This window comes from Magnetospira thiophila (genome assembly GCF_054657015.1).
Window position 1 is genome coordinate 1,134,916 of the sequence record NZ_BAAHXF010000001.1, and the last position, 112,511, is coordinate 1,247,426.

General features: G+C 61.8%; 112 protein-coding genes and 2 pseudogenes (2 of these 114 only partly in view). 62 read left to right on the forward strand and 52 right to left on the reverse strand.

Annotation, left to right across the window (positions count from 1 at the left end):
• The 3 genes from acs to modA all read left to right on the forward strand — a co-directional run.
• On the forward strand, nt 1–263 hold the 3' end of the coding sequence (acs, locus tag ACYQ1P_RS05495) for an acetate--CoA ligase (RefSeq protein WP_460019340.1). The gene continues 1,684 nt to the left of window position 1, outside the view; only the last 263 of its 1,947 coding nucleotides appear in the window; its start codon lies beyond the left edge, outside the window; its stop codon occupies nt 261–263.
• Between the two features lie 168 nt (nt 264–431).
• On the forward strand, nt 432–2,648 hold the full coding sequence (locus ACYQ1P_RS05500) for a putative bifunctional diguanylate cyclase/phosphodiesterase (protein WP_460019341.1): 2,217 nt from the start codon (nt 432–434) through the stop codon (nt 2,646–2,648).
• Nucleotides 2,649–2,659: 11 nt separating this feature from the next.
• Nucleotides 2,660–3,379 (forward strand): molybdate ABC transporter substrate-binding protein, encoded by a 720-nt coding sequence (modA, locus tag ACYQ1P_RS05505; protein ID WP_460019342.1) that lies wholly within the window; start codon nt 2,660–2,662, stop codon nt 3,377–3,379.
• 231 nt (nt 3,380–3,610) lie between these two features.
• Here modA and ACYQ1P_RS05510 read toward each other — a convergent pair whose 3' ends face one another.
• From ACYQ1P_RS05510 to ACYQ1P_RS05530, 5 genes are all read right to left on the reverse strand, one after another.
• On the reverse strand, nt 3,611–3,880 hold the full coding sequence (locus tag ACYQ1P_RS05510) for a DUF7660 family protein (protein WP_460019343.1): 270 nt from the start codon (nt 3,878–3,880) through the stop codon (nt 3,611–3,613).
• 1 nt (nt 3,881) lies between these two features.
• Nucleotides 3,882–4,097 (reverse strand): hypothetical protein, encoded by a 216-nt coding sequence (locus tag ACYQ1P_RS05515; RefSeq protein WP_460019344.1) that lies wholly within the window; start codon nt 4,095–4,097, stop codon nt 3,882–3,884.
• Between the two features lie 249 nt (nt 4,098–4,346).
• On the reverse strand, nt 4,347–4,616 hold the full coding sequence (locus ACYQ1P_RS05520) for a DUF7660 family protein (protein ID WP_460019345.1): 270 nt from the start codon (nt 4,614–4,616) through the stop codon (nt 4,347–4,349).
• Nucleotide 4,617: 1 nt separating this feature from the next.
• On the reverse strand, nt 4,618–5,718 hold the full coding sequence (locus ACYQ1P_RS05525) for a hypothetical protein (RefSeq protein ID WP_460019346.1): 1,101 nt from the start codon (nt 5,716–5,718) through the stop codon (nt 4,618–4,620).
• 203 nt (nt 5,719–5,921) lie between these two features.
• Nucleotides 5,922–7,856 carry a hypothetical protein gene (locus ACYQ1P_RS05530; RefSeq protein WP_460019347.1) on the reverse strand — a complete coding sequence of 645 codons (1,935 nt, stop codon included), beginning with the start codon at nt 7,854–7,856 and terminating at the stop codon, nt 5,922–5,924.
• 86 nt (nt 7,857–7,942) lie between these two features.
• Here ACYQ1P_RS05530 and ACYQ1P_RS05535 point away from each other — a divergent pair, with 86 nt between their 5' ends.
• Nucleotides 7,943–8,506: a hypothetical protein gene (locus tag ACYQ1P_RS05535; protein WP_460019348.1), complete on the forward strand. Its 564-nt coding sequence runs from the start codon at nt 7,943–7,945 to the stop codon at nt 8,504–8,506.
• On the opposite strand, the gene carA is transcribed toward ACYQ1P_RS05535, so the two are convergent.
• Nucleotides 8,478–9,677, reverse strand: a complete 1,200-nt coding sequence (gene carA / locus ACYQ1P_RS05540) for a glutamine-hydrolyzing carbamoyl-phosphate synthase small subunit (protein ID WP_460019349.1) — start codon at nt 9,675–9,677, stop codon at nt 8,478–8,480. The two genes, ACYQ1P_RS05535 and carA, sit on opposite strands and share 29 nt — an antisense overlap.
• Nucleotides 9,678–9,865: 188 nt before the next feature.
• On the opposite strand from carA, the gene ACYQ1P_RS05545 reads away from it, so the two are divergent.
• The 3 genes from ACYQ1P_RS05545 to rpoD all read left to right on the forward strand — a co-directional run bounded on the left by ACYQ1P_RS05545 (nt 9,866) and on the right by rpoD (nt 14,459).
• Entirely contained in the window at nt 9,866–10,321 is a 456-nt protein-coding gene (locus ACYQ1P_RS05545) for a GatB/YqeY domain-containing protein (protein ID WP_460019350.1), read from the forward strand.
• 32 nt (nt 10,322–10,353) lie between these two features.
• A complete protein-coding gene (gene dnaG, locus ACYQ1P_RS05550; protein WP_460019351.1) occupies nt 10,354–12,147 on the forward strand; it encodes a DNA primase in 1,794 nt (597 codons plus the stop codon).
• Nucleotides 12,148–12,416: 269 nt separating this feature from the next.
• Nucleotides 12,417–14,459, forward strand: a complete 2,043-nt coding sequence (gene rpoD / locus ACYQ1P_RS05555; RefSeq protein WP_460019352.1) for an RNA polymerase sigma factor RpoD — start codon at nt 12,417–12,419, stop codon at nt 14,457–14,459.
• Here rpoD and asnB read toward each other — a convergent pair.
• Nucleotides 14,456–16,219 carry an asparagine synthase (glutamine-hydrolyzing) gene (gene asnB, locus ACYQ1P_RS05560; protein ID WP_460019353.1) on the reverse strand — a complete coding sequence of 588 codons (1,764 nt, stop codon included), beginning with the start codon at nt 16,217–16,219 and terminating at the stop codon, nt 14,456–14,458. The genes rpoD and asnB overlap by 4 nt on opposite strands.
• Before the next feature lie 45 nt (nt 16,220–16,264).
• On the opposite strand from asnB, the gene ACYQ1P_RS05565 reads away from it, so the two are divergent.
• From ACYQ1P_RS05565 to ACYQ1P_RS05580, 4 genes are read left to right on the forward strand one after another with little or no spacing between them, the layout of a single operon-like run.
• The gene (locus ACYQ1P_RS05565; RefSeq protein ID WP_460019354.1) at nt 16,265–18,415 is read left to right on the forward strand and encodes a bi-domain-containing oxidoreductase; all 2,151 of its coding nucleotides are present in this window, start codon (nt 16,265–16,267) and stop codon (nt 18,413–18,415) included.
• A gap of 12 nt (nt 18,416–18,427) precedes the next feature.
• A complete protein-coding gene (gene rfaE1 / locus ACYQ1P_RS05570; protein ID WP_460019355.1) occupies nt 18,428–19,891 on the forward strand; it encodes a D-glycero-beta-D-manno-heptose-7-phosphate kinase in 1,464 nt (487 codons plus the stop codon).
• Between the two features lie 3 nt (nt 19,892–19,894).
• Nucleotides 19,895–20,506, forward strand: a complete 612-nt coding sequence (locus tag ACYQ1P_RS05575) for a methyltransferase family protein (protein WP_460019356.1) — start codon at nt 19,895–19,897, stop codon at nt 20,504–20,506.
• On the forward strand, nt 20,506–21,696 hold the full coding sequence (locus tag ACYQ1P_RS05580; protein WP_460019357.1) for a multidrug effflux MFS transporter: 1,191 nt from the start codon (nt 20,506–20,508) through the stop codon (nt 21,694–21,696). The genes ACYQ1P_RS05575 and ACYQ1P_RS05580 overlap by 1 nt, the downstream gene beginning before the upstream one ends.
• Here the strand turns inward: ACYQ1P_RS05580 and ACYQ1P_RS05585 are convergent.
• From ACYQ1P_RS05585 to ACYQ1P_RS05595, 3 genes are all read right to left on the reverse strand, one after another.
• Nucleotides 21,674–23,551, reverse strand: a complete 1,878-nt coding sequence (locus tag ACYQ1P_RS05585) for a transglycosylase domain-containing protein (protein ID WP_460019358.1) — start codon at nt 23,549–23,551, stop codon at nt 21,674–21,676. The two genes, ACYQ1P_RS05580 and ACYQ1P_RS05585, sit on opposite strands and share 23 nt — an antisense overlap.
• Before the next feature lie 208 nt (nt 23,552–23,759).
• On the reverse strand, nt 23,760–24,404 hold the full coding sequence (locus ACYQ1P_RS05590; RefSeq protein WP_460019359.1) for a hypothetical protein: 645 nt from the start codon (nt 24,402–24,404) through the stop codon (nt 23,760–23,762).
• An 87-nt stretch (nt 24,405–24,491) separates the two neighbouring features.
• Nucleotides 24,492–24,788: a hypothetical protein gene (locus ACYQ1P_RS05595; RefSeq protein ID WP_460019360.1), complete on the reverse strand. Its 297-nt coding sequence runs from the start codon at nt 24,786–24,788 to the stop codon at nt 24,492–24,494.
• 56 nt (nt 24,789–24,844) lie between these two features.
• Here ACYQ1P_RS05595 and ACYQ1P_RS05600 point away from each other — a divergent pair, with 56 nt between their 5' ends.
• Complete coding sequence (locus ACYQ1P_RS05600; RefSeq protein ID WP_460019361.1) at nt 24,845–25,315, forward strand: hypothetical protein; 471 nt, start codon at nt 24,845–24,847, stop codon at nt 25,313–25,315.
• A 1-nt stretch (nt 25,316) separates the two neighbouring features.
• Here the strand turns inward: ACYQ1P_RS05600 and ACYQ1P_RS05605 are convergent, their stop codons facing one another.
• Nucleotides 25,317–25,805, reverse strand: coding sequence for a glycosyl hydrolase 108 family protein (locus ACYQ1P_RS05605; protein WP_460020135.1), 489 nt, complete (start codon nt 25,803–25,805; stop codon nt 25,317–25,319).
• Complete coding sequence (locus tag ACYQ1P_RS05610) at nt 25,730–26,911, reverse strand: hypothetical protein (RefSeq protein WP_460019362.1); 1,182 nt, start codon at nt 26,909–26,911, stop codon at nt 25,730–25,732. Before ACYQ1P_RS05610 ends, ACYQ1P_RS05605 begins: the two co-directional genes overlap by 76 nt.
• Before the next feature lie 344 nt (nt 26,912–27,255).
• Between ACYQ1P_RS05610 and rimP the strand changes: the two genes are divergently transcribed.
• The 11 genes from rimP to irrA all read left to right on the forward strand — a co-directional run bounded on the left by rimP (nt 27,256) and on the right by irrA (nt 39,367).
• The gene (gene rimP, locus ACYQ1P_RS05615) at nt 27,256–27,765 is read left to right on the forward strand and encodes a ribosome maturation factor RimP (RefSeq protein ID WP_460019363.1); all 510 of its coding nucleotides are present in this window, start codon (nt 27,256–27,258) and stop codon (nt 27,763–27,765) included.
• 11 nt (nt 27,766–27,776) lie between these two features.
• Nucleotides 27,777–29,387: a transcription termination factor NusA gene (nusA, locus tag ACYQ1P_RS05620; protein WP_460020136.1), complete on the forward strand. Its 1,611-nt coding sequence runs from the start codon at nt 27,777–27,779 to the stop codon at nt 29,385–29,387.
• Entirely contained in the window at nt 29,365–30,027 is a 663-nt protein-coding gene (locus ACYQ1P_RS05625) for an RNA-binding protein (RefSeq protein ID WP_460019364.1), read from the forward strand. Before nusA ends, ACYQ1P_RS05625 begins: the two co-directional genes overlap by 23 nt.
• A 19-nt stretch (nt 30,028–30,046) precedes the next feature.
• Nucleotides 30,047–32,629, forward strand: coding sequence for a translation initiation factor IF-2 (infB, locus tag ACYQ1P_RS05630; RefSeq protein ID WP_460019365.1), 2,583 nt, complete (start codon nt 30,047–30,049; stop codon nt 32,627–32,629).
• A gap of 36 nt (nt 32,630–32,665) precedes the next feature.
• Nucleotides 32,666–33,091, forward strand: a complete 426-nt coding sequence (gene rbfA / locus ACYQ1P_RS05635) for a 30S ribosome-binding factor RbfA (RefSeq protein ID WP_460019366.1) — start codon at nt 32,666–32,668, stop codon at nt 33,089–33,091.
• Nucleotides 33,081–34,007 (forward strand): tRNA pseudouridine(55) synthase TruB, encoded by a 927-nt coding sequence (gene truB, locus ACYQ1P_RS05640; protein WP_460019367.1) that lies wholly within the window; start codon nt 33,081–33,083, stop codon nt 34,005–34,007. Before rbfA ends, truB begins: the two co-directional genes overlap by 11 nt.
• 19 nt (nt 34,008–34,026) lie before the next feature.
• Nucleotides 34,027–34,296: a 30S ribosomal protein S15 gene (gene rpsO, locus ACYQ1P_RS05645; protein ID WP_460019368.1), complete on the forward strand. Its 270-nt coding sequence runs from the start codon at nt 34,027–34,029 to the stop codon at nt 34,294–34,296.
• Between the two features lie 118 nt (nt 34,297–34,414).
• Nucleotides 34,415–36,553 (forward strand): polyribonucleotide nucleotidyltransferase, encoded by a 2,139-nt coding sequence (gene pnp / locus ACYQ1P_RS05650; protein WP_460019369.1) that lies wholly within the window; start codon nt 34,415–34,417, stop codon nt 36,551–36,553.
• Between the two features lie 80 nt (nt 36,554–36,633).
• Nucleotides 36,634–37,359, forward strand: a complete 726-nt coding sequence (locus ACYQ1P_RS05655) for a glycerophosphodiester phosphodiesterase family protein (protein ID WP_460019370.1) — start codon at nt 36,634–36,636, stop codon at nt 37,357–37,359.
• A 70-nt stretch (nt 37,360–37,429) separates the two neighbouring features.
• On the forward strand, nt 37,430–38,827 hold the full coding sequence (locus tag ACYQ1P_RS05660) for an NAD(P)H-dependent flavin oxidoreductase (protein WP_460019371.1): 1,398 nt from the start codon (nt 37,430–37,432) through the stop codon (nt 38,825–38,827).
• A gap of 129 nt (nt 38,828–38,956) precedes the next feature.
• Nucleotides 38,957–39,367 carry an iron response transcriptional regulator IrrA gene (gene irrA, locus ACYQ1P_RS05665; RefSeq protein ID WP_460019372.1) on the forward strand — a complete coding sequence of 137 codons (411 nt, stop codon included), beginning with the start codon at nt 38,957–38,959 and terminating at the stop codon, nt 39,365–39,367.
• A gap of 98 nt (nt 39,368–39,465) precedes the next feature.
• Here irrA and ACYQ1P_RS05670 read toward each other — a convergent pair whose 3' ends face one another.
• Nucleotides 39,466–40,014: an SH3 domain-containing protein gene (locus ACYQ1P_RS05670; protein ID WP_460019373.1), complete on the reverse strand. Its 549-nt coding sequence runs from the start codon at nt 40,012–40,014 to the stop codon at nt 39,466–39,468.
• Between the two features lie 109 nt (nt 40,015–40,123).
• Between ACYQ1P_RS05670 and ACYQ1P_RS05675 the strand changes: the two genes are divergently transcribed.
• Together ACYQ1P_RS05675 and ACYQ1P_RS05680 are read left to right on the forward strand one after the other, a co-directional pair.
• On the forward strand, nt 40,124–41,110 hold the full coding sequence (locus tag ACYQ1P_RS05675; protein ID WP_460019374.1) for a 2-hydroxyacid dehydrogenase: 987 nt from the start codon (nt 40,124–40,126) through the stop codon (nt 41,108–41,110).
• Between the two features lie 14 nt (nt 41,111–41,124).
• Complete coding sequence (locus ACYQ1P_RS05680; protein ID WP_460019375.1) at nt 41,125–41,532, forward strand: carboxymuconolactone decarboxylase family protein; 408 nt, start codon at nt 41,125–41,127, stop codon at nt 41,530–41,532.
• On the opposite strand, the gene ACYQ1P_RS05685 is transcribed toward ACYQ1P_RS05680, so the two are convergent.
• The 8 genes from ACYQ1P_RS05685 to ubiE all read right to left on the reverse strand — a co-directional run bounded on the left by ACYQ1P_RS05685 (nt 41,529) and on the right by ubiE (nt 49,488).
• The gene (locus tag ACYQ1P_RS05685; RefSeq protein ID WP_460019376.1) at nt 41,529–42,305 is read right to left on the reverse strand and encodes a HesA/MoeB/ThiF family protein; all 777 of its coding nucleotides are present in this window, start codon (nt 42,303–42,305) and stop codon (nt 41,529–41,531) included. The two genes, ACYQ1P_RS05680 and ACYQ1P_RS05685, sit on opposite strands and share 4 nt — an antisense overlap.
• A gap of 11 nt (nt 42,306–42,316) precedes the next feature.
• A complete protein-coding gene (gene cysK, locus ACYQ1P_RS05690; RefSeq protein ID WP_460019377.1) occupies nt 42,317–43,300 on the reverse strand; it encodes a cysteine synthase A in 984 nt (327 codons plus the stop codon).
• 33 nt (nt 43,301–43,333) lie between these two features.
• Nucleotides 43,334–43,789, reverse strand: coding sequence for an RrF2 family transcriptional regulator (locus tag ACYQ1P_RS05695; protein ID WP_460019378.1), 456 nt, complete (start codon nt 43,787–43,789; stop codon nt 43,334–43,336).
• A 6-nt stretch (nt 43,790–43,795) separates the two neighbouring features.
• The gene (gene dut, locus ACYQ1P_RS05700) at nt 43,796–44,257 is read right to left on the reverse strand and encodes a dUTP diphosphatase (RefSeq protein ID WP_460019379.1); all 462 of its coding nucleotides are present in this window, start codon (nt 44,255–44,257) and stop codon (nt 43,796–43,798) included.
• Nucleotides 44,254–45,462, reverse strand: coding sequence for a bifunctional phosphopantothenoylcysteine decarboxylase/phosphopantothenate--cysteine ligase CoaBC (gene coaBC, locus ACYQ1P_RS05705; RefSeq protein ID WP_460019380.1), 1,209 nt, complete (start codon nt 45,460–45,462; stop codon nt 44,254–44,256). Before coaBC ends, dut begins: the two co-directional genes overlap by 4 nt.
• Nucleotides 45,463–45,592: 130 nt before the next feature.
• On the reverse strand, nt 45,593–47,083 hold the full coding sequence (locus tag ACYQ1P_RS05710; protein ID WP_460019381.1) for a hypothetical protein: 1,491 nt from the start codon (nt 47,081–47,083) through the stop codon (nt 45,593–45,595).
• 87 nt (nt 47,084–47,170) lie between these two features.
• Nucleotides 47,171–48,706, reverse strand: a complete 1,536-nt coding sequence (gene ubiB, locus ACYQ1P_RS05715; RefSeq protein ID WP_460019382.1) for a 2-polyprenylphenol 6-hydroxylase — start codon at nt 48,704–48,706, stop codon at nt 47,171–47,173.
• Nucleotides 48,707–48,708: 2 nt separating this feature from the next.
• Nucleotides 48,709–49,488: a bifunctional demethylmenaquinone methyltransferase/2-methoxy-6-polyprenyl-1,4-benzoquinol methylase UbiE gene (ubiE, locus tag ACYQ1P_RS05720; protein WP_460019383.1), complete on the reverse strand. Its 780-nt coding sequence runs from the start codon at nt 49,486–49,488 to the stop codon at nt 48,709–48,711.
• Between the two features lie 46 nt (nt 49,489–49,534).
• On the opposite strand from ubiE, the gene mutM reads away from it, so the two are divergent.
• From mutM to ACYQ1P_RS05755, 7 genes are all read left to right on the forward strand, one after another.
• Nucleotides 49,535–50,377, forward strand: coding sequence for a bifunctional DNA-formamidopyrimidine glycosylase/DNA-(apurinic or apyrimidinic site) lyase (gene mutM, locus ACYQ1P_RS05725; protein ID WP_460020137.1), 843 nt, complete (start codon nt 49,535–49,537; stop codon nt 50,375–50,377).
• A gap of 33 nt (nt 50,378–50,410) precedes the next feature.
• A complete protein-coding gene (locus ACYQ1P_RS05730) occupies nt 50,411–50,773 on the forward strand; it encodes a hypothetical protein (protein WP_460019384.1) in 363 nt (120 codons plus the stop codon).
• A gap of 29 nt (nt 50,774–50,802) precedes the next feature.
• Nucleotides 50,803–51,579, forward strand: a complete 777-nt coding sequence (locus ACYQ1P_RS05735; protein ID WP_460019385.1) for an enoyl-CoA hydratase — start codon at nt 50,803–50,805, stop codon at nt 51,577–51,579.
• 50 nt (nt 51,580–51,629) lie between these two features.
• Complete coding sequence (locus ACYQ1P_RS05740) at nt 51,630–52,025, forward strand: DUF2946 family protein (protein WP_460019386.1); 396 nt, start codon at nt 51,630–51,632, stop codon at nt 52,023–52,025.
• 114 nt (nt 52,026–52,139) lie between these two features.
• Nucleotides 52,140–52,658, forward strand: coding sequence for a copper chaperone PCu(A)C (locus ACYQ1P_RS05745; protein ID WP_460019387.1), 519 nt, complete (start codon nt 52,140–52,142; stop codon nt 52,656–52,658).
• Between the two features lie 620 nt (nt 52,659–53,278).
• Nucleotides 53,279–53,761 (forward strand): hypothetical protein, encoded by a 483-nt coding sequence (locus tag ACYQ1P_RS05750; RefSeq protein WP_460019388.1) that lies wholly within the window; start codon nt 53,279–53,281, stop codon nt 53,759–53,761.
• Between the two features lie 26 nt (nt 53,762–53,787).
• Nucleotides 53,788–54,630 (forward strand): SGNH/GDSL hydrolase family protein, encoded by an 843-nt coding sequence (locus ACYQ1P_RS05755; RefSeq protein ID WP_460019389.1) that lies wholly within the window; start codon nt 53,788–53,790, stop codon nt 54,628–54,630.
• A gap of 1 nt (nt 54,631) precedes the next feature.
• Here the strand turns inward: ACYQ1P_RS05755 and ACYQ1P_RS05760 are convergent, their stop codons facing one another.
• Nucleotides 54,632–55,924, reverse strand: a complete 1,293-nt coding sequence (locus ACYQ1P_RS05760) for an RsmB/NOP family class I SAM-dependent RNA methyltransferase (protein ID WP_460019390.1) — start codon at nt 55,922–55,924, stop codon at nt 54,632–54,634.
• Between the two features lie 44 nt (nt 55,925–55,968).
• Nucleotides 55,969–56,844, reverse strand: a complete 876-nt coding sequence (gene htpX, locus ACYQ1P_RS05765) for a zinc metalloprotease HtpX (protein WP_460019391.1) — start codon at nt 56,842–56,844, stop codon at nt 55,969–55,971.
• Between the two features lie 95 nt (nt 56,845–56,939).
• On the opposite strand from htpX, the gene ACYQ1P_RS05770 reads away from it, so the two are divergent.
• From ACYQ1P_RS05770 to ACYQ1P_RS05800, 7 genes are all read left to right on the forward strand, one after another.
• Nucleotides 56,940–57,167 carry a DUF1674 domain-containing protein gene (locus ACYQ1P_RS05770; protein WP_460019392.1) on the forward strand — a complete coding sequence of 76 codons (228 nt, stop codon included), beginning with the start codon at nt 56,940–56,942 and terminating at the stop codon, nt 57,165–57,167.
• A 76-nt stretch (nt 57,168–57,243) separates the two neighbouring features.
• Complete coding sequence (locus ACYQ1P_RS05775) at nt 57,244–58,182, forward strand: SDR family oxidoreductase (protein WP_460019393.1); 939 nt, start codon at nt 57,244–57,246, stop codon at nt 58,180–58,182.
• Nucleotides 58,179–59,213: an oxidoreductase gene (locus ACYQ1P_RS05780; protein ID WP_460019394.1), complete on the forward strand. Its 1,035-nt coding sequence runs from the start codon at nt 58,179–58,181 to the stop codon at nt 59,211–59,213. The genes ACYQ1P_RS05775 and ACYQ1P_RS05780 overlap by 4 nt, the downstream gene beginning before the upstream one ends.
• Nucleotides 59,210–60,283: a CDP-glucose 4,6-dehydratase gene (gene rfbG / locus ACYQ1P_RS05785; protein WP_460019395.1), complete on the forward strand. Its 1,074-nt coding sequence runs from the start codon at nt 59,210–59,212 to the stop codon at nt 60,281–60,283. Before ACYQ1P_RS05780 ends, rfbG begins: the two co-directional genes overlap by 4 nt.
• The gene (gene rfbH / locus ACYQ1P_RS05790) at nt 60,280–61,593 is read left to right on the forward strand and encodes a lipopolysaccharide biosynthesis protein RfbH (protein ID WP_460019396.1); all 1,314 of its coding nucleotides are present in this window, start codon (nt 60,280–60,282) and stop codon (nt 61,591–61,593) included. The genes rfbG and rfbH overlap by 4 nt, the downstream gene beginning before the upstream one ends.
• A complete protein-coding gene (locus ACYQ1P_RS05795) occupies nt 61,574–62,530 on the forward strand; it encodes an NAD-dependent epimerase/dehydratase family protein (protein ID WP_460019397.1) in 957 nt (318 codons plus the stop codon). The genes rfbH and ACYQ1P_RS05795 overlap by 20 nt, the downstream gene beginning before the upstream one ends.
• Before the next feature lie 76 nt (nt 62,531–62,606).
• Nucleotides 62,607–64,400: a thiamine pyrophosphate-binding protein gene (locus tag ACYQ1P_RS05800; protein ID WP_460019398.1), complete on the forward strand. Its 1,794-nt coding sequence runs from the start codon at nt 62,607–62,609 to the stop codon at nt 64,398–64,400.
• Here ACYQ1P_RS05800 and ACYQ1P_RS05805 read toward each other — a convergent pair.
• Nucleotides 64,397–65,356 carry a glycosyltransferase gene (locus ACYQ1P_RS05805; protein WP_460019399.1) on the reverse strand — a complete coding sequence of 320 codons (960 nt, stop codon included), beginning with the start codon at nt 65,354–65,356 and terminating at the stop codon, nt 64,397–64,399. The two genes, ACYQ1P_RS05800 and ACYQ1P_RS05805, sit on opposite strands and share 4 nt — an antisense overlap.
• Complete coding sequence (rfbF, locus tag ACYQ1P_RS05810) at nt 65,353–66,132, reverse strand: glucose-1-phosphate cytidylyltransferase (RefSeq protein WP_460019400.1); 780 nt, start codon at nt 66,130–66,132, stop codon at nt 65,353–65,355. The genes ACYQ1P_RS05805 and rfbF overlap by 4 nt, the downstream gene beginning before the upstream one ends.
• 148 nt (nt 66,133–66,280) lie before the next feature.
• Here rfbF and ACYQ1P_RS05815 point away from each other — a divergent pair, with 148 nt between their 5' ends.
• Together ACYQ1P_RS05815 and ACYQ1P_RS05820 are read left to right on the forward strand one after the other, a co-directional pair.
• Nucleotides 66,281–67,780 (forward strand): hypothetical protein, encoded by a 1,500-nt coding sequence (locus ACYQ1P_RS05815; RefSeq protein ID WP_460019401.1) that lies wholly within the window; start codon nt 66,281–66,283, stop codon nt 67,778–67,780.
• Nucleotides 67,781–67,862: 82 nt separating this feature from the next.
• Nucleotides 67,863–68,102 carry a CDGSH iron-sulfur domain-containing protein gene (locus ACYQ1P_RS05820; RefSeq protein ID WP_460019402.1) on the forward strand — a complete coding sequence of 80 codons (240 nt, stop codon included), beginning with the start codon at nt 67,863–67,865 and terminating at the stop codon, nt 68,100–68,102.
• Between the two features lie 8 nt (nt 68,103–68,110).
• On the opposite strand, the gene ACYQ1P_RS05825 is transcribed toward ACYQ1P_RS05820, so the two are convergent.
• The 3 genes and pseudogenes from ACYQ1P_RS05825 to ppa form a co-directional block, all read right to left on the reverse strand.
• Complete coding sequence (locus tag ACYQ1P_RS05825; protein ID WP_460019403.1) at nt 68,111–69,019, reverse strand: hypothetical protein; 909 nt, start codon at nt 69,017–69,019, stop codon at nt 68,111–68,113.
• Nucleotides 69,020–69,043: 24 nt separating this feature from the next.
• Nucleotides 69,044–69,562 carry an O-acetyl-ADP-ribose deacetylase gene (locus ACYQ1P_RS05830; protein WP_460020138.1) on the reverse strand — a complete coding sequence of 173 codons (519 nt, stop codon included), beginning with the start codon at nt 69,560–69,562 and terminating at the stop codon, nt 69,044–69,046.
• Between the two features lie 138 nt (nt 69,563–69,700).
• Nucleotides 69,701–70,237, reverse strand: a pseudogene (gene ppa, locus ACYQ1P_RS05835) (inorganic diphosphatase); the annotation flags it as partial.
• A gap of 188 nt (nt 70,238–70,425) precedes the next feature.
• Between ppa and ACYQ1P_RS05840 the strand changes: the two are divergent.
• Nucleotides 70,426–71,448 carry a GGDEF domain-containing protein gene (locus tag ACYQ1P_RS05840; protein WP_460019404.1) on the forward strand — a complete coding sequence of 341 codons (1,023 nt, stop codon included), beginning with the start codon at nt 70,426–70,428 and terminating at the stop codon, nt 71,446–71,448.
• A gap of 78 nt (nt 71,449–71,526) precedes the next feature.
• Here ACYQ1P_RS05840 and ACYQ1P_RS05845 read toward each other — a convergent pair.
• A pseudogene (locus tag ACYQ1P_RS05845) lies at nt 71,527–71,766 on the reverse strand (diguanylate cyclase domain-containing protein); the annotation flags it as partial.
• 243 nt (nt 71,767–72,009) lie between these two features.
• On the opposite strand from ACYQ1P_RS05845, the gene ACYQ1P_RS05850 reads away from it, so the two are divergent.
• Both ACYQ1P_RS05850 and ACYQ1P_RS05855 read left to right on the forward strand, forming a co-directional pair.
• Nucleotides 72,010–72,432: a hypothetical protein gene (locus tag ACYQ1P_RS05850; protein ID WP_460019405.1), complete on the forward strand. Its 423-nt coding sequence runs from the start codon at nt 72,010–72,012 to the stop codon at nt 72,430–72,432.
• A 3-nt stretch (nt 72,433–72,435) separates the two neighbouring features.
• Nucleotides 72,436–72,969 (forward strand): hypothetical protein, encoded by a 534-nt coding sequence (locus tag ACYQ1P_RS05855; RefSeq protein WP_460019406.1) that lies wholly within the window; start codon nt 72,436–72,438, stop codon nt 72,967–72,969.
• A 582-nt stretch (nt 72,970–73,551) separates the two neighbouring features.
• Here the strand turns inward: ACYQ1P_RS05855 and ACYQ1P_RS05860 are convergent.
• From ACYQ1P_RS05860 to ACYQ1P_RS05870, 3 genes are all read right to left on the reverse strand, one after another.
• Nucleotides 73,552–74,442: a LysR family transcriptional regulator gene (locus ACYQ1P_RS05860; protein ID WP_460019407.1), complete on the reverse strand. Its 891-nt coding sequence runs from the start codon at nt 74,440–74,442 to the stop codon at nt 73,552–73,554.
• A 51-nt stretch (nt 74,443–74,493) separates the two neighbouring features.
• The gene (gene trxB, locus ACYQ1P_RS05865) at nt 74,494–75,438 is read right to left on the reverse strand and encodes a thioredoxin-disulfide reductase (protein ID WP_460019408.1); all 945 of its coding nucleotides are present in this window, start codon (nt 75,436–75,438) and stop codon (nt 74,494–74,496) included.
• Between the two features lie 141 nt (nt 75,439–75,579).
• Nucleotides 75,580–76,188, reverse strand: a complete 609-nt coding sequence (locus ACYQ1P_RS05870; protein ID WP_460019409.1) for a peroxiredoxin — start codon at nt 76,186–76,188, stop codon at nt 75,580–75,582.
• A gap of 267 nt (nt 76,189–76,455) precedes the next feature.
• On the opposite strand from ACYQ1P_RS05870, the gene ACYQ1P_RS05875 reads away from it, so the two are divergent.
• On the forward strand, nt 76,456–76,932 hold the full coding sequence (locus ACYQ1P_RS05875) for an Lrp/AsnC family transcriptional regulator (RefSeq protein ID WP_460019410.1): 477 nt from the start codon (nt 76,456–76,458) through the stop codon (nt 76,930–76,932).
• On the opposite strand, the gene dmeF is transcribed toward ACYQ1P_RS05875, so the two are convergent.
• The gene (dmeF, locus tag ACYQ1P_RS05880; protein WP_460019411.1) at nt 76,929–77,966 is read right to left on the reverse strand and encodes a CDF family Co(II)/Ni(II) efflux transporter DmeF; all 1,038 of its coding nucleotides are present in this window, start codon (nt 77,964–77,966) and stop codon (nt 76,929–76,931) included. The genes ACYQ1P_RS05875 and dmeF overlap by 4 nt on opposite strands.
• Before the next feature lie 182 nt (nt 77,967–78,148).
• Between dmeF and phoU the strand changes: the two genes are divergently transcribed.
• Complete coding sequence (gene phoU, locus ACYQ1P_RS05885) at nt 78,149–78,853, forward strand: phosphate signaling complex protein PhoU (protein ID WP_460019412.1); 705 nt, start codon at nt 78,149–78,151, stop codon at nt 78,851–78,853.
• On the opposite strand, the gene ACYQ1P_RS05890 is transcribed toward phoU, so the two are convergent.
• Complete coding sequence (locus tag ACYQ1P_RS05890) at nt 78,835–79,743, reverse strand: hydrogen peroxide-inducible genes activator (protein WP_460019413.1); 909 nt, start codon at nt 79,741–79,743, stop codon at nt 78,835–78,837. The two genes, phoU and ACYQ1P_RS05890, sit on opposite strands and share 19 nt — an antisense overlap.
• Nucleotides 79,744–79,867: 124 nt before the next feature.
• On the opposite strand from ACYQ1P_RS05890, the gene ACYQ1P_RS05895 reads away from it, so the two are divergent.
• The 6 genes from ACYQ1P_RS05895 (at nt 79,868) to ACYQ1P_RS05920 (ending at nt 83,331) form a co-directional block, all read left to right on the forward strand.
• A complete protein-coding gene (locus tag ACYQ1P_RS05895; RefSeq protein WP_460019414.1) occupies nt 79,868–80,344 on the forward strand; it encodes a rubrerythrin family protein in 477 nt (158 codons plus the stop codon).
• A 60-nt stretch (nt 80,345–80,404) separates the two neighbouring features.
• Nucleotides 80,405–80,572 (forward strand): rubredoxin, encoded by a 168-nt coding sequence (gene rd, locus ACYQ1P_RS05900; RefSeq protein WP_460019415.1) that lies wholly within the window; start codon nt 80,405–80,407, stop codon nt 80,570–80,572.
• A gap of 34 nt (nt 80,573–80,606) precedes the next feature.
• Nucleotides 80,607–81,761, forward strand: coding sequence for an NAD(P)/FAD-dependent oxidoreductase (locus ACYQ1P_RS05905; RefSeq protein ID WP_460019416.1), 1,155 nt, complete (start codon nt 80,607–80,609; stop codon nt 81,759–81,761).
• Nucleotides 81,762–81,769: 8 nt separating this feature from the next.
• Nucleotides 81,770–81,958: a hypothetical protein gene (locus tag ACYQ1P_RS05910; protein WP_460019417.1), complete on the forward strand. Its 189-nt coding sequence runs from the start codon at nt 81,770–81,772 to the stop codon at nt 81,956–81,958.
• A 99-nt stretch (nt 81,959–82,057) separates the two neighbouring features.
• Nucleotides 82,058–82,516, forward strand: coding sequence for a hypothetical protein (locus tag ACYQ1P_RS05915; RefSeq protein ID WP_460019418.1), 459 nt, complete (start codon nt 82,058–82,060; stop codon nt 82,514–82,516).
• A 116-nt stretch (nt 82,517–82,632) separates the two neighbouring features.
• On the forward strand, nt 82,633–83,331 hold the full coding sequence (locus ACYQ1P_RS05920; protein WP_460019419.1) for an outer membrane protein: 699 nt from the start codon (nt 82,633–82,635) through the stop codon (nt 83,329–83,331).
• 98 nt (nt 83,332–83,429) lie between these two features.
• Here the strand turns inward: ACYQ1P_RS05920 and ACYQ1P_RS05925 are convergent, their stop codons facing one another.
• From ACYQ1P_RS05925 to ACYQ1P_RS05940, 4 genes are all read right to left on the reverse strand, one after another.
• Complete coding sequence (locus ACYQ1P_RS05925; protein WP_460019420.1) at nt 83,430–83,966, reverse strand: ferritin-like domain-containing protein; 537 nt, start codon at nt 83,964–83,966, stop codon at nt 83,430–83,432.
• A gap of 60 nt (nt 83,967–84,026) precedes the next feature.
• Complete coding sequence (locus ACYQ1P_RS05930) at nt 84,027–84,764, reverse strand: DsbA family protein (protein ID WP_460019421.1); 738 nt, start codon at nt 84,762–84,764, stop codon at nt 84,027–84,029.
• Between the two features lie 86 nt (nt 84,765–84,850).
• Nucleotides 84,851–85,432 carry a hypothetical protein gene (locus ACYQ1P_RS05935; protein ID WP_460019422.1) on the reverse strand — a complete coding sequence of 194 codons (582 nt, stop codon included), beginning with the start codon at nt 85,430–85,432 and terminating at the stop codon, nt 84,851–84,853.
• Between the two features lie 49 nt (nt 85,433–85,481).
• A complete protein-coding gene (locus ACYQ1P_RS05940) occupies nt 85,482–86,852 on the reverse strand; it encodes a M48 family metalloprotease (protein ID WP_460019423.1) in 1,371 nt (456 codons plus the stop codon).
• An 82-nt stretch (nt 86,853–86,934) separates the two neighbouring features.
• On the opposite strand from ACYQ1P_RS05940, the gene ACYQ1P_RS05945 reads away from it, so the two are divergent.
• Nucleotides 86,935–88,491 carry a gamma-glutamyltransferase gene (locus tag ACYQ1P_RS05945; protein ID WP_460019424.1) on the forward strand — a complete coding sequence of 519 codons (1,557 nt, stop codon included), beginning with the start codon at nt 86,935–86,937 and terminating at the stop codon, nt 88,489–88,491.
• A gap of 12 nt (nt 88,492–88,503) precedes the next feature.
• A complete protein-coding gene (locus tag ACYQ1P_RS05950) occupies nt 88,504–89,649 on the forward strand; it encodes a pyridoxal phosphate-dependent aminotransferase (protein WP_460019425.1) in 1,146 nt (381 codons plus the stop codon).
• Nucleotides 89,650–89,664: 15 nt separating this feature from the next.
• Here the strand turns inward: ACYQ1P_RS05950 and atpC are convergent, their stop codons facing one another.
• The 6 genes from atpC to ACYQ1P_RS05980 all read right to left on the reverse strand — a co-directional run bounded on the left by atpC (nt 89,665) and on the right by ACYQ1P_RS05980 (nt 97,029).
• Nucleotides 89,665–90,099 carry an ATP synthase F1 subunit epsilon gene (gene atpC, locus ACYQ1P_RS05955; protein WP_460019426.1) on the reverse strand — a complete coding sequence of 145 codons (435 nt, stop codon included), beginning with the start codon at nt 90,097–90,099 and terminating at the stop codon, nt 89,665–89,667.
• A 24-nt stretch (nt 90,100–90,123) separates the two neighbouring features.
• Complete coding sequence (gene atpD / locus ACYQ1P_RS05960) at nt 90,124–91,548, reverse strand: F0F1 ATP synthase subunit beta (RefSeq protein ID WP_460019427.1); 1,425 nt, start codon at nt 91,546–91,548, stop codon at nt 90,124–90,126.
• 44 nt (nt 91,549–91,592) lie between these two features.
• Nucleotides 91,593–92,483, reverse strand: coding sequence for a F0F1 ATP synthase subunit gamma (locus tag ACYQ1P_RS05965; protein WP_460019428.1), 891 nt, complete (start codon nt 92,481–92,483; stop codon nt 91,593–91,595).
• A 56-nt stretch (nt 92,484–92,539) separates the two neighbouring features.
• Nucleotides 92,540–94,072 (reverse strand): F0F1 ATP synthase subunit alpha, encoded by a 1,533-nt coding sequence (gene atpA / locus ACYQ1P_RS05970; protein ID WP_460019429.1) that lies wholly within the window; start codon nt 94,070–94,072, stop codon nt 92,540–92,542.
• Nucleotides 94,072–94,632 (reverse strand): F0F1 ATP synthase subunit delta, encoded by a 561-nt coding sequence (locus tag ACYQ1P_RS05975; RefSeq protein WP_460019430.1) that lies wholly within the window; start codon nt 94,630–94,632, stop codon nt 94,072–94,074. The genes atpA and ACYQ1P_RS05975 overlap by 1 nt, the downstream gene beginning before the upstream one ends.
• A 204-nt stretch (nt 94,633–94,836) precedes the next feature.
• Complete coding sequence (locus tag ACYQ1P_RS05980; protein ID WP_460019431.1) at nt 94,837–97,029, reverse strand: primosomal protein N'; 2,193 nt, start codon at nt 97,027–97,029, stop codon at nt 94,837–94,839.
• A 56-nt stretch (nt 97,030–97,085) separates the two neighbouring features.
• Between ACYQ1P_RS05980 and ACYQ1P_RS05985 the strand changes: the two genes are divergently transcribed.
• Entirely contained in the window at nt 97,086–98,012 is a 927-nt protein-coding gene (locus ACYQ1P_RS05985; RefSeq protein ID WP_460019432.1) for a tyrosine recombinase XerC, read from the forward strand.
• A 78-nt stretch (nt 98,013–98,090) separates the two neighbouring features.
• On the forward strand, nt 98,091–98,579 hold the full coding sequence (locus ACYQ1P_RS05990) for a DUF2937 family protein (RefSeq protein WP_460019433.1): 489 nt from the start codon (nt 98,091–98,093) through the stop codon (nt 98,577–98,579).
• On the opposite strand, the gene ACYQ1P_RS05995 is transcribed toward ACYQ1P_RS05990, so the two are convergent.
• On the reverse strand, nt 98,524–99,279 hold the full coding sequence (locus tag ACYQ1P_RS05995; RefSeq protein ID WP_460019434.1) for a PIG-L family deacetylase: 756 nt from the start codon (nt 99,277–99,279) through the stop codon (nt 98,524–98,526). The two genes, ACYQ1P_RS05990 and ACYQ1P_RS05995, sit on opposite strands and share 56 nt — an antisense overlap.
• Before the next feature lie 75 nt (nt 99,280–99,354).
• Here ACYQ1P_RS05995 and ACYQ1P_RS06000 point away from each other — a divergent pair, with 75 nt between their 5' ends.
• Nucleotides 99,355–100,557, forward strand: a complete 1,203-nt coding sequence (locus tag ACYQ1P_RS06000; protein WP_460019435.1) for a hypothetical protein — start codon at nt 99,355–99,357, stop codon at nt 100,555–100,557.
• Here the strand turns inward: ACYQ1P_RS06000 and ACYQ1P_RS06005 are convergent.
• On the reverse strand, nt 100,554–101,261 hold the full coding sequence (locus ACYQ1P_RS06005) for a class I SAM-dependent methyltransferase (protein WP_460019436.1): 708 nt from the start codon (nt 101,259–101,261) through the stop codon (nt 100,554–100,556). The two genes, ACYQ1P_RS06000 and ACYQ1P_RS06005, sit on opposite strands and share 4 nt — an antisense overlap.
• 81 nt (nt 101,262–101,342) lie before the next feature.
• Between ACYQ1P_RS06005 and ACYQ1P_RS06010 the strand changes: the two genes are divergently transcribed.
• A complete protein-coding gene (locus ACYQ1P_RS06010) occupies nt 101,343–103,280 on the forward strand; it encodes a cobalamin-dependent protein (RefSeq protein ID WP_460019437.1) in 1,938 nt (645 codons plus the stop codon).
• Here ACYQ1P_RS06010 and ACYQ1P_RS06015 read toward each other — a convergent pair.
• Both ACYQ1P_RS06015 and ACYQ1P_RS06020 read right to left on the reverse strand, forming a co-directional pair.
• Nucleotides 103,277–104,080 (reverse strand): ABC transporter permease, encoded by an 804-nt coding sequence (locus ACYQ1P_RS06015; protein ID WP_460019438.1) that lies wholly within the window; start codon nt 104,078–104,080, stop codon nt 103,277–103,279. The genes ACYQ1P_RS06010 and ACYQ1P_RS06015 overlap by 4 nt on opposite strands.
• Before the next feature lie 59 nt (nt 104,081–104,139).
• Nucleotides 104,140–104,754 carry a LysE family translocator gene (locus ACYQ1P_RS06020; protein WP_460019439.1) on the reverse strand — a complete coding sequence of 205 codons (615 nt, stop codon included), beginning with the start codon at nt 104,752–104,754 and terminating at the stop codon, nt 104,140–104,142.
• Nucleotides 104,755–104,820: 66 nt separating this feature from the next.
• On the opposite strand from ACYQ1P_RS06020, the gene ACYQ1P_RS06025 reads away from it, so the two are divergent.
• A complete protein-coding gene (locus ACYQ1P_RS06025; protein WP_460019440.1) occupies nt 104,821–105,384 on the forward strand; it encodes a regulatory protein RecX in 564 nt (187 codons plus the stop codon).
• Here ACYQ1P_RS06025 and ACYQ1P_RS06030 read toward each other — a convergent pair.
• Both ACYQ1P_RS06030 and ACYQ1P_RS06035 read right to left on the reverse strand, forming a co-directional pair.
• On the reverse strand, nt 105,381–105,626 hold the full coding sequence (locus tag ACYQ1P_RS06030; RefSeq protein WP_460019441.1) for a hypothetical protein: 246 nt from the start codon (nt 105,624–105,626) through the stop codon (nt 105,381–105,383). The genes ACYQ1P_RS06025 and ACYQ1P_RS06030 overlap by 4 nt on opposite strands.
• 26 nt (nt 105,627–105,652) lie before the next feature.
• Entirely contained in the window at nt 105,653–106,912 is a 1,260-nt protein-coding gene (locus tag ACYQ1P_RS06035; protein WP_460019442.1) for a Na/Pi cotransporter family protein, read from the reverse strand.
• A gap of 107 nt (nt 106,913–107,019) precedes the next feature.
• Here ACYQ1P_RS06035 and ACYQ1P_RS06040 point away from each other — a divergent pair, with 107 nt between their 5' ends.
• A complete protein-coding gene (locus tag ACYQ1P_RS06040) occupies nt 107,020–108,120 on the forward strand; it encodes an IS5 family transposase (RefSeq protein ID WP_460018622.1) in 1,101 nt (366 codons plus the stop codon).
• 18 nt (nt 108,121–108,138) lie between these two features.
• Here the strand turns inward: ACYQ1P_RS06040 and ACYQ1P_RS06045 are convergent, their stop codons facing one another.
• On the reverse strand, nt 108,139–108,795 hold the full coding sequence (locus ACYQ1P_RS06045; RefSeq protein ID WP_460019443.1) for a Na/Pi symporter: 657 nt from the start codon (nt 108,793–108,795) through the stop codon (nt 108,139–108,141).
• A gap of 124 nt (nt 108,796–108,919) precedes the next feature.
• Here ACYQ1P_RS06045 and ACYQ1P_RS06050 point away from each other — a divergent pair, with 124 nt between their 5' ends.
• Together ACYQ1P_RS06050 and ACYQ1P_RS06055 are read left to right on the forward strand one after the other, a co-directional pair.
• Nucleotides 108,920–111,673: a helicase-related protein gene (locus tag ACYQ1P_RS06050; protein WP_460019444.1), complete on the forward strand. Its 2,754-nt coding sequence runs from the start codon at nt 108,920–108,922 to the stop codon at nt 111,671–111,673.
• Nucleotides 111,670–112,062, forward strand: a complete 393-nt coding sequence (locus tag ACYQ1P_RS06055) for an RNA-binding S4 domain-containing protein (RefSeq protein ID WP_460019445.1) — start codon at nt 111,670–111,672, stop codon at nt 112,060–112,062. The genes ACYQ1P_RS06050 and ACYQ1P_RS06055 overlap by 4 nt, the downstream gene beginning before the upstream one ends.
• Here ACYQ1P_RS06055 and ACYQ1P_RS06060 read toward each other — a convergent pair whose 3' ends face one another.
• Nucleotides 112,063–112,511, reverse strand: the 3' portion of a protein-coding gene (locus tag ACYQ1P_RS06060; RefSeq protein ID WP_460019446.1) for an acylneuraminate cytidylyltransferase family protein. It continues 235 nt past the right edge of the window; only the last 449 of its 684 coding nucleotides appear in the window; its start codon lies off the right edge, out of view — the gene reads right to left on this strand; its stop codon occupies nt 112,063–112,065.

Below are 112,511 nucleotides of genomic sequence, written 5' to 3' on the forward strand. Positions count from 1 at the left end.
CCCTGAACGCCGGCGAAGAATCTTCCGACGAGTTGAAAAAGGAACTGGTCAAGTGGGTGCGCAACGAGATCGGCCCCATTGCCAGCCCCGACTGGATTCAATGGTCACCGGGCCTGCCCAAGACCCGCTCGGGCAAGATCATGCGCCGCATTCTGCGCAAGATCGCCGAAGACAGCTTTGAAAATCTGGGCGACACCTCGACCCTCGCCGACCCGGCCGTGGTCGAAGACCTGATCGAGAACCGGCAGAACCGCAAGTCCTGACAATCGGCCCTTTGACTTCAATGCAACGGCGGGATTCTCGAATCCCGCCGTTTTATTGTGCGGTCAAGCCGTTCAATTTCGCGTTAGCCGGGGAATTGGGCTTGGCATTTCCACCCGTTCCACCCACTTTATGGGGGTTGGCAACGTAAGCACGAAATCGGCGGGTCCATGTCTCAGGTGTCTCAAAAACCGTCTCTAGGCCCCCTGTGGCTGCGCTGCAAGGTCTGTTGGTACATCACGACGCGGGTGTTCCTGGCCATTGTGGCGGTGGAACTGCTGATCCTCATTCCGTCCTACCTGAAATACGAGACCGACTGGCTGGGGACCCTGGCCGAGAAGGGGCAGAGCGTTTGCAGTGCCCTGCTCGCCGCCCGCCGGGACCCCACCCCCGAAGCGATTTTGCGGGATTTGGATATCGCCCGCCCGGGGACGGTGATTTTGGGGGCCGAGTTGTTCGACCGCGAGCTGCGCAGTCTGGGCACCATTGGCACCCCCCCGACCACGCTCGAACGGCTGGGAGAGGACCGGCAGGCCCTGGATGAAAGCCGAAAGTTCTTCGATGTGTGGGTCGGCGACTCCGATGACGGCTCTCCCTGGACCGTTGTTCTGCGCCTCGATGCGGCCGACCTGGATACGGCCCTGAGCCACTATGTCATTCGCGTGGCCGGGCTGGTGCTGATCATCGCCCTGTTCGTCACCGTCGTCACCATGCTGGTGCTCACCCGCGCCGTTCTGCAACCCCTGCTGTGGCTGCGACAACGGCTGCAGGCGGTGGGGGACAATCCGGAGCAGGCCGACCGGCTGGCGGACCTGAAAATCCGGGGCGACGAGATCGGGGATTTGCAGCGCGCCTTCAACAACATGATCGGCCGCATCGCCGCCGATATCGGCATCATCCGCAGCACTGAAATCCAGTTGCGCCAGGCCCGCGACCATCTGGAGGAAAAGGTCGTCGAGCGGACCCGCGAGCTGTCCCACGAAATATCACAGCGCCGTCACGCCATGGAACTTCTGGAAAGCAGCGAAAAGCAGTTGATCCAGAAAGCCAACTTTGACGATCTCACCGGCCTGCCCAACCGCGTCTTGGCCATGGACCGGCTCAATCAGGCGCTGTCTCTAGGCCGCCGCCATGGGCAGAAGGTGGCCTTGTTGATGATGGACATGGACAACTTCAAGACCATCAACGACACCCTGGGCCATGAGTTCGGCGACCGGCTGCTGATCGAGATTTCACAGCGCATCGGCCACTGCCTGCGCGACAGCGACACAGTGGCCCGGTTCATCGAAGATATTCATTCCGAGCGGGATGCCCCCGACACGGTGGCGCGCATTGGCGGCGATGAATTCATGGTCATCCTGCCGCGCATTGAGGACTCTTTAGACGCCGATACGGTGGCGCGCAAGATTCTCAATGCCTGCACCACGCCCTTTGATATCGACGCGCACGAAATCTTTATCAGCACCAGCATCGGCATTACCTTGTTCCCCCAGGACGGCGACAGCGCCGTGGCCTTGATGGCCAATGCCGACAATGCCCTGTACGAGGCCAAGCGTATCGGGCGCAACGGGCTATGTTTTTTCCGCGCCGAGATGAACCAGCGGGTCCAGGCGCGTCACGAGATCGAATCGCGGCTGCGCTATGCCCTCGACCGGCAGGAACTGAGTCTGCACTTTCAGCCGTTGATCCATATCGCCAGCGGCGAGATCACCGCCTTCGAGGTATTGCTGCGATGGACCAACCCGGATCTGGGTGCGGTCGGCCCGGATGTGTTTATTCCGGTCGCCGAGGGCACCGGCCTGATCCTCCCCATTGGCGACTGGGTGCTGCACGAAGCCTGCATGGCGTCGGCACGCATCGGAGCGGCCTTGGGGCGGCCCCTGCGGGCGGCGATCAACGTCTCGGTGCGACAGTTCCGGGGCGGGGCCATCGTCCCCTCGGTGGAACGGGCCTTGGCTGATTCAGGGCTGTCGCCCCACCAGTTGGATCTGGAAATCACCGAAAGCCTGCTCATCGAGGACAGCGACGAGACATCGCGCCTGTTGCGTCATTTCCGGCAGCAGGGAATTCGCATATCCATCGACGACTTCGGCACCGGCTATTCCTCCCTCAGCTACCTCAAGAGTTTTCCGGTGGACAGCTTGAAAATGGACAAATCCTTCGTCAACGGCCTCACCCGCGACGAAGAGGACAGGGCCCTCGCCCGGGCGGTGCTCGCCATGGCCCACAGCCTCGGCCTGGAGGTGATCGCGGAAGGCATCGAAGATTCCGCCCAATTGGCTTTTTTGCGGGACCACGCCTGTGATATGGGTCAGGGATATCTGTACAGCCGTCCGGTTCCCGAGGCGGAGTTCATTCGTTTTGCCAGCAGGAGGGTTGCGTCCTGAGAGCCCTTATTTTGATCGCACTGCTCGTGTCCTGGCCCTCCCTGGGGCGGGCCGAACAGGTTCTGATCGCCGTGGCGGCCAATTTCACCGCCGTCGCCCAACAGTTGGAAAGCGACTTCGAGGCCCGCAGCGGCCATGACGCAGTGCTGGCTTTCGGCTCCACCGGCAAACTTTATGTGCAGATCACCCACGGCGCACCCTTCGAGGTCTTTCTGGCCGCCGATCAGCTCCGTCCGGAACGCCTGGAAAAGGAGGCCGATGCGGTCCCCGGCAGCCGGTTCACCTACGCCATCGGCAAGCTGGCGCTGTGGAGCCGCAACCCGTCTCTGGAGGTCGGCCCCGATTTGTTGCGGCAGCTCCGGTTCGAGCGTCTGGCCTTGGCCAATCCGAAGACCGCCCCCTATGGCCGCGCCGCTCATCAGGTGCTGGAGAAACTGGGAGTCATCGACCTGCCGCGCGGCAAAATCGTGACCGGCGAGAACATCTCCCAGACCCTGCAATTTGTCTCCAGCGGGGCCGCCGACGTGGGGTTTGTCGCCTTGTCGCAAATTTTCGATCACACCGACGGCGCGCGCTGGATCGTGCCTGACGACCTGCACGACCCCATCGTCCAACAGGCAATCCTGCTGAATCCCGGACGGACCAACCCTGCCGCCCAGGCCTTTATGACCTACCTGCAAAGCCCCGACGCCCGCGCCCTCATCACCCGCTTCGGCTACGGGGTGGAATAGGCTGTTATTAATTTCGGCTTTTCAGTTATTCCCCTTTTCACAAGGTGGCCGTCAAACTGCCCGTTATATTATATATGATGTCCCTTTATATGGATGGCGGCCGCCGCCACCGGGCATGCAGTATTCGGGCACTCAAGGGACTTCGGGCCGACGATGTTGCCGTAAGAGGGAAACGATGTAACCGGCCCGCCCCGGGCGGATCAAACGACCCGCCCGCGCATGGGGCCGAGGTTAACTATGGGCGAAGGCGATGCGCAGGATGCGCCCCATCCAGGCCCAGGTCGGCTGCTCGGGATATTCATAGCCGTAGTTCTTGCACAGGCCGTCGAGGCCCTCAAGGACCCCTTCGATACCTCCCACGTAGTCCATGACGGTTTGAGTCTCCCAGGCTCCAGCCCGGTAGCCCTCCTCCAGGAGAGCCACATATTCGCTGAGTTCCTCGGGAGTGGTGATCTTTTTTTCAAGTTCTTTTATCGTATCGAAAAAGTCTGGTTCTTCCATTTTACTTTACTCCTCTGATTCGGATTTCCATGCCTTCGTTGCGGGTTGTCATTTTGTCCTGCTTACCGAGAGCTTCTCGAACTTCTTCCGCTGTCGCCTTCCGATAGGGAATCGGCTTACCCGCTTCACGATAGGCGACCACCCGCCGATGATCCAAGGTATAAACTTGGCCGTCGATTTCAGCAATGCGCACCGGTGGGATGGATTTGCCGTCCATGCCGCAGGATAGATCCTTCCTTCCTCATCCTGAGGAGGCCCGAAGGGCCGTCTCGAAGGAGAGGGGCCGTCAAACTGCCCATTTTATTATGTAAGGTGTCCCTTTATATGGACAAAGGCCGCCGCCTCGGGGCATGCAGTGTTCGGGCAATCAAGGGACTTCGGGCCGACGGTGTCGCCGTGAGGAGGAAACGATGTAACCGGCCCGCCCCGGGCGGATCAAATGACCCGCCCGCGCATGGGGCCGAGGTTAACTATGGGCAAAGGCGATGCGCAGGATGCGCCCCATCCAGGCCCAGGTCGGCTGCTCGGGATATTCATAACCGTAGTTCTTGCACAGGCCGTCGAGGCCATTAAGAACGCCCTGGATACCACCGATATATTCATCGGCATCTTGTTGCTCCCAGGCCCCGGCAAGATAGCCCTCCTCCAGGAGGGCCACATATTCGCTGAGTTCCTCGCGGGTGGTGATCTTTTTTTCAAGTTCGTCGAGTAGGTCGAAATAGTCTGGTTCTTCCATTTTACTTTACTCCTCTGATTCGGATTTCCATGCCTTCGTTGCGGGTTGTCATTTTTTTCTGCTTACCGAGAGCTTCTTGAACTTCTTCCGCTGTCGCCTTCCGATAGGGAATCGGTTTACCCGCTTCCCGATAGGCGACCACCCGCCGATGATCCAAGGTATAAACTTGGCCGTCGATTTCAGCAATGCGCACCGGTGGGATGGATTTGCCATTGCGAATGTCTTCAATGGTGTTTTCCAGTGGAATTTTATCACGTGTATTGAAGTTGCGTCGGATATCACTCTGCATGGTCCGCAACCGATTGGGATCAATCTCGCCCTGCTCGGGAAGCTTGGAAAATTCATCGCCGGTGAACGGGTCGGTGGTTCTGGAGACCTTCGGCAGCTTGACGGAGTTGCGAATGGCCTGGTCGGCGTCTCTGGCCAACTTGCCGAGACGACCGGGGAGGAGGGTCCCAATCATGCCGCCGAGCATGGCGGTCGTCCCGTCCAAGAACTTGTAGAAATCGCCCTCCCGAATGCTTTGGGCGACTTCCGTGGACCCTTCCGTCATGTCGATGATATCCCCGGCCGGGGAGAGCCATTCACCAACCTGATTGATGTTTTCGGGCGTCAGGAGTTCGACCGTTTCCGCCAGGGGTTTGTAGGCCGGACCAAGAACGCCCTGGGCCACCTCTTTGGCCTTGTTCAGAACCCGTTCGGTTGTCCAGGGTTTCTCCTGGGCCGGGGTATGGGGTGGCGGTTGCCAGCCGGGCGGCATGTCGGCGATGGGTGCAACGGGAATCGCCGGGGGTGGCTTGGGAGTCTTCTGTTCGACCGGCGGCGCCTTCTGCGCCCGCTGTTCGGCCAATCGCTGGTCCTCGGCGCGACGGCTTTCGGGGAAATGGAACGATGTGCCGCTGGCTGACTGGCCGCCCGACAGATCCACCTTGCCCTTGTAGTTGTACTTGAACCAGTCGCCCACATGGCTCTGGATCTCCGGGTGCAGCGGATGGCTGGAATTCCAATAGCCGTCATGGGCGAGCCCCTTCAGCGCATCGGTGCTGGACCGCTGCTCCAGGGGGCGACTCAGGGTCTCACGCCACGCCTCATCGGTAGACAACCCTTCGACACGCAGCCTTCTGCTGCTGCTCAGGGTGAGGACTGTGTTGATAGCAAGAGATATCCTTATCCTGAGCAGCGATCAGAGATCGCGTGTCGAAGGATCTGCCATCAGGTAACCCTATCGCAGATTGGCCCGAGCCCCTCTCGGGGTCAGGATGCATCTGAAATACCATGAGTTATGGGATCAGGGGCCACGCCCCGCTATCCCCGGAACACCCCGGCCAGCAGGGCATCCAGGCGGCGGATCAGTTCTTCGGACATTTCCCGCTCGAAGTCGTCCAGGTTGGTGGCCTGGGCCCAGGCGAAACGCACTTGTGGTTCCTGGGCGCGGATCATGTTGTCGCGCAGGGCCTGGCGCATGACTTCCTGGCTCTGTTCCCGCGAGACACCCTTGCGCTTGGTGTGCCAGACCAGACGTTCGTCGATGTTCTCGGTGGCGAAATGCCAGATCTTGATGTCCGAAAACAGTTCGGCGAAGTCCTCCGACGACAGGATTTCCAGCGCCTCCAGGAACCCGGCGCGCAGCACGTAGACTCCCTCGTGGCCGCTCAGGTCCGCCTCCAGAACCCCGTTCAAGGTGCCGGTGCGTCCCTCCAGGTCGCCAATTCCCGGGCAAAACAGGCCACTTTCGATACGCTGCTGCATATCCTCTGGCTCCAGGGCAACCATACCGGCGCGGCCCCGGGCGCGGGGATGGGCGATCACGCGCGGCACCACCCGGACCAACGGCCCCAACGCATACGCGTTCCTGTCAATGGATTGGGCGAGATTCTCCACCGCCGCCCCGGCCCCGGTGACGGCGGGCTGATCCGGGTCCGCCGGATTGCCGCCGAGGACCAGCACCAGCACATTATTGCGCGGCCCGCGCGGAATGATGATCGCCGGGCGGATCTGACAGACATTGCGCTTGAAGGTCTCATGCTTGCCGACGAAGGCTCCCGAGGCGCGGGCCTTAGTCAAGGCGTATTCGACGAAGCCGCTGTCCTTGTCGGTCAGATGCGGTCGCGCCCGCTGATAGATGATCCCGGCGATGTAATGGGCGAAATTGGCCGCCTCGTTGAGCTTGAAGATCGGCCCGCCGGTGAGGAAATAGGCCCCGATGGAGGCGGCGAAACTGTCACCGCAGCCGGTGTCTTCGCGCACGTTCGCATCGACCTCGATGGAATTTTCCTGGATCAGCGGCGAATAGACGAATTCCACCTGCCCGCCGCGCGCCTTGCGGGCCAGGCTGGCCCCCTTGGCCCCGTCGGTGATGACCACGTAATTGGCCCCGTAGTCGAGAATGCGACGGCTGATTTCCTTGGCATACATGATGCGCAATTCGGTGGCGTCCTTGTGCCGTCGCCCCAGCGGCTCAAAGGCGAAAAACTGTGCCGCCTCGCCCAAATTGAGGCTGACCACGTCAACGATGGACAGAAAACTGCGATACTCGGTATAGAGTTGCTTCAGCTGATTGCCGCCGACCAGCCAGAATACCCGCAACCCCTTGTCCTTGAGCTTGCGCTGCATGATGGCTTCGAACTTCCGCGAATCCATGGGCTCCTGGCCGACGAACAGCACGTCGTTGCCGCGTCCGTAGAAATCCAGTTCCTGTTGCCACAGGTCGATGGCCTCGGCGTCGTAGGTCGGTCCGCGTTCGGTGATGATCAGCTTTTCAAAGCCCGTGTCCTGAAAGATCAACGAGGTGCGCGACCGTCCGGGCACGGCGGTGCCGGGAAAGGTGTCCCCCGCGTCGGCCCAGGTCAGGTAATCGGCGCGCGGGCGGGTCTCCTGACCCTCGCAAAGTACATCCAGGATGACTTCCAGATCTTTGCTCAGATTGCACAGCCCGCCGCCCAGGGTGCGGCTATACAAACCGGCGGCGGTGTCCTCAATGCGCAACGTCTGCCCGGCGGCGGCATCGACGGTCACCACATAGGCCGTGCCGTCATGCTCGATGCGATCCACCGCCACCTTCACCCCATCGGGGGAGCGCTGGCGCAGGGCTTCCAACTCCGGGCGCAGGGCCAGGTCCAGCTTGCCGGCGAACAGATCGACGGTTTGAGAGCGGACCAGGGAAATCAACACCCTCCCGGATCGGCTATTCAACTGACGGACGGCTTCCGCGCGGGCTTCCGGGCTGGTGTCTTTTGGCATCTTGGACTCTCCCCTTGGAACTTTTGCCCGGAGTGTAGCAGCCCATTTCGGCAATGGGTAGGTGGCTGGAACATCCGGGAGACAACATGTTACTCAGGACCATGCGCCGCTTGATGTGCCTTTTGTGGATGTTTGCGATCCTGGGATTTTCCCCGGCCCTGGCCCTGCCGCCCGGCTTCGACCTGGACGCCCAATGCGCCTTGCTGCAACAGGAACGGCAACGCGGCATCGAATATCCGGAAGATAACGCACCCACCGAGCGTTTTTGCATCCTGCGCGCCAACGGGGCCGAGGGGGTGGTCAGCTCCAGCCAGTATTATTTCGGCCTGCGCCGGGCGTTGCGCTTCATCTGCAAGGGCAAGCGGGAGATTCTCACCGATCTGCTTTGGCCGTTGCGCGATTGCGCGGGCCAAACGCGCAGCCTGTCCGCCTATCCGGCCCCCGGAGGTGCCTGCCGCCTGCGCCTCGCCGAGACCGGCACCGAGGTCCTGGCCTCGGCGTCCAGCGTCGAGGATGTGCGGATCTATCTGGAGGAACGTCCCTGGTGGGAGCGGCTGGCCAGCCGTCTGGCCGCCCCGGCGCTCTATGACCTATTGGAAGAGACGCGGAACTGCTTTGCGGTCAGCGATGCGCCGCAATCAGCTCAATGAACTGCTGGAACAGATAGTGGCTGTCCTGCGGTCCGGGGCTGGCTTCCGGGTGATATTGCACCGAGAACACCGGTTTGCCCTCGACCCGGATGCCTTCCAATGAGCCGTCGAACAACGACTTGTGAGTCTCCACCACGCCCTCGGGCAGGCTTTCCCGATCGACCACGAAGCCGTGATTCTGCGAGGTGATTTCCACTCGACCGGAGGCCAGATCCTGCACCGGCTGATTGGCCCCGCGATGCCCCAGATGCATCTTGGAGGTGGTCGCGCCGAGCGCCAGCGCCAGCATCTGATGGCCCAGGCAGATGCCGAACATCGGCTTGCCGGTATCCAGCAATTGCCGAATCACCGGCACCGCATAGTCGCCGGTGGCCGCCGGGTCGCCGGGGCCGTTGGACAGGAAAATGCCGTCCGGCTTGTGGGCCAGAATTTCCTCGGCGCTGGTCGAAGCCGGGACCACTGTGACCCGGCAACCCGCAGCGGCCAGACAACGCAGGATGTTGCGTTTGGCCCCGAAATCCATCGCCACCACGTGATACTTCGGGTCCTGTTGCAGGCCGTAGCCCTCACCCAGAACCCAGGTGGTCTCGTCCCAGGAATAGGTCTGACCACAGGTGACCTCGCGGGCCAGATCCATGCCTTCCAGACCGGGCCAGGCGCGGGCCATTTCCAACAAGGCGCGGGTGTCGATGGACTGCGACGGATCATGGATCAAGGCCCCGATGGGGGCACCGCCATCGCGGATGCGGCGGGTCAGCTTTCGCGTATCGACTCCGGTGATGGTGACCAGATTGTTGCCTTCCAGCCAGTCGTTCAGGTGCCGGGAGGCGCGCCAGTTGGCCGGTTCGGTGATCTCGGCCTGGAGCACGCAGCCGCGTACTGCGGGCGTGATGGTCTCCACGTCTTCCGGATTGGTGCCCACGTTGCCGATATGGGGGAAGGTGAAGGTGATGATCTGTCCGGCGTAGGACGGGTCGGTGAGAATTTCCTGATAGCCGGTGATCGAGGTGTTGAAACAGACCTCGCCGATAGCCACCCCTTGGGCCCCCGCGCCACGGCCCCAGAATATGGTCCCGTCGGCCAGCACCAAAGCGGCGGTGGCGCCGGGGGGACGGCTGTCCTCGGGCAGAGGAGCCACGGGACGGGCAGCGGTGGCGTGCGGGTCGGCCATGGGGGGAAACGCTCCGATAGGGTTAAACCCGCGTCCATGTAAGGCAAGCGGAAGAGCCCGTCAACCCCTCGGATCGAATTTGAATAATTTATATTTTTCAAATACTTGCTTTACCCCTTAAGTTCTTTGCCTTTTTTCCGGGGATCGGCTAGGGTTTGCCCTTTCTCGCTCCATACGGAGGCTTGCCCATGCTGCGCGAGCGTTTGAAAGTCGAACTGACCACGGCGATGAAGGCCAAGGAAGCCTTCAAGGTGGCGACCTTGCGGCTGATTCTGGCGGCGCTCAAGGATCGCGACATCGCGGCCCGCACCCGCGGGGCCGACGACACGGTCAATGACGACGAAATTCTGATGATGCTTCAGTCGATGGTCAAACAGCGGCGGGAAAGCATCGCCATGTATGAAAAAGGCGGTCGTTTGGAACTGGCCCGCCAGGAGGCCGACGAAATCGCCGTCATCGAAACCTTCATGCCCAAGCAATTGGAGGGGGCCGACCTGGAGGCCGCCGTGGCCGAGACCCTGGCCCGGCTCGAAGCCACCAGCCTGAAGGATATGGGCCGTGTCATGGGGGCGCTGAAGGAAACCTATGCCGGTCAGATGGATTTTGCCAAGGCCAGTGCCCTGGTCAAGCAGCGACTGGCCTAAACGGTCGTCCGGGGGAGGGTGGAGTCGCGGCCATGTCCTTCACGCCGCAATTTCTTGACGAGCTGCGCGCCCGGATGCGCCCGGTGGACGTCATCGGACAGCGCACCAAACTGACCCGAAAGGGTCACGAGCACCAGGGTCTGTGCCCCTTTCACAAGGAAAAGACCCCTTCCTTTTATGTCTATGACGACCATTACCACTGCTTCGGCTGCGGGGCGCACGGCAGTGTCATTGATTTCGTCATGAACACCGAAAACCTGTCTTTCCCCGAGGCGGTGGAGAAACTGGCCGAAGCGGCGGGGCTGGAGGTGCCGGTGGATTCGCCGGAAGAACGCCAGCGGGCCGAACGCCGCACCGGCCTGCTCGACGTGCTGGAACTGGCCTGCGCCCATTACGAACAACAATTGCGCATGCCCGAGGGGGCGGCGGGACTGGCCTATTTTCGGCAGCGCGGTCTGGACGACGGGACCATCGCCCGCTTTCGTCTCGGCTATGCCCCCAACCGGCGCGGCGGTCTGAAAACCGCCCTGGCGCGGGCCGGAATCAGCGAAGACATGATGGTCGAGGCGGGTCTGTCCAAGCGTCCCGACGACGGCCGCGCGCCCTATGATTATTTCCGCGACCGGGTGCTGTTCCCGATCACCGACCGGCGTGGCAAGGTTATCGCCTTCGGGGGGCGTACCCTGGGCGATGGCGAACCGAAATATCTCAACAGCCCGGAAACCCCGCTGTTTCACAAGAGCCGCACCCTGTACGGTTTGGCCCAGGCCCAGGCGGCGGCGCGGCAGAGCCGTCAGGTGACGGTCACCGAAGGATACATGGACGTCATCGCCCTGCATCAGGCCGGATTCGCCACCGCCGTGGCCCCCCTGGGCACCGCCCTGACCGAGGAACAGATTCAGGAACTGTGGCGGCTGGCTCCGGAGCCGGTGCTGTGCTTCGATGGCGATGCGCCAGGACAGAAGGCCGCCGCCCGCGCCGCCGAGCGCTGTTTGCCCCTATTGACGCCGGGCAAATCCCTGCGCTTCGCCCTTCTCCCGGCCAGCGAGGACCCGGACAGCCTGATTCGCCGCGAGGGTCCGGGGGCCATGCGCGAGGTCCTGGAAACCGCCAGGCCCCTGTCCGAGGCGCTGTGGCACTGGGTGGTCGAAGGGGCGCGGGCCGATACCCCGGAACGTCGGGCCGCCCTATGGCAGGAACTCAAGGACCGGGTGATGCGCATTCAGGACCCCACGGTGCGCAAGACTTTTTTGCAATCCTACGAGGACCGCTTCTGGGCCAAGCCGACGCCCAAGCGCTCCGTTTCCGGCGGTCGTGGCCTCGAAACCCTGCATCGCCCGGAGGGTGCCGCCGAGGCGCGCATGGACCGCATGCAACGGGAAAATCAATTGCTGCTGGCGCTGTTTCTGTGCCGCCCCGAGCAGTTCGATTCCCATGACGAGGATCTCGGCCGACTGGCCTTTCGCGATGCCGCCGACGAGAAACTGCGTCGGGCGCTGGTCGATCTGCTCAGCGACCATCAGCCCCGCGAATCGGCCCAGGTGATCGCCGCCCTGACCCAGGCCGGACAGGGTCCGGCCATCGACCGTATTCTGGCCACCGACGAGGTGCGCATGATGCGCCGTCCCGGTCGGCCGCTGCATCCCGAAACATCAAGCGCGGAGCTGTCAGCCATTTTTGCCCGATTCCGTTCGCGAACCCACAAGGACGACCTGCGGCGGGAGCTGCCGTCGGCCGATGATGACACCTCCGACGACGATTTGATTCGCCGCATGGAAATGATTCGGGCCGGGTTGCAGGAGGACGACGAACCGGAAGAATTTTAGATTCTGATATCAAGCACATAACCCCTTGAGCCGGAGGGGTTTACGTGCTTGACAGACGGTCAGGACTCGCCTAAGTACGCAGGCTCCGGGTTTTTGGGCCTTGATGGGTCGGTGGGTGCACACCATTTCAGCATAACGATCTTCGACATGGCGCGGACGGGCTTCGCAACGGCGCTTCGGAGGTCCTTTTGCCGCTCAGTCCCTTTTCCGGTCGGGTTACAAAGTCGCCAGAACAGGCAATATCGGCACAAATCGAAGACGGGGTAGGGATGACCACCACGAAGAACACGGCGGAAAACAGGTCCGGCAGTGAAGAGGGTACCGATAGCCCGCTGATCGATGCCCTGGGTGCCAATCTCAAAAAATTGATCGTCCGCGCCAAGGAGCGCGGCTATGTGACCTATGACGAACTGAATCAGGCAATGCCGCCGGAACAGGTCTCGTCCGAACAAATCGAGGATACCATGGCGTCGCTGTCCGAAATGGGCATCAACGTGGTCGATAACGAGGAAGCTGAGGACAATCCCGAAGCCGCCAGTGACGAAATCGAAAAACCCGAGGCCGCTACCCCCGGCGGCAACGTGGATGAAGACGAAATGGGCCGCACCGACGATCCGGTGCGTATGTACCTGCGCGAAATGGGCTCGGTGGAGCTGTTGTCGCGCGAGGGCGAAATCGCTATTGCCAAGCGCATCGAGGCCGGTCGCGAAATGATGATCGGCGGCCTGTTGGAAAGCCCGCTGACCATCCGCGCCATCTGCTACTGGCATGACCAGCTGCTCGAAGAGAGCATTTTGCTGCGCGATATCATTGACCTGGAAGCCACCTACGGCGGCAATGGCGAACCGACGGAAGACGACGGAGAAGCCAAACCGGCGTCTGAGGACGAGCTCCCCGCGGAGACCGCCAAGGCCGCGCCGGCGGATAGCCCGGCGCCGGAAAAGAGCGCCGACTCTCCCGAATCCGACGACGACAGCGACGACGCGGAGGACGACGACGAGTCCCAACCCGAAGATTCCGACGAGGACGACGAGATCGAGGAAGCCAGTCTCTCCCTGTCGGCCATGGAAGCCAAGCTGAAGCCGGAGGTCATCGAGACCTTCGAGAAAATCACCAAGACTTACGAGAAGCTGCACAAGGTCCAACTGCAACGGCTCGACGCGCTGCAAAAGGGCGAAGACGTCAAACCGGCCGCCGAAAAGCGCTACAGCAAGTTGCGCAAGGAACTGATCGAGCTGATGGAGACGGTGCACCTCAACAACACCCGCATCGAACAGTTGGTGGAGCAGCTTTATGCCCTCAACAAAATGCTCATGGGCATGGAAGGCCGGTTGCTACGCTGGGCCACCTCATCGAAGGTCAAGCGCGACGAATTTTTGAGCAACTATTTCGGTGACGAACTGGACCCCACCTGGCTCGAACGGATGGCCGAAAAGGGTAAGGCCTGGGCCCGTTTTGCCGAGCGCTATGCGGACGAGATCGAAAATACCCGCTCGGAAATCGCCGTCATTTCCCAGGAAGCCGGGCTGCCGATCAAGGAACTGCGCCGGGTTGTCGGCACGGTGCAAAAGGGCGAGCGCGAGGCCAACAAGGCCAAGAAGGAAATGATCGAGGCCAACCTGCGGCTGGTGATTTCCATCGCCAAGAAATACACCAATCGCGGCCTGCAATTCCTGGATCTGATTCAGGAAGGCAACATCGGCCTGATGAAGGCGGTGGACAAATTTGAATACCGGCGCGGCTACAAGTTCTCCACCTATGCCACCTGGTGGATTCGTCAGGCCATCACCCGCTCCATCGCCGATCAGGCGCGCACCATCCGCATTCCGGTGCATATGATCGAGACCATCAACAAGCTGGTCCGCACTTCACGCCAGATGCTGCATGAAATCGGTCGCGAGCCGACGCCCGAGGAACTGGCTGAAAAACTCTCCATGCCGCTGGAAAAAGTGCGCAAGGTGTTGAAAATCGCCAAGGAACCGATCTCCCTCGAAACCCCCATCGGCGACGAGGAAGACAGCCATCTGGGCGATTTCATCGAGGACAAGAACGCCGTTCTGCCACTCGACGCGGCGATCCATTCCAATCTGCGCGAAACCACCACCCGGGTGCTGTCCAGCCTCACGGCGCGTGAGGAACGGGTGCTGCGGATGCGCTTCGGCATTGGCATGAACACCGACCATACCCTGGAAGAGGTCGGGCAGCAGTTCAGCGTCACCCGCGAACGCATCCGCCAGATCGAGGCCAAGGCCCTGCGCAAGCTCAAACATCCGAGCCGGTCGCGCAAGCTGCGCAGCTTCCTCGATACCTAAAAGTGGGATTCGGTGAAGGCGGCATAGACCTCGCGTGCCCAGCCGCGCAGGCCGCGTTCGGGCGATCCATTTCCTGAATCACCGCTCAACCATTGCCGGACCGGCACCTGGAATCCGGTCTTGGGCCGCTCCAGCACGGCGCGCGGCAGTCCCGGTTGCGGGGTTGCCGCCATGTCCTGTTTGCCGAACCCATGGCGCGCCACCGACTGCAACAGTGGCCCATCGACAAACGGCACCCGGATTTCCAAAGAATGGGCCATGCCCGCCCAGTCGGCATCGCGCAGCAACTGGTTGCGCATGTACCAGGTCATTTCCAGCGCCGTCACCCGCCCGGGCCAATCGGTCATGTTCGATTGGGTATTATGCAGCCGAACCAGCGGTGCCAGCTCTTGCCAGCCCGCCCGCACGAAATCACTGTCCAAATTTTGCGTCAGTTCCCAGGGCATGAACAAACCCCGTCGCAACAGGTAGGCATCCCCGGGCCGGGTCCCCAATTCGAGAATTCCAGCCGCTTTCGGAGAGGCAAAACGCCCGATCCAGGGGGCTGTGAGTATACGACCAATCGTTCCAATTTGCTGGCCGAACGGAATTTTGCTCAAGGGGCCGACTAATTTTGGCAATTGCTGGAACGTATTGTAACCACAGAATAATTCGTCACCACCAAGACCGGATATGGCCACTTTCAGGCCCTTTTCAGCCGCTGCTTTGGCCACGAAATAAACATTGACACCATCAATGGACGGCTGATCCATGGCCGAAAAGAGCTTTTCGCGCTCATCGGCAAAGGCCGCCCCGGACAGACGCACCGTATCGTGGGTCGTGCCATAAAATTGAGCGATGCTTTCGGCCAATGGGGCCTCATCGTCCGCCGTTTGAGCATATTCTTCGAAGGCCAGAGTGATGGTCCGCAGATCCGTCGTCTGTTCGGCGGCCAGACCGCACAGGGTCGCCGAATCCAATCCAGCCGAGAGGAACAATCCCACCGGCACGTCGGCCACCAAATGATGGGCCACCGAATCGAGCAGCGCGTCACGTAGATTGCGGCGCACCGGCGGGCGGCTCTGATAGGCCGCCTGAATGCCGAAAAAGCGTTTTTCCCAGCGGTTGCCCCGGCGGTCGATCCACAACAGGGTCCCCGCCCCCAGGGCGCGAATGCCCTGATACAGAGTATGCGGCTCGGGGACGTAGCCGAACAGAAAGAATCCCACATGGCCCGCCGCATGGGGCGATTTGTCGATGCCGCCCCCGGCCAGCAGCGCCTTGACCTGCGAGGCGAGGCGCAGGGTGCGGCCATTGTCCGACAGGTACAACGGTTTGATGCCGAATCCGTCGCGGGCCACGAACAGGCCCTGCTTGTCCGCGTCCCAGATGGCGAAGGTAAACATGCCGCGCAGGTGGTGCACCATGTCCTGACCGTAGCGGTCATAGAGATGCAGCAGGACTTCCGTATCGGACTCGCTGCGGAACAGCCGCCCCTCCGCCTCCAAACGCTCTTTCAAGGCCCGGAAATTGTAGATTTCGCCATTGAAAACAATCTGATACTTGCCACCATACAGGGCCATGGGTTGATCACCGCCGGGCGTCGGATCGATGATCGACAGTCTGCGGTGCCCCAGGCCGATGCATTTGTCAGGGGAGACCCAATCCCCCGCCCCGTCCGGTCCGCGCGCCGCCATCTGGTCGCGCACGGCCAGCAGCTCCCGTCGGTTGACAGGGGGCGCTTCTTGCCGATAGGCGAATATGGCGTTGATTCCGCACATGATCGGTGCATTAGTAGCGCGTCCTGCGACTTGGCGGAACATGAAATGAAACAGGTTATTCAATCTGCCCGCTCGGGCAAGCTGGCCTTGAAAGACGTCCCGGAGCCCCGAGCCGCTGCCGGCCATTTGCTGGTGCGCACCGGAGCCTCGCTGATCTCCGCCGGAACCGAGCGCTTAATCATTGATTTTGCAAAAAAAAGCATTGCCGCCAAGGCCAAGGCGCGGCCCGATTTGGTGCGCAAGGTGGTCGACAAGGCCAAGCGCGACGGCATCGGTGCCACCTTCAAGGCGGTGATGGCCCGTCTCGATGCGCCGCTTCCCTTGGGATATTCCGCTGCGGGAACGATCGTCGAAGTCGGTCTCGGGCTGGAGGGGCGCTTCCGGGTCGGTCAACGGGTGGCGGTGGCCGGGGCCGGACTGGCCAACCATGCGGAGCTGAATCTGGTGCCGGAAAATCTGGCCGCGCCGATTCCCGACGACGTACCCGACGTGGAAGCCGCTTATGGTACCCTGGGGGCCATTGCCCTGCATGGGGTGCGCAATTTGGACGTTCGCCTGGGCGAATGGGTGGCGGTGGTCGGCACCGGCTTGTTGGGGCAGATTGCCGTGCAATTGCTTACCCTGTCGGGGGTGCGCGTTTTGGCGTTGGATTACAATCCGCAACGGCTGGAATTGGCTCGCCGCATGGGGGCCGAACTGGCTCTGAGCCTGGACCAGGACAATCTGGAGGCTTCGGTCCGCGCCGTTACCCATGGCATTGGCTGCGATGGCATCCTGATCGCCGCCGCCACCGAGTCCAGCGAACCCTTTGCCACCGCCGCCACGGTGGCTCGGGACCGGGCCAAGGTGGTGCTGCTCGGCATGACCGGCACCGAATTTCCCTATCGGGACTATATGCAAAAAGAACTGAACGTCACCGTGTCGCGCTCCTACGGTCCGGGGCGTTACGATGAGGACTACGAAGGCCGGGGGATGAAATATCCGGTCGGCTTCGTACGCTGGACCGAGACCGAGAATCTGCGCGAGGTGCTGCGGCTGATGTCGCCGGGGCGCGGGCCGCGTCTCGATGTGGCCGCCCTGACCACCCACAGCTTCGATTTCGCGCAAGCCGAATCCGCTTACGATCTGGTGACCTCGGGGAGCGAGCCGTTCCTGGGGGTGGTGCTGCGCTATCCGGAAACGACGCAAACTCAAGCCCCCGTACACTTTCCGAGCGCCAAAAGTGGCCCCCAGGAGCGCTGTGTGCTGGGGGTGATCGGGGCGGGTAACTTTGCGCGCACTGTCTTGCTGCCGGACCTCAAGGGCATGGTGCAGGTCGATCTGCGCAGCATCGTCACCACCCGCGGGGCGACCGCCGAACATGCCCAGGCCACTTTCGGCTTCGACCATGCGGGCACCGATCCCGCTCTGGTGCTTGACGATCCGCAGATCAATGCGGTTTTGGTTGCCACCCGTCATGGCTCGCACGCCGATTACACGGCCCGGGCCCTGGCCGCCGGAAAGTCGGTGCTGGTGGAAAAACCGCTGGCCCTCGACCGGGATCAGCTCAATCGGGTGATCGAAGCGCGCAACGGCTCGTCCGGTTTTTTCCAGGTCGGCTTCAACCGTCGATTCGCCCCCCTGGCGCTGCGTATGCGTCACAGCCTTGAAGCCTCTCCCGGCCCCAAGGTCCTGGTGATGCGGATCAATGCCGGGGCGCTGCCCGCCGACAGTTGGATCAATGCCCCGGATGAAGGGGGCGGCCGCATTCTGGGTGAGGTCTGCCATTTCATTGATCTGGCACGCTTTTTTACCGGCTCTCCCATCCGCTCCGTGCAGGCCGACGCGGCGGTGGTCACCGAGGGGGTCTGTGACGATCTGGCCGTATCCCTGCGTTTCGCCGATGGGTCTTTGGCTTCTCTGGCCTATACCGCCCAGGGCGACACCGCCTTCAGCAAGGAGCTTTACGAAGGCTATGCGGGCGGGCGTGTGGTGGTGCTGGATAATTTCCGCAAGCTGACCATAGTTCAGGACGGCAAGTTCACCAACCTGGGCGGCAGTCAGGACAAGGGCTTTCACCCGGCCCTGCAAGCTTTCGTTCAGACGGTGGTCAATGGCGGCCCGGCCCCGATCGACGAGGAACACCTCATCGAGTCCAGTCTGGCGACCATTGCGGTAACGGAATCACTTCGTTCCGGTCTCAGAATAGAACTGTAAGGTTTTGATTTTATGCATGATCCCCTTCAACTGGTGGCCCTGACCGAGGCCCTCACCGAGGCCAGGGTGTTGGTGGTCGGCGATGTGATGCTGGATCGCTATGTGCATGGCGGCGTGGCCCGCATTTCCCCCGAAGCCCCCATTCCGGTGCTCAACATCACGCGCCAGGAAGCCATGCTCGGCGGGGCCGGAAATGTGGCGCGCAATCTGTGCGCCCTGGGAGCCAGTTGCCGCTTCGTGACGGCCCTCGGCGATGATTCGGCGGCGGCGGAAATCCGGGACCTGCTCACCGCCCTGGACGGCCTCGAAAGCGATCTGGTGAACGCCCCGCAACGCCTCAGCGGCGTCAAGACCCGTTTCATGGCCCAGGGTCAGCAGATGCTGCGCACCGACCATGAAACCACCGCCCCCCTGACCGCCCCCGTGCGTCAGGCGCTGATCGAGCGGGTTCGGGTTGGCCTGGAGAGCTGCGGCGTGTTGGTGCTGTCCGATTACGGCAAGGGGGTCCTGGCCGAGGGGCTGGCGGCTGAATTGATTGCCATTGCCAAGGCGGCGGGCCGTTTGGTGCTGGTCGATCCCAAGGGCCACGATTACAGCCTGTATCGGGGGGCCGATTTGCTCACCCCCAACCGCAAGGAATTGGCCGAGGCCAGTCGCTTGCCGGTGGACAATGATGCCGACATCCTCCGCGCCGCCCGTCATCTGATTGAGGACTGTGACCTGGGCGGCATCCTGGCCACCCGCAGCCAGGACGGCATGAGCCTGGTTCCGGCCCACGGCGATGTGGTCCACCTGCCCGCCGAAGCGCGTGAGGTGTTCGACGTGTCCGGGGCCGGAGACACGGTGATCGCCACCATTGCCGCCGGATTGGCCGCCGGGGCCTCCCTGGAACGGGCCGCCGCCCTGGCCAATGCCGCCGCCGGAATCGTGGTTGGCAAGGTCGGTACGGCAGTGACCTATGCCTCGGAATTGTCTGCCGTGCTGCATCATCAGGACCTGATGGACGCTGAAGCCAAAGTGTTGCCCCGCGACCCGGCCCGCGACCGGGTCGAGCGTTGGCGGCGCGCCGGGCTCAAGGTGGGCTTCACCAACGGCTGTTTCGATCTTTTGCATCCGGGCCATGTATCCTTGCTCCAACAGGCCCGCGCCGCCTGTGACCGTCTGGTGGTCGGGCTCAATTCCGATTCTTCCGTACAGCGGCTCAAAGGCCCGACCCGCCCGGTGCAGAGTGAGATGGCCCGGGCCACCGTGCTTGCCTCGCTGGCCCCGGTGGATATGGTGGTGCTGTTTGCCGAGGATACCCCGCAGCATCTGATCGAGACCCTGCGCCCCGACGTATTGGTCAAGGGGGCCGACTACAGCGAAGATCAGGTGGTCGGGGGAACCTTCGTCAAATCCTATGGCGGTCGGGTGTTGCTGGCCCGACTGGAAGACGGCCATTCGACCACCGGCACCATATCGCGTATTAACGGCTGACCCATGGCCCTCACCGACGCTCAACTGCTTTATGCCCTGGCCTGGATCAGTTTCGGAGCCGGGCATTCCCTGTTGGCCGGGGCGCGTCTGCATCGACCATTCGGCCCCTGGTATCGGGTGGCCTTCAACGTCATCGCCATCGTTCATTTGATCGCCGTCTATGGCCTGGGGCGCTGGCTGTTCGCCGAGGTTCCGGCGCTGGACCTGCCGCGCGGCCTGCCCCTCTTGCTGTGGCTGATGCATCTGACCGGCTGGGGGCTGATGTTCTATGGCCTCACCGGCTACGACTTAGGGCGCCTGAGCGGCCTACGGCAGGTCGCTGCGGCTCGCCTCGGCACCCCGGAGCCGGACGATGAACCGCTGCGCCGCGACAGTCTTCATCGCTTCATGCGCCATCCCCTCTATGCGGCGGGATTCCTGATTCTGTGGGGCGGGGCTCATGATTGGCTGCATCTGACGACCGCCGTCTGGGGCTCCATTTACCTGCTCGTCGGCACCTGGTTTGAGGAGCGGCGACTGCTGCGCCTTTATGGTGCCTCCTACGCCGCCTATCGCCGACAGGTACCCGCCTATATCCCCTGGAAGGGGCGCGCCTGGGCCGCCGCGGAGGAATGATGCCGCTGGCTCCCCGCTCTTTGGCTCTGGCCGTTTTGCTCACCGCCCTGGTCGCCTTCGGGCCGCTCTCCACCGATATGTACCTGCCTGCCCTGCCCGCCATGGCGTTGGCCTTGCAAAGCGATGCCGCCGGGGTGCAATTGACCCTCAGCGTTTTCGTCGCCGGACTGGCCGTGGGACAATTGATCTATGGTCCGCTGGCCGACCGTTTCGGCCGCCGCCCGATGCTGATTGGCGGTGTCACCTTATTCACCCTCGCCAGCTTGGTTTGTCTGTGGGCGCCGACCATCGAAATGCTGATTGCCGGACGTTTGTTGCAGGCCATCGGGGCTTGTGCCGGGCCGGTGCTCGGACGGGCCATTGTGCGCGATATTCATGGGGCCGAAGGAGCAGCGCGGATGCTCGCCTATATGGCCACCGCCATGGCCGTGGCCCCGCTGATCGCGCCGACCGTCGGCGGCCTGATGGTCGAAGCCTGGGGCTGGCATTCGGTATTCTGGGTGCTGCTGGGTTTCGGCGTGATCCTCTTTTTTGCCACCATTTTGGGGCTGCCCGAGACCATCCCGGCCAAGAACCCCGATGCCATTCGCCCCGTTCGGATGCTGCGCAATTACATGACCCTGCTGCGGTCACGCTCCTATGTGGGCTACATGTTGGCCAGCGCCGCCGCCTTCTCGATTATTTTTTCGCTGATTTCCGGTTCGTCGTTCGTTTTCATCGAGATCCTGCATCTCACACCCTGGCAGTTCGGCGTTTGCTTCGGACTCTGTGTGGCCGGGTTCATGGTTGGATCAATCCTTACCGGTCGCTTCAACCGGCGGCTGGGCAATGATCGGTTGATCCTGTTCGGAGTCCTCTGCACCGCCACCTTCGGGGTGCTGACTTTGAGCTTGGTGCTGTTCGATGTGGTGACGGTGGTCACCCTGGTCGCCCCCATCGCGGCCATGAACATGGGGGTCGGGCTGATCATGCCCAATGCCATGGCCGGAGCCATCGGACCCTATCCAACCCTGGCCGGCACCGCATCGGCCCTGGTCGGTTTCGTGCAGATGACCCTGGCCGCGGTGGTCGGGGCGCTGATCGGTCATGCCTACGACGGCACCGCCCTTCCCATGGTGCTGGCGCTGGCCGGATCGGGGGTCAGCGGTCTGCTGATCTATGGGATATTTATCCGCCGAAAAACGACTTGAGCCGATCCAGCAGATCCCGTTCGGCGGGGGCTTGAGGCGGCGCAGTCTCTACTTGCGGCACCTCTGTGGACGCAGCGGGCGGGCGGGGCAGGTCCCTGGCCGGGATTCCCTTATGCCCGGCGAGCATGATAGCTTTCCACAAGCGTGCCGGGAGGCCGCCGCCGGTGACCCCCTTCATCGGCGTGCCGTCGTCGTTGCCGACCCACACCCCGGCCACCAGTTCCGCCGTGTAGCCGATGAACCAGCCATCGCGATAGTCCTGACTGGTGCCGGTCTTGCCGCCTGCGGGGCGACCGCCCAGGGCGGCGTTCTTGCCGGTGCCGGTGCGCATCACCTGGGCCAGCATTTTCTGCATCGCCAGCACGTATCGCCGCTCAATCACCCGCCCCGCCCCACCGCCATCGCGACGATAGAGGCTGTTGCCGTTGCGGTCCCGAATCTCTGTCACCCCATGGGGAAACACCCCGAAACCGCCATTGGCCAAAGGCACATAGGCGGTGACCAGATCCATCAGCGTCACCTCGGCGGTGCCCAGGGCCAGTCCCAAGTCATCGGGCATCGGTGTGGTGATCCCCAGCCGTGCCGCCACTTGGGCCACTCGCTGCGGTCCGGCCTTGGCCGCCACCCGCACCGCCACCGTATTGATGGACTCGGCCAGCGCCTCGGTGAGAGTGACCGCCCCTCGGAATTTATTGTCCCAGTTGCTCGGGGACCAGTCGCCGATTTTCACCGGGCTGTCGTCGAACACCGATTCCGGGGTCAATCCGGCCTCCAGCCCGGCCAGATAGACGATTGGCTTGAAAGCCGAGCCCGGCTGCCGCAGGGCCGTGGTGGCGCGATTGAACTGGCTGTCTTCGTAATCGCGGCCCCCGACCAGGGCGCGCAACGCCCCGTCGTGGTTGAGCACCACCACCGCCACCTGCGACGCCCCACGCTTACGGCCCTCGCCCTTCATGTGACGCGCAACAATCTCTTCTACCTCCTTTTGCAAGGGCAGATTGAGGGTGGTGATGATGGTCAGGTCCCCGGCTTCCTGGCCCACATAGCCGTCCAGCTGACCGACCACCCAGTCGGTGAACCACCGTCCCGGCACCGTCGGAACCGGACGACCGGCCACCGCAGGCAGCTGCTTGATCGCTTTTTCGGCAGTGGCCGGATCAAGGCTCCCGGCAGCGACCATGTTATGCAGCACTTGTTTCGCCCGCCCGGCGGCCCGCTCGGGGCTGGAACGGGGGTTGTAGCGGCTCGGGGCTTTGAGCAATCCGGCCAGCAACGCCGCCTCGGGCAGGCTCACCCGACGCGCCGACTTGCCGAAATAGGCCTGCGCGGCGGCCTCCACCCCATAGGTTCCGGCCCCCAGATAGACCCGGTTGAGATAGATGGTGAGGATTTGATCCTTGGTGAATTTATGCTCCAGCCACAGGGCCAGCATCAGTTCCTGCACCTTGCGCTTGAGGCTGCGCTGTGGACTGAGAAACAGGTTCTTGGCCACCTGTTGAGTCAGGGTCGAGCCGCCCTGCACCACCCGACCGGCCCATAGATTGGACCACATGGCGCGGGCCAGACCGATGGGATCGAGACCGAAATGGCTATAAAATCGGCGGTCCTCGGTGGACAGGATGGCATCGGGCAGAGCGGGCGGCAGATCCTCCACCCGCACCGCCCCGGCAAACTTGTCGCCGCGCACGGTCACCACCGTGCCGTTGGCCGCCGCAATGGTCAGGGTCGGACGGCGGTCGGTAACCAACGCCTCGTCCAGGCTTGGCAGGTCGTAGGCATACCAGGCCAACAGCAAAGACAGCGCCAGTCCGCCCCATAGCCCCACCACAATGCCCCACTTGACGACCCGTAACACGGTCGCCCGCGAGGGTCGCCGGGGCCGCAACCGGGCCCATAATGCGCCCCCGCGTGCCGGGGGCGGCGTGGAACTTTTAGAGCTGGTTTTTCGGGTTGCCTTTGCCATGGTCGGAGCCTAGCTCCAGGCGGTTAGAAAAGGCTTAAGCAACCTGCGTAGCTATAAATTTGATACGATCGGTTTTCCCGTTTTCTCTACTGGAACCAACTCACAGGGGATGGCCTTCCGCCGCGCCCAGGACCACCGGTCCGAGGCCGCCGGTCAGCGCCTCGGCGGGGTTCATGCCGTTCTTGAAGCCCCGGGCGATGCTTTCCTTGACCACCGAATAGGCGAGGCCCTGCTTGGCGACGCTGCGCGCCATCCAGGCCGAGGTGACGTCCGGCAGGGCTTTGGCCAGTTTCTCGAAGGCCTTGCCGCTTCCGCCGGCGGCCAATCGCATGAGTTTTTTCTCGATTTTCCCGATCTTGGCAGCACTCATGCCTGCTGAGCCGAGGTGTTCCATCGCCGCCTTCACGTCGCCCCGCGACAGCGCCGCCGTCGCCTTGACGAAACCTTCGCCAACGTCGAGGGCGGTGCCCACGGGGGTCACCGATACCATGATCGCGGCGATTTCCGACTCTGTGTCTGAGAGCTGGTATTCTTCCTGCAGGCGCTGTTTTAAGCCGTTTTCCCACGAGATCTGTTCCGGATCGGCATAGCCTTCCCGTGCCGCCTCCCCGGCGATCAAGGAATTCCTCAGATGTCCCGGGTCCTCGTGCATCGCGGCGTTGTTGGTCGCCGGATTGGCGTTGGGACCGCCGCCCAGACGATGCTCCCAATAGGCCCGGTGGGCCGCCTTGTCCGCTTCGGACAAGGCGCCGGAACGGGAGCGGGCTTCGTCTCTTGCATCCAGGCCAAGGTATCGTTTCCGGACCCGCCGATCAGGTCGGTTTTTTCAGATTCACCAGTCCGTGTCTCCGGCATCCCCGCCCATGCCCGCGTCGATTTGCTTGCGGTCGTCGGGGTGGAAGAAGCTGGTGCCGCTGGCCGATTGACCGGAGGCGAGGTCCACCGTGCCGGGGAAGGTGTTCTTGAACCATTGGTCCAGCTTGGGGCGGGCGGTGGCGTTGCCCGGGTGGCCGGACTGGAATGAACTGGGCGAGGTCTTGACCTTGAGAGCCTGGGTGGAGGACCAATCCTCCACCGGCACATGGCGCAGGATCTGGTCGTTCCCATGCTGCGGGGTGTCCGGAGGCATCGACCGCGGCACAACTTTGCCTTTTGTAGTGCACAGCAATGCCCTATACTCCATAGATGCGATACTTTATTGTCTATTCCATACTGATTCTCATGCTTGGTCAGTGTCCGGCCTATGCCGAATCCGTTGAGATTCCGGATGCCCAAACGCTGATTGATGCCTGCTGGAAAAAATCTGAGGAATTCCGCTCGACGGAAAATACTTCCGCACATAGAGAAGGATTTTATATCACAACACTTTGCTTGGAAGAAGAAATAATAAATAACTCATCAATATTTATATATGATGGCGTTGAAAATAAAAAATCATTGTCAGTTAAATTTTCAAAAATACGATCAATACTTATTGATTTCTACTGGAATATTTATAATGAAAATAACGCATGCATGCCATCTTGCGGCACACAACATTATTCAACTCATTTATTTAGTATAGCAAAGATTTATGAAGAGATACTGAAAGATATAATTTTACAGAGAAAAAATACGGGTCAAGAGGGTTTGCCTATCGACCCTAGTCCACACTGATTTATGGCATTAGGAATGTTTGTGCTCTTGTCGACCAACCTTTGTTGTTAAATTTAAACTCAGGTAGAGTTTTCATGTAAGCTAGCCTTTTACTAACGATCCGATTGTTGATCTCCTTGATTTTTCCGGCTTTGACCGCCTGTTCGACCATGCGGCGCGTTCCAGATCCGATGATGCCGTCATACACTTTGTTGCCATTTCGGTCGGTTACCCGCAAATCAGTGCTCATGACTTCATCTATGGATTGCTGAAGCCATTTCCCGGCATCCTCCGGGCCATGGAGCACACCTGCTTCGAAAACGTGTTCCGCCAATTGCGGTGCCGCCTGCTGCAAGCCCGGCACCTGTGCCAGTTTGGCGATCTGCGGTCGGTCAAAATATTCGATACGATAGATGTTGTCGATTTGAGCATCGCTCAGATTCTTGGATTGCTGCGGCAAGTGTTTCCATTTTGGGTCCTGACGAAGAGCATCGAGAAATTTCTGGGATATCCCTTTATGGGTCCCTCCCCCGGATCAGCACTGGGCGGACGATTGGCATATCCCCTTTCCCGAGGGGCCAGGTTTTGACGGTAATTTTGGAAGAGAGCGTTGGCCCCGGTTTGTTGGACATTTACGGTTGGATTGGCGACTGGGTTTGAAGGCTGTGACGTCGCTGGCGCTGGTGTCTGCGCCATCTGCTGCGGCTTCGTTTGAGACGACTTACCCTGCCTCATGTCGGACCAAGTCTGTTTGCGTGCAAAGACTCGGGAGCCATCGGCACGGGCAGGTTGAGCCCCCTCAACCGGCGACGGTGTGGGTGGCGCAATAGCAGGCATCCCCGCCTTGGCCCGCGCGCCCAATCCGGCATTGATGCCCGCGTCGATTTGCTTGCGGTCGTCGGGGTGGAAGAAGCTGGTGCCGCTGGCTGATTGCCCTGAAGCCAAGTCCACCGTGCCCGGGAAGGTGTTCTTGAACCATTGATCCAGCTTGGGGCGGGCGGTGGCGTTGCCCGGGTGGCCGGACTGGAATGAACTGGGCGAGGCCTTGACCTTGAGGGCCTGGGTGGAGGACCAATCCTCCACCGGCACATGGCGCAGGATCTGGTCAGCCACATGTTGCGGGGTGTCCGGGTGCTTCTGGAAATCGTGCTTGTAGTCTTCTTCGTGACCCACCGGGGGCGGGCCTTTGGGAGCCGTTTTCTGGGCCAGGGCCTGTCGTTGCTGCTGCTGCTTTTGCTCTTTCAGGCGCTGTTTCTGGCGCATCTCTATGCGCTGATGGGCGGCTTTTTCTTCGGCGGCCTTCTTGTCCTGGTGCATCTTCCAGACCGCCTCCGTGTCGGCCTCGTCCTGCTTGAGAAGGTTTTCCTGTTGCGCTCGGTCGCTCGGGGACTCGTCAAGGAGGGCGTTCGTCCGGCGTGCCGGGGTGTCGAGGACGGGGTCAGAGGCAATAGGTTGCAGCGGTTCCGCATCGAAGGCCGACTTGGATTCGAACAGGGACGGCCCCTCGTCGAACGACGGGGTCGGGCGCGACGGCTTGTCATCGACAACGGAGGGGATCGGGGCAGAGGACAGGGAGTCCCCGTCGTTGCCGGGGGTGGTGCTGGATAGGCTTCCCATGGGGGGTCTCCTTGGGGTTGGGGGTGATAACAATTCCATAATATGCTATAATTCCTTTTATATCTCGCAAGTCCCGAGATTTGTCAAGAACATTTACTGAATTTCTATGGCCTGGGGGCGGGGAGTCCAGCAGCATGCCCGATTTCAGGCCTCGTTGTGTGAAACTTGTCCTCATCCAGGGGGCTGCCGATCCGTCACAATTGCCTTGCGCGGCGCGCCCCATCCGACTATAGTCCCGGCAATTGTTCTTTGGATCGCTGATTGACAGCACTTCGAAGGTGGGCCTCTGGCCCGCTTTTTTGTTTTTTGGACTGGGTTTTCGGGACGGGACCGCACCGACGGGCATGGAACTGACGCAGCGCATTTCGGATCTGATCGAACCGACCATTGCGGATCTGGGATTCGAGCTGGTCCGGGTCCAGATCATCGGGGACCGGCACATGATCTTGCAGATCATGGCCGAGCCGTCGGATGGTCGGGGCATGAACGTGGACGACTGCGCCACCCTCAGCCGGGCCATTTCCGCTCTGATGGATGTGGAAGACCCGATCTCGCAGGCCTATACCCTGGAAGTCAGTTCTCCGGGGCTCGACCGGCCGCTGACCCGGCGCAAGGATTTCCTGCGCCATGTCGGCTACGAGGCCAAGGCCGAATTGGCGCAACCGCAGGACGGCCAGCGCCGATTCAAGGGATGGGTTCGGGGCATGGAGGCTGATGCCGTGCTCCTGGAATTGGAAGACGGGACCACTGTGGCCCTGCCTTTCGATGGGATTGTCAAAGCCAAACTGGTGCTCAACGATCACCTGTTGGCGATGGCTGGTGAAACGAAACGTGACGAAGCGGATCGGACATAACGCTGATGACCATGGATAGCAGCATCGAACAAGGACGGCCTGAACTCTTGCAGGTGGCCGACGCCGTCGCCCGTGAAAAGGGCATTGACCGCGATGAAGTTTTGGAGGCCATGGAACAGGCCATCCAGAAGGCGGGGCGCAACAAATACGGCCATGAGCACGACATTCGTGCCCACATCGACCGCAAGTCGGGTGAGATCAAACTGGCCCGCTATATTGAGGTGGCCGAAGAGATCGAAAACGAGGTCACCCAGATGACCCTCGATCAGGCCCGCAAGAAAAAGGCCGATTGCGAAATTGGTGAGTTTCTGGTCGATCCGCTGCCGCCCATCGACTTCGGGCGCATTGCGGCACAGACCGCCAAGCAGGTCATCGTGCAGAAGGTCCGCGACGCCGAACGCAAACGGCAGTTCGAGGAATACCGGGGCCGCATCGGCGAGGTGGTCAACGGTCTGGTGAAGCGGGTGGAATTCGGCAACGTGGTGATCGACCTGGGCCGCGCCGAGGCCCTGCTGCGCCGCGACGAGAGCATTCCGCGCGAGCATTTCAATACCGGCGACCGAGTGCGGGCCTATATCATGGACGTGCGCGAGGAACCGCGCGGGCCGCAGATTTTCCTGTCCCGCGCCCACGCCAATTTCATGGCTAAGCTGTTCACCCAGGAAGTGCCGGAAATCTATGACGGCATCATCGAGATCAAATCGGTGGCCCGGGACCCCGGATCGCGGGCCAAGATCGCCGTGCTGTCCAATGACTCCGGCATCGACCCGGTGGGGGCCTGCGTCGGCATGCGCGGTTCGCGGGTGCAGGCGGTGGTCGGCGAATTGCAGGGCGAGAAAATCGACATCATCCAATGGTCCCTGGACCCGGCGACCTTCATCGTCAACGCCCTCGCCCCGGCCGAGGTGGCCAAGGTGGTGCTGGACGAGGAAGCCAACCGCATCGAGGTGGTGGTGCCCGACGATCAGCTTAGTCTGGCCATCGGTCGGCGCGGCCAGAACGTGCGTCTGGCCTCCAAGCTGACCGGCTGGGAAATCGACATCCTGACCGAGGACGAAGAATCGGCCCGCCGCCAGGAGGAATTCCGCAGCCGCTCGAATATGTTTATCGAGGCGCTGGACGTGGATGACGTGATTGCTCATCTGCTGGTGACCGAGGGCTTCACCACGGTCGAGGAAGTGGCCTTCGTGCCGGTGGAGGAACTGGCGACCATCGAGGGTTTCGATGAGGACGTGGGCGAGGAACTGCGTAATCGGGCCCGCGACTACATGGAGCGCATGAACGAGGAGGCCAGCGAACGGCGGGTTGAATTGGGCGTTTCCGACGAGGTGGCGGCGGTCGAGGGGCTGACCCCGGTGATGCAGGCGGCGCTCGGCGAAAACGGCGTCAAGACCCTGGACGATCTGGCCGACCTGACCGGCGACGAATTGCGCTTCATCCTGCTCAAGGACAAGGGCGACCATACCCTGGACAGCCTGTTGGACCTGGATGACGCGGCCCTGCGCAGCTTGCTGTTGTTGAGCCCGCTCACCGCGTCCGAAGCCGATGCCGTGATCATGGCGGCCCGGGCCCACTGGTTCGCGGACGAAGGAGAGGCCGGTGGCGAGGGCGAAGGAGCCTAAACGCCGCCACCGGGCTGTGGCGGAAGGCGCGCCGCCGCATCGCCGTTGCGTGGTGACCGGAGAGTCGCGACCGAAGACGGAAATGCTCCGTTTCGTGGTCGGACCGACCGGAGAAGTGGTGCCGGACGTGGAAAACCGCTTGCCCGGACGGGGAATCTGGTTGAGCGCACGGCGCGATGTGGTAAATACAGCCTGCGCCAAACGGTCCTTTTCGCGCGCTGCCCGCGCGGCGGTGACCGTCCCCGCGGACCTGGGGGACCGGGTCGAAGGATTGTTGACGGCGCGCTGTATGGCCCTGGTCGGGTTGGCGCGACGGGGGGGCCAGTTGGTTGCCGGTTACGAGAAGGTTCGCGCGCACCTGCGCGAGGACTGGGGCGTCCTGCTGATGACGGCGGTCGACGGGGCCGCCGGATCGCAGGGCAAGGTGCGGGCCCTGGCACCGGATCTGCCGGTGTTGGACGTTTTGACTGCCGACGAATTGGGCCGCGCCCTGGGCCGGGAACAGGCGGTGCATGTGTTGATCGGCCCCGGCGGGCTGGCGGCACAGTTGAAGACGGAATGTGGGCGTCTGGCTGGCTTTCGCGAGCCGCCGATCGCCAAGGGGTCAGACCGAAAACGGACTGAAGACCCGGTTGAATGATGGATGTGAACGGATTGTCATGAGCGAGACCGAGAACAAAGACGAGAAAAAGCTGACGCTGTCGCGGCCGAAGAAGCTCGAACTGAAAAAGACTGTCGAGACCGGCCAGGTGCGGCAGAGCTTTTCTCACGGGCGATCCAAGGCGGTGACCGTCGAGGTGCGCAAAAAGCGGACCTACGAACGCGGTGCCAGCGGTCATATGACCAAGGTCGACGGCTCGGCCCCGGAGGAAACGCTCCCCGTTGCCGCTCCCGTCGAGGCAGCGCCCGTCCCGGCCGATGTGGTCGCCGACGATGCCGTGCATTCCAATTTGACCGAACAGGAAAAGGCGGCCCGCGCCCGCGCCCTGCAAGGGGCGATCAAGGCGGAAGAGGAAAACCGGCGGCTGGAACTGGAGCGCCAAGAACAGGAAAGACTCGCCGCCGAGGCGCGCCGTCGGGAGGCCGAGGAAGAGGCCAAGCGGCCGAAACCCGAGGTCGAGCCCGAGCCGGAGAGCGAACCGGAGCCCAAGCAGGCCCCGCCACGCGACGCCGCCAAAGGCGCCCCTGGCCCCGAGGATGTGCCGCTGCCGCCATCCGAAAAACCCGATACCAAGGCCGCTTCCAAACTCGACCTCAAATCGGCACGGGTGGAAGACGACGAAAAATCCAAGCGGGCGAAAGTGGAGGCCCGCAAGGCCGCAGCGCGCGGTCGCGGGGGGGATGAACGCCGTCGCTCGGGCAAGCTGACCATTGCCGCCGCCCTCGACGACAGCGAGCGCACCCGCTCCCTGGCCTCGGTCCGCCGGGCGCGGGAAAAGGAAAAACAGAAACAGCGGCTCGCCATGGGGGCCGACTCTAAGAAAATCGTGCGCGAAGTGGTGTTGCCAGAAACCATCACCGTGCAGGAGCTGTCCAATCGGATGGCCGAACGCGGGGCTGACGTCATCAAGTCGCTGATGAAAATGGGCGTCATGGCGACCATCAACCAGCCCATCGACGCCGACACCGCCGAACTGGTGGCCCAGGAATTCGGCCATACGGTGAAACGGGTTTCCGATTCCGACGTGGAAATCGGTCTGACCGGCGAGCAGGACAGTGAGGACAGCCTCAAGCCGCGTCCGCCGGTGGTCACCGTCATGGGCCATGTGGACCACGGCAAGACCTCGCTGCTCGACGCCCTGCGCGCCACCGACGTGGTGAGCGGCGAAGCGGGCGGGATCACCCAGCATATCGGGGCCTATCAGGTCACCCTGGAATCGGGGGCCAAGATCAGCTTCATCGACACCCCGGGCCACGCTGCCTTCACCCAGATGCGGGCCCGCGGGGCCAAGGTCACTGATATCGTGGTCCTGGTGGTCGCCGCCGACGACGGCATCATGCCGCAGACGGTGGAAGCCATCCATCACGCCAAGGCGGCCAAAGTGCCGGTCATCGTCGCCATCAACAAGATGGACAAGCCCGAGGCCAATCCCGACCGCGTCCGCAACGAGCTGCTGCAACATGAACTGGTGCCCGAGGAAATGGGCGGCGACCTGATCACCGTCGAGGTCTCGGCCAAAAAGCGCACCAATTTGGACAAGCTGGAGGAAATGATTCTCCTGCAAGCCGAAATGCTCGACCTGAAAGCCAATCCGGACCGCGCCTGTGAGGGCGTGGTGATCGAGGCCAAGATGGAACGGGGGCGCGGTTCCGTGGCCACCGTCCTGGTGCAGCGCGGCACCTTGAATATCGGTGACCTGTTCGTGTCGGGCAAGGAGTGGGGTCGCGTCCGTGCCCTGGTCGATGACCACGGCGAACCGGTCAAGACGGCCGGACCGGCCATGCCGGTGGAGGTCCTGGGGCTCAACGGCACGCCGTCGGCCGGTGACGATTTCGTGGTCGTCGCGGACGAACAGCGGGCCCGTGAAGTCAGCGAATTCCGCGCCCGCCGCGAACGTCTGGCCCGCGCCGCCGCGTCCAAGCGCGGCACCCTGGAACAGATGTTCGAGAGCATCCAGGCTGGCGAAATCAAGGAACTGCCGGTGGTCATCAAGGCCGACGTGCAGGGGTCCGTGGAGGCCCTGGTCGGCTCCCTGGAGAAAATCGGCAACGAGGAAGTCAAGATCAACGTGCTGCATGCGGCAGTCGGCGGCATCAATGAATCGGACATCACCCTGGCCCAGGCGTCCGGGGCGGTGGTCATCGGGTTCAACGTCCGTGCCAACCCGCAGGCCCGCGACATGGCCCGCCGCGACGGCGTCGATATCCGCTACTACTCGATCATCTACAACGTGACCGACGATTTGAAAAAGGCGCTGACCGGCATCATGGCGCCGACCCTGCGCGAATCCTTCCTCGGGTACGCCGAGATCCGCGAGGTCTTCCGCATCACCAAGGTCGGAGCCGTCGCCGGCTGCATGGTCACCGACGGGACCGTCAAGCGAGGGGCCAAGGTCCGCCTGCTGCGCGACGACGTGGTCATCCACGAGGGGGCCCTATCGACTCTCAAGCGCTTCAAGGACGACGTCAAGGAAGTCAAGGAAGGCTTCGAGTGCGGCATGGCCTTCGAACGCTACGACGATCTCAAGCAGGGCGATATGATCGAATGCTTCGAGATTGAGGAGGTGGCGGGGGAGCTGTAGGGCTCCGCCGCACCCCATCGTCGGAAGGATCGTTTCATGAGCAGAGGTGAATCCCGCGCGCCCGGCCAACGGCAGCTTCGCGTCGGCGAGGAAATCCGCCACGCCCTGGCCTGGATCATGGAGCGCGGCGAACTGCGCGATCCGGCCTTTCAGGGGCGGGTCCTGACCATCACCGAAGTCCGGGTCAGTCCCGATTTGCGCAATGCCACAGTGTTCGTGGTGCCATTGGGCGGCGGCGACGTACGACCGTTGCTCGAAGGTCTGGGCCGCGCCCAACCGTTTCTGCGCCATGAACTGGCCAAGCGCGTCCAGTTGCGGACCGTCCCCCGGCTCTCCTTCAAGGAAGACGACTCTTTCGACGAAGCCAGCCATATCGACGCCCTTCTTCATTCGCCGGAGGTTGCCCGCGACTTGGGCCCCCGCGACGAAGACGAGGAAGAAGGTCCGGATCATGGGGCGTAAACGGCGCGGGGAGCCCATTCACGGCTGGCTGATCATCGACAAACCCCTGGGCATGACCTCCAACGCCGTGGTCGGGCAGGTGCGCCGCCTGACCAATGCCGCCAAGGTCGGTCATGGAGGCACTCTCGATCCGTTGGCCAGCGGCGTGCTGCCCCTGGCTCTGGGCGAGGCGACCAAGACCGTTTCCTACGTTATGGATGGCACCAAGATCTATCACTTCACCATCCGCTGGGGCATCGAGCGCAGCACCGACGATGCCGAGGGCGAGATCACTCGGACCTCGGACAAGCGCCCGACGGAAGCCGAAATTCATCAGGCGCTGAAAGGCTTTATCGGCACCATCGCGCAGGTGCCGCCGAAGTTCTCGGCGGTCAAGGTGGAGGGTCAGCGGGCCTATGCCCTGGCCCGGGCCGACAAAGAGGTCGAGCTGTCGTCGCGCCCGGTGCGCATTGATCGTTTCCAATTGCTGGAGATGATTGATGACGATCATGCGGCGTTCGAGGTGGAAAGCGGCAAGGGAGCCTATATGCGCTCCCTGGCCCGCGATTTGGCACTGGCGGTGGGCACCGTCGGCCATGTGGCCCGATTGCGCCGGATCTCGGTCGGGGCCTTCACCGAGGAGACCGCGATTTCGCTGGATAAACTGGCCGAGCTGGGGCATAGTGCCGCGCTCGAAGACTACCTACTTGCGGTCGAGACCGCGCTGGACGACATCCCGGCGCTGGCCCTGACCGAACCCGAGGCTAGGCGATTACGCAACGGACAGCCGGTTTCCCTGTTGGCCGTCGCCCGCCGCTCACCCCAGACCTCCTTTACCCAGGGTGCCATGGTTTGCGCCATGGCGGAGGGCAAGCCGGTGGCATTGGCTCGGATCGAAGGCGGCGAGGTTCGTCCCGTCCGCGTATTGAACATATAGATTTGAAAAGGAGTATCCGATGTCGATTACCGCAGAACGCAAGACCGAGCTGATTCAAGAGTACAAGCAAGGCGAAAAAGATACCGGCTCGCCCGAAGTGCAGGTTTCCATCCTCACCGAGCGCATCCGGAATTTGACCGAGCACCTCAAGGAACACAAGAAAGACCACCATTCGCGCCGCGGCCTGCTGATCATGGTCGGCCAGCGTCGGCGGCTGCTGGACTATCTGAAGCGCAAGAACGAAGGCCGCTACACGTCTCTGATCCAGAGCCTGGGCCTGCGCCGCTAAAATCACCGAAACAGAAGGCCGGGAACCCTCCCGGCCTTTCTCATGGGAGCCTCGGGCTCCACTCCCGATTCGCCGCCATGGCGGATCGGATTGTCCGTACGTATGAAGGAAGAAAGATATGTTTACAGAATTCAGAAAAGAAATCGATTGGGGCGGGCGCAAGCTCGTCCTGGAGACCGGGCGCATCGCCCGCCAGGCCCATGGGGCCGTCATGGTGACTTACGGCGAGACCAAGGTGCTCTGCACCGCCGTCGCCGAAAAGAGTGCCCGTCCGGGAATCGACTTCTTTCCGTTGACCGTTCACTACCAGGAAAAGACTTTTGCCGCCGGGCGTATCCCGGGCGGCTTTTTTAAGCGTGAAGGCCGCCCCTCCGAAAAGGAAGTGCTGACCTCGCGGTTGATCGACCGGCCCATCCGTCCGTTGTTCGCCAAGGGCTTCAAGAACGAAACCCAGGTGGTCTGCACGGTGCTGGCCCACGACATGGAAAATGATCCCGACATTGTGTCTCTGATCGGTACTTCTGCCGCCCTGACCTTGTCCGGCGTGCCGTTCATGGGACCGATTGGGGCCGCCCGTGTCGGCCTGATCGAGGGTGCTTTCGTGCTCAACCCGACCCTGGCCCAGATGGCTGATACCAAATTGGATCTGGTCATGGCCGGCACCCAGGAAGGCGTGCTGATGGTCGAGTCCGAGGCCCACGAACTGAGCGAAGACGACATGCTCGGCGCGGTGACCTTCGGCCATGAGCAGTCTCAGGCGGTGATCAAGGCGATCATCGAACTGGCCGAAGTCTGTGCCAAGGAACCGATGGATCTGCCCGAGCCCCCCGAGGGTCTGGACGAACTGACCGCCCGGGTCACCGAAATGGCCGAGAAGGATCTGCGTCTGGCCTATGGCGAGACCATCAAGCTGTCCCGTCAGGACAAAGTCCAGGCGGTCAAGGATCGGGTGACTCAAGAGTTGTCCGGCGATGAGACCGTCAACATGGATTTAATCGGCGGTATCTTCAAGAAACTGGAGCAGAAGATTGTCCGTCGCGACATTCTAAAGACCGGTACCCGCATCGACGGTCGCGACACCAAGACGGTGCGCCCGATCGTCTCCCAGGTCGGCATTCTGCCCCGCGCCCATGGTTCGGCGCTGTTCACCCGTGGCGAGACTCAGGCCCTGGTGGTTACCACCCTGGGCACCGGTCAGGACGAGCAGATCATCGACGCCCTGGAAGGCGAGACCCGTCGCAACTTCATGCTGCACTACAATTTCCCGCCCTATTCGGTGGGCGAGACCGGGCGTCTGGGCTCTCCGGGCCGCCGTGAAATCGGCCATGGCAAGCTGGCCTGGCGGGCCATCAATCCGTTGATGCCGGCCAAGGAGAATTTCCCCTACACGGTCCGCGTGGTCTCCGAGATCACCGAGTCCAACGGGTCGTCCTCCATGGCCACCGTCTGCGGCACCTCTTTGGCGCTGATGGATGCCGGTGTGCCCCTGATCCGTCCGGTGGCCGGTATCGCCATGGGCCTGATCAAGGAAGAAGACGGCGTTGCCGTGCTCTCCGACATCATCGGTGACGAAGATCACCTGGGCGATATGGACTTCAAGGTGGCGGGCACCGAAAAGGGTGTCACTTCCTTGCAGATGGACATCAAGATCACCTCGATCACCGAAGAGATCATGCGTACCGCCCTGGCCCAGGCCAAGGACGGTCGGTTGCACATCCTGAGCGAGATGGGCCATGCCCTGACCTCGTCGCGGGACGACGTGGCCGATACCGCACCGCGCATCACCACCATGAAGGTGAAGCCGGAGAAGATCCGCGAAATCATCGGCCCGGGTGGCAAGATGATCCGTGAGATCAGCGAGACCAGCGGGGCCCGCATCGACCTGGACGACGACGGCACGGTGAAAATCGCCGCCGCCGACCAGAGCGCCACCGACAAGGCCATGGCGATGATCGAAGCCATCGCCGCCGAGCCGGAAGTGGGCCGCATCTATCGCGGCAAGGTGGTCAAGGTGGTCGATTTCGGGGCCTTCGTGAACTACCTGGGGCCGCGTGACGGTCTGGTGCATATCAGCCAACTGGCCGACCATCGGGTGGCCAAGGTCAACGACGTCATCAAGGAAGGCGACGAGATCTGGGTCAAACTGATCGGCATTGACGATCGCGGCAAGGTCAAACTGTCGATGAAACTGGTCGATCAGGAGACCGGACAGCCCCGCGAGCCGGAAGAAGCCAAGCCGGCGGAGACGGCGGAATAATCTTCCGCTCTGTCATGATCATGGATTAAACAAGGGGGGCGTCTCGGATGCCCCCCTTGTGCCTTGCTGGGGACAGGCCAATGAATCTGCCGCCGATCATCGGCCACCGGGGGGCTCGCGCCATGGCCCCGGAAAACACCATCGCCGGATTTCAGGCGGCGGCCCGGGCGGGCGCGACCTGGATCGAATGCGATTTGCGACTGACCGCCGACGCGCAGGCGGTGATCTTTCATGACGCAACCCTGGACCGGACCAGTAATGGGCGGGGCTTGCTGGCCCATGTCACCCTGGCCGATCTGCGCCGTCTCGATGCCGGGAGCTGGTTCGATGAGTCCTTTGCCGGTGAATCCATCCCGACACTGACCGAAGGATTGGCGGCCTGGCAACGGCTCGGCCTGGGGGCCAATCTGGAACTGAAGCCGGAGCCGGGGCGTCAAGGCACCCTGGTGGCGGCGCTGGCCGAGGCATTGCCAACATCGGTGCCGTTGCTGCTGTCCAGCTTCGACCGCGAAACGTTGCGCGCCTGCCAAGACATAATCCCTGAGCATCCCCGTGCCCTGATCGCCGACCGGCTGCCCGACGACTGGCGGACCTTCGCTACCGACGTGAGTTGCAGCGGGATGAATATCGGAGCCCAATCCCTGACCCGCGATCAGGTAGAATCGGTGCACGCCGACGGCCTGACCATCGCGGCTTGGACGGTAAACGATCTGGCATTCGCGCAGCAGTTGATCGAATGGGGCATTGATGCGGTGATCACCGATAATCCCGCCCTTCTCCTTGCGGAAATGAACCAACAGGGGTAAACCCTAGTGACTGAATGGGGACGGACTTCACCGTCCCCTGCCGTTTCATTGGCGAACCGAGGGTGGTTACTTGAAAGATCTCCAACCCCTGATGCTGTCCGGCCGGGAAGTCCTGCCGCTGATCGAAGGAGGCAAGGGCATTGCCGTTTCCAACGGCCTGAGTTCCGGCGCTTGGGCGGCGGCGGGCGGTGTGGGGACATTTTCCTGCGTCAATCCCGATTCCTACGATGCGGACGGCAACGTCATACCTCAGGTCTATCATGGGGCCACGCGCAGCGAACGGCAGCGCGAACTGATTCATTACGCCATCAAGGGCGGCATCGCGCAGGCCAGAATCGCCCACGAAACGTCGAACGGGGCCGGACGGCTGCATATGAACGTGTTATGGGAAGCCGGGGGCACCGAGCCCATTCTGCGCGGCGTGCTCGATCAGGTCCGCGAGCTGGTTCATGGGGTGACCTGCGGGGCTGGAATGCCCTATCGAGTGGCCGAAATCGCCGCCGATTACGGGATCAACTATTACCCCATCGTCTCCTCGGCCCGGGCCTTCCGCGCCCTGTGGAAGCGGTCCTACAAGAACTACAGCGACCTGCTCGGCGGCGTGGTCTATGAGGACCCCTGGCGGGCCGGCGGTCATAATGGATTGTCCAATTCCGAGGACCCCGCCCTGCCCCAGGACCCGATGCCTCGCGTGCAAGCATTGCGCGACATCATGCGTTCCGTCGGTCTTGGTCAAGTGCCGATCATCATGGCAGGCGGCGTCTGGTATCTGCGCGATTGGGCCGACTGGATTGATAACCCGGAACTCGGTCCCATTGCCTTTCAATATGGTACCCGCCCGTTGTTGACCCAGGAAAGCCCCATCCCCGAGACCTGGAAAAAACGGCTGCTGACCCTGACTGAAGGGGATGTGTTGTTGCAACGCTTCAGTCCCACCGGATTTTATTCGTCCGCCGTGCGCAATGCCTTTATTCGGGAACTGGAGGCGCGCAACCAGCGTCAATTGCCCTATGCCTCGAAACCGACCGAAGACCTGACGGCCCCCCTTCCCGTGGGGGCGCGCGGACGTCCGGTCTATCTGGCCCCCGACGACCTGGGGCGGGCCGAGGGTTGGATGGCCGAAGGATTCAGCGAGGTCCTGAAGACGCCGGATTCCACTCTGGTTTTTGTCACCCCTGAAAAGTCTGCGGAAATCCTCAAGGATCAGACCGACTGCATGGGGTGCCTGTCGTCCTGCTTGTTCAGCAACTTCTCGGAAAACGAGGCCGGGAACACCGGCAAGAAAGCTGATCCGCGCTCTTTCTGCATTCAGAAGACCTTGCAGGACATCAGCCACGGCGGCCCCATCGAGAACAACCTGATGTTTGCCGGTCATGCCGCCTGCGGCTTCTCCACCGACCCCTTCTACGCCAACGGTTTTGTGCCGACGGTCAAGCAACTGATGGATCGCATCCTGACCGGCGACTGATCGCCCCGTAAAGTCCCTATTTACACAATGGAATTCTTCTAGTCTTTCCCGTCAAAATCATGTAAACATGTAAGAAACGAACTCCAACCCCCTCAAGGGGTGGAACCGGGAACGATAGGGAGCCCATCGGTGAGACCTTTCAGCAATGCATTAAACAAACTGCGCGGCGCCGATTTGCGTCCGACCCGTCAACGTCTGGCCCTGGCAAAGCTGCTGTTCGAGGGCGAGGATCGCCATATCACGGCGGAATCCCTGCACGGCGAGGCTCTGGATTCCAATATTCGGATTTCCCTGGCCACCGTCTATAACGCCCTGCATCAGTTCACCGACGTCGGTCTGTTGCGGGAAATCGTTGTCGATGCCTCGCGCTCCTACTTCGACACCAACACCAGCGACCATCACCATTTCTTTGTCGAGAATACCGGTGAACTGGCCGATATTCCGGGCGACCAAATGGTCGTGGCCAACATCCCCGCCGCCCCGCCGGGCATGGAAGTGCAGCGCGTCGATGTGGTCGTGCGAGTGCGCGCGGCAGGATAAGATGCGAGTGCGCGCGGCAGGATAAGATGCGAGTGCGCGCGGCAGGATAAGATGCACGCGCCGGCCTCCTCATCCTGAGCTTGTCGAAGGATGGCGCCTCAGTGCAGGTCCTCGGTCGGGTAGACCCCCCAGAATTCGACGCGCCGCAGCCAACCGTCGAATTCGTTGACCTCCATGAGACACCAGGACGAATCCATCGGGCATTCGGCGATCCGACCGATCACGCCGGGCTCGACCCGGGCCACCGGCTTCGAGGCCGCATCCGGCGCGCTGCGCAGGGTGCGTACATCGCCCAGCACGATCATGGTCCGGCGGTTGTCGAGCATGGATTGGTGCACCCAGCCCTGTGTGCCCTGCCAATCGCGGACCTTGCGCCAGGTGCCGTATTCGGCAATCACTTCCATCGGCATGCGGCGTCGGTGATAGACCCATTCCACCGGATAGCGCAGGCCCGGCCCGGTGCGCATGTTCACCTCGGCGGCGCGCAGGCTGACGAAACGCGGCAACGGCAGGCCGCTGTCGCTTCTGGCATCCCCCGGATCAATGTCCGGGGACTGGGCCAAGGCGGAGCCGAACGGCAGGGCCGCCAGGATCAACAGCGCGAAAAGGAGTCGGTGGAAATCATGCATGGCGGCATGATCGTTCAAGGCCGGGAGTCTGTCAATGTGGGTCCTTGCCATTCCTCATGTTGCAGTGCAAACTCTAGACATTCGGGCTCAGGACTGCTATGGCCGAAGGAACCCAGGGAGAGATCGAATGTCCGTCACCAAGCCCCTTGTCATTGTCACCCGCAAATTACCCGAAATCGTCGAGACCCGTCTGATGGAGCTGTTCGACACGCGGCTCAATCACGACGATGTGCCGATGAGCCGCGAGGCGCTGATTGCTGCGGTTGCCGAGGCCGATGTGCTGGTGCCCACGGTGACCGACCGCATCGACGGTCCGTTGCTCGCTCAGGCCGGTCCACAGCTTCGGTTAATCGCCAATTACGGTACCGGCGTCGATCATATTGATCTGGCGACGGCCCGGCAACGCAACATCACGGTGACCAATACCCCCGATGTGTTGACCGAGGATACGGCGGACATGGCCATGGCGTTGATTCTCTCGGTGCCCCGCCGTCTGGCCGAAGGCGAGCGGGTCATGCGCTCCGGCGAGTGGAGCGGCTGGACCCCCACCTGGATGCTCGGCCACCGGATCACCGGCAAACGACTGGGGATCGTCGGCATGGGCCGCATCGGTCAGGCGGTGGCCCGACGTGCCCGGGGCTTCGGCTTGCAGATTCATTATCATAACCGGCGTCGATTGCATCCGGAACTGGAGCAGGAACTGGGTGCCACCTATTGGGACAGTCTGGATCAGATGCTGGCCCGCATTGATGTGGTGTCGGTGCATTGCCCGCACACCCCGGCCACCTATCATCTTCTGTCGGCGCGTCGTCTGAAGCTGCTCAAGCCGCAGGCCTATCTGGTCAACACCTCGCGCGGCGAAGTGGTCGACGAACCGGCGCTGGTGCGCATGCTGGTGGCGGGCGAACTGGCCGGGGCCGGACTGGACGTGTTCGAGCACGAACCGGCGGTCAACCCGAAGCTCTTGCAGCTAGACAATGTGGTGCTGTTGCCGCATCTCAGCTCGGCCACCATCGAGGGCCGCATCGACATGGGCGACAAGGTGTTGATCAACATCAAGACCTTCGCAGACGGCCACACGCCGCCCGACCGGGTCATCGAATCCATGCTCTGAATGGAGGTCGCGTCATGGCGATCCAGCCGCTGATCGAATACGAAACGGCCTCCCCCGAGGTGCGCGCGGTCTACGACGACATCATGCAGACCCGTCAGGTCAAATGGGTGAACAATTTCTGGAAAGTGCTGGCCAACGACCCGGCGACCCTGAAGCGCACCTGGGAGAGCATCAAACAGGTGATGGCCCCCGGAGCCTTGGACCCGCTGACCAAGGAAATGCTGTATGTGGCGGTGAGCATCGCCAACAACTGCAATTACTGCATCAATTCCCATACGGCGGCGGCGCGCAAAAAAGGCATGTCCGAGGCGATGCTGTCGGAACTCATCGCGGTGGTCGGCATGGCCGCCGAGACCAACCATCTGGCCAATGCCCTGCGCATCGAGGTGGACGAGGCGTTCGTCGATGGCGGGCGGCACTAAACAATCCCGGTGATCGTCGGATGGTCGCCGCACAATGGGCAGGCCGGATCGCGCGGAATGCGCACCTTGCGGATCTGGGTGTATAGGGCGTCAATGATCAACAAACGCCCGGCCAGGGTTTCGCCAATTCCCAACAGTTCCTTCAGCACCTCGGTAGCTTGCAACGAACCAACCAGCCCGCAGACCGCCCCGAACACCCCGGCGTCGGCGCAGGTCTGGACCTGTTGCGGCGGGGCGGGCACCAGACAGCGGTAGCAGGGATAGTCGGTTCCGGCATGGGATTTGTAAACCGCCACCTGCCCATCGAAGCGCATCACCGCCCCGGAAACCAGGGTCCGCCCGCCGAAATGGCAGGCATCGTTGACCAGAAAGCGGGTGGTGAAATTGTCGCAACAATCGACCACCAGATCATAGGCCCCGACCAGTGCCGCAGCATTTTCCGCCGTCAGCCGCTCCGTATGGGCGGTGACCTGAACTTCCGGGTTGATGTCGTACAGGGTATCGGCGGCGCTGACCGCCTTGGGGCGGCCGATGTCGCCGCTGGCATGGACGATCTGCCGTTGCAGATTGGACAAATCGACCCGGTCATGATCGACGATGCCCAGATGGCCGACCCCCGCCGCCGCCAGATACATCAGCACCGGCGCGCCCAGGCCGCCCGCCCCGACCACCAGCACCCGACTTTGCAGCAGCCGGACCTGGCCATCGTGGCCGACCTCGTCCATGATCATGTTGCGGGCATAGCGCCGCAGTTGGTCGTTGCTCAGATCCATGGAGGGGGGGATTATTCCAACCCCAGATGATCGAACAGCGGTGTCGACTGATAGCGCTCGGCGAACGACGGCAGAATGGCGATGATATTTTTGCCTGCCATTTCGGGCCGCTGCGCCACCTCGACCGCCGCCGACAGGGCCGCGCCGGAGGAAATGCCCACCGGCAGGCCTTCCAGCCGGGCGATCTTGCGGGCCATGGCGAACGCCGTTTCGTTGCCGATGGACAGCACCTCGTCAACCAGTTCCATGTTCAGAACCTGCGGCAGGAATCCGGCCCCGATGCCTTGAATCATATGGGGGCCGGGCACCCCGCCTTGCAGCACCGGGCTGTCTTCCGGCTCGATGGCGATCACATGCAGATTGGGATTGAGCGCCTTCAGGGCCTGGGAGATGCCGGTGATGGTGCCGCCAGTCCCGACCCCGGAAATCACCACATCCACCTGACCATGGGTATCGGCCCACAATTCCTCGGCGGTGGTGCGGGCATGGGCCGCCGGGTTGGAGGCATTGTTGAACTGTTGCAGCATCACCGCATGGTCCAATTCCTTGGTCAGTTCCTCGGCTTTGGAGACGGCTCCGGTCATGCCCTGGTTGGCCGGGGTGAGGACGATCTCGGCCCCCAGAAGGGCGAGCATCTTGCGACGTTCGATGGACATGCTTTCCGGCATGGTCAGAATCAGCCGATAGCCCTTGGCGGCGCAGACGAAGGCCAGGGCGATGCCGGTGTTGCCCGACGTCGGTTCGATCAACACGCTGTCCGGCTTGACCAGACCCGCCTTCTCCGCATCTTCCACCATGGCCAGACCGATTCGGTCCTTGACCGAGGACAGCGGATTGAAGAATTCGCACTTGCCCAGAATATGACCCTTGCAGCCGTCGGACGCTTCCAGCTTGTGCAGCCGGATCAGCGGGGTGACGCCGATGCATTGGGTAATGCTGTCATAGATCCGCCCGCGCGACGTGGCCCCCGATGTCGAATCTTGCTTGTTGGTCATGGGTATGGTCCCTCGTCTTTGGATGAGCTTGGATTAAATGGAAAAATCGATGTTCTTTCGGCCCTCGCTGACAATCCCGGCCCGGTTGGCCCGCTGGCAGAGGTCGTCAATATTGATCGAGTCCAGCTTGGTCATGACCTCTTCCTGCAACTCCTGCCACAAGGGGCGCACCACTTGCAGGCCAAGATCGGAACCGGTCTGGTCCTGGATCGGATCGTCGCCGGTTTCCATCTTGCGGACCACCCGGACGATCTCGCCGACGGTGACCCGTCGGCGCTCGCGGGCCAGCCGATAGCCGCCGCGCGGGCCGCGCACGCCAATCAGGATTCCGGCCCGCACCAACTGCTGCAAGGCCTGCTCCAGATAGCGCCGGGGGATGCCCTGGCGGCGGGTGATTTCCCGGCTCTGCACCGGTTCGGCACTGGCGTGATATGCGATATCGAGCACCGCCTCGATCGCAAACAGCATTTTTTTCGATAGCCGAAGCATGGTTTCCTAGTCTCCTCCAGTGAGCCCGGTTGACCCGAATCCACCGGATCCGCGCATGCTCTCGGGCAGTTGTTCCGTTTCTTGCCACTGAGCGGTCGCCACCGGGGCGACCACCAGCTGCGCGATTCTCATGCCGCGCGTAACGGTAAAAGGCATTGATCCCAGATTGATCAGGATCACCGACACCTCGCCGCGATAATCCGCGTCGATGGTGCCGGGGCTATTGAGTACGGTGACCCCGTGGCGTGCCGCCAGTCCGGAGCGTGGCCGCACCTGGGCCTCGAAACCGGGGGGCAGGGCCAGGGTCAGGCCGGTGGGGACCATCGCATGGCGACCGGGGGCCAATTCCTCCGCCGCCGGGACCGCAGCATGCAGATCCATGCCGGCGCTTAGGGCCGTGGCGTAGGCGGGCAACGGCAAATCGACCGCATGGGGCAAACGCCGGACGGGGATGGGGACCGCATTCATGGGCGCATGTCCAGGGCATCGGCAATCTGTCCGGCCAAGGCCCGGGCGACGGCACTCTTGTCCATGCGCGGCCAGGCCTCGCAGCGTTCGGCGGTGATCAGATGGACCTGATTTTGGTCACCGCCAAAGGTGCCGCTGGACGGCGACACGTCATTGGCGACGATCCAGTCGCAGCCCTTGCGGGCCAACTTGCGGCGCGCGTTGTCGAGCAGGTTCTCGGTCTCGGCGGCAAACCCCACCACCAGTGCCGGGCGGGTCGGGCCGGGCAGCGACAGCTGGGCCAGGATGTCCGGATTCTCAGTCAGTTCCAGGGATGGCGGCGCACCGTTGGCCTGCTTCTTGATCTTGTTCTCCGCCGCGTCGGCAATCCGCCAGTCGGCAACGGCGGCGGCACAGACCGCCACATCGGCGGGCAATGCGGCCCGGCAGGCCTCCAGCATGTCGCGGGCCGATTGCACCCGGACCACGTCCACGTCCCGCGGATCGGCCAGTTGCACCGGACCGGAAACCAAAGTCACTCGTGCCCCCAGGTCGGCCAGGGCGGCGGCCACCGCGTGACCCTGCTTGCCCGAGGAGCGGTTGGCGATATAGCGCACCGGGTCGATGGGTTCATGGGTCGGGCCGCTGGTCACCAGGGCATGGCGACCGGCCAGTCGACGGCGATCCCCCAGCCGCGCGGCGGCGGCCTCGACGATTTCCGCCGGTTCGGCCATCCGGCCCGCGCCGAATTCGCCACAGGCCATGTCGCCGATTCCGGGACCGACTCGATACAGACCGCGCGCCTCAAGGGTCGCCAAATTTTCCTGGGTCGCCGGATGCTCCCACATGCGGACGTTCATCGCCGGGGCCAGCAGTATCGGCTTGTCGGTGGCCAACAGAACGGCGCAGGCCAGATCGTCGGCCCGTCCAGCGCGCAGCCGCGCCATCAGGTCGGCGGTGGTCGGCGCGACGATGACCAAATCGGCCTCGCGGGCCAGACGGATATGCCCCATTTCCTGTTCGTCGGTGAGCGAGAACAGCTCGCTGTATACTTTGTCCTGGCTCAACGCGCCGAGCGACAAGGGGGTGACGAATTGCGCCCCGCCCCGGGTCAGGACGCAACGCACCGCCGCCCCCCGCGCCCGCAGCAGACGGATCAATTCCAGACTCTTGTAGGCTGCGATCCCCCCCGCGACCACGAGAAGGATCTGTTTACCGTCAAGCAAGGTGGATGATCCCCAAAATAACTAATCGGAACTGTGGATAAACTACCTGCGACAGCCGGAGCATGCAACAAATTTGTGCGTTTTTTCCGGGGAATTTCCGGAATGGATTTATTGGGATGGGGAATGGGCCTCAGGAAAGACCGGCGATCTTGAGCATCTTCTTGAGTTGCATCATCTTTTTCTCCCGCGCCCCACCGGTGGCTCCCTCCAGATAGCCGGGCAGGAAATCCTTCTGGGCCAGGAAATGGCGGGTCAGCTTATGGGCCGCCTCCTGATTGCGCCCGGGGATGAAGTGGGCATCCCGGCACAGGGCGAGCATGGACATGCCTTTCGCCGTATTGGACTGTGGGCCGCTGTGGATCTTGCCCAGCACATTTTCCCGCCTCAGAATCGTATACTGGGCCTCGTCGAGGGCTTGCAGGATTTCCGTCTTTTTGGCCTGCAGCATGTCGGAGGCCTCGACCGTGGCGGCGGCCTTGCCCAAGCGGCTGATGCGGTCGATGGCGCTGCCGCCGATCTCCTGAAGTTTTTCGATGAAGCGCGTATCGCCGAACAACCGGGTCACCGCCGTCTGAACCAGGGAAACCGAACGGCTGCCGACCACATTGGCCTGGAAGACGCCGAGCATGTCCGCCTGCCCGGCGGTTGGCAGGCCGCGCAGCATGTCGCTCATGGCTTCTTCGGTGAACACCCGCGTCATGCGGACTTCAAACGCCTGGGAAAGCCGTTGATCCATCAGCGGTACGGGGGCCGCGTTGACCGCCGCGAAAATCCCATGCACCGCCTTCAATTCACCAATTCGGGACTCCGAATTGCCGGGGGTGACCTCGAAGCTGCGGGTCAGGGCGGTGGTGCCGGTCAGGCCGCGGGCCAGGGCTTCCACCAGGGCCTGACGGGCGGTTTCCAGCTTCATTTTGTGGACGACCGCCTGCAGACGCGGCACCAGCTTGGGAATATCGTGACGCAGCTTGCCGGTGCCGCTGGCGATGGCAACGATATCGAGCAGCTTCTTCTCTTCCGGGTCGGGATGCTCCAGCAGACTGCCCATGATCTCGCCGTTGGACAGGATTTCGGCCATCAGCCGTTCCACATAGACCATGGCGGCCGGCGTCTTGACCGATTCGGTCAGGGTCAGCACGCGCTCGATCTTTTCCGGCCAGCGATTGGTGCCCCCCAGATAGAGGCTAATGGCGGCATTGACCCGGGCTTCCAGGTCGACGCCCTGCATCTGCCTGGTCGCTTCCTCAACCATGGCGTCGAAGGACTGCGGGGTGATCGGATGAGCCTCGGCCCATTCCTCGTGCTTGGTGGAAAAGCGCATCAGGCCGTCGACCAGTTCGGTCAGTTCCTTCATGCGGTCGGAGCCCCGGGTCTGGGCCAGCTTGGCCTGCGCCCCGGCGGCCCGGTCGATGGCGTTGCGGCGGGTGGTCCCGGACAGTTCCAGACGCTTCTGATTGCCGGCCAGGGACACCAACTCGGTGGGCGTGACGCAATTATCATTCAGCCAGACAGCGAGCAGGCGGCCGATGAGCGCCTTGGCTTCCGGTTTCAGGAAGTCGGGCACGTCAAGACAATAGTCTTCCATCTCTTCGACGCTTGGGGTGTCGTTCTGATCCGCCATTAACAGACTACTCCTGGATTCGAAGTCCCATGGTATCATTCTCGGCGCGAAATTGGAGTCCCTCCGCCCGACCCTTTGCCCCTTAAATCACAAAACGATAGCCAGCATCAAGGCCCCGGCGAGCCCAATGGCCACCCAAAGTGGAACACCTCCCCGCGTTTGGCCACCATCGTGCAGCCCGCGCAAGGTTTCGGGATGCACCCGCAATCCTTGATCCGACAGATTGTGCAACGCCGTCTCCAGGTTGCTCAGGGTGCGCGGCAAACGGCGCAAACTGTCGCTCAGATCCTCTATGGCATCGAACACCTTGGCCTGCGGCCCCAGATTGTCGATCACCCAGTCCTCAATCAACGGACGGGCCAGCAGCCACATATTGGTGTCCGGGTTGAGCCGACGCCCGCCCCCTTCGGCGACCAGCATGGTTTTTTGCAGCAGCAGCAGTTGCGGCTGCGCTTCCATCTGAAAATACTCGGTGATGCGAAATAACTGGGCCAGCAGTCGGGCCATGGAAATCTCGTTCTGCGGCAGCCCGAGAATGGGCTCGGCAATGGAGCGGCAGGCCTGGGTGAACGACTCGACCGACTGGTCGGCGGGCACCCACCCGGCTTCGAAATGGATCTCGGCGGCGCGTCGGTAATCGCGATTGAGAAAGGCAAGCAGCATTTCCCCCAGATGCCGCGCCGTCGTCTTGTCCAGCCGCCCCATGATGCCGAAATCGACCACCGCCAGAGTGCCGTCGCGCTGTACGAACATGTTGCCTGGATGCAGATCCCCATGGAACAGACCGTCGCGGAACACCTGATTGAAGAATGCCCCGGCGGCCAGGGTCATCACCTCGCTCGGATCATGACCGGCAGCGACGATGGCCTTGCGGTCGTCGAACCGGCAGCCATAGACCCGCTCGGTGGTCAGCACCCGCTGGCCGGTGCGTCGCCAATCGACCTCGGGCACCCAGAAGGTCGGGTCGCCGTCAAAATTTTCGGCCATTTCCGCCGCCGCCGCCGCCTCGAACCGCAAGTCCATTTCGAAATGCACCGTTTCCTCGAAGGTGCGTACCGATTCGGCGGGCTTCAACCGGCGCAGTTCGGGCCGGGTGGCCTCCACCAACTCGGCCAGCCAGCGGAACAGATCCAGGTCCCGCTCGAAGGCGTCCTCGATATTGGGCCGCAACACCTTGACCGCCACTTCCCGGCCTTCCGGGGTGACCGCGAAATGCACCTGAGCGATGGAGGCCGCCGCCACCGGCGTTTCGTCGAAGGAACTGAACAGGCTGTCGAGGGGCTGACCGAATTCGGTCTCCAGGATCTGTTGCACCTGTTCATAGGGAAAAGGGGCCAGACGGTCCTGCAATTCGGTCAGGTCGGCGGCGATTTCCTCGCCCAGCAGATCGGAACGGGTGGCCAGCATCTGACCCAGTTTGATGAAGGTGGGGCCCAGGGCGACCAACGCCCGGGCCAGCCGCTGACCGGGACGACCCGGCTTGCGGCGCAGGGCGGTGGCGCGGGCCATCATCACCACGATGGGCGCCACATCAAGCCGTTCGAGCAAAAACAGGGCGTCGTGGCGGGCCAGGGCGCGGGCAATCCCAACGAGACGCAGCAGGTTGCGGGTCAGACGCAGCATGACTAGAGGCGCCATGCCGTATGGATGGCGGCGATGCCCCCGGACAGATTGCGCACCTTCACCATGTCCAGGCCTGCTTCGGCGATCATGACGGCGAAGGTCTGCTGATCGGGAAACCGGCGGATACTTTCCACCAGATACTGATAGGCATCCCGATCTCCGGTCACCGCCTGACCGACCCGGGGCAGCAGGTTGAACGAATAGGTATCATAGAGCTGCCGCAGACCGGGCACCGTCACCTGGGAAAATTCCAGGCACAAAAAACGTCCACCGGGTTTGAGCACCCGCCGCGCCTCTTGCAGGGCCAACGGGATGCGGGTCACGTTGCGGATGCAGAAGGCGATGGTATAGGCATCAACCGAACAATCGGCAATGGGCAGCGTCTCCGCATTGCCGGTGGTCCATGTGATATTGTCGAGTATCCCCTGGTCGAGGCCGCGATCCCGCCCCACCGACAGCATTTCATGATTGATGTCGCAAACCTCGACCCGCCCGCCGCCGCGCTCCAGGAAGCCGAAAGCGATGTCACCGGTGCCGCCGCCCACGTCGAGCAGCCGCATGTCCGGACGGGGCCGCAGCATGTCGAGGAAGGTCGCCTTCCACAGCCGATGCACACCCATGCTCATGAGATCGTTCATGAGATCGTAGCGCGAGGCCACGCTGTCGAACACATGGCGGACCAGCTTCGCCTTCTCCGCTTCGGCAACGGTCTGGAAGCCGAAGTGGGTGGTCGATTCGCCATCCTGTTGTGGGGCGTCGGGGGTCTGATTTTCGCTGCTCATGGTCGAGACCATAGCCGAAGCCGTTCCGCTGCGCTACTCTCCTGGCATGCCCGAATTGCCCGAAGTGGAAACCGTCCGGCGGGGCCTCGCCCCGGCCCTGCAAGGACAGCGCCTGACCCATGTGGTGCTGCGCCGCGCCGACCTGCGTTTTCCGTTTCCCGCCGACTTGTCGGGGAAGCTGGTCGGACGCACCGTTACCGGGTTGGGACGCCGGGCCAAATATCTTTTGCTGCATCTGGACGATGGGGCCTGCCTGCTCTGTCATCTGGGCATGTCGGGGCGCTTCCAGATCCTGAGTCCCCCGTTGCCCACCCCGGGGCCGCACGACCATATGGATGTGGTCACCGAATCAGGCACCTGCGTGCGCTATACGGACCCCCGTCGATTCGGTTTCGTCGACTGGATTGCCCCGGGCGCGCTGGAGACCCATCCCCTGTTGCGCGACCTCGGCCCCGAACCCCTGTCCAACGGCTTCAACGGCCCCCGACTGGCGGCGGCCCTGGCCGGACGGCGCGGGCCTTTGAAGGGGGCGTTGCTGGATCAGAAGGTGATTGCCGGGCTGGGCAATATCTATGTCTGCGAATCCCTGTTCCGGGCCAGGCTATCACCCCGTCGCCGCGCCGATACGGTCACCGGACAACGGGCGGAGAACCTGGCGACCGCCATCCGTGACGTATTGACCGAAGCAGTGGCCGCCGGAGGCTCCACATTGAACGATCATCGACAGCCGGACGGCGACCTGGGCTATTTCCAGCACCGATTCGCCGTCTACGGGCGAACCGGGGAGGCCTGTCCGGGCTGCACCTGTGACCGTGCGAAAACCGGCGGCATTCAACGGCTGGTCCAATCCGGGCGATCGACTTTTTATTGTGCGACGCGGCAAAGCTGACGTATGTAAGAACAACAAAGGGGATGAATGGGCATGAAAAAAATCATCTTGTGGATCGGGTTGCTCCTCTGGTCGGCAACGGCCGGAGCCCAGGACGGCGCCTTTCTGAGCATCCTTGAGGATGTGCCGTTGATGTCGGGACTGAGCGAAGCCCTGGACGCGGGCATGGTCTTCGATTCGCCCCAGGGCCGGTTGGCCGAAACCACGGCCACCGGCGCGGTCACGGCAGAGCAGGTCTCCGAATTTTACGATCAAACCCTGCCTCAACTGGGTTGGACCCGCGCCGCATCCGGTCAGTTTCTCCGCGAAGGGGAGTCCCTCGGCCTGACCATCGAGTCCGTCGGCAGTTCGGCAGTCAGCGTCCGATTTGAACTCAAGCCCGGACCCAAATACTGAACGATTCACCATTTCAGGAGCTTAAGGCCATGGCCTTTGAAAATATCATCGTCGAAACCCGGGGGCCGGTGGGCCTGATCACCCTCAATCGGCCACAGGCGCTGAACGCCCTGTGCGACGCGCTGATCGCCGAACTGGGCGAGGCCCTGGCCGGATTCGAGGCCGACGACGCCATCGGAGCCATCGTCCTCACCGGCTCGGAAAAAGCTTTCGCCGCCGGGGCCGACATTAAGGAAATGAAAGACCGCAGCTTCGTCGATGTCTATCTGTCCGATTTCATCACCGGCGACTGGGAGCGGGTCACCCAATGCCGCAAGCCGGTGATCGCGGCAGTGGCCGGATTCGCCCTCGGCGGCGGCTGCGAGCTGGCTATGATGTGCGATTTCATTCTGGCCGCCGACACGGCGAAATTCGGGCAGCCGGAAGTCACCTTGGGCATTCTGCCCGGGGCCGGGGGCAGTCAGCGCCTGACCCGTCAGGTGGGCAAGTCCAAGGCCATGGAGATGTGCCTGACCGGGCGCATGATGAATGCCGAGGAGGCCGAGAGGTCGGGGCTGGTCAGCCGGATCATTCCCGCCGCTGAACTGCTCGATGAAGCGGTCAAGGTGGCAACCACCATCGCCCGCATGTCCCGCCCGGCGGTTTATATGATCAAGGAATCGGTCAATCGGGTCTATGAGACCACCCTGGCCGAGGGCGTGTTGTTCGAGCGCCGCGCCTTTCATGCGGTGTTCGCCACCGAGGACCAGAAGGAAGGCATGGCGGCCTTTGTCGAAAAGCGCAAGCCGACCTTCCACAATCGCTGACCCACCGCTAATTCTTGCCTGCCGCAGAGAGGCCGTCTAGGATAAACACTATGTTCAGCCGATGGCTTCATAGACGCGACCGCCTGCGAGCCGCCGCTTGGTTTGCCACTTGGGCCTTCATGGTTCAGGTGCTGTTGCCGTTTGCCCAGGGCATTCCGGTGGCGCGGGCCGACGGGCCGACCTATCTGGTGATCTGCAAGGCCTTCGGACCGCCGGAGATTCTGCCCCTCGGCGATCCGCCACCGCCGCCCGGTGAACGAGCCGACCTATCCGATTGCCCGGTTTGTACCAGCCTCGCCTTTGGCGCAGCTTTGCTGGTCCCGGAGACTGATTTTCCTGCCGTTTCCCCGCAGGAAGTGGCTGAGCCGATGGCGCGGGCCGAGACCCCGAAATCCAGCCCGCGCGGTGCCAGGCCTCCGGTGCGTGGTCCGCCCAGTCTCGTCTGAAGCACCCGACAATTTCCCAAATTTTTCCTCTTGTCGGGCCGGAGGTGAGTCCCCCCGAAGGCCGCCTCCGGGGCCGACATGACAATGATAGAGACCTGATAAGGATTTGATACGATGACTCACCTGCACAAGCTGCTGCTTGCCGGGGCGGCTGCCCTGATGCTGTCCGCCACCGCCGCCACCGCCGAGACGGTCAAACTGGGCGACCTCACCATCCAGGATTCCTGGGCACGGGCGTCGGCCGGCATGGCGCGGGCCGGAGCGGCCTTCATGGACATTCACAACGCGGGGGCCGAGGACAAGCTGATCGCCGCCGCCGCCGATGTGTCCAAGGTTACTGAATTGCATACCCATATCATGGCCGACGGCATCATGCGGATGCGCCAGGTCCCCGATATCCCGGTGCCTGCCAACGGCATGGTCAGCCTCAAGCCGGGCAGTTTCCATGTGATGTTCATGGGCCTGCACGCTCCCCTGGAAGAAGGCCAGACCTTCCCGGTGACCCTGACCTTCGAGAAGGCCGGAAGCACCACCATTCAGGTGACGGTGAAGTCGGCCGGGTCCATGGGCATGGAGACCATGAAAGAGCACGGCATGGAGATGAAGGACGGCATGATGCCGGGCCACAAGTAGTCTCGAAGCCGCATTTCCGGGCGAAGGGGGCGAAAGGGGCGGAAGTCGCCCATTCCGCCCCTGGGACTAGGGTTATCGCATTGGACCGAGGATGGATTGAGCGAGGCCGTTGGGGCGCGGCGGCGAAGGCGGTAACCACCGACAGGACCGCCGGAGCGCTTTACCGTCGATGACGATCACACCGTCACCGGCCTCGCCCAGTTCCTCTGCGAAGCGATCATCAGAGCCTCAAGAATTTCCTGCCGTTTTGCATTTCCCGTCTGGGGATCGGGAATATCGGCATAAGTAGTCATATACCAAGACACCCCATCGCCTCCATGTGTGAGGCGACACTGCAATCCATTTCAGCCGATCAGGATACCCCGATTGTTCATATGCGATCCCCCCCTGGAGGTCGAATCCAGGCAACGACCCACCGTTGGGGAAGGCACATTCCCTGCGGGGAGCCACTGTCCGCGCCAGACGTTTGTGCAGGCCAAGTCCCTCTGGAGGCGGCCTGAATATAAAATGCCACATTTTTACCAAAAATCACTTTTTTAGGTTCCATTTTTACCGTATAAATATTAATAAAATTCTGATTCGAAAATTTTTATAATCTAAAATTCTCTATTGAGATCCGCATGACAGAAACAAACAGTATTGAGTTATGGTGGAGCAAGGTACGATTTAAAAAATTGTATTATATTTTATTTGCTATTTTACCATTTTTTGTTTTTGACTTAATAATAACTATATTTTTTGTTGTTATTAAGACCGAAATTTATAACACGCCACTTCAATCATACGGGCATCGATATCATCTTATTAGTCTCTTTTCCCCTACAGGAATTCCCGAAAACATCAATGTCCGCTACGTTGGTGATTACGCTTTTTCCCCGGTTGCGGCTCGTCAATGGCATGTGGCAGATCCCGTACTCGGTTGGCGCCTCGGTCGCAATGTCGGAATAACAAAGTCCATAGATTTGATGGATGGCTTCGAAGACCGATCCTTCCATGAGGCTACCTGGAGGATCACCAACGAACAGGGTTTTGCTGCCGCTGGTGCGTTGGATTTCAGCGTGGACATAGATAAGGAACCTGGACCTATAGAATTTTTATTTTAGGTGGGTCCACCGTCGAAGGGGATGGCGTGATAACGCCATTGGATAATTTACCGTCAAAGCTTGTTGAACAACTGTCGCAAATATCCCCACCGCAGGGATACGATCATTTCGAGGTCGTAAATGCGGGATGTGGTGGTTACGCCTCGGCTCAAGAATATTTGTATCTTGTATCAGATCTGGTTCGTTACAGCCCGGATTTAGTCATCGTTTATGACGGCTGGAATGATCTGAATCGACTGGGCGCCCCTCGAAATGGGCTTCTGGACCCGCGGACACTTTCCCTTGGCAAGCACGTTGAGTACTCAGATCAGTTGAACGCCTTATATAGTGTCGAAGGTTCACTACGGCAATTTTTGATGGCCTTAACCGATGAAAGCTATCGGTTTCTCAGAGGATTTGTCTCCTTATACATGTTGGAAAAGTTAACGTTAAGTCTGCTCCATCAACCTCAGCCCGACCAAGTACAGGAACATGGCTTGACGATGAACGAGGTCCTGGACTCGTATCGCACCAACCTGGAGCGCATCCTGTTTACTGGAAAACAATATGGATTCACGGTCGCGCTCTTTTTACAGCCCATTTTAGGTGTGGATGGAAAGGAACCCTCCGGTCAAGAGGTCGTTTTTTTCAATCGAAACCAGAAAGGGATTGAGACCCGGCGTACTTTCTTTGACGGAGCAAGGGAAATTTTTTCCAATCTCGACCGAAAATGGACCGACTCCGATAGCTGTATTCAGGATATAAGTGGTATATTCGCGGGACGAAAGAATCCACTCTATGCAGACTCCGGGCACCTGAAAGCTGCGGGTAACGAAATAGTCAGTGCAGCGATTGTAGCCAGGTTGTCGGACTGTGGATTGTTCAGGTGAGTCACACTTTCCGCAACCGCGCCGCATAGAACCCGTCCAGTCCGCCGTCATCGGGCAGGTGGCAGGGCAGGGTGCGCAGCTCGCCCCGGGCAGTAAGGGCCTCATCCCAGCCGCCGATTTCCTCGGCCCGAACCGGCTCCAGGGTCAGGTCATGGCCTTCAGCCAGCAGCGTGTCAATGCGCTGTTCCCCCTCTTCGGGCAGCAGGGAACAGGTACAATAGACCAGCACCCCGCCCGGGGCGAGCATGCCGATGGCCGCGCGCAACAGCCGATCCTGCAAGGCGGACAGTTTCTCCCTGTCGGTGGGGCCACGGTGATAGGCCACGTCTGGGTGACGGCGCAGGGTGCCGGTGGCGGTGCAGGGCGCGTCGAGCAAAATGGCCTCGAACGGTTCCAGCGGACGCCATTGGGTGGCGTCGGCGACAATGACTTCCGCCGTCAATTGGAGCCGGGCCAGATTGTCGTGCAGCCGCCGCATGCGGTTTTTCGAGCGATCCACCGCCGTCACATGGGCTCCGGCGGCCGCCAGTTGCAGGGTCTTGCCCCCCGGCGCGGCGCACAGATCGAGCACCCGCTTGCCCGCCACGTCCCCGAGCAGGCGGGCGGGCAGAGCGGCGGCAGCGTCTTGCACCCACCAATCGCCCTCCTCAAACCCGGGCAGATCGGTCACCCCGCCGCCCAGCGGTCGGCGCACCGTTCCGGTGGTCAGGACCACCCCTTGCAGCCGTTCGGCCCAGCCTTCGGGATCGCTTTTGACCGAAAAATCCAGCGGCGGATCGGCCATTTGCGCCTCGACCATGCGGCGGCAGGTGTCCTCTCCATAGGCGGCAGACCAGGAGTCCCAAAGCCATTCCGGCAGATTGCAGCGGGCGGCGTCCTGTTGCTCGGCCCAGCCCCGGCCCTCACGGGCGATGCTCCGCAACACCCCGTTGACCAGACCCTTGAAACGCCCCTCGAACTCCCTGGCGACCAGATCCACCGCCGCCGACACCGCCGCATGGGGCGCCACATCGAGAAACAGCAGTTGAGCGATTCCCAGGCGCAGCTGGTGGCCGATGGCCCGCGCCTTGTCGGGCAACGGATGCTCCAGGCAATGCTCAATCAGGTCGTCAATCTGCCCCAGGCGGCGCAGGGTGGTGGCGATAATCAGGCGGGCAAAGGCCCGATCACGGGGACTCAGGCCCTGCCCACTGACAGCGGCGGCAAAGGCCTCTTCGAGCGGCAGGTTGCGGTCGAGCACGTCGGCCAGGACGGTCCCGGCGACGCGGCGGCTGGGGGAAAGTTTTTCGGTCATGGCCGTTCATGCCCCATGCGGGCCGCCGACGCAAGCGCCTCCGTTCACGACCAGGGGCCGCGGGCCCGTTTTGGAGCCGCGCCAACGCCTGCCAGTTCGTGCAATTTGGCGATCCGGTTGGCCATGTTGGGATGGGTCGAAAACAAATTGTCCATCGCCCCCCCATGCAGCGGATTGACGATGAACAAATGCGCCGTCGCCGGGTTGGCTTCTGCGGCAGGGTTGTCGATCCGCTGCGCCCCCTGCTCCAATTTCCCCAGTGCCGAGGCGAGCCACAGGGGTTGACGGCAGATTTCCGCACCCAGCTTGTCGGCCCCGTATTCGCGGGTTCGTGAAATAGCCATCTGCACCAGCATCGCGGCCAGCGGGGCCAGAATGGCAATGGCAATGCCGACTAACGGATTAGGCCGGTCCTCGCCCCGCCCACCACCGAAAAACAGGGCGAAATTGGCCAGCATGGACAGCGCCCCGGCGATGGTCGCGGTAATGGTCATGATCAGGGTATCGCGGTTTTTCACATGGGCCAGCTCATGGGCCATGACCCCGGCGATTTCTTCCTGAGAGAGCAGCTCAAGCAATCCCGTGGTGGCGGCAACGGCGGCATTCTCCGGGTTACGCCCGGTGGCGAAGGCATTGGGCTGCGGCTGATCCATAATATAGACCTTGGGCATGGGCAGACCGGCATTGCGGGAGAGCTGCTCGATCATGCCGTAGAAGGCCGGGGCGTCACGCGGCCCCACTTGCCGCGCCCCATGCATGCGCAGCACCATTTTATCGGAATTCCAATAGGCGAACACATTAGTGCCCAGGGCGAACAGCAAAGCGATCATCATGCCGCCCTCGCCGCCGAGCATATAGCCCACGGCCAGAAACAGTCCGGTCAGGCCGGCCAGCAGGATGGCTGTGCGTGCAAAGCTCATGATCGCCCCTTTCAACGGGTTCCATTCGGGTCTATGAATTGAATAGTATCGAGACCGCCCCGCCGCAAGACCTCCCCGAGAGTGGAATATTGCCCATGACTTCCGAGCCGACCCCAAAGCCCAAATATCCGCCGCGTCCCATCGCCCCCTGGCCGGAGCAGGCCAGTTGCGCGACCCCGGAACCGCCGCTGGTCACCGAGATTACCGAACCCGCCCCGCCGCCGCCACAGCGCGCCAACCCCGACGAAGTGGGCGGCCCCAAGGGACCGGAACCCACCCGCTACGGGGATTGGGAAAAAAAAGGCCGCTGTGTGGATTTTTGAGCCCCCGCGCCCCCTGGCCTCGCGACGGCGCCTGGGGCATATTGTCGTTCCCTTCCACTGACCGTGATCTTTGCGCATGGCCTCACTGCACCTATCCGACCAGACGATCCTCATCACCGGCGCGGCGGGCATGCTGGGCCGGGCCTTTGTCGAGGCGTTGGGCGAGGCCGATCCTAAGGCCAAAATTGTCGCCCTGTCCCATGACCAGTTGGACGTGGCCGACCGCGCGGCGGTGCTGGCCCGGGCCATCGACCGTCCGACCTGGATCGTCCATTGCGCCGCCGACGTCAATGCCGAGCGCTGCGAGACCCAACCGGACGAAACCCACCGCATTCAGGTGGAGGGCACGGAAAACATTGCCGCCCTGGCCGAGGCGACCGGGGCGCGGGTGCTCTATCCGCAATCGTTCTTGATCTTTGATGGCAGCCAGTTGCCCATCAACGAAGACACCCCGCCCAACCCTTTATCGGTCTACGGCCGCTGCAAGCTCGACGCCGAGACCCTGTTGCGGCAACGGTTGGGCGAACAGGCCCTCAGCGTCCGCATGGCCGGATTTTTCGGCGGCGAGGAAAAGGACAAGAATTTCGTCGGCAAGTTCCTGCCCCACGTGCGTCACCTTTTGGACCAGGGCACCGCCAGCTACGCCGTCGGCGACCGGGTCTGGCAGCCCACCTGGACCCTTGATCTGGCCCGCAATTGTGTTCTGCTGATGCAGGCGGAAAAGGCCGGGCTGTACACCATGGGCTGCGTCGGCGAGGCCAGTTTCTTTGATCTGGCCTGCGCCTGCATTGCCGAGCTGGGCCTTGATCATGCCTTTACCGTCACCCCGGCCCCGGAACAGCTGGTCGCCGGGTCGGAAAAGGCCAAACGCCCAGCCCGCGCGGTGCTCGACAATAAACGTCTGCGCGCCGAGGGGCTGGACCGGATGCGGCCCTGGCGCGACGCCTTGCGGGACTATCTGGCCCGTCCCTATTTTCAGGACATGTTCCGAGATCACACGAGGAAATCCCAATGAAGCTGCTGCAAGCCACCGACCAACCGCCGCTGGGACCGTTGCGCAACCGGGTGGTGATGGCCCCGATGACCCGGGGATTCGCCCCCGATCATTTGGCGACACCGCAAATGGCCGACTATTACGCCCGCCGGGCCGAACAGGGGGTCGGCCTGATCGTCACCGAGGGTACAGTCATCCATCAAAGTGGCGACGGCTACCGGGACGTGCCGCATATGGACGGCGATGCGCAATCCGCCTCCTGGAAACCCCTGGTGGCACGGGTTCAGGAATCAGGCACCAAGATCATTTCGCAGCTCTGGCATTGTGGCCGCATCAGCCATCCGGATTTCACCGGCGGCGTGCCGCCCTTGTCCTCCACAGATCGCGCGGCGGAAGGTCATAACCGGCAGAACGACAAACCCTTCGGTACCCCCCGGGCGCTGGAGGTCGGCGAGATGCCGGAAATCTACGGCCAATACGTCCATGCCGCCGAACAGGCTCTGGCCGCCGGATTTGACGCGGTGGAACTGCATTTCGCCAATGGCTATCTGGCCGATCAGTTCCTTGACGGCAACATCAATGACCGCACCGACGCCTATGGCGGGTCGGTGGCCAACCGCTGCCGCTTCGTTCTCGAATGCCTGGAAGAAGTGCTGGCCGCCGTCGGCCCCGAGAAAGTGGCCCTGCGCCTCAGCCCGATCCGCGACATGGGCGGCATCTATGAATGGCCGGACCTGGACGAGATGATCGCCTACCTGATCCCGGCCATGGACGAACTGGGATTGCGGATGCTGTCGATCACCAATGCGCGGGCCGATTACCACCAGACCGGCGGTCGCGTGGTGCGCCAAGTCCGCCCCCTGTGGCCGCATTTCATGATGGCCGGGGCCTCCCTGAGCCTGGCCGACGCGGAACGGGAATTGACCGAAGGCTGGATCGACGCGGTGACCTGGGGCCGCGCCCTGATCGCCAATTCGGATCTGGTGACGCGCCTTGAATCCGGCACGCCGCTGCGCGAATTTGAGATGTCCATGTTGGGAAAATTGGAATGACTTGCGCACGCGGGCGGGTCGATCCGACCTTCTGGCAGCGGCGGCGGGTTCTGGTTACCGGCCATACGGGGTTCAAGGGCAGTTGGTTGGCGCTCTGGTTGGATCTGATGGGGGCCGAGGTGCGGGGATTCGCCCTCGCCCCACCCAGCGAGCCCAATTTGTTCACGCTGGCGGGGGTGCAGGACTGCCTCGAACATGTGCACGGGGACCTGCGCGATCTTGAGTCGATCTCCCGAGCGGTCCGAGAATTCCGGCCCGAGGTGGTGCTGCATCTGGCGGCCCAGGCCCTTGTCCGGCCCTCCTACGATGATCCAGTCGGCACCTTCGGCAGCAACATCATGGGCACGGTGCATCTCTTGGATGCGGTTCGCCAGTGCGACAGCGTGCGCGCCGTCGTCGTGGTGACCAGCGACAAATGCTATGACAACCAGGAATGGGACTGGGGCTATCGGGAAATCGACCCGATGGGCGGTCATGACCCCTACAGCAGCTCCAAAGGCTGTGCCGAACTGGTCGCAGCGGCCTATCGGGACAGCTTTTTCATCCCCGGTGGACGGGTCGCATTGGCCTCGGCGAGGGCCGGAAACGTTATTGGCGGCGGTGATTGGGGTCTCGACCGACTGGTCCCTGACATGGTACGTGCCTTTGCCTCCGGTGAAACCCTGCGCATCCGCTATCCCGATGCCATCCGCCCCTGGCAACATGTGCTGGAGCCCACCTCGGGCTATCTGCTGTTGGCGCAGCATCTGGTCACCGACGGCGCCGCCTTCGCTCAGGGATGGAATTTCGGCCCCGGTCCGGACAGCGAGCGTCCGGTGCGGCATCTGGTGGAACGGGGCGTCGACCTGTGGGGAGCGGGGGCCGACTGGGCGACCGAAAACCAGCCGCAACCCCACGAGGCCCACTTCCTTAAACTCGACACCTCCAAAGCCCGCGGACGTCTCGGCTGGTCTCCCAGGTTGGACCTGGAACGCAGCCTGACTCAGACCTTCCAATGGTATCGGGCGTGGCGGGACGGGGCCGACCTGGCCGCCCTGACCCGGCAACAAATCAAGGACTTCATGGCATGACCGACGATCCCGAGGCCCTGCGGGCACAGATCCTCGACCTGACCCGGCGCTATTGCAACGCCGCCTATCCGGAGCGTCCGTTTGACCCGAACAACGCGCCGATGCCGGTGTCGGGACGGGTCTTCGGCCCCGAAGACATGGCAACGCTGGTCGATAGTGCGCTGGATTTCTGGCTGACCACCGGACGCTTCAATACCGCTTTCGAGGAACGGCTGGCCGGGGTGATGGGCCGCAAACATCTGCTGACCGTCAATTCGGGCAGTTCGGCCAATCTGGTCGCCTTTGCCGCCCTGACCTCACACCTTCTTAAAGACCACGCCCTGCAACCCGGTGATGAAGTCATCACCTGCGCCACCGGCTTTCCAACCACCGTCAACCCGGCGCTGCTCTACGGCATGACGCCGGTGTTCGTCGATGTGGACATCCCGACCTACAACGCCCTGCCCGAGCGCATCGCGGAAGCCATCGGCCCCAAGACCCGAGCCATCATGTTGGCCCATACCCTGGGCAACCCGTTCGACGCGGCGGCGGTGAAACAACTGGCCGACGATCACGGCCTGTGGCTGATCGAGGATTGCTGCGACGCCCTGGGCAGTACCTTCAACGGACAAATGGTCGGCAGCTTCGGCCATATCGGCACCTTGTCGTTCTACCCGGCCCACCATATCACCATGGGCGAGGGCGGTGCGGTATTCTGCGACCGCTCGATCCTGCGCCGGGCCATGGAAAGTATCCGCGACTGGGGCCGCGACTGCTATTGCGCGCCGGGAAAGGACGACACCTGCGGCAAGCGGTTCTGCTGGAAACTGGGCGACCTGCCGGAGGGTTACGATCACAAATACGTCTATTCCCACCTCGGCTATAATCTCAAGATCACCGACATGCAGGCAGCGGTCGGGCTGGCCCAGATGGATCATTTGGATGACTTCATCGCGGCGAGAAAGCGCAATTTCGACCGCCTCAAGCAGGGCCTCGCCGACTTGGAAGACCTGTTGATCCTGCCCCAGGCGACCCCGGGGTCGGACCCTTCGTGGTTCGGTTTTCCGATTACCCTGCGCCAGGGGGTGCCGTTTACCCGCGACCAGTTGGTCATTCATCTCAACGACAAAAAGGTCGGCACCCGGCTGTTGTTCGGCTCCAACCTGCTGCGCCAGCCCTATATGATCGGGCGGCCCCATCGGGTGGTCGGCGAGTTGACCAATGCCAACCGGGTGGTGGATGACACCTTCTGGATTGGTGTCTTTCCGGGTTTGAGCGCAGGTCACATCGACCGCATGCTGGAGATTTTGCATGACTTCTGCCGGGCCTAGGATCGCCCTCCTCGGGGCAACGGGGCATATCGGTAAGGGTCTGGTGTCTGAACTGGCCGCCCAATGGCCGCTTGATCTCTATGTGCGCGACCTAGTGAAATTGCAGCATTTCCTCGACGCGGCGCGGATTCCACTACGTCGAATCCGATGTTTCCCCGTGGACCGCTTCGACGAAAGCCAGGCCGAGGTGGCGGTCAATTGCACCGGGGTTGGCGATCCGGCGAGGGTGCGCGACCTGGGCCGGGGAATCTTCAGCCTGACCGAGCGGTTCGACAACATGCTGCTCGATTGGCAGGAGGTGGACCCCCGGCGGCTCTATATCAACATGTCCAGCGGCGCCGTTTACGGCACCGAATTCAGCCACCCCGCCGCCGAGGACAGCTTGTGCGCCCTGCCGGTCAACGCCTTGACCCCGGAGCGCCATTACGGCATCGCCAAACTGCATGCCGAAGCCAAGCACCGGGCGCGGCCAGACCGTCACATCGTCGACCTGCGGGTATTTTCCTTTTTCAGCCGCTTCATCGAGTTGCGTGGACGGTTCCTGCTGGCCGATGTGATGATGGCCCTGCGCGACGGCACCGAATTGCTCACCCGCCCCGATGAGATGACCCGCGACCATGTGATTCCGACCGATCTGTCGGCACTTGTCGTCTGTGTCATCCGACGCTGGCAGGCCGACGAGGCCCCGGTGAACACAGCGCTGGACGTCCATTCCCGTGCTCCGGTGGGCAAGTTCGCCCTACTTGACCGGTTGGCGGCGGAACTGGGGTTGCGCTACCGGATTGACGGGACGCTGGACAATCTGGCACCGACCGGCAGCAAATCGGAATATTTCAGCCGTCGCCGTGTGTCCCCCGAATGGGGCTTCGCGCCGCGATACGATTCCGTTGATGGGGTGCTGAAAGAAGCCAAGTCCTTTCTTGCGGAGGTTCAATGAGACTTGTCCGCCGAACCGTCGCGGTTCTATATTGGGCCGACCCGATTTCCCCTCCCATACGCCTGGAGACCGCCCCATGAAAGGCGCCGAATATATCGCCCAGTTCCTTGTCGACCGTGGCATTGACGACATTTATCTGCTGACCGGCGGGGCCGCCACGTTCCTGGTCGATGCCCTGGCCCGCAATCCCGGCGTGACCTACAAATGCTTTCAGCATGAACAGGGCGCGGCCATGGCAGGTGACGCCGTATGGCGGGTTTCCGGCAAAGTCGGTGGCGTGATGGCGACCAGCGGCCCCGGCGCGACCAATCTGGTGACCGGGATCTGCTGTAACTGGTTTGACAGTATTCCCTGTCTCTATGTCACAGGGCAGGTCAATCTGAAGCATGCCGAGGTCTTCGAAGGCACCAAGGTCCGTCAGTTCGGATTCCAGGAAGCCGACATCGTGGAGATGGTCAAACCGGTGACCAAATACGCCCGACAAGTCACTACCGCCGAGGAACTCAAGCAGGCCCTGATTGAGGCCTACAACGCGGCTATCACCGGGCGCATGGGACCGGCACTGATCGACGTGCCGATGGACCTGCAACAGGCGGAGGTGGGCGACGAAATTCTTTACACGCCGCCGGTCATTGAAAGTACACCTCCGGCAGTCATTGAGCAGGGAGTTTCCGACCTGAGCGCCCTACTCGCCAAGGCCGAGCGTCCGGTTATATTGTTCGGGGCTGGGATCGGTCTGGCAGGCGCTGAATCAGACGTGCAGGCTTGGCTGGAAAAAACCCAACTGCCCACTGTCGCCAGTTGGAGTGGCTCGTGCTACCTGCAGCAAGATCTCAAATCCTACCTGGGATGCATCGGCGTCTATGGCAACCGGGGGGCCAACTACGTATTGCAGAATTGCGATACCCTGATCGTCATTGGCTCCCGCCTCGACACCCGGCAACGCCCGGGCGATCCGCTGGCCTTTGCGCCTGCCGCCCAGGTTCATGTGATTGATCTGGATGTCGAGGAACTGAAGAAATACGACAAGGTTGGTTATGGCACCACCCAAATGCACCTCAAAGACATCGGGCAACTGCTCAACAAGCTGCCGCTTCCCTCGCCCAGCCCGGAATGGGTGAGGTATGTGAAAGAAATGAAAGAGCGCTTCTATGGCAAAGATATCGGGAAATCGCATATCCGCTACAAATCCCTGTCGCCGATTGGAGTCATTCAGAAACTCAATGCCCTGATGCGTCCTGATGCCATCGTCGCGGTGGATTGTGGGGCGACCACCTGCTGGTTTTTCCAGGGCTTCCATCGCACCAGCCAAACAATTTTCACCAACGGCGGCTGCGCACCCATTTCCTATGGCCTGTCCGCCGCCATCGGCGCAGCCTTCGAACATCCCGAACGGCAGGTGATCAACATCATCGGGGATGGTGGGTTTCAATCGAATGTGCAAGAACTCCAGACCATCGCCCACTACGGGCTTAATGTGAAGGTCGTCATTCTCAACAATTACGGCTATGGGATCGTCAAGCAGTTCCAGGACCTGTACATGGAAAGCCGCTACGAGGCGACGGCCCCCGAGGGTGGCTATACCCTGCCGGACCTGGAGGTTCTTACCCGTGGGTTCCGGCTTGCTTACCACCGCATCGACCGCATAGAGGATCTGACCCGGGAAATCCTGGAAGCTCCTGGGGGCGCGGTCATCGACGTGACCCTGCACCCCAACACGCTGATCGAACCGAAGCTGGAACTGGGTCGCCCAATCAACGACCAGTATCCCTATGTCAGTGATGAGGATTTTACGGCGGCCAACCGGTTCGTGCCGTTCGACCGCCCGGAATGGGTGTCGAAGAAGGCCCGCGAACCTATTTCGGATTAGGTTTCGGTATCCGGGAAGTTGATCCGCTCGCGCTCGACCACCACAGGGCGTTTGCGCACCTGTTGATAGACGGCCAGCAGGTATTCACCCAGGAAGCCGAGAAAGAACAACTGCACCCCGGCGAAGAAGAACAGGGCGGAAATCAACAGCGGCGTGCCGCGCGGCGTGCCCTGCTCGATGAACAGGGTCATCACCACGTTGACCACGGCAAATCCCACCGCCAGCGTCGCGATCAACATGCCGAATAACAAGGCGATGCGGATCGGTGTGGTGGAGTAGGAAATCAGGCCGTTCATGCCCTGGTCGATCAGGTGAAGCAGCCGGTTCTTGCTCATGCCCCGCTTGCGCTCCTGTAGCTTATAAGGGACGCCGATTTGCTTGAAACCCACCTCGAAAGCCATGGCCCGGGTATAGGGATAAAAATCATCGAACTGCTTGAAAACTTGGTGCACCTTGCGATCAACAAGCTGAAAATCTCCCACATCGGGCGGCATGTCCAGATAGGTGGCGCTGCTGACCATCCGGTAATACAGCCAGCGGATTTTTTTCATGGGAAATTTCTCTACCCGATCTGAACGGATGCCATAGACCACTTCGTAGCCTTGTTCCCACAACGCCACAAATTCCGGAATCTTCTCCGGCGGGTCCTGTAGGTCAGCCGGCATGAACAGCAGCACGCCATCGCCGCTGGCCGACCGTACCCCATTGAAATGAGACCGCATGGGGCCAAAATTGCGGGCGTTGACGATGACTTTTACGGACTTGTCGTCCGCCGCGATTTGCTTGAGAATCTCCACCGTGCGGTCGGTGGAGGCGTTGTCGCAGAAAATATGCTCAAGGTCGTAATTTGGCAGGTGCTGGTCGAACACCGCTTTGACCGCCTCGTAGCATTCGCGGATGCTCTCCTCCTCATTGAAACAAGGGGTGACGACGCTGATGGTTTTCCGTTTGCTCATGATGTCCAAATTTTCCAGGGGGCCTGGCCCTCGTTCCAGAGTCGTTCCAGGGTCATCTTGTCGCGCAGAGTGTCCATGGGCCGCCAGAAGCCGTCATGACGGAACGCCATCAACTGTTCCGCCTCGACCAGACGGCGGATCGGGGCGCGTTCCCACATCACCTCCTCATCGTCGTCGATCAGCTCGCCGACCTGCGGAGACAGCACGAAAAAGCCGCCGTTCACCCAGTCGTGCTCGCCGTGAGGCTTTTCCTCGAAATTACTCACCCGGTCGCCACTCAAATGCATTAGCCCGAAGCGTGGCAGGGGGCGGGTCGCGGTGACCGTCGCCAAGCGGCCATGGGAGCGATGGAATGCCACCAGGGCGGTGATGTCCACATCGGCCACCCCGTCGCCGTAGGTCAGGCAAAACGCCTCGTCCCCGGCCACATGGCGCAAAGCTTTTTTCAGTCGTCCGCCGGTGCCGGCCTGATCGCCGGTGTCGATCAGGGTCACCCGCCAGGGTTCGGCCTCGGTGGCATGCACCTCAAGGCGCTGTTCCTTCACATGCACCGTCACATCGGACATATGCAGATGGTAGTTGGCGAAATATTCCTTGATCAGGTGGCCCTTGTAGCCCAGGCAGACGATGAAGTCGTTGAGCCCGTGGGCCGCATAGATCTTCATGATGTGCCAGATCATCGGGCGACCGCCGATTTCCACCAGCGGCTTGGGCTTGGTAGTGGTTTCCTCGCTCAGCCGCGAGCCGAGCCCACCGGCCAGAATAATGACTTTCATGAGGGTGCTGTTCCTTCGCTGCGGGCCACCCAGGGTGCCAAAAGGAAATACAATAATCCGACCGGCCTGTCTCCCCCCGGTTTTATCTTGCATCACGGGCCTGGGACGGCCAAACAACAAACGACCGCATGTCAGAGGGGAGAAAATTGTGGGGGGAAGAAGAACAATCGACCTGGGATTCGCGGTGGCGGCAGCGCTGGCGCTGTTTTATCTGGCCTATGCGCTGTACCGTTATGCCACCTTCGGGTCCTATTTCGATCATGCGGAAGTCGATGTCGCCTTATTGTCCTGGCGTTGGGTCTCCGAGGGACTGCTCTACGATTCCCCGGACAGCCTCGATCATATACTGACCGCCTATGGTCCCCTGCTGTATCTGACCAACGCGGCTTTTCTGGCCCTGTTCGGCGGCTCCATTACGGTCAGCAAATTGGCTGCCCTGACCGCCTGCTGGCTGGCCGCCGGGGCCTTCATCGGGCATGCGGAACGGCGCTACGGACTCGGTCTGGCCGGTGTGGGCGGCTTGATGTTCATCGCCTATCCATTGATCGTCACGCCGATCGGGTTCTGGACCCGTCCGGACTCGCTGCTTGTGTTGCTGGTCACCCTCGGAGTCCTATTTGCGGCACAGGGGGAACGGGGGCGGCCCTGGATGGCCGCCGTGGGGGTGGCTGTCTGTGCCGGGCTGGCGGTCAATCTCAAGGTCCATGCGGCGCTGTATTTCGTGCCCCTCGTGCTGCGGTTCTGTCTTTTTCGACCGCTGTTGACTTGGCCGGTTATGGCGGCGGTGGCCCTGGGCTGCGCCATGCTGCCCTTCGCCCTTCCGGGGGTCTCTTTGGAAAACTACATTGCCGGAATTAAAAACATTGTCGGGGCGCGGGGGATCGACGCCGACCTGCTGCGTACCTCGGCCCGCTTCTCATTGATGTTTCTGCTGCCGGGCCTGTTGTTCCTGTTGCCGCTGCTGGGACGCAAGCCGCTGCCCGAACGCGCCGACTTCATGTATTTTCTGCTGCTGGCGCTTTGTGTCGGGATCGGGCTTTATCCGTCGTCGGTGCCTGGGGCCTCGTGGTATCACCTGTTGCCGTTCTTCCCGATCAGTGTTGATCTCTCCTTACGCCTGCTGCGTCACCTGGATTCCCAGGGCTGGTGGGGTCCGGTCGCCAAAATCTTGATGGCGCTGATTTTGATCATCATGGCCTATTTGCCGCAAAAGCGCTTTCTTCGGACCCTGGATACATATGCCTGGACCGCCGAAGTGGCCGAGGAAACCCGCGCCATTATGGCTCGATTCCCGCAGGCCCAATTCCAGGTCGGCTATGACTCCGACAACGTGGGGGGGTATGGGCGAACCTTCATCGTGCGCCCGCTGCTGGCCTTTGCTGGATATCGTCCCTATGCCCTGTCGGCAGCCGCCTCCATGGAGCGCCAGTATGCCCACGTCCCGTTTCCTCCGCTCAAACAGAAGTATTTGTCCCAGTGTGGACCGGAGGTCTGGATCTTTCCCAAATCCAATGGTGATCCTTTCACCATGAACGGCTTCTTTCCCGGCACCCATGCCTTTCCCGACGATCTGAGCCCGGCCTTTCTGGCCACCCATCAAAGGATCGAACGGGGCACGCATTTGGATCTGTGGGGCTGTCGCAAGTAACTCGTTCAAATTTAGTGTATTGTCCTTTTGCAGCCCGGACGTATGTTGGGGGAGTGACTTACTCAACCCAGGAGCACCGACCATGTCCGAACCGACGATCGCCCAGAAAGCCCCCTATGCTGTCGAGCTGAAGGCCGGAGAGACCTATCACTTCTGCACCTGCGGCAAAAGTGCCGGGCAGCCGTTCTGTGACGGCTCCCACAAGGGCACGGGTTTTGTCCCCCAGGCCTTCACCGCCGAGGAAAGCAAAACCGGCTACTTGTGCGGCTGCAAGCACGCCAAGACCCTGCCGTTCTGTGACGGCACCCATAAAAATCTCTAGCTTGGGTGTTACGGGGTGTCGTTCAGTGTCACCCGTCGGAGCGTGAAATCGCCGCCCCGGTTGACCACCAGCAGTCGGTCGAAGGAGTCCCGATATCCCATATCGGTGACTTTCAGGATCGGCTGATCGTCCAGGGTGACGCTCATCACCCCGCCCTTGTCGCGCCGCCATTCCACCACATGCACCTTGTTGTCCTCGATGCTGTAGGGCGTCGGGGTGACATCGACGACGCTCGACCCGCGACTGCCGACGCGCAGCAATTCCCAGCGCCCGCCCGCCCCATAGGCCAACCGATAGCCGCCATTGCCGGAATTTTTCTGTCCCGGCCCGAATTCCAGGCGTCCGTCCGGTTTCCAGGCGGCCACTTCGAGACGCAGGGTAAAGGCATTGCCGATGGCCGTGTCCAACTGAATATCGGCCGAGCTCGCCGGAGCTTCGGCGGCCTGTTGCGGTTGCGTCCTGGCCCCCAGCACCGCACCGAACAGAGCCAGCGCTTTTTGTTCATTGGACATTTTTTGTTGCGCCTGGGGCTGTTCCGGTTGCGCCAGCACACTGCTGCGCAGGCCGTAACCGCTTTCGACCCAATAGCGCCCAGCGGTCACCACCCAGGTCGGGTTCTGGGTGAAATCCCCATCGGCGAAGGAGTCATCAATCAGCAGCCGTGTTGTCGGTCGATCCTGGCTGTCGGCCAGAGCCCGCAGGTCATACAGGAATTGCGGGTCGGCTGCCTTGGCCTTTTCCGCTTCGTCCACCAGTTGGCGCAGCCGGGCGACAAAGTCCTGCAGAGTCGCGCTGCTGCCGCCCGCCGACGGGTCCTGCCAGCTTTGATAGCGGGAACTCTGGGCCAAGGCCGGGGGGGCCGCCCAAACGCCAGCCACCACCAAAGCCGTCAATACTGAGGTACGAATCCGGTTCATGGCGGAGAGAATAGCAAACAATTTTCAGTCCGGGGAGTCTCTCAATGCCGCCTGATAGGCGCTCAGGCAGTCAGCCCCGAAACAGCAGAAAACCACCCGTTCGAGATCGCGGCTCCGGGCCAGCCCCCGTCGCACCTCGCGCACCGCGATGCGCGCCGCCAGCGCGGGGGGAAAGCCATAGATGCCGGTGCTAATCGCCGGGAACGCCAGCGACCGAACCGCCAATTCGCGCGCCCGTTCCAGACTTTGGGTATAACAGGAAGCCAACAATTCCGGCTCTCCCGCCTGGCCGCCCTTCCAGATCGGCCCGACCGTGTGAATGATCCACGTGGCGGGCAGATCATATCCTCGGGTGACCTTGGCCTGACCGGTCGGGCAGCCGCCCAGGGCGCGGCAGGCCTCCAACAGGGCCGGACCCGCCGCCCGGTGAATGGCCCCATCGACACCGCCGCCGCCAAGCAGGGCGGTGTTGGCGGCGTTGACGATGGCCTCCACATCGAGACGGGTGAGATCCGCCTCCACCAGTTGCAGATCGGCGGACAGGGGTCAGCCGTCCTTGGCTTCCGCCTTGGCCGGGGCTTTCTTGGCTGTCGATTTTTTGGCCGTCGCCCTTTTGGTTGCCGTTTTCTTGGTCGGCGTCTTTTTGGCCGGAGCCGCTGCGGAAACCGAGCTGGTCACCTTGACCTTGTCACCGACCTTGGCCCGCTCGATGCCTTCACGAATCAGATCAAAGGCTTCCTCAGCTTCGCCCCAACGCTTGACCTGCACCCATTTACCCTTTTCAAGATCTTTGTAATGAGCAAAGAAATGGGCGAACTGCTCAATCATGATCTCTGGAAGATCCCGGTAGGACGTGGTGCTCTTATAGTAGGGATGCAGCGCATCCACCGGCACGCAGAGCAGCTTTTCATCGACGCCCGCCTCGTCCTCCATGATCAGCACGCCGATCGGCCGCGAGCGGATGATGACGCCCGGGGCCACGGCTACCCGACCGACAACGGCGGCATCCACCGGATCGCCGTCTTCGGACAGGGTATGGGGCACAAAGCCGTAATTGAACGGGTAATACATGGCCGTATGCAGAAAACGGTCAACGAACATGGCTCCGGAATCCTTGTCCAGTTCGTATTTAACCGGATTGCCCCCCAGCGGAATTTCAATAACCACGTTGAGGTCATAGGGAGGATTCTTGCCGATCGGCACTTTCTTGATGTCCATGGAAGCTCCTGTGATGAGGGGAACGCCTGCGCAAAGTTTTGATACCCTTCCCGATCTGAACTGACAAGATTTGTTTATTGCAATGCAGCAGAAACGGGTCGATTTTATTACATTTTATGGCTGTTCTTGGGCCTGCCTGTTGTTAATATGCGGACTGCCTTCCCTTTGTTTCACAGGACCTTTTCAAGATGATTGACGAGTCGGACAAGGCACGGATTTTGGCTTCCGTGGATCGGATGCTGGGGGCTCTTGATCGACACGAGCTTCCCGCCCGCACAGCTTTTATGGCGGCTTTTTACGCCGAAATCGTGGGCGAACTTTCGGGTCTTTCGGAGGACCTATTGGGCCTGGAGCGACTGAACCCGCAAGTGGATCTGGCCCAAAAAACTCGGACCATTTGCTCGCGCCTGCTGTCGCTGCCCGAATTCGACGAGTTCACCCGTTCCGGAGGAAAGATCAACGCCGAGGCCAACCAGATCATTGAATCGGCCAACCGCATGGAGTCCAATGCCCGCGCCTATGGCGAAACCCTCGAAGGGGCAACGGCGCGCCTGGGTAAGGCCGAGGACCGTGAGCAGATCCAGTCGATCATTCACGAGGTCAGCCAGGAAACAGGCGGTTTGCTTGATCAAAATGCCGGGCTCATGCAACAGCTGCGTCAGTCCACCCAAACGGTTCAGGTGCTGCAGGCCCGTCTGGAGGAAATCCAGAATCTGGCCTCCAAGGATGCGGTGACCGGGCTTTATAATCGTCGCCACTTTCTCACCATGTTGGACGACCTGCTGTCCCGACCCGCCAACCAGGACGGCCAGCTTTGCCTTATTTTCATCGATATCGACAATTTCAAGGGCTTCAATGACCGCTACGGTCACGCGGTGGGGGATATGGTGCTCAAGCTGGTGGCCCGTATCCTTCAGGGATCGGTCCGCGCCCAGGACATCTGCGCCCGCTTCGGGGGCGATGAATTCATCGTCACCCTGCCGGGAATCACCCTAGACGAGGCCCGCCCCCTGGCCGAACGCCTGCGCGCCCGCATGGCTGCCACGCCGTTGCGCAAACGGGGCAGTTCCCAGGATTTCGGCCAGTTGACCATCTCCATGGGCATGACCGGCTTTCAACAGCCCGAATCCGCCGAAAGCCTCATCGAACGGGCCGACACCGCCTTGTTGAGCGCCAAAAAGGCCGGCAAGAACATGCTGGTGGTGATTTAGCGAGCCCAACTGTAAGCTGTGGAGCATTTGTGAACCATTGTGTACGTTTGGGTGGCGATAGAATCTACAGCAGTTTCGTCCGGCCTCTTTGGCAACATAAAGGGCCAGATTGGCGTTCTTTGTCAGTTCTTCTTCGTTACTCCCGTGGTCGGAGAACATCGCAACGCCGACGCTTGTGCCGATTCTTATGTCGTGGCCTAAAATTGCCATCGGTTTGCGAACGGTCTCAATAATCCGGTTGGCGATGATCTCAACGCGTTCCTCACCGTCTGGATGGACAAGGAGAATCGCGAACTCATCCCCGCCCAATCGCGCCACAACATCAGTGTCCGTCCGGACTCTGATGGGGCAATCGATTCAGGAGATACCCCATGCCGATTAATAAGCATACCATGACGTCATCGTGCCGGGCGTTTTGCCATGATCCCTTTGGGTGTAATTATGATTTAATTCCAATCTCCATATATCTGATTTAGCGAAAATATCATCTGGCAATCTTACTTGCCAACGCATATAAAAATGATTGAATGAGAAAAATATATAATCCATAGGGGGTATTTTGTGAAGTCAAGTAGAGTATTTTTAGCACCATTTGTTGCGCTTGCTGTTTTGGGGTGTGCATCGCAGCCCGACAAGATTCAGACCGCTTATGTGTCGACGCTTCAGTACAATAATTACGATTGTGAACAGCTGTCCATGGAGGCGGAAAGAGTATCCTCTAGGACCATTGAACTATACCAAGGGCTTAAAAAGACGGCTGACGATGACGCTTTGCAAATGGGCGTTGGGCTCGTCCTGTTTTGGCCGACGCTTTTCTTTCTTGAGGGAGGAGACGATACCCGCGCCCATGAGTATTCCCGCCTGAAAGGGGAACGTGAAGCGATTGAAAAGGTTTCAATCCAGAAGAAATGCACAATTCAGTTTCCTCCTCTTGAACCGGTTGCTCCTGCAAAAACCGCTTCCCCCCCTATAGTATCGAGTTGACCTATGAAAATAGCACCCATTTTTGTCTTGCTGTTGTTGGTCGGCTGCGCTTCCCCTGCCGAAATTCAGAACATGATTATCAGCGAGAAGGCGCTTATCAGAGCCCATCCCGTACCTTTCAAAGATTCTCTTATCATTGCTCTGGTCGATGGGGGGGAGAGTACGAACCCTATGTGGACGTCTGAAGTCAGCAACTCAGGGTTTCGGGGGGCGCTCCAGGGTTCATTGGAGAAAAGTTCTTTGCTTGCGCCGGGCCTGCCCGAGTCAAGGTTCGACTTGTACGCCACGTTAAATGAACTCAACCAACCTCTTTTCGGGTTGGATTTGACCGTTTCATCACAGGTCAAATATCGAGTTGTCGAAAGGGACAGCAAGAAAACGTGGTTCGATGAGCTTGTCTCGGCCGCTTATACCGCGACATTTAGCGATTCTCCCTTAGCCGTACAGCGATTGAGGTTGGCGAATGAAGGCTCAATCAGGGAGAACATTAAACAGTTCATCCAACGACTTGTTGAGTCCAGCTCACCAGTAAGTTGAACCTCGATTGCGAACAGTGCAATTAACTATGTTTGGATCAGGAAATTCCATTGTCCGCCCTTGTTAGGGGTTGTCGGACACCTGCCACGTCGAGGAGGCTGCCACAGTGACGGATGGCAGGTGTCGGACAAGCCTCAGGGGCACGCCAAGCACTGGGCAGGGTTCTGGTTGGCCTCGAAACCGACTCGTTTTAGTCCTGAATTAGTACTGGAGCTGCATTTTTGCCTACCGCACCAACACCGGGCCGCCCAGGGAAATCCCGTAACTCATCGAAAAAAACGCCCCAACCACAAGGGTCGGGGCGTAAGTACAACAGGGAGGCTTCACGTCTGGGAGACGTAGGACTCGCTCCAACTGGGAGGAAGAGACGAGCCCTTTTCCCGAACCAAAGGTCCGGAAAGAGGCGACAACAGACGGGCCGAACAAACGACCTCATATCATCTATTTCTTATATTAGGGACTTCTTATTAATGGTCCAGGTACAAAATAACAGGACAGCCATGCGCAAAACGCATAGCAAGCCTCAATGGTATGAGATTTTCTCGGATCTGCGGGCGTTTGGGGCTGTTTCTGCCCCCGGCATCACGGATATTCGGCGATTTTCTTCAGCAGGAAATCCCGAAACACGCTGATTCTCTTCGAATGGCGCAGTTCCTCCGGATAGACGAAATAGGCGTCAATGCTCGGCCGGTCGACCAGATCTTCGAGCACCGGCACCAGAATGTTCCGATCCTGATTGACGTAATAGGGCAGGGCCCCGAGCCCCAGGCCGCTCAGGACGGCGCGGAAGATTCCATAGACGTTGTTCACCCGCAGCAACGGCCGTCGCTTGGCATTGGGTTCGGCACCCAATTCCATCAGCCAGTTGGAATTGCTGAACGGCGGGCGGGCGCCTTCGCCGAACACCACCAGGGCATGATCGTCAAGATCCTGTGGGGTTTTCGGTGTGCCGTGACGCTCCAGATAATCCGGATGGGCATAGATCTGATAGGGCAGATTGAGCAGGTGGCGCTGAATCAAATCGGGCTGACGCGGCGGCAGCATGCGGATGGCGACGTCGGCCTCGCGCATGGACAGATCCAGGTCCCGGTCGGTGAGAATCACCGTCAGGTCAATATCCGGATAACACTCCAGAAACTCCTTCAGTCGCGGAGTCAGCCAGATACTGCCGAAGGCGACGGTGGTGGTGACGGTCAGCGGCCCCTGTGGGCGCTCCTTGCTCTCGCTCAGGCGGGCCTCGGTCATGGCCAGCTTGGCAAACACCTCGTGCGCCGTCTTGAACAGCAGTTCGCCCTGCTCGGTCAGGATCAGGCCCCGGGCATGGCGATGGAAGAGATGCACGTCGAGACTCTCTTCCAGCGCGCTGATCTGCCGCGACACTGCCGACTGGCTCAGATTGAGCGCCTCGCCCGCATGGGTGAAACTCCCGGCTTCCGCCACCGAGTGAAACACGCGCAACTTATCCCAGTCCATGTCGCCCCCTTTTCGGGTCGGATGTCGGCGGGAGGACCTGCCACCCCGAGGTCAGTCGTCCTGTTCAGCCAGGAATTTTTCCACCTCCAGCGCCGCCATACAGCCGGTGCCGGCGGCGGTCACCGCCTGCTGATAGGTATGATCCTGCACATCGCCTGCCGCGTAAACCCCCGCAATGCTGGTTGCCGTGCTGTCGGGCTTGGTGACGATGTAGCCGTTTTCCATCTCCAGCTGGCCCTCGAACAGGCCGGTATTGGGGGAATGGCCGATGGCGATGAACACCCCGTCAACCGGAATATCGGTCATTGCGCCGCTCTTGACGTTCTTCAGGCGCACGCCGGTGACCCCGGGAGGTGTCCCGCCGCCGAGAATTTCATCGAGCACCGAATCCCAGACCACGGTGACTTTTTCATGGGCCAGAAGGCGTTTTTGCAGGATTTTTTCCGAGCGCAGTTCGTCGCGCCGATGCACCAAAGTGACCTTGGAGGCCAGATTGGCCAGATAGAGGGCTTCCTCCACCGCCGTATTGCCGCCGCCGATCACTGCCACTTCCTTGTTGCGGTAGAAAAAGCCGTCGCAGGTGGCGCAGGCCGAGACGCCGAACCCCATGTATTTCTGTTCGCTTTCCAGGCCCAGCCAGCGGGCTGTGGCCCCGGTGCAGATGATCACCGTATCACTGACATAGGTATCGCCCGAATCGCCCTTGCAGGTGAAGGGCCGCTGGGACAGGTCGGCCTCGGTGATGATGTCATCGACAATGGTGGTGCCCACGTGGGCGGCCTGGGCCTCCATCTGTTCCATCAGCCAGGGACCCTGGATGGTTTCGGCGAAACCCGGATAGTTTTCCACATCCGTTGTAATCGTCAGCTGGCCCCCCGGTTGCAGGCCGCGCACCATCATCGGCTCCAGGCTGGCGCGGGCGGCATAAATGGCCGCCGTGCAGCCGGCCGGTCCGGAACCGATGACGAGAACTTTCACGCGATGAGTCTGAGACATGATGGAACACCCTATATCTTATTTCGAAACAAAGGATAAATGCGCCGCCGCCCAATCGCAAGCACGCGGTCGCCTTACGAAAAAAGGGGCCGCTGCGTCGCGACCCCTGTTCTCTATTGCGGACGGAAAAACGGCGCGAGCTTACAGCTCTTCGGCGTGATCCGTCAGATAGGCGGCAACGCCGTCGGGGGTCGCAGTCATGCCCGCATCACCCTTGTTCCAGCCGGCCGGGCAGACTTCGCCATGCTCTTCGTGGAATTGCAGCGCATCGACCATGCGAATCATCTCATCCACATTGCGGCCCAGCGGCAGGTCGTTGATGACCTGATGACGCACCACGCCGTTCTTGTCGATCAGGAAGGAGCCGCGGAAATCCACGCCCGCACCTTCGATCAGCACGCCATAGTCGGCGGAGATGGACTTGGTCAGATCGGCGACCAGCGGGAATTTGACCTGACCCAGGCCACCGGCATTGGTCGGCGTGTTCTTCCAGGCCAGATGAGTGAAATGGGAATCGACGCTGATGCCGACCACCTTGGTGTTGCGCTCCGCGAAGGCCGCGACTCGATGATCGAAGGCCAGAATTTCAGACGGGCAGACGAAGGTGAAGTCCAGCGGGTAGAAGAAAACCACCCCGTAGGAGCCCTTGAGATAGCTCTTGAGGTTGAAAGCCTCGTCGATGCTGTTGTCGCCCATCACGGTGGGGGCGGTGAAATCCGGAGCCTCGCGGCCGACCAATACGTTACCCATGACTCAGTGTCCTCCCATAAAAAACAAAATGACGCTTCGAGACCCGATGACCGGCCCGAACATTGGCGACACTACTCCCGCACAGGTCCGCTTTCAAGGTGAATTCTGACCAAATTACATAGGTTCCAGGCTTTTCTGGAATTATTTGAATTTTTGAATGCCGTCGATGTAATTTTTGCCGTGAAATGAAGGAGATGGGTTGGCGAATGCTCCCCAGGTGGGTAATATCCTTTCATAAATTAGGTGGTTTCAGGAGAGAATATTTCCATGCAACGGGTCAAACTCGACCTCATTGATCGTCGTATTCTGCGTGATTTGCAGGAGGATGGACGGATGACCAACGTGGAGTTGGCCCGTCGGGCCGGGATCTCAGCCCCGCCCTGCCTGCGCCGGGTGCGGGCGCTGGAAGAAGCGGGCTTTATTCGCGGCTATCATGCGGATGTGGAGCCCGCAGCGCTGGGTTATACGGTCACCGTGTTTGCCCAGGTTGGTTTGGACAGTCAGGCCGAACCGGACCTCAAGGCCTTCGAGGCGCTGATCAACAGTTGGGCCGAAGTGCGGGAATGCCACATGCTGGCCGGGGAGACGGATTTCCTGTTGAAGGTGGTGGCCACCGACTGGGATTCCTATCAGACCTTCCTGACCTCGAAATTGACCGCCGCGCCCAACGTCAGCCACGTCAAGTCGGCGCTGGCCATCCGCTCGGCCAAGACCCAGCCGGGCGTTCCCATCGACGTGGATTAAACCACTCCCGGTTCCTTCGGCAAGCAGGGCGCCGCCTCGCAGGTATTCACCTCCACCGTCAGATGGACGATATCCTTATGCCCGGCCAACAGCGCCTTGTAATGCTCGGCGGAGCGCGGGAAATGGGTGACCAGGGAGACGATGGCCGCCACCTGCGCCGGTCCCACCTGCCATACATGCAGATCCACCACCCGGTTGTCGGAATCCGCCTCCACATCCCGGCGAATGACCTCCTCGCGACCGGTAGCGGCGTTGCCATCTAGCAGAATCCGCCCGGTATCCTTGACCAGACCATAGGTCCAGACGCCAATGACGATGGCCCCGACGATGCCCATCAGCGGGTCCATCCAGACCCATCCCAGATGCTTACCGACCAGCAGCGCCCCGATGGCCAGCACCGAGGTCAGGGCATCGGCCATCACATGCAGGAAAGCGGCCCGCAGGTTGTGATCCTGGTGCCCCTGATGGGCGTCGTGATGGACATGATGATGGTCGTGCTCGTGGTGATCATGGGCATGGTGGGCGTGGTGGGCGTGGTGGTCGTGGGCGTGCCCATGATGGTGGTGATCGTGATCCCCGCCGCCGTGCAGCAACAAGGCGCTGGCCAGATTGACCACCAGACCCAGGGCGGCCACCATCATGGCGTTGTCGAAGTTGATGTCCACCGGCGCGGTCAGTCGGTCGATGGATTCCCAGGCCATCATCAGGGCCACCATGCCCAGTACGATGCCCGAGGTGAACCCGCCGAGCACACCAACCTTGCCGGTGCCGAAGGTATAGTTGCGGTCATGCAGATGCTGCCGGGCATAGCGATAGGCGAAGACGGTGATCAGCAAGGCCGCCGCATGGCTTGCCATGTGCCAGCCGTCGGCCAGCAGGGCCATGGACCCAAACCACCAGCCGGACAGAATCTCGGCCACCATCATGACCACGGTCAGGCCAATGACCCAACTGGCGCGGCTTTCGCCCCGCGCCTGCTGGTCGCCAATATAGGCGTGATCGTGCCGCCAGTCGTCCAGGCTATGGATATGCATGGGTCACCACCTATTGAGATTGATTATCAATTCCGTCTGATGGGAATTTAGCGACATACGGCGCATTATCAAGACAAAAAATAGGGGTATTCGCGCCGTTTGGGGCAAAGTTCACACAAGACGCTGTCATCTTGCTGTAATATATCTGCAACAACTGAAATCTTGGTCAAGGAGTCAAAGACATGCAAGGTCATACCGTGCGTTCCTATGAGCGGGAGTTCGACCAGTTGCGTGCCATGGTGGCTGAGATGTCCGCCGTGGTGAGCGAGGAATTGGCCCAGGCTCTGGAGGCTCTCAAAGCCCGCGACGGGGCGACGGCCCAGAAACTGCTCGGCCAGGACGAAGCGGCCAATGAGCTGGAACGGCAGATCGACGAGGCCGCCATTCGCATGATCGCCCTGCGTCATCCCATGGCGACCGATTTGCGCGAAATCATCGCCGCGCTGCGTCTGGCCACCGATCTGGAACGCATCGGAGATTACGCCAAGAACATCGCCAAACACACCATATCCATCGCTCCACGCGACGGTGACGCACCCCAGATCGAGGCTCTGTTGCAGATGGGGGCGCTGGTCGCCCGCATGGTGCCCGATGCGGTGAAGTCCTTTTTGGACCGGGATTCGATCCTGGCGCAAGATGTCCGGCAACGGGATGAAGAGGTCGACACCCGGCATACGGAAATCTTTCGTGATTTGCTGACCGGCATTGATGACCGCACTCTTGACGCGACCACCGGCACTCACTTGATGTTCGTGGGCCGTTGCCTGGAAAGGCTCGGCGATCATGCGACCAACATTGCCGATCATGCGCTCTATCTGGTGGCCGGGTCGATTCCACCGGATGATCGGATTAAGGCTGACCAAGCCGCTTATGTGGTGGTGCGCTGAAGATTTTCTCCGAGAAACCCGGCCAGTCCGCGCAACGCCTCGGCACGCGGGAAGGACGGGCGCCAGACCAACGCCAGCATCCGGTGCGGCCCCGGTTCCGCCAGGGGCCGCAAGATGATGTCCGCCCCCTTGAGACTTTCGGTCTGAAGCGCCAATTCCGGCAGGAAGGTCATCCCCTGTCCGCCCGCCACCATCTGCACCAGGGTGAACAGGCTGGTCCCCTGAAACGCCCCCGTCTGACGCAGACCAGCCATTTTACAGGCGGCCAGGGCGTGATCACGTAAACAATGGCCGTCTTCTAGCAACATCAAATCATCCAACGGCAGTTCGGTCGAGGCCAGGGGTCCCTTGGTGGCGAGCGCATGCCCCCGGGGCAGAGCCAGCCAGAAGTTTTCCGGCCGCACGTCGGCACTTTCCAATCCGCTGATGTCATAGGGCAGGGCCATCAGTGCGCAATCCAGATCCCCCCGATGCAGACGCTCCAGCAAGCGCGCCGTCTGGTCCTCGCGCAGCATCAACCGTAACGCCGGATAGGCGGCGCGCAGGGGCGGCAGCACGCGGGGCAGTACGAACGGGCCGATGGTCGGAATTACCCCGAATCGCAACGGCCCGGCTAAATCTCCGTCTCCCAGCCGCACCATCTCGACCAGATCCCGGGCATCGCGGAGCAGTCGGCGGGCCTTTTCGCCGACCTCCAGCCCGAGCGGCGTCGGCAGGACCTTGCGCCGGGTGCGTTCGATCAGCGCGCAGTCGAGCAGCGTTTCCAACTCCCGCAGTCCGACACTCAGGGTGGATTGGGTGACGAAGCAGGCCTCTGCCGCGCGGCCGAAATGACCGTGATCCAACAGGGCGACAAGATACTGAAGCTGACGCAGGGTGGGCAGATGCATGATCGTTTTTCTCTATCAGTGAGATGATTATAATGAATTAGACAAATATATCAAGAAAATCTACCTTTCCTCTCGTCAGGGGCCAGCAGGTACCCGCCAAAGATCGAACACAGGAGCAGAAATCATGTCCCACCCCGAAAACAGTGTGACCGTCAAGAATATCGAGGCCGCCTTCGCCGGCGAATCCATGGCCAACCGCAAATATTTGTTCTTCGCCCGTCGTTGCCGGGAACTGGGTGCCACCGAGGTGGCCGAGGTTTTCGAGGCCACCGCCGAACAGGAAACGGCCCATGCCTTCGGTCATTTGGACCTGTTGTTTCCGAAATCGGAATTGACGGTCGAGAAGATGCTGCAAATGGCCATCGACGGCGAAACCTATGAATATACGGAAATGTATCCGCAGTTCCGCCATTTGGCGGTGCAGGAAGGCAACCAGGCTGCGGTCGACGAAATGGACGAGCAGATCGCCGAATCCAAGGAACATGCCGCGCAATTCCAGTCGGTTCTGAGCAAGGCCGCCAAGCGGTTCGCCGCCCTGGCCCAGGTCGAAAAAAGACATGCCGGGCATTACCAGGAAACGTTGGACAAATTCGGCTCTTGAGCTAGGTTCTGCCAACCCCATATGCCAACACAATAACTCGCTATCCAAGGAGCAAGATCCATGAAGTACGTCTGTGTCGTTTGTGATTTCGTTTACGATCCCGCCAAGGGCCTGCCCGATGACGGCATCGCTCCGGGAACCGCCTTTGCCGATATTCCCGATGATTGGACCTGTCCCGACTGTGGAGTCAGCAAGTCCGACTTCGAGCCGGTCGAAGACGCCGCCTGAGTCCACTCTCTCTCCAAAACGTAAGGAATGCATCATGACTGGCATCGTCATCGTCGGGAGTGGCCTGGCTGGCTACGGCCTGGCCCGCGAAATCCGCGCCCTGGACCCCGAATGCGCGCTCACCCTGGTGACCGCTGATGACGGTGCCATGTATTCCAAACCCATGCTGTCCAACGCTTTTGCCCAGAGCAAAGACGCCGACGCACTGATCCAGAAAGCTCCGGAAAAGGTGGCCGAGGATCTCAAGATCAACGTCCGCCCCCATTGCCGGGTGTCGTCCCTGGACGCCGCCGCCAAGCAGCTAAAATTGGAAGACGGCACTGTCTTGGCCTATGACAAACTGGTCCTCGCCATTGGCGCCGACCCCATCAGGCTGCCCATTCCCGGCGGTGAGGCGGTGCCGGTGCTGACGGTCAATGACCTGTGCGACTATCGGGCCTGGCGCAACCGGTTGCAGAAGGGCAAGCGGGTTTTGTTGATCGGGGCCGGACTCATTGGCTCGGAATTCGCCAATGACTGCGCCCTGGCCGACTATCAGGTGACCCTGGTCGATCCGGCCCCCTGGCCGGTGGCCCGGCTGGTGCCCGAGGTGTTGGGCCGCCTGATCACCGATTCCCTGGCCGAAGCTGGAATCCGCATGTGTCTGGGCCGCACCGTGGCCCGTATCGACCCGGCAGACGATGGCTTCACCGCCACTCTCGACGATGGCACCGAAGTTCCCTTCGATCATGCCCTCTCGGCCATCGGATTGGTGCCGCGCACCCAGATGGCCAAAGCGGCAGGCCTGGACTGCGGACGCGGCATCAAAATCAATTCCGAGATGCAGACTTCCGATCCGCATATTTTCGCTTTGGGCGATTGCGCCGAAAGCAGCGCCGGGCCGCTGCCTTTCGTCGCCCCGCTATTGGCCCAGGCCAAGGCGTTAGCCAAGGGCCTGACCGGCACCCCGACGCCGTTGCATCTCCCGGCCCTGCCGGTGGTGGTCAAAACCCCGGCCCTGCCGTTGGTGGTCTGCCCGCCGAAACCGGGGGCGGAGGGCACATGGCGGGTCACCGGCGAGGGCCGCGACCTGATTGCCGAATTCATCGCCCCCGACGGCCAAAAACTCGGCTTCGCCCTCAGCGGCACCACCACCAACCAACGCCGCACCCTGGCCAAGGACATGCCGGACCTCATTGCGGCGGAGTAAGGGTTTCGTTGCGATGGCAGGTCACCGTTTCGTGGCCTGCCCGCGTCGATTTGCTTGCGGTCGTCGGGGTGGAAGAAGCTGGTGCCGCTGGCCGATTGCCCGGAGGCGAGGTCCACCGTGCCCGGGAAGGTGTTCTTGAACCACTGATCCAGCTTGGGCCGGGCGATGGCGTTGCCCGGGTGGCCGGACTGGAATGAACTGGGCGAGGTCTTGACCTTGAGGGCCTGGGTGGAAGACCAGTCCTCCACCGGCACGTCACGCAGGATCTGGTCGGCCACATATTGCGGGGTGTCCGGGTGCTTCTGGAAATCGTGCTTGTAGTCTTCTTCGTGACCCACCGGGGGTGGGCCTTCGGGAGCCATTTTCTGGGCCAGGGCCTGCCGTTGCTGCTGCTGCTTTTGCTCTTCCAGGCGCTGTTTCTGGCGCATCTCTATGCGCTGCCGGGCGGCTTTCTCCTCGGCGGCCTTTTTGTCCTGGTGCATCTTCCAGACCGCCTCCGTGTCGGCCTCGGCCTGTTTGAGAAGGTTTTCCTGTTGCGCCCGGTCGCTCGGGGACTCGTCAAGGAGGGCGTTCGTCCGGCGTGCCGGGGTGTCGAGGACGGGGTCAGAGGCAATGGACGGAATCGGGGCAGAGGACAGGGGGTCCAGGAGTCTGTCCGATTTCAGGCCTCGTTGTATGAAACTTGTCCCCATCCAGGGGGCTGTCCATCCGTCATAATTGCCTTACACGACGCCCACCACTACCCTTTAGATTAAAAATATTGGGCTGTTTCACCGCCTATTGTTGCAATTATATCGCACAATCGAAGGTCTTTTCCACTCTGACGACTTTTTCAATGAGTTGTAAATGAGATATGGTTACAAGTGTATTCATGATTGACGACATTACCTTTGGGGGGGAGCAAAAAATGAAACGCTTTGTGATTGCCGCTGCAGTTCTGACCGCCACAGCCGCGCAGGCTCTCGCGGCAGATGGCTATGTGGAAGGCCAACTGGGCTATGCCATGTTGCAGGATGTGGATAGCAAAACCTATTCCGGGACGAGTAACGGCATTACCGCGACGAATCTCAAGCTGACGCTCGATTATGACAATGCCCTCGCCTTCGGTGCCGAAGCGGGTATTCTGGATTTTGGTCTCAAAAACGTCCGCCTGGGCCTTGGGATAAAATACTTCGAGGCGGAGCTGAATGCCGCCACTCTCAGCGGAACCCTGACCTCTGGCGGCACCACCTGGACCGGCCCGACCACAGTATCGGGATCATCTCTGAACGGCACGTTCGACAACACCGTCATGCTCTATTCCCTCAATGGCTACTATGACTTCAAGTCAAAATACCGCCTCACACCCTTTGTGGGCGCGGGCATCGGCCTAGCGAACATTGAAAATTCCGATGACATTGAATTCGGCGGAAATCTCAGTGCCGGGGTGAATTTCGATCTCACCGAGAAGGCCTATATGGGCATCAAAGGGGATTACCATTACATCGCGGGACCCAAGGACAAATATGGCATTGAGTACGAAGCCATTCAGGCCATGACCGCCATGGTCACCCTCGGCTACCGCTTCTGATCCTGCCGTTGTCTGGAAGCTGACATGAATGGGGCGCAGCCTAGGTTGCGCCCCTGCTTGTTTATGGATGGCATTCCGCAGGATAGGAAACTCGGCCCCTATTCCGGGATGTTCGGCGGGTCGGGGTCTTCGTCCCAGCCCGGCGGCGGCGGACATTGCGCCTCGATCCATTTTTCCAGCAACGCCACATGTTCGGCCTCTTCTCGGGCGAATTCGGCGGCCAGACCGGCCACCTCGTCATTGGTCGAAGAGGCGGCGACCCCGACGTAAAAGCCATGGGCATTGGATTCGGCGCGATGGGCGATGAGCAGCGCGTGATAGGGGGTCATCAGGTAATGGGCGTCTTCCAGGGCCGCCGTTTCCGGGGAGTCCCCACTCCCCCATTTGAAGTCCCAGGGGGCCACATGGGGCAGGTCGAGCCCAACCGCCCGTTGATGCATTTCCGTGGCATGCTTACGCCCATATCCGGCGAGCTTGCGCAACAGGTCGGCGGTTTCCGTATTGTTGTGGTTTTCCAGGGAGTGGGCCATTTCTTCGTAGCGCTCCACCGCCTCTTCCTCCAGGGCGATGGCATGAACCAGCAGTTCCTCGACGCTGTCGAGGGCATGACGGGGCGCGGCAGACGGCGTGTTCACGGTGATATCCCCCTATGTCATCCAGATTTTCGCCGAGTGTAGTCCCATTCGACGGTGCTGTCAGCCTTTGCGCGCGGCGGCGATCAGTTCCTCCAGCCTGGCGCGGCCGACCGCCCCGGGCATGATCTGCTGGCCGATGATGAAGGCGGGCGTGCCGTTGATTCCCAGCATCTGCGCCAACTGGTGATTGACCGTCAGTTCCTTGTCCACTTCCGGGCTCACCATGGCGGCCTTGACCTTGTCCTTATCCAGGCCCAGGTCCTCGGCGGCCTTGAGAATCCGCGCCTCGTTGAGGCCGCCGCGCAGGGACATCAGTGCCGAATGAAAGGCAAAATACTTGTCCTTGTCCAACTGCCAGACGGCCAGGGCCGCCCGGGCGGCGATTTGCGATTCTTCGCTGAGAATGGGGAGTTCCTTCAGCACGTAGCGGACCTGGCCGTCCTTTTCCAGCAGCGCCACAACATCGGGAAAGGCCTTTTTGCAATAACCGCAATTGTAATCGAAAAACTCCACCAGGGTCACATCACCCTCGGGATTGCCATACAGCGGCGAGGCGGGGTTGCGCTCGATCACCTCCTGCATGGCGGTCAGCGCCTGCACCTGTTGTTCCTGCTCGGCCTGCTGCCGACGCGATTCGAAGACCTCCACCGCTTCGAGAATCACTTCTGGATTTTCCATCAGGTAGGCCCGGATGACATCGCCCATGGCTTTTTTCTGGGTCTCGCTGAAGGTCTCGTCGGCGGCCTGCGCCGAAACGGACAGCACCAGGGCTAGGGCAACAATCAAAATACGCAACATAAACATACCTCTCAGGTCGGGAAGGAACGAATCGAACGGTCCGGCATCTTGCGCGGTCTTCCGGTTCCACTCAAGGCCCAAGGCGTTCAGCGGGTCAGGGTCAGGCCGGAGAGGGCGAGAGTCGGGGAGCCGCCTCGATCCGGGTGCGACAGCAGCCCAATGAAGCGCACCCGGACCTGACTCAGGTCGTCCTGCGGCCAGCGCTCGGCGTACAGACGCGACACATCCGCCGATTCCCGGACCCAGGCCGCGTCTCCGGGCCGGGTCCCGGGCCAGTCCAGAGTCAGCCACCGGTCATGGGAGGGCAAACCGGGCAGCGCAGCGGTCATGGTCAACGGCGGAACCACGCCGCCCCAGAATCCGAGGATCAGTTGCGGTTGCGGCTCCCCGGTCACCGGATTGTCGTGATAGCGGAACCAGTCGAGGAACGGGGTCGCCAGGAGAGAGGCATCCACCGGCCGGATCAACGCATAGGGGAAACTGTTTCCGGCCGTCATTTGCAGGGCCGGAACGCCCAAGATCCGGGTCACCGCCAGCCCCTGGCGGGCGGTGACGCGATCCCCGAGCAGCATCCAGCCGGGCGGCGGCGCACCGGGATCGAACATCATGCTCGGCCCCAGAACATCCAACCGCCCACCGAGCGGCGACACCGGGGTCGGCGGCGGCACCGGGGACGCGCAGGCCGCGAGCAGCGCCAGAAGCCCGATCAGCAGGGGTTTATTTATTGGCCCCTTCGGCCTCTTCGTCCTTGTCGGGCTGGGTGGCAAACAGAATATCCTGCGCCCGCAACCAGGAACTGCTGTTGCTGGGCAGCAGCTTGGCCGCCTTTTCCGCATAGAATCGCGCCTCCGACTTCTGGTCACTGAGGTAGGCTTCCTCGGCCTGGGACAGGGTGGCCATGTCCATCTGACCGTCCAGGGCATAGGCCCGGCCCAGTTGCGACCAGAAATGGGTGGATTCCGGCTCCAGCCGCAGGGCGGTCCGCAGGTCCTCGATGGCCAATTTGGCCTGGGCGGGATCGCCGGATTCCAGCCTTGTCTGCGCCAACAGGGACAATAGGAGCGAGGTCTTGGGGGCCAATCGCACAGCGGCCTCATATTCCGGCAACGCCGCGTGGACGTTTCCGGTCTCGAACAGAATTTGCCCCTTCAATTCGTGGAAATAGGGGTCCTCGGGATAATCGGCTAGCAATCCATCCACCTCACGCAGCGCCAGGGACGTATCGGCGCGACGATAATAGGCCACGGAACGGGCATAGCGGGCGGGCAGACTTTGGTCGGTCTCCGGATATTGGCGCAAGGTTTGCGACGGCGGTGTCAGAAAACCGATCAACTTGGCCTTCATGCGGGCGTTGCGCATTTGAAAATCTTCGGAAATGGGCACGTCCGAATAAACCGACTTGTTGACATGGTTGCGCAGGAAATCAACCCGGTTCTGGGTGATCGGGTGGGTGCGCACGTAGGGGTCCTGGCTGCTCGACGGAATCAGTTCCTGATCGACCAGGATGGACATGAATTCCATCAGCCCACGGGCAGACTGGCCGGTGGCATCAAGCAGTTTTACTGCCACCTGATCGGCCGAGGATTCCTGAACCCGGCTGTATTTCAGGAACTGCCGCTTGCCCATTTCCTGACCGCCCAGCATGATCGCCGCCCCCAGATCGCCGCGCCCAGTGCCGACCGCCGCCGCCGTCCCCAGCACCGCCCCCAGAATGGCCGAGGCCCCGGCATTGGACAGGGCTTCGCTGGTCCGCGACAGGTGGCCGCCGGAGATATGGCCGGTTTCGTGGGCGATGACCCCGATGATCTGTCCCGCATGTTCGGCCCGAATCAGCAGGCCCGTATTGAGGAACATCTGCAATCCCCCGGCAACAAAGGCGTTCAAGGCCTTGTCCTGGATCAGATGAACGCGTATGGACTCCGGGGGAACTCCGGCGGCCGTGAACAGTGGCGCCGCGTAGGCCCGAATGGTATTTTCAATTTCCGCGTCGCGGATGAAGGTGGGCGCACGGGCCGCCTCAGCCGGGGACACCGCGGTCAGGGTTGCCACAACGAGCAAAATGGTCAGGATCAGAATGCGCAATTTCAAGGGATTGTTCTCCACCACTCCCCATCAAGGTAGTGGGGCCGGGGCATCAGGTCAATGTCGGGCCGTTTCTATTATGGTTGCCATGGCCCTTGGCGTAGCTGCTTGCTCGGGGGCGAAAACCGAACAGGGAACCCTGGGATATGTGGAAGGCTACCTGGGCGGAGTCGCCGCCGACGAGCCACGCGCCGCCCTGGTCGGCCGCGACGTACTATCGGCCGGAGGCAGCGCCGCCGACGCCGCTACCGCCGTCTATTTCGCCCTCTCCGTCACCCTACCCTCGTCCGCCGGTTTGGGGGCCGGTGGGGTGTGCCTGACCCACGACCGCAAGACCGGCAAGGCCGAAACCCTGGAGTTCCTGCCCCGCGCCGCCAGTGGGACGGGGACTCTGAACACCTCCGTTCCGGTGGGATTGCGCGGCTTCTTTGCCTTGCAGGCGCGCTACGGAAAATTGCAATGGGCGCAAGTGGTGGCCCCGGCGGAACAATTGGCGCGGCTTGGCAATCAAGTCTCACGCGCTTTGGCCGCCGATCTCTCCGAGGATGGACAGGAGCTGATTGCTGACAAAGAGGCCGCTCGGGTGTTCGCCCTCGACAGCGGCAAGCCGACCGGCGAAGGGGAATTCATCGTGCAGCGGGATCTGGCCGCCACTCTGGCCAATATCCGCTCCCACGGACCGGGGGATTTTTACGTCGGGCGCACCGCGCGGGATCTGGTGGCGGCGGTCTCTGCCCTGGGCGGCAATCTGACCCTGGCCGACCTCGACGACAGCCTGCCCCAATGGCGCCAACCCTTGAATGTTGAATTTGGCAACAAAACGGTTCACTTCCCGCCGCCACCGTCCATTGCCGGGGGCGTGGCGGCGCAAATGTGGGGTCAGTTGTCGGCTCATGATCTGTACGCAAATACACCCGCCGAGGGGCGTCTGCATTTGCTTGCCGAGACATCCATGCGGGCCTACGGGGGTCGCTCTTTGTGGCTCGGACGATCCACCGAACCGAAATCCCTGATTGAACAGGCCACCCTGGACCAACTGACCGCCTCCTATGACCCGGAACACCATACCGATGCCACCCAACTGTCCCCGGCACCGCAGGGGCTGCGCCAGGATTCCTCGGGCACCAGTTTCGTCGTCGTCGATCCGCAAGGGTCGGCGGTGGTGTGCAATCTGACTCTGAACGCCGCTTTCGGCAGCAAACGCATGGTGCCGGGATTTGGTTTCCTGATCGGGGCCGCGCCCAGTGCCAACGGCCTGCCCGGTCTGTCCCTGGGGCCAATGATGGTGACCAATCGGCATGTGAAAGAATTTTACTTCGGGGCCGGTTCCAGCGGCGGCGTGGCGGCCCCGACGGCAATGATCAACGTGGCGGCCCGGGTGCTGATCGGCGAAGAACTGCTGCCCTCCGCGCAAACCGCGCAACGGGTGCATAATGGGGGCACCCCCGATGTGACCTTTGTCGAAAGCGAAGTCACCCAGGCTCAAATCAGCAGTTTGACCCGACGCGGTCACAAAGTGCAGGTGGTCAAGCGGATTGGCCGGGTCAACGCCATTTCCTGTCCGCTCGGCCTGCCCATCCGGCCCGATACCTGTTCCGTGGCGGCTGACCCGCGTCGGTTCGGTCTCGGACTGAGCGCCAACTGAGAGTCGCCGCCTATGGTCCTTAAGGTCGCCCGTCGCGCCCAGATTCCGCCGTTCATCGTGATGGACGTCATGCGCGCCGCCAACGCCCGTGCCGAGGCAGGCAAGCCGGTGCTGCATCTGGAGGTCGGGCAACCTTCCACCGGTGCTCCGGCTGCCGTGATTGCCGCGACGCAGCGGGCGCTTGAGGAGTCCTATCTGGGCTATACGGATGCTTTCGGGCTGTGGGATCTGCGCTGCGCCATCGCGCGCCATTATCAGCACAGCTACGGCCAAGACCTCGATCCGCGCCGGGTGGTGGTGACCACCGGGTCTTCCGGGGCGTTCATTCTGTCTTTTCTGGCCTGTTTCGAGGCCGGAGACCGGGTGGCCCAGGTGGCGCCGGGCTATCCGGCCTATCGCAATATCCTGACGGCCTTGAATATCGAGCCGTTGGATATTCCTGTCGGTCCGGACAGTCACTTTCAGCCCACTCCGCAACAACTGGACTCCCTGCCCGATCTGGAGGGGCTGATTCTGGCCAGCCCCGGCAACCCGACCGGCAGCATGATCGGTCGGCAGCGATTCCGCGAACTGGTGGACTATTGCGCGGCGCGCGACATGCGCTTGATCTCCGACGAGATCTATCACGGCATCACCTACGAGACAGCCGCTGAAACGGCCCTGGCCTTTACCGATCAGGCGCTGGTGATCAACAGTTTCTCGAAATATTTCGCCATGACCGGCTGGCGGTTGGGCTGGATCGTGTTGCCCGAGGACATGCTGCGCCCGGTGGAATGCCTGGCTCAGAATCTGTTCATTTCGCCGCCCAGCTTGTCCCAGTACGCCGCCATTCATGCCTTTGAGTGCCATGACGAGTTGCGGGCCAACGTGGCGCGCTATGCCCGCAACCGGGACATCCTGCTGAATGGTCTGCCGAAAGCCGGATTTACCGAACTGGCCCCGTCCGATGGCGCTTTTTATGTTTATGCCGACATTTCGGCGCTGACCGACGACAGCCCCGGCTTCTGCCGCCGCATGCTCGATGAAACCGGCGTCGCGGCGACCCCGGGGACCGACTTCGACCCCCGGCGCGGTCATCGCTTCATGCGCTTTTCCTATGCCGGATCTTGCGAAGATATGCAGGCGGCCATGGTCGCCTTAGCGGCTTGGCGTCGCTGATCGGGCAGGTTTGTATTAGTGCAGGTGATCCTTGCGCATCTGCTCCACGGCGGCCAGCATGGCTTCGGCAGCCACAAATTCCCGTTCCGCGCCGCGCCGTTCGCCTTCGTTTCCGGCATCCATCATGGCATCGTTGGCTTTCTGCACCCGTTCGTCGGCCATCTCCAAAGTGATGTCTTCCAGATGGGTCGCCTCTTCCACCAGCACGGTGCAGCTTTCCGGTGTCACCTCGGCAAATCCGCCTTCGACGAACAACCGCTCGGCAATCTTGTTGTCCTTGCCATACAGAACAATGGTCCCCGGGCGAATGGTGGACAACAGCGGCGTGTGTCCCGGCAGCACGCCGAAATCGCCCTCGCCACCGGGAATCAGCACCATATGGACCAACTGCGACACCAGCAGGCGCTCCGGCGTCACCATCTCGAACTTGACTGTATCCATATCGGCCATGTCGGTTTCCTTGCCCAGAACGCCTTACGCCGCTTCGGCCATCTTCTTGGCCTTGCCCACGGCCTCTTCCATGGTGCCGACCATGTAGAAGGCCGATTCCGGCAGATGATCGTATTCGCCGGCACAGATGGCCGCGAAGCCCTTGATCGTATCTTCCAGCGAGACGAAAACCCCCGGCGTACCGGTGAACACTTCGGCCACATGGAACGGCTGTGACAGGAAGCGCTGGATTTTGCGCGCCCGGGCCACCACCAGCTTGTCCTCCTCGGACAATTCGTCCATGCCCAGAATGGCGATGATGTCTTGCAGGCCCTTGTAGGTCTGCAACACCCGCTGCACTTCGCGCGCGGTCCGATAATGTTCCTCTCCGACGACCCGCGGGTCGAGCACGCGGGACGTGGAATCCAGGGGGTCCACCGCCGGATAGATGCCCAGCTCGGCAATCTGCCGTGACAGCACGGTGGTGGCGTCCAGGTGGGCAAAGGAGGTGGCGGGCGCCGGATCGGTCAAGTCATCGGCCGGCACGTAAATGGCCTGCACCGAGGTGATCGAGCCCTTTTTGGTCGAGGTGATGCGCTCCTGCATGGTGCCCATGTCGGTGGCCAGGGTCGGCTGATAGCCCACCGCCGACGGAATGCGGCCCAACAGCGCCGACACTTCTGAACCGGCCTGGGTAAACCGGAAAATGTTGTCGATGAAGAACAGCACGTCCTGGCCTTCTTCGTCGCGGAAATATTCGGCCTGGGTCAGACCAGACAGGGCGACACGGGCACGGGCCCCGGGCGGTTCGTTCATCTGCCCATAAACCAGCGCCACTTTTGATTTGCCGCCCTTCAGGTCGATAACCCCGGATTCAATCATTTCATGATAGAGGTCATTGCCTTCACGGGTCCGCTCGCCGACCCCGGCAAATACCGAATAGCCGCCGTGACCCTTGGCGATGTTGTTGATCAACTCCATGATCAGCACGGTCTTGCCCACACCGGCACCACCAAACAGGCCGATCTTGCCGCCCTTGGCGTACGGCGCCAGCAGATCCACCACCTTGATCCCGGTGACCAGGATTTCCGTATCGGTGGACTGATCGAGGAAGGTCGGGGCCGCACGATGGATCGGATAGGTCATCTTGGTTTTTACCGGACCGCGCTCGTCCACCGGTTCGCCGATGACGTTGAGAATGCGGCCCAGGGTTTCCGGTCCCACCGGCATGGCGATGGGCTCCCCCGTATCGAGCACCTCGCGACCGCGCACCAAGCCTTCGGTATTGTCCATGGCAATGGTCCGCACGGTGCTTTCGCCCAGATGCTGCGCCACTTCGAGGACCAGGGACTTACCCTGATTTTCCACCCGCAGGGCATTCAGGATCGCCGGAAGCTCTCCATCGAAACGGACGTCGACCACGGCGCCCATGACCTGGGTTACAGTGCCGACACTCGGATTATCTGCCATATTCAACGACTCCCACCAATACAGACCGGGTTCGGGGACCGTGGCTACAGTGCCTCGGCTCCGGAAATGATTTCAATAAGTTCCTTGGTAATCACCGCCTGCCGTGTCCGGTTGTAGGTCATGGTCAGGCTGTCGATCATATCGCCCGCGTTGCGCGTCGCGTTGTCCATGGCGGTCATCCGCGCACCCTGTTCGGAGGCATTGCTTTCCAGCATGGCGCGATAAATCTGAACCGACAGGTTGCGCGGCAACAGGGCGGCGAGGATCTCCTCCTCCGCCGGTTCGTAGAGATAGATCGCCTTCGCCGTGGCCGCGACATCCACCTTTTCCTGCTTGGGCACCGGGAACGGGATGATCTGCTGCGGCGTCACCACTTGGGAAATGGCCGACTTGAAGCGATTGTAATAGATGGTGCAGACATCGAATTCACCGCGCTCGTACATATCGCGCAAGGTCTGCGACACCTGCTGCGCCTCGGTGAACGGGATGCCTTTCTTGCCGGCGATGCCGGTGATGCTGGTGACGATCTTGCTCTTGAAGTCGCGCCGCAGGCCGTCCGCTGCCTTGCGCCCGACACAGATGATCTTGACCTCTTTGCCTTCCTTTTCCAGGGCATGGACCTGACGCCGGACCTCGCGCACGATGGAGGAATTGAACCCGCCGCACAGGCCGCGGTCCGAAGTGAAGGCGACCAGCAACTGCACATGGTCCTTGCCGGTTCCGGCCAACAGCTTCGGTGCCCCCTGCATGCCGGAAATGCTGTGTGCCAACGACCCGAGCATCCGCTCCATGCGCGTGGCATAGGGTCGGGCCTCCTCGGCCGCCGTCTGGGCGCGCCGCAACTTGGACGCGGCGACCATCTTCATGGCCGAGGTGATCTTCTTGGTCGATTTGACCGAAGTGATCCGGATTCTGAGGTCCTTGAGGTTGGGCATCGTGCTCACTCAAGCCAGGGTCGGGGGAGCGTCCCGGAACGTCCGGGACGGGTGGATCAGGCGAACGACTTGGTAAAGTCCTCGATCATGGCCTTCAGCTTGCTTTCCGTATCCGTCGAGATGTCCTTCTCTTCGCGGATGGTTTGCAGGATGCTTTGGCCTTTTTCACGCACATGGCTCAACAGGCCCTGCTCGTAGCGGGTCACGTCCCGGGTATCGAGCTTGTCCAGGAAGCCGCGCACACCGGCGAAAATCGCCACCACCTGTTCTTCCACCGGCAACGGCGTGAACTGGGCCTGCTTGAGCACTTCGGTCAGACGCGCCCCACGGGCCAGCAGTTTCTGGGTCGCCGGGTCCAGGTCCGACGCAAACTGGGCGAAGGCGGCCATTTCGCGATACTGGGCCAGTTCCAGCTTGATCGAGCCGGAAACCTTTTTCATCGCCTTGACCTGCGCCGCCGAGCCCACGCGCGACACGGAAATACCGACGTTCACCGCCGGACGGACGCCGGAATAGAACAATTCGGTTTCCAGGAAGATCTGACCATCCGTAATGGAAATCACGCTGGTCGGGATATAGGCCGACACGTCGGAAGCCTGGGTTTCGATGACCGGCAATGCGGTCAATGAACCGGCCCCCATAGAATCGTTCATTTTCGCCGCCCGTTCCAGCAGCCGGGAATGCAGGAAGAACACATCGCCCGGATAGGCTTCGCGGCCCGGCGGACGGCGCAACAGCAGCGACATCTGACGGTAAGCCACCGCCTGTTTCGACAGATCGTCGTAGAAAATCACCGCGTGCATGCCGTTGTCGCGGAAATATTCACCCATGGTGCAGCCGGAGAACGGGGCCAGGAACTGCATCGGGGCCGGATCGGAGGCCGTCGCGGCGACGATGATCGCCGTATCCATGGCGTTGTTGTCTTCCAGCAGCTTGACCAACTGGGCCACGGTCGAGCGTTTTTGGCCGACCGCCACATAGATGCAGTACAGCTTTTCAGATTCATCCTTGGCGTCGGCATTGATGCGCGCCTGATTGATGATGGTGTCGATGATGATCGCCGTCTTGCCGGTCTGGCGGTCACCGATGATCAGCTCGCGCTGGCCGCGACCGATGGGGATCAGGCTGTCGATGGCCTTCAACCCGGTCTGCATGGGCTCATGCACGGACTTGCGGGGAATGATGCCCGGCGCCTTGACGTCCACCGGCATGCGTTGATCGTGCGGGATCGGACCCTTGCCGTCGATGGGTTCGCCGAGTCCGTCGACCACCCGACCCAGCAGGCCCTTGCCGGTCGGCACATCGACGATGGCCCCGGTCCGTTTGACGGTGTCGCCTTCCTTGATGGTGCGGTCTTCGCCGAACACCACCACGCCGACGTTGTCTTCTTCCAGGTTGAGGGCCATGCCCTTGATCCCCCCGGGGAATTCAACCATCTCGCCAGCCTGAACATTGTCCAGACCATGCACGCGGGCGATCCCATCGCCGACGGCCAGAACCTGACCCACTTCGGCGATATCCGCCTCGGTCCCAAAGTTCTCGATCTGCTTTTTCAGAATGGCGGAAATTTCAGCGGCCCTGATTTCCATCACGCGACACCCTTCATCGTCAGCCGGAGCTGTTCAAGTTTTGTGCGGAGCGAGCTGTCGATCATACGAGAGCCCACCTTGACGATCATGCCCCCCAACAGCTCAGGATCGACTTTGACATCGACGCTGACCTCGGTGCCGACCCCTGTTTTCAGGGTGGCGGCGAGGGATTCGGACTGTTTGGCGGTTAGTGGCTTGGCCGCGATCACATGAGCCGTGGTCTCGCCGCGCTTGGCAGAGAGCAGGGTCTGAAAATCGCGGATGATACGCGGCAGAGCGGCCACCCGCCGTTTCTGCGCGACCAACCCGAGGAAATTCCGGGTCAATGGGGACATCTCCGCCTGCTCGGCCAAGGCCGACATGACGGCACTTTGATTAGCGCGGGAGATGATGGGAGAACGGATGGCCCGGCGGAGTTCGTCACTCTCGTTGAACATGGCCTGCAATTGACCGAGATCCCCGGCCACCAAGTCCAGCTGCGCGCCTTCGTCGGCCAGTTCAAATAGCGCTGTGGCGTAACGCCCCGCGAGTCCGGTTACATGTGTATCAGCGGACGACACCTGGGGTTTCCCTCGACAATCGCATGCGGACCGCAAGCCGATCCGACCATTGAAAACAAGACTTGACGCCTCTTGCCCCCGCAACGGTCCCCCCGAGCGGAAACGCTTGTTACCTAGCATACTCCCCCAAGCCATGCAAGACGCCATGGCGCAGTGCAACAAGCTAAAAAAACCCTTGGAGAGAGCAGGCTTGGCCCCATCCTGTCACAAAAATCCGTAAGGGTCCACGTCCACTTGCACCCGCACCCCCTTGACCCGTCGCGCCAGGGTCAGCCACTGACGCACCAGCGGCTGCACCGGGGTCTCCCGATCGGTTTTGAGCAGCAGTCGGCGGCGGTGCCGTCCGCGCAGCACCGCCAACGGGGCCGGGGCCGGACCGAGCACCGAAATGCCCGGTCCGCGCGGGGCCACTCGGGCCAGGGCCGCCGCAGCGGCCTCCACCGCCGCTTCGTTGGTCCCGGAGACGATCAGCGCCACCAGACGACCGAACGGCGGCATCCCCGCCGCCTGCCGGGCCGCCGATTCCGCCGCCATGAATCCGTCCCGATCGCCGGTCGCCAGGGCCGCCATGACCGGATGACCGGGCTGGGCCGATTGCAAAAGCACCCGCCCCGGCCTGCTTTCCCGCCCGGCCCGCCCGGCCACCTGATAGAGCAATTGAAAAGTCCGTTCGGCGGCCCGCAGATCGCCGCCCGAAAGTCCCAAATCCCCATCCACCACCCCGACCAGCGTCAGATGTGGAAAATGATAGCCCTTGGCGACAATCTGGGTACCAATCAACAGGTCCACCTCACGGCGCTCCAGTCGGTCCACCAGATCGGCAGCGGCGCGCGGATGGGTCAGGGTGTCGCTGGCGGCGATGGCCTGGCGGGCCTCGGGAAACAGCGCCTGGGCTTCCTCGGCCAGCCGCTCCACCCCCGGCCCACAGGCGGCCAGGCTATCCTCGGCCCCACAGGCGGGGCAGGCCTTGGGCAGGGCGGATTGATAGCCGCAATGGTGACAGCGAAGCCGTCCGTTTGATCTATGCTCAACCAGCCAAGCGGTGCAATTGGGACATTGCAGCCGCTGACCGCAGGCCCGGCACAAGGTCAGCGGCGCATAGCCCCGGCGATTGAGGAACAGCATTGCCTGATCGCCCGCCGCCAGAGTTTCTTCCACCGCCCGGCGCAGCGCCCCGGAAATCCACATGTCGCGGGCCGGACGATCCTTGGTCAGGTCAATGACCTCCAGGGTCGGCATCCGCGCCCCGCCGTGCCGTTCGGGTAGATGCAACAGCCGGTATTTGCCGTCCTGGGCGTTGGTCAGCGATTCGAGGGATGGCGTGGCCGAGGCCAGGACGATGGGGATTTTCTCCAGATGCGCCCGCGCCACCGCCATGTCGCGACCGTTGTAGATGGTGCCGTCCTCCTGCTTGAACGAGGCATCGTGCTCCTCGTCCACCACAATCAGTCCCAGATCCAGAAACGGCAAAAACAGCGCCGAGCGCGCCCCGACCACCACCGGCGCGGTGCCGGAGACCACCGCCCGCCAGGTGGCGCGGCGGGTGGCCTGGGTCAGATCCGAATGCCAGACCGCCGGAGCACAGCCGAAACGCGCCCTGAAACGGGCCAGCCACTGGGCCGAAAGGGCGATTTCCGGTAACAGCACCAAAACCTGTTGGCCCCGTCGCAGGGCCTCGGCCAGGGCTTCGAAATAGACCTCGGTCTTGCCCGAGCCCGGTACGCCGTCTAGCAGGGTGCACCTGAATCCCGCCTCCAGACTGGTGCAAAGTTCTGCTCCCGCTTTCGCCTGGGCCTCGGACAGCACCGGTCCCGGGCGGTTCGGGTCCGGTGGGTCGAAGGGCGGCGGCGGGTCGAGGATCACCGACTTCAAGACCCCGGCATCAAGCAAGCCCTTGACGACGCTGGGCGACACCCCGGCCTGCCGGGCCAACTCGGTCAGCGGGCGCGGCGGCCCAAATTGAATTTCTTCCAACACCTTTTGCCGGGCCGGGGTTTCGCGCAGCCCCCCGGGCGGCGTCGGGGCCAGGATCAGGGCAGCCGTCGGGCGCGGCGGTTCCAGGGCGTCGGGGACGCTGATTGTCATGCGCAGCACCGGCCCCGGGGGGCTCAGGGCATAGTTCGCCACCCAGATCACGAAGCGCCGCAACTCGGGGGAAAAGGGCGGCAGATCATGAACTTGCAGAATGTCGCGGATCTTGTCGGACGGCAGGTCGCTGGTTCCCGGTCCCCAGACCACCCCCGATTCCCGCCGTCCGCCCAGCGGCACCCGCACCAAGGCTCCCTCGCGCAGCACCATCCCCGGCGGAACGCGGTAGTCATAGGGGCCGTCAATGGGCAGCGGCAGCAGCACCGCCACCCGATCACCAGGGCCATACGTGGGAACCGAATCGCTCATAAACGCCACATTAACAACATGCGGCTAGACTGGTTCAGCAAAAGAAAGGGCCACAGATGCATTTCAACGCCGCCGATGATCTGCGACAGGGGCTGGAGGCCTGGCGGGCCTGGCTGGCCGACGAGCGGCGGGTGTCGCCCCATACCCTGGACAACTATTTCCGCGATATCGGCTTTTTTCTCGCTTTTATCGGCGATCACCTCGAAATAGTGCCCGACCTGCGGTGCCTCGAACAGCTGGAGTCGATGGATTTCCGAGCCTGGTTGTCGCAGCGCGCGGCGGACGGGTTGTCGCGCAGTTCCACCGCCCGCGCCCTGTCGGCCCTGCGCTCGTTGTTCCGCTTTCTGGAGCGCCGGGAGCTGATTCGAGGCAGTGCCTTGCACAGCCTGCGCACTCCCAAACTGCCCCATTCGGTGCCCAAGCCGCTGGCCGTCGATGATGCCCTGGAGATGGTCGAGGGAATCGCCGACATGAGCGCCACCCCCTGGCACGGCAAGCGGGACGTGGCGGTGCTGATGCTGCTGTACGGCTGCGGGCTGCGCATTGCCGAAGCGCTCGGCCTCAACCGCGCTCAGGCCCCGAAGGGCGATGTGCTGCGGGTCACCGGCAAGGGCAACAAGCAGCGGCTGGTTCCCTTGCTGCCGGTGGTGACTCAGGCGGTCAATGACTATCTGGCCGCCTGCCCCTTCACTTTGGCCCCGGACGGGCCGCTGTTCGTCGGGGCGCGGGGCAAGCGGCTGCGCGCCGAGATCGTGCAGAAACAGATGCGCGCCCTGCGTCGGCTGCTCGGGATGCCGGAGACGGCGACGCCGCACGCCCTGCGCCATTCCTTCGCCACCCACCTGCTGGCCGGGGGCGGCGACTTGCGCACCATTCAGGAACTGCTCGGTCATGTGTCCTTATCCACCACCCAGCGTTACACCGAGGTCGATACGGAACAGCTCATCCGCGTTTACGAGGACGCCCACCCCCGGGCCCGGTAGGAAAAAATCGCGACTCGCTCCGGTGGGGGCTTCTTGTTAAGGTGCCCACGCCACAGGACAACCAGGGAACAGCCGGACATGGTCCGAGAGTTTTTCGCCATATTCTTCGCCGTGCTGTTCGGCATGGCCTTCAGTCAGGTGCCGGTGTTCATCCAGCAATATGAACAACGGCTGGGCGGCGCGGTCGGCGAACTGGCCTCGCTGGCCGACCAATATGCGGAAAACGCCAATCGCTCCAACCTGACCCTCGGCACCTATGTCAGCCGCCACATGGTCAATTCGGACCCGGTGATGCAGAAGACCGGACGCACCATGCGCCGCTCCCTGGACCGGCTCGATCAGTTGGAACGGGGCATGGACGCCCTCAACACCGCCCCGGTCTGGGAAAAACCCCTGGTGTTGGCCCGCCATAACGATCCGCAAATCCTGCAGGATGCCTGGGAGAAGTTCCAGTTTACCCTGACCATTGATCTGCCGTTCGGAGCCGCCGGATTGTTGTTCGGCTTTCTGCTCAATCACCTGCTGGTGATGCTGCTGCGTCCGCCCCGGATGCAGCCTTACATTTAGGCGCCAGATCGACCAGAGCCAGGGGCGGCAGATATCCACCGCCGGATTCCGAAGGTCCGGTCAGCCGCACATAGCCTTCCATGGCAAAACCCCGCCAGTCCGGCTCCCAGGTCCAGCAGTGGTGTCGGGCATAGACCGCCTGTACCCCATCGGCCCAGGCCCGGTCGGTGGGAACCAGGATCATCTGTTCCGACATCCGATTCAAGTGATGGCCGATCCAGCCCAGGGCGCGCAGCGACCCATAGAGCGGCACCCAGACCTCAATCCCCAGCCGATTCGCCAGACGTCGCACTGTGGCCGACAACAGGGCATGTTCCTCATGGCCATAGTCGCCCCACGGCGCATGGGTATAGACCCGGATGATGCCGTTCGACATCAAGGGAGTCAGCCGGGCTTCCAGGGCCTCGGACAGCCGGGTCGCGGCGCGCTGTTTTTGCGGATCGGCGAAAACAGGCGGACTCTGGCTCCAGTCCCCGGCCTTGAACAAGCCCGGCTCCGGCAATCCCAGCACCGCCAGCCGCGCCCGGTCCGGATGCTCGGCCAGGGCGGCGCGGCGGCGTTGACCCATGGCGGGATCGGCCGGGGAATCCACAAAGGCCAGCACGATCCTTTCCGCAGCACTCGCAACGCCGGAAAACCACAGGCACTCGTCGTCTGGATGGGCGGCGATGATCAGGCAACGGGGGGGCTGTTCAGACATGGCATCCCGGTTGTAAGAAAGACGTCACCCATCATGCCACCGTCCGGGCGGCCTGCCGATGAAAAAAGGGGCTCCATGACCGAGGCCGAGCTGCTGAACCGCATCGCCAACGACGACCGGGACAAGGACGCCTGGCGGCAACTGGCCCTGCATCTGGCCGCCGCCGATCCGGCCCGGGCGCTGGCGCTGTTCGAGGCCCGTCACGCGCGGCGCGGCGACCTGCTGGACTTCGGCCATGACGTGGCACTCGATCTGGCGGACCACAAACGCACCGAGGACCTGCGCCGCCTGTATGACGCCACCAACGCAGACTCGCCCCTGCGCGCCTTTCTCGGTTTCGGGCTGGCTTTGGCCCTGGCTCCCGACGGCGACCTGACAGCGGTGTCCCGTTTGCTGCGCGAAGCGGCGCATATGGGAGCCCATACCCTGGGACAGGTCTTTACGCCCACTCCCGAGGCGCAGACCATTCTCGGCACCTTGTTGCAGCAGGCTTATCTGGTCGAACCGATGGATTGGGAGGCGCCGCCCGCGCCGCGCCTCACGCTCAATTTGCCGACCCGGAGCCTCGACGGACCGCTGGTGCTCGCCTGCTGCGACGAGGCCTATTTCATCGCCTACGGACAACGATTCCTCGATACCTTGTCCGCCGTCCGCCCCGGCACGGCGATTTTGTTGCATATCATCGGGCCAAATGATGATGGCAACGGGCTGCGCGACCAGTTGTCCCGGGCGCACCCTAACCTGTTGTTCAGCTTCGAGGACGGTCTCCTCACCCCGGCCATCGCCGCCAGCCGCCGTTTTCAGATCGCCCAGGCCGTCCGCGTTTTCTATGACACCGACCTGATTCTCAGCGACGTGGATTCCGCGTTTGGGGAAAATCTGCCCCGCCTGCTGGCCGCCGCCGAAAAGGCCCCCCTGGCGTTGATTGGACGGCCCCTACAGTTGGCCCCGTCGCTGCTGTTTTCTGCGGCCTTTGTCTGGTTGCGCAGGGGTTCCCCTGTGGCGACGCGCTTTCTGGCCGAAGCGGCCCGCTATCTGGGGGCCAAGCTGGCCGATCCGTTCTGCCCCTGGACCGTTGATCAAGCGGCGCTGTATCGGGCCTATCACCGGTGCGGCGACGACCGGGCGCAGGTGCTCGATCTGGCCCGGGAGTGGCCCGATCCGCTGGCCGGGTTGGTCGGCCCGCATCTGCTGGTCGAGGCCCATCGCAAGGCCATGCGCGGGCGAGCCTTCACCTCGGTCGCTTTTGACGCCGACCGTCGCCCGATATTTTCCTAAAACGACCGCACAATGATCTTCTTGTCGCCGACCTGTTGCACGGTCAGCCGGAAGCGCCCGAACGGCTCGCGGATTTCGACGATCTGCGGAATCAGATAGAGCAGTTTCTTGCGCAGTTTTTCCACATGCGGCCCGTCGCGCTTGGCCAGCACATAGGCCGGATAGACCTCGGCGGTCAGGGCGATGAAGGGGGCGTCCCGTTCCTGCACGAAGCGATCCACCGCCTCGATCACCCCGAATCCCTGCTCAATGGCCTTGTCGATGTTGGTGTAGTCGTGGCCGAGGATGAAGCCGTCGTCCTTCACCTTGTCCCAGTACAGGGACAGATCTCGATACACCCCGTCTTCCGTATGCATGCCGTCGATGAACAGCCAATCCAGCTCCCCATCGGCGAAATCCGCCACCGCCTCTTGGGAAACCTGCCGCTTGACCACCACCTGGCCGCGCTGGATCTCGGTCGCGAAACGATCCAGAACGCCCTGATAGCGGCTTTGCTGTTCGTCATTGGCCGCATTGTTCAGGTCGGCCCGATAGCTCTCGTCGTCCTGAAACGTCCAGGGGTCGATCAGGGTCAGCCGCGCCGGGTCTGCGGCGTGCAGGATATGGGCCGAGAAATCCCCCTGGGCGACACCGATCTCCGCCACCTGCCCCTTCAGCGGCATCAGTTGGATCAGCATTTCGCGGGTCATGAAGCACATGAACATGGAATACCCCTTATTTTCACCCGGCTTTTGCGCCAACTGTACCCCACGACGGCGGACCGTGCTATGGTCGGACTCATGAAAATGCTACTCGTCCTCCCCAACTTCGGCGAAGGCCGAAGCTATAACTTTCCGCTGGGGATCGCCTATATCTCCTCGTCGCTCAAGGCGGCGGGTCATGAGGTGCATTGCATCAACATGAACCATCAGGCCGAGGGGGCGACCGGGTTCGTACGCGAGGCCGTCAAGCGGCTCGACCCGGATTTGATCGCCACCGGCGGATTATCGTCGCATATTCTGCGGGTCAAGGAGATCCTGGCCGCCGCCAAGGCGGAAAAACCGGGAATCATTACCGTCGGCGGCGGGGGCTTGGTCACCGCCGCGCCGGACTGGGTGGCGACCAAATTGCCCATGGATATCGGCGTCATCGGCGAGGGCGAGGAAACCATGGTCGAGCTGGCCCGCATCCTGGAAGCCCGCGACGATATCGGACAGGTCAACGGCATCGTCTGGGCCGGGCCGGACGGGCGGGCGGTGCGCACCCCGGAGCGCAAGCCGAACAAGGAACTGGGCCAATTGCCGTGGCCGGACCTGGAGGGCTTCGAGGTTGAAAAGCTGGTCGAGGCCCAGGTTACCTCCGACAGTTTCGCTTTTCATCTGCTGGACAATCCGCGCTCGGTGCCGATGGTCGCCAGCCGCTCCTGCCCTTACAAATGCACCTTCTGCTTCCATCCCACCGGGCGGGTCTATCGACAGCGCGACCTGGACGACTTTTTTGCCGAGTTGGATCATCTGATCGACCGCTACGACATCAATATGGTCGAGGTGCTGGACGAACTGTTCGCCTACAAGCGTCCCCGGCTGGAGGAATTCTGCGCCCGCATCAAGCAATACAAAATCAACTGGTGGACTTCGTTGCATGTGCGGGTGGTCGAGGCCGAGGTGACCGACATGATGCGCGACGCCGGTTGCGTGGCGGTCGGTTACGGCATCGAGAACGTCAATGACATCGTGCTCGACAGCATGGCCAAGAAATCCACCCAGGCGATGGTCGACAACGCCCTGGCCGTCAGCTTCGGCAAGGGCATGGCGGTGCGCGGCAACATCATTTTCGGCGACCCGGCGGAAACCCTGGAAACCGCCAACTATTCGCTCGACTGGTGGGCCAACCACCGGCCCTATCAGATCAGCCTAATTCCGTTGCAGGTGCTGCCCGGCAGTCCGGTTTATAAGCGGGCGGTCAAGGAGGGCTGGCTGGAAGACGACCCGGAGGCCATCGCCGCCTGGTCGCAGAACGTCACCCGCCTCGACGATGCCACCTACAGCCGCCTGATGACCCGTATCGGGGTGTTCGAACATACCCTTTTGCGGGCCGCCCCTGTGCTCCGTTTCGAGGAAAGCGCCAGCCGACGGCACCCGGACAAGCCGCGCTATGACATGGAATATGAATGCGTCCATTGCGGCGAACACAATGAAATGAACCGGGTCGAGCCCTCTCCCGGCCAGTTCCAGCATTTCCGCTTCGCCTGCCGCCATTGCGGAGCCTTCAACGATATCCAGAACCTGAGCCGCCAGCCCTGGAGCGACCCGGAGATGGGCCAATTGCTGCGCCAGGGCATGGCGGCGCGGACTGCCGGACAGACCGCCCAGGCCAAAGCCCTGTGGCAACAGGCGGCAACCCGCACCCCCGGCGAGGGCGGCATCAATCTGCCCGAGGAATCCATCCTTGCCGCCTATAACCTGGGGCACCTGTATCTGATCGAGGGCAAAATCCCCGAGGCGGTGCATTATCTGGCCCTGGCCCTGCTTCCCCGGGCCTTCGACCCGGCCTTTCATGCCGCCTTCGCCGCCGCCCTGATGCGCGAGGGGGCCCACAGCGCCGCCAAGCTGCATCTGGATCAGGCCCGCCTGCTGGCCGACCGCGCGGACATAGTTCCCGACAGCTTGCAACAGACTCTGGCCGGACTGGACAAGGGCCTATCGCTGGCTCTGGCCCGACAGGGCACGCCGAAATATCTTTAAGCCTTCAGCTTGTATCCCGTTGCCACCATGCGGTAGGTGACTGCGCCCAGGAACAGGTTGGCCCCCACCAGCACCGCCGCGCCGATGGCCAGCGGGGCGTCCGAATGGCCGATGAAGCCGTAGCGGAAGCCGTCGATCATGTAGAAAAACGGGTTGATATGGGCCAGCAGCCGAAAGGTTTCGGGCAGCCGTTCCACCGAATAGAAAGTTCCCGACAGAAACGACAGCGGAGTGACGATAAAATTGGTCACCGCCGCCATGTGATCGAACTTGTCGGCCCAGATGCCGCCGATCATGCCGAGCAGCGACAGCATCAGCGACGCCATCACCCCATGGAACAGAATCCAGCCGATATTATGAATCCCCATGGGCACGAAGAACGCCATTACCACCGCCACCGCCAGACCCACCGCCAGCCCCCGGGTGACGCCGCCCAGGGCGATGCCCAGGGTCAGCTCCAGGGGGCTCAGGGGGGGCAGCAGGATATCGACGATATTGCCCTGCACCTTGGAGATGATGATCGACGACGAGGTATTGGCGAAGGCGTTCTGCACCATGGTCATCATGATCAGGCCGGGGGCCAGGAACTGCACGAACGGCACGCCGCCCACGTCGGTCACCGCGCGGCCCAGGGCGAGAACGAAAATGGCCAGAAACAGCAAGGCGGTGATGACCGGCGCGCCGATGGTCTGGAAATGCACCTTGGTAAAGCGCCGCACTTCGCGCAGGAACAGGGTCCACAGGCCGATCCAGTTGATCGCCCCGATGGGCGGAAGCGGGGTGGGCGGTGGCGGGGTCATGGGAGGGGTCCTGCGCGGGTTGAAACCTGGGCTTCATATAATGCCACGGCGCGGAGATGTCATCCCCGCACCGCAAAGGCCAGCCGTCCGGCCAGCAGCAGCAGCGCACCGCCCGCCCCCCAGCGGAACATTTTTTCCAGCCGCCCACCGGTCCCCAGGGCGGCGCGCAGACGGCGGGCCAACAGCACCAGCCCCAGGGTCACCGTGGTCGCCACCGCCATATGGACCGCCCCGAGCATCAACATTTGAACCAGTGGCGGTTCCATTGGATCGACGAATTGCGGCAACAAGGCGAGAAACAGCAGCGCCACCTTGGGGTTCGTCACATTGACCCCGACCGCTTCGACGAATATGACCAGACTGCGCTTGCGACTCGGTGTTTCCATACGCGGCCCAAATCCCCGGTTCAGGGTGCGCAGGCCCAGATAAATCAGATAGAGCACGCCAAATCCCTTCAGGATCATAAACGCGGTCTCCGATTGCCGCAGAATCAGGCTGAGTCCGAGCGCCACGGCCAGGGTATGGACGGCGATTCCAGTGGTATTGCCCGCCACCGCCACTATTCCGACCGCCGGACCCTGGGCGAGGGTGCGCGAGATCACATAGATCCAGCTCGGCCCCGGCGTCAGAGCGATGATCAGCGAGGCGACAAGGAACAGCAACAGATCGGGCATGGCCCCCATCCTGCACCCCCTGTTGCCGCTTCGCAACCGGCGGCAGGCGGGCTATCATTCCTCCCCATGACGACCCAACGCAAAATCCCCCGCGAAGCGACGCCGGAGCGCCTGGAGAAGGCGGCGCTGCACTACTTGGAACGTTTCGCCACCTCGACCGAGAACCTGCGCCGGGTGTTGATGCGCCGGGTCCGCACCTCGGCCCATTATCACGGCACCGACATAACCGAAGGGGCCGCCGCCATTGAGGCCCTGCTCCAAAAGCTGGCGCGTAAGGGGTTTCTCAATGACGCCCTGTATGCCGAAGGCCGGGTTGCCGCCCTGCGCCGTCGCGGCACGGCAGGGCGCATGGTGGCTTTGAAGCTGAAAGAAAAAGGCCTCGACGATGAAATCATCCGTCAGGCGCTGGATCAATGGGCGGCGGATGCGGGAGAAGAAGGGGAACTGGCCGCCGCGATCAATCTGGCTCGCCGCCGCCGCCTCGGACCGTGGCGCGACCCGGCCAAGCGGGCCGCCACCCGAGACAAGGACTGGGCCGCCCTGGCCCGCGCCGGGTTCGACCCGCAAACCGCCGCCCGGGTCATTGATGCAGCGACGGTGGAGGAACTGGAAAGCTCAGACGAGGACTAGCCCTTGCCCTTGAGCGCGCGCAGGGCCTTGATGCCTTTTTGGCGCTGCGCCTTGGAGACCTTGATCTGACGCTCAATATCGCTGCGATCCTTGTCTGAATCGCAGTGTTCGAGCTTCTTTTGCAGGGCGACCTCTTTGTCCTTCATTTTCTTGAGGACCTTTTTCAGAGCCTCCTTTTTTTTCTTTTTGCCGTCGCGATCGAGGACATCGTTTAATTTACTGACCAGCTTGGCGACCTTCATCGTTTTTCACCCCTTATGCGCACCTGTTAGGCCGACACCTGCCGAACCGGTGGTTCCTTGGCCTGAAGCGAAGACACGTCGTCTTCGGTCAGCCTGACCAGTTCCTCGGCGGCACGAATTTCCAGTTCCTTGGAACCGAACACGGCCTTGGCCATCTCGACCAGATTCCAAATCAGGTTCCGAGTATAGCTCAAATCGTTCATCAAGGATGTGGCCATATCGGTGGTGATCTGTTTTTTCTGGATCATCTCATCCAGCGACCCATCGACGATGATATTGTCCTCCTCAATAGCGATTTTATAGCGGTCCAGCGCCAGCACGTCGTGATCCGTATCGGTTTCGATTTCCTGGCTGTGCAGATCCCGCATGAGCTGCACGATCAGGCTTCGAATCTTGTCGTACTCCCGCCGAACATAGATGTTATCCGAGCCGATGAACTCCGCCACATTGGAGCGCATATTCTTGATGTCCTTGACACTTTTTACAATCCCATGGCAGCCGTTGCGCAGTTCGTAGAGCGGGGTCGCGAACTCGTGGGGCAGTTTGGTCTGGGCGCGGCTGATGAATTCCAGAATGTCCCCGTAAAGGGATTTGACCTCGGAATCATAGAGTTCCTCCAGGTCGAATGGAATTGGCTTGCGATGGGCGTCAAGCAATTCCGCCACCGGCTGACCGCCGGTCAGGGCCTTGGGTGGAATGGCCAGACCCTTGGCGATGAGGATCACGCTGTTGTCATAAAGATGCAGGGTTTCACGGCGCACCGATTCCAACAGAGTCTCGGGAAAATCGAACGCGGCGTCGTTGATGTAGCGCGCCTCGGCGGTCTTGCGCACTGGTCGCGGAATGACCCGCTGCAACAGGTTGACCATCGGGCCGACCAGCGGCGTCATGACGATCACCCCGACCAGATTGAAAATGGTGTGGAACACCGCCAGCTTGAGGGCGTAATCGTCCTCGGGAATACCGAATGTCACGGCCACATGATCGACCGCCCAGATAAACGGGCCGATGAAGATGATGGCGATTGCGCCAGTGGTCATATTGAACATCAAATGCGCCCCGGCCAACCGCTTGCCCTGATAATTGGAACTCATGGCCCCGATGATGGCGGTGATGGTGGTGCCGATGTTGGCCCCGATGGCCAGCGCCAGGGCGTTTTCGTAGGTGATTTGACCGGCCGACAGCCCGGTCAGGATCAGCACCAGGGTGGCATGACTGGACTGCATGACCACGGTGGCGAAAATGCCGATGCCGCAGAACGCCAACAATCCGCCCAGACCCGGCATGGCATAGGCGGCCAGATCAATGTTTGATTTAACAGGCTGCGGAAAAACTCTTCCCTTTGACGACCGGGTATGATTCGATTCCTCCTGAAAGCGACAGGGGGGGCGAGATGCGTGGCAGCGACGTTTGGACGGAGAGCCTGTTTTCGTATGTGAGTTGCGAGGCGCGGGTTCCGGCGAGCCATCCGCTCCGACCGATCCGGGCCATCGTCGATGAGGTGCTGGAGGTCCTGTCGACGGATTTCGAGGGGATGTACGCGAAGGTGGGTCGCCCCTCGATCCCGCCGGAGAAGCTGCTCCGTGCCCTGCTGTTGCAAGCCTTCTATTCGATCCGCTCCGAGCGGCAGTTGATGGAGCAGGTCGGCTACAACCTGCTGTTCCGCTGGTTCGTGGGGCTGTCGATGGATGCGCCGGTGTGGGACGTGACGGTGTTCACCAAGAATCGCGACCGGCTGTTGGAAGGCGAGGTGGCGACCAAGTTTCTGTCGGCGGTGGTGGCGCAGGCGCGTGGCCGCGACCTGCTGTCGGACGAGCATTTCTCGGTGGACGGGACGCTGATCGACGCCTGGGCCTCGATGAAGAGCTTCCGGCCCAAGGATGGCGGCGATCCGCCTCCGGGGCCGGGGCGCAACGGCGAACGCGATTTCCGCGGCGAGAAGCGCTCGAACCAGACCCATGCCTCGACCACCGATCCCGACGCCAAGCTGTACCGCAAAGCCAACGGCCAATCCTCGCGCATGGCCTTCATGGGCCACGTGTTGATGGAGAACCGCAACGGCCTGGTGGTCGGCGCCATGGTCACCCGGGCCACCGGCACCGCCGAGCGCGAGGCGGCCCTGTCGCTGGTTGATGGCTTGGCCGCAAAGGGCCGCATCACCCTGGGCGCCGACAAGGCCTACGACGTCCGCGAATTCGTCCGCGATTTGCGGGTCCGCAAGGTCACGCCCCATATCGCCCGGAACGAGCAGGTGACCGAAACCGGTGACGTGCGCCGCCGTAGCGCCATTGATGGCCGCACAACCCGCCATCCCGGCTACGCCATCAGCTTGCGCATCCGCAAGCGGATTGAGGAGGTCTTCGGCTGGGCAAAGACCACCGGAAATTTGCGCAAGACCCGCCACAAGGGCACCGACCGCGTCGACTGGGTCTTCACCCTGACCGCCGCCGCCTACAACCTCGTCAGGCTGCCGAAGTTGATGGCTGCGGCATGACGATACCCGGACTCTGCCTCAAATCGGCAGAGTCCGGGGAAACCGGCCGCAAAAGCGGCCCGCACCCCCTCGCCGAGGCCACTGAATGGCACCGACCGATGGGGAAAGGGGCCGACCTTCCGCGTTTTTCCGCAGCCTGTTAAAGGCCTCGAAACCCTCCTTCATATGGTGAATGCCGAGAAACAGCAGCCCCAACCCGGCAAGAATGTAGCCGACCCCCTTCATGCCCTTTGATTTCTGGAAAATCAAAATCACCCCGAATACCAGCATGGGCATGGCATAGGCGGCGATGTTCACCTTCAACCCGAAACCGGCCACCAGCCAAGCCCCGGTGGTCGTCCCGATATTGGCGCCGAAAATGATCCCGATCCCCGCCGACAGCCAGATCAAGCCCGCGCTGAGAAAGGAAATGGTGATCACCGAGACCAGGGAACTGGATTGCATGATTGTGGTCGTCACGATGCCGAAGCCGATACTTTTCCACATCTTGTCCGTGGTCACCTTGAGCAGCTTTTCCAGCACCCCACCGGTGAAGGCGCGGAACCCCTCTTCGAGCAGCAGCATGCCGAGCAGGAAAATGGCCACCCCGGCGGCAATTTCCTTGAAATCCGGGCTGACCCAAAAGCCCCAGCCCAGAATGATCAGAACCACGGGCAATAAAATGCGCTTCAGCACGACGCCCCCACAGTCAAAAAATGGTAATATAATTGAAACTAAAATGTAACATTGATCCTGGCCGAATCCTACAAGTTTGAACGCCCCGACACGGCGGCAATCTCAGGATTGAGGGGCAAAGCAGATGTTGCATTTCCTGAAACCGGTGGCAAAGTGCGGCCCCATGCAGATTGACACCTCCCAGCACCGGTTGACCGCCTTGCTTGGCCCGACCAACACCGGCAAGACCCACCATGCCATGGAGCGCATGCTCGGCCATGCGGGAGGTATGATCGGCTTTCCGCTGCGGCTGCTGGCCCGTGAAAATTACGAACGGGCGGTGGCGCTCAAGGGCGCGGCGCAGGTTGCCCTCATAACCGGCGAGGAAAAAATCGTCCCGCCCCATCCACGCTATTTCCTGTGCACCGTCGAGGCCATGCCGCTGGATCGGGTGGTACCATTCCTGGCCATCGACGAAATTCAAATGTGCGCTGACCCCGACCGCGGCCATATCTTCACCGACCGGCTGCTGTACGCCCGGGGCACCCAGGAAACCATGTTCATGGGAGCCGACACCATCGCGCCGTTGCTGCGCCGACTGGTGCCCCATGTGGAGATTTCATCGCGGCCGCGCTTTTCCACCCTGCGCTATGCGGGTCCCTGCAAGCTGACCAAAATGCCCCGGCGCAGCGCCATCGTCGCCTTTTCCGCCGCCGAGGTTTATGCCATCGCCGAACTGGTGCGCCGTCAGCGGGGCGGGGCGGCGGTGGTTCTGGGGGCTTTGAGCCCGCGCACTCGAAATGCCCAGGTGGGGCTTTATCAGGCGGGCGAGGTGGAACATCTGGTAGCCACCGACGCTATCGGCATGGGCCTCAATATGGACGTGGATCATGTGGCCTTTGCCCAGGTGCGCAAATTCGACGGACGCATGCCGCGCCACCTGACACCGCCGGAGATGGCGCAGATTGCCGGACGGGCCGGACGTCACATGACCGACGGCAGCTTCGGCGTCACCGATGAGGTGCGCGATCTGGAACCGGAGCTGGTGGAACGGCTGGAGAATCACCGCTTCGACCCCATGCGGGCGATTTTCTGGCGCAATTCGGACCTCCGCACCACATCGGTGGAGGCTCTGCGCCGCTCTTTGGCCCTGCGCCCGGACGAACCGGGGCTGATGCGCGCCCGGCTGGCCGATGACGAACTGGCCCTGACCGCCCTGACCCGCGATGAAGACATTTTGCGCCGGGCGGCTCATCCGGAAGGCGTCCGGCTGCTGTGGGAGGTCTGCCAGATCCCCGATTTCCAGAAGATCATGACCGAATCCCATACCCGGCTGCTGAGCACCATCTTCGGCCATTTGAGCGGCCCCGATCATCGTCTGCCCACCGACTGGGTGGCCGAACAGGTCAGGCGCATCGACCGCACCGATGGCGGCATCGACCATCTGGTGCAGCGCATCGCCCATGTGCGGACCTGGACCTATGTGTCCCATCGCGGCGACTGGCTGGTCGACTCGGCCCATTGGCAGGGCCTGACCCGGCAGGTGGAAGACCGTCTGTCCGACGCCCTGCACGAACGTTTGACCCAGAAATTCGTTGATCGACGCACCTCGGTGCTGTCGCGACGGCTCAAGGACCAGGATATTCTCGATGTCGCGGTGGCCGGAGACGGACGAGTACTTGTCGAAGGCCATTTCGTGGGTAAACTGGACGGATTCCGCTTTCAACCGGATTCCGCCGCCGGGGCGCTGGCCCAACGCACCCTGTCCGGCGCCGCATTGAAAGCCCTCAAAGGAGAGATTGTCAGACGCATGGAACGCCTGGAAAAAGACGAGGACGCTTTCATCGCCCTCCAGCCCGACGGTGTGATTGTTTGGCGCACCATGCCGGTGGCCCGCCTGGCCCGGGGGGACGATCCCCTGCGCCCACGTCTGGAGCCGTTGCCCAGCGCGCTTTTGGAGGCGTCACAGCGGGACCGGCTGCGCGGTCGTCTGGAAACCTGGCTGGCCGCCCATATCGCCGCCAAGCTTGACCCGCTGACCAAGCTGGCCGTGGTGGAATTGCCCCCGGCAGCGCGCGGAGTCGCCTTTCAGGTGGTCGAGCATTTCGGGTCCTTGCCGCGCCGGTTGGCGTCCGACCAGATCAGCGCCCTGGAGCGCGACGACCGCCGGGCTTTGCGCGAGATGGGTCTGCGCATCGGGCGCGAGGCGGTCTATGCGCCGGCGCTGCTCAAACCGGCGGCGGTCAATCTGCGCGCCCTGCTGTGGAATCTGGCGCAGGGCACCGATCACCAGCCGCCGCCCGACGGACGCATGTCGGTGCCGCTGACCGACGGGGTGCCGCATGCCTTCTACGAGGCCATCGGCTATCGGCCCCTGGGGCCGCTGGCGGTGCGCATCGACATGGTCGAGCGGATCGCCGGAAAGGCCTGGGATCTGGCCCAGGAGGGCACCAAGGGGGAATTTGCCATTACCCCCGAACTGCTCTCCCTGGCCGGTTGTTCGGTGGAGGTCATGGCGCAGATTCTCAAGGCCCTGAACTACCGCGCTCGGGAAGTGCAGCCGGAGCCCCCGGCCCCCGCCTCAGATACCGCCGTTGAGACCGAGTCTGCGCCGGAAACTCAGCCCGAAACGCCCGTTGAACCTCCCGCACCCATTCTGCTGTTCCGCTATCAGCGTCCGCGCCCGCCCGCGCCGCCGAAACAACATGCGGACACTGGGACCAGGGAGCCGCGCGACCGGCCCGACCGCAAGCCGCGCCCAGCCAAAAAAGGCCCGCCGCGTGCGGATCACAAGGATCGCAAGCCGAAAAACGAGGCCCGTCCGCCACGCCCGCCCAAGCCGGAACGGCAGCCGGACCCGGATTCACCCTTTGCGGTGCTTAAAGACCTGATCAAGTGACCGAGCCGGGCCTGCGCATCGACAAATGGCTGTGGCAGGCCCGCTTCTTCAAAAGCCGGACCCTGGCCGGAAATTTCTGCGAATCGGGGCGGTTATGGGTCAATGGCAGCCCGATCAAAAAGGCCCATCATCTGTTGCGCCCCGGCGATCTGCTGAGTTTCCCATCCGGCCCGCACCAGCGGGAAATCAAGGTTTTGCTGCTTGGCACCCGGCGTGGCCCGGCGACTGAAGCCCGAACTTTGTACGAGGATCTGGCCCCGCCGCAACCCAAGCCGAAAGCGGACTCCCGTCCCGACATCCCCGGACCGGTCGCCGTGCGTGACCGGGGCAGCGGCCGCCCGACCAAGACCGAACGGCGGGCCCTGGATAAGCTCCGCGAAGAAAGGTGATTACACCTCGCCCTGCTGCAACAGAAAGCGGGCGAAATCCAGTTCCAGGCGGGTATCGATATCCAGCGACTGTTCCGGGGCCATGACGTAGGCCACCGTCTCCGGCCCGACGAAGGTGGCCTGTTGCCGGAACCAGTCCGTTTCCACCACATAGACGGCGCCGTTCAACACATAGACCGGGGGCGTCGGCTCATTGCCCCGTGTCTGGATCACCGGGCGCAGGGTCCCATCCTCGGCCAGACCATACATCCAGGACAGGGATTTTTCGACCCGCCGGACACTCACGGCACTGGAGGCCGCCCGTTGCAGACAAAGTTCCAGGCAACCCTCCACATCCGCCGTACGCCGGAACGGAGACGTCGGTTGCAGGAGCACCACGTAATCAAAGTCCTCGCCCACATGCGCCAGGGCATGCCGCACCACATCGGCGCTGCTGGCGGCCTCGGACG

Coding starts and splice junctions, on each gene's coding strand:
- ACYQ1P_RS05500 (WP_460019341.1), top strand. CDS start 432: ATGTCTCAGGTGTCTCAAAAACCGTCTCTAGGCCCCCTGTGGCTGCGC.
- ACYQ1P_RS05510 (WP_460019343.1), bottom strand. CDS start 3,880: ATGGAAGAACCAGACTTTTTCGATACGATAAAAGAACTTGAAAAAAAG.
- ACYQ1P_RS05515 (WP_460019344.1), bottom strand. CDS start 4,097: ATGGACGGCAAATCCATCCCACCGGTGCGCATTGCTGAAATCGACGGC.
- ACYQ1P_RS05520 (WP_460019345.1), bottom strand. CDS start 4,616: ATGGAAGAACCAGACTATTTCGACCTACTCGACGAACTTGAAAAAAAG.
- ACYQ1P_RS05530 (WP_460019347.1), bottom strand. CDS start 7,856: ATGCCAAAAGACACCAGCCCGGAAGCCCGCGCGGAAGCCGTCCGTCAG.
- ACYQ1P_RS05535 (WP_460019348.1), top strand. CDS start 7,943: ATGTTACTCAGGACCATGCGCCGCTTGATGTGCCTTTTGTGGATGTTT.
- carA (WP_460019349.1), bottom strand. CDS start 9,677: ATGGCCGACCCGCACGCCACCGCTGCCCGTCCCGTGGCTCCTCTGCCC.
- ACYQ1P_RS05545 (WP_460019350.1), top strand. CDS start 9,866: ATGCTGCGCGAGCGTTTGAAAGTCGAACTGACCACGGCGATGAAGGCC.
- dnaG (WP_460019351.1), top strand. CDS start 10,354: ATGTCCTTCACGCCGCAATTTCTTGACGAGCTGCGCGCCCGGATGCGC.
- rpoD (WP_460019352.1), top strand. CDS start 12,417: ATGACCACCACGAAGAACACGGCGGAAAACAGGTCCGGCAGTGAAGAG.
- asnB (WP_460019353.1), bottom strand. CDS start 16,219: ATGTGCGGAATCAACGCCATATTCGCCTATCGGCAAGAAGCGCCCCCT.
- ACYQ1P_RS05565 (WP_460019354.1), top strand. CDS start 16,265: ATGAAACAGGTTATTCAATCTGCCCGCTCGGGCAAGCTGGCCTTGAAA.
- rfaE1 (WP_460019355.1), top strand. CDS start 18,428: ATGCATGATCCCCTTCAACTGGTGGCCCTGACCGAGGCCCTCACCGAG.
- ACYQ1P_RS05575 (WP_460019356.1), top strand. CDS start 19,895: ATGGCCCTCACCGACGCTCAACTGCTTTATGCCCTGGCCTGGATCAGT.
- ACYQ1P_RS05580 (WP_460019357.1), top strand. CDS start 20,506: ATGCCGCTGGCTCCCCGCTCTTTGGCTCTGGCCGTTTTGCTCACCGCC.
- ACYQ1P_RS05595 (WP_460019360.1), bottom strand. CDS start 24,788: ATGCCTCCGGACACCCCGCAGCATGGGAACGACCAGATCCTGCGCCAT.
- ACYQ1P_RS05600 (WP_460019361.1), top strand. CDS start 24,845: ATGCGATACTTTATTGTCTATTCCATACTGATTCTCATGCTTGGTCAG.
- ACYQ1P_RS05610 (WP_460019362.1), bottom strand. CDS start 26,911: ATGGGAAGCCTATCCAGCACCACCCCCGGCAACGACGGGGACTCCCTG.
- rimP (WP_460019363.1), top strand. CDS start 27,256: ATGGAACTGACGCAGCGCATTTCGGATCTGATCGAACCGACCATTGCG.
- nusA (WP_460020136.1), top strand. CDS start 27,777: ATGGATAGCAGCATCGAACAAGGACGGCCTGAACTCTTGCAGGTGGCC.
- infB (WP_460019365.1), top strand. CDS start 30,047: ATGAGCGAGACCGAGAACAAAGACGAGAAAAAGCTGACGCTGTCGCGG.
- rbfA (WP_460019366.1), top strand. CDS start 32,666: ATGAGCAGAGGTGAATCCCGCGCGCCCGGCCAACGGCAGCTTCGCGTC.
- truB (WP_460019367.1), top strand. CDS start 33,081: ATGGGGCGTAAACGGCGCGGGGAGCCCATTCACGGCTGGCTGATCATC.
- rpsO (WP_460019368.1), top strand. CDS start 34,027: ATGTCGATTACCGCAGAACGCAAGACCGAGCTGATTCAAGAGTACAAG.
- pnp (WP_460019369.1), top strand. CDS start 34,415: ATGTTTACAGAATTCAGAAAAGAAATCGATTGGGGCGGGCGCAAGCTC.
- ACYQ1P_RS05655 (WP_460019370.1), top strand. CDS start 36,634: ATGAATCTGCCGCCGATCATCGGCCACCGGGGGGCTCGCGCCATGGCC.
- ACYQ1P_RS05675 (WP_460019374.1), top strand. CDS start 40,124: ATGTCCGTCACCAAGCCCCTTGTCATTGTCACCCGCAAATTACCCGAA.
- ACYQ1P_RS05680 (WP_460019375.1), top strand. CDS start 41,125: ATGGCGATCCAGCCGCTGATCGAATACGAAACGGCCTCCCCCGAGGTG.
- ACYQ1P_RS05685 (WP_460019376.1), bottom strand. CDS start 42,305: ATGGATCTGAGCAACGACCAACTGCGGCGCTATGCCCGCAACATGATC.
- cysK (WP_460019377.1), bottom strand. CDS start 43,300: ATGACCAACAAGCAAGATTCGACATCGGGGGCCACGTCGCGCGGGCGG.
- ACYQ1P_RS05695 (WP_460019378.1), bottom strand. CDS start 43,789: ATGCTTCGGCTATCGAAAAAAATGCTGTTTGCGATCGAGGCGGTGCTC.
- dut (WP_460019379.1), bottom strand. CDS start 44,257: ATGAATGCGGTCCCCATCCCCGTCCGGCGTTTGCCCCATGCGGTCGAT.
- ACYQ1P_RS05710 (WP_460019381.1), bottom strand. CDS start 47,083: ATGGCGGATCAGAACGACACCCCAAGCGTCGAAGAGATGGAAGACTAT.
- ubiB (WP_460019382.1), bottom strand. CDS start 48,706: ATGCTGCGTCTGACCCGCAACCTGCTGCGTCTCGTTGGGATTGCCCGC.
- ubiE (WP_460019383.1), bottom strand. CDS start 49,488: ATGAGCAGCGAAAATCAGACCCCCGACGCCCCACAACAGGATGGCGAA.
- mutM (WP_460020137.1), top strand. CDS start 49,535: ATGCCCGAATTGCCCGAAGTGGAAACCGTCCGGCGGGGCCTCGCCCCG.
- ACYQ1P_RS05730 (WP_460019384.1), top strand. CDS start 50,411: ATGAAAAAAATCATCTTGTGGATCGGGTTGCTCCTCTGGTCGGCAACG.
- ACYQ1P_RS05735 (WP_460019385.1), top strand. CDS start 50,803: ATGGCCTTTGAAAATATCATCGTCGAAACCCGGGGGCCGGTGGGCCTG.
- ACYQ1P_RS05740 (WP_460019386.1), top strand. CDS start 51,630: ATGTTCAGCCGATGGCTTCATAGACGCGACCGCCTGCGAGCCGCCGCT.
- ACYQ1P_RS05745 (WP_460019387.1), top strand. CDS start 52,140: ATGACTCACCTGCACAAGCTGCTGCTTGCCGGGGCGGCTGCCCTGATG.
- ACYQ1P_RS05750 (WP_460019388.1), top strand. CDS start 53,279: ATGACAGAAACAAACAGTATTGAGTTATGGTGGAGCAAGGTACGATTT.
- ACYQ1P_RS05760 (WP_460019390.1), bottom strand. CDS start 55,924: ATGACCGAAAAACTTTCCCCCAGCCGCCGCGTCGCCGGGACCGTCCTG.
- htpX (WP_460019391.1), bottom strand. CDS start 56,844: ATGAGCTTTGCACGCACAGCCATCCTGCTGGCCGGCCTGACCGGACTG.
- ACYQ1P_RS05770 (WP_460019392.1), top strand. CDS start 56,940: ATGACTTCCGAGCCGACCCCAAAGCCCAAATATCCGCCGCGTCCCATC.
- ACYQ1P_RS05775 (WP_460019393.1), top strand. CDS start 57,244: ATGGCCTCACTGCACCTATCCGACCAGACGATCCTCATCACCGGCGCG.
- ACYQ1P_RS05780 (WP_460019394.1), top strand. CDS start 58,179: ATGAAGCTGCTGCAAGCCACCGACCAACCGCCGCTGGGACCGTTGCGC.
- rfbG (WP_460019395.1), top strand. CDS start 59,210: ATGACTTGCGCACGCGGGCGGGTCGATCCGACCTTCTGGCAGCGGCGG.
- rfbH (WP_460019396.1), top strand. CDS start 60,280: ATGACCGACGATCCCGAGGCCCTGCGGGCACAGATCCTCGACCTGACC.
- ACYQ1P_RS05795 (WP_460019397.1), top strand. CDS start 61,574: ATGACTTCTGCCGGGCCTAGGATCGCCCTCCTCGGGGCAACGGGGCAT.
- ACYQ1P_RS05800 (WP_460019398.1), top strand. CDS start 62,607: ATGAAAGGCGCCGAATATATCGCCCAGTTCCTTGTCGACCGTGGCATT.
- ACYQ1P_RS05805 (WP_460019399.1), bottom strand. CDS start 65,356: ATGAGCAAACGGAAAACCATCAGCGTCGTCACCCCTTGTTTCAATGAG.
- rfbF (WP_460019400.1), bottom strand. CDS start 66,132: ATGAAAGTCATTATTCTGGCCGGTGGGCTCGGCTCGCGGCTGAGCGAG.
- ACYQ1P_RS05820 (WP_460019402.1), top strand. CDS start 67,863: ATGTCCGAACCGACGATCGCCCAGAAAGCCCCCTATGCTGTCGAGCTG.
- ACYQ1P_RS05825 (WP_460019403.1), bottom strand. CDS start 69,019: ATGAACCGGATTCGTACCTCAGTATTGACGGCTTTGGTGGTGGCTGGC.
- ACYQ1P_RS05840 (WP_460019404.1), top strand. CDS start 70,426: ATGATTGACGAGTCGGACAAGGCACGGATTTTGGCTTCCGTGGATCGG.
- ACYQ1P_RS05855 (WP_460019406.1), top strand. CDS start 72,436: ATGAAAATAGCACCCATTTTTGTCTTGCTGTTGTTGGTCGGCTGCGCT.
- ACYQ1P_RS05860 (WP_460019407.1), bottom strand. CDS start 74,442: ATGGACTGGGATAAGTTGCGCGTGTTTCACTCGGTGGCGGAAGCCGGG.
- trxB (WP_460019408.1), bottom strand. CDS start 75,438: ATGTCTCAGACTCATCGCGTGAAAGTTCTCGTCATCGGTTCCGGACCG.
- ACYQ1P_RS05870 (WP_460019409.1), bottom strand. CDS start 76,188: ATGGGTAACGTATTGGTCGGCCGCGAGGCTCCGGATTTCACCGCCCCC.
- ACYQ1P_RS05875 (WP_460019410.1), top strand. CDS start 76,456: ATGCAACGGGTCAAACTCGACCTCATTGATCGTCGTATTCTGCGTGAT.
- dmeF (WP_460019411.1), bottom strand. CDS start 77,966: ATGCATATCCATAGCCTGGACGACTGGCGGCACGATCACGCCTATATT.
- phoU (WP_460019412.1), top strand. CDS start 78,149: ATGCAAGGTCATACCGTGCGTTCCTATGAGCGGGAGTTCGACCAGTTG.
- ACYQ1P_RS05890 (WP_460019413.1), bottom strand. CDS start 79,743: ATGCATCTGCCCACCCTGCGTCAGCTTCAGTATCTTGTCGCCCTGTTG.
- ACYQ1P_RS05895 (WP_460019414.1), top strand. CDS start 79,868: ATGTCCCACCCCGAAAACAGTGTGACCGTCAAGAATATCGAGGCCGCC.
- rd (WP_460019415.1), top strand. CDS start 80,405: ATGAAGTACGTCTGTGTCGTTTGTGATTTCGTTTACGATCCCGCCAAG.
- ACYQ1P_RS05905 (WP_460019416.1), top strand. CDS start 80,607: ATGACTGGCATCGTCATCGTCGGGAGTGGCCTGGCTGGCTACGGCCTG.
- ACYQ1P_RS05920 (WP_460019419.1), top strand. CDS start 82,633: ATGATTGACGACATTACCTTTGGGGGGGAGCAAAAAATGAAACGCTTT.
- ACYQ1P_RS05930 (WP_460019421.1), bottom strand. CDS start 84,764: ATGTTGCGTATTTTGATTGTTGCCCTAGCCCTGGTGCTGTCCGTTTCG.
- ACYQ1P_RS05945 (WP_460019424.1), top strand. CDS start 86,935: ATGGCCCTTGGCGTAGCTGCTTGCTCGGGGGCGAAAACCGAACAGGGA.
- ACYQ1P_RS05950 (WP_460019425.1), top strand. CDS start 88,504: ATGGTCCTTAAGGTCGCCCGTCGCGCCCAGATTCCGCCGTTCATCGTG.
- atpC (WP_460019426.1), bottom strand. CDS start 90,099: ATGGCCGATATGGATACAGTCAAGTTCGAGATGGTGACGCCGGAGCGC.
- atpD (WP_460019427.1), bottom strand. CDS start 91,548: ATGGCAGATAATCCGAGTGTCGGCACTGTAACCCAGGTCATGGGCGCC.
- ACYQ1P_RS05965 (WP_460019428.1), bottom strand. CDS start 92,483: ATGCCCAACCTCAAGGACCTCAGAATCCGGATCACTTCGGTCAAATCG.
- atpA (WP_460019429.1), bottom strand. CDS start 94,072: ATGGAAATCAGGGCCGCTGAAATTTCCGCCATTCTGAAAAAGCAGATC.
- ACYQ1P_RS05980 (WP_460019431.1), bottom strand. CDS start 97,029: ATGAGCGATTCGGTTCCCACGTATGGCCCTGGTGATCGGGTGGCGGTG.
- ACYQ1P_RS05985 (WP_460019432.1), top strand. CDS start 97,086: ATGCATTTCAACGCCGCCGATGATCTGCGACAGGGGCTGGAGGCCTGG.
- ACYQ1P_RS05990 (WP_460019433.1), top strand. CDS start 98,091: ATGGTCCGAGAGTTTTTCGCCATATTCTTCGCCGTGCTGTTCGGCATG.
- ACYQ1P_RS05995 (WP_460019434.1), bottom strand. CDS start 99,279: ATGTCTGAACAGCCCCCCCGTTGCCTGATCATCGCCGCCCATCCAGAC.
- ACYQ1P_RS06000 (WP_460019435.1), top strand. CDS start 99,355: ATGACCGAGGCCGAGCTGCTGAACCGCATCGCCAACGACGACCGGGAC.
- ACYQ1P_RS06005 (WP_460019436.1), bottom strand. CDS start 101,261: ATGTTCATGTGCTTCATGACCCGCGAAATGCTGATCCAACTGATGCCG.
- ACYQ1P_RS06010 (WP_460019437.1), top strand. CDS start 101,343: ATGCTACTCGTCCTCCCCAACTTCGGCGAAGGCCGAAGCTATAACTTT.
- ACYQ1P_RS06015 (WP_460019438.1), bottom strand. CDS start 104,080: ATGACCCCGCCACCGCCCACCCCGCTTCCGCCCATCGGGGCGATCAAC.
- ACYQ1P_RS06020 (WP_460019439.1), bottom strand. CDS start 104,754: ATGCCCGATCTGTTGCTGTTCCTTGTCGCCTCGCTGATCATCGCTCTG.
- ACYQ1P_RS06025 (WP_460019440.1), top strand. CDS start 104,821: ATGACGACCCAACGCAAAATCCCCCGCGAAGCGACGCCGGAGCGCCTG.
- ACYQ1P_RS06030 (WP_460019441.1), bottom strand. CDS start 105,626: ATGAAGGTCGCCAAGCTGGTCAGTAAATTAAACGATGTCCTCGATCGC.
- ACYQ1P_RS06035 (WP_460019442.1), bottom strand. CDS start 106,912: ATGCCGGGTCTGGGCGGATTGTTGGCGTTCTGCGGCATCGGCATTTTC.
- ACYQ1P_RS06040 (WP_460018622.1), top strand. CDS start 107,020: ATGCGTGGCAGCGACGTTTGGACGGAGAGCCTGTTTTCGTATGTGAGT.
- ACYQ1P_RS06050 (WP_460019444.1), top strand. CDS start 108,920: ATGTTGCATTTCCTGAAACCGGTGGCAAAGTGCGGCCCCATGCAGATT.